Raw genomic sequence first — 115,343 nt, 5'->3', positions numbered from 1 at the left:
CGAGCAGGCCGGCGACGGCTGCCGCGATGCCCGTGCGCAGCAGCGCACGCTGGCGCATTGCCACCAGCGGCGCGAACGCTTCCGCCGTGGGGTAGACGATGCCGACGATCCAGTCGGCGGTGGCCAGCCGGCGGTAGCCGATCAGCGAATCCACGCCGGCCTTGTTCTTCGCCAGCACCCAGCCATTCATCCCCGCCAGCGCCTGCCGCGTCGATGGCACGATGCCGCCCTCCTCGTCGGCCACATTGCGCAGCAGGCGGCGCGCGTCCGGATGGTGCAGGATGACACCCTCGGTCGTCACCACGAACATGTAGCCGTGCCGGCCTGGCGTAAGGCGGTCCAGGTGGCGGAAGAAATCCGCCTGCGACAGGTCGATGGAGGCGGCCAGCACGAACTGCAGGGTCCCGGCCGCATTGAAGACGGGCTCGGTCAGCAGCACCACGGGCTTTCCCGACAGCGCACTGCGCAGTGGCCGCGACAACAGGCCCCTGCGCGTGGCCACCGTTTGCTGGAAGTACTCGCGGGCCGCCACGGTGGTCTGTCCGGCGGCGGCACCGCCGGACAGGCTGCTCATGAGCGTGCCCTTGGCATCGATCGCCACGGTATTGAAGAACTGCTGGTCCAGCGAAGGGATCTGTTCCAGATGGCGGCGTACCGCCGCGGGACGGGCCACCTGTGCGGCGCGCATGCCTTCCGCCGTGACGCGCAGCACCGCCCGCTTCGATTGCAGGTCCTGTTCCATCTGCGCCGCCGCGCTGGACAACAGCGCGTATTCGCGGTCGCCGACCAGCCGGGTCATGTCCCGCTCGACGATGTTGACCGCGTAGATGGACAGCAGGATGCCGGACAAGAATACCAGCGCGCAGACGATGATCGTCATCCGCGCCTTGAGCGTACCGAATGGATGGATTCTTTGCATGGCGTGCCCGGTCGTTGGACCGAGTCTAGCACGCGGCTCCTGGCGGCTATCACTCTGCACGCTGGCGCACCATGGACCGGTGCATATGGGGTGCACGCTCGCGATCAGAGAGATCGCTGGAGCGCTGGGCAGTGGAATCCCCACGGTTTAACGGGCGCTTGCCGCAGCAAGAAGAACTCACAACCAACGCTGCTGTTGGCCGGCTGCTGTCGTGGAGTGCATGGCAGCTTCCACGGAGCGGACCTTAGTCAGCAGCACCAAACAAGATCAACTGCTTCCAATCGGCATATGCCAGCACAGCCAGGAGCTTGTGAAGCAGACGTCGTTCCTCGACCAGTAAGTCGTACTCGAGGAGTGGCAAAAGCTCCTCAAGTCCCACTTTTACCTCTGCAATCGAGAAGGTCTGGTCGTCGAAAATGTTTGAGACACGATGCAAGAAGGTCGAGTCAGCTTTTTTCAGCAGGCGGGAAATTTCTTTTAATTCATCAAAGTCCAAGGTGCCAACGCAGCGGAAGGCATCTAAGTTCTTTCTGCTTGTTCCGACTAAAAATTCGTAAGCCATGTATGAAATAAAAACGCTTTGTGTGTCCGCCTCTGGCCCGCAAGCGGCCGGTCATAGTGCTCCAGTGTACGATGTCGTTTCTCCCTGCACAAGCTGCCGGCTTTTCTCGGCGGCTCCCAATCGAATCGAACCGGCTGGTATATAACCGCCTGAACTGCGCTTCTCGGCGTGCAGTTGCATCATCTCGCTTCCCGCCAGGCCGCTCAAACGGTACTGGAAAGCGCTTACTAGCCATCCGGGCCGTTTCCCTGTGCAATCGCACTGAAGCTCAAGATTGGCAGCTACTTGATAATGCATTCTCATTATCGTATAGTTCAGGCCTGCCAATGATCCTGGAGCCCCGCCGTGCTTTCGCTGCCCCGTCGTTCCCTCCCCGCCCCGTTTCCGGTGCACGCCTTGCCGCAGGCCGTCTTCATCGCCTGCGCGGTCCACGGTGCGGCATGTGCCGCCGATGAACCGGCCGACATGGCGCCGGCGCAGGTGGTCGAGATCCGGGCCAGCCGAAGCGACGACCGCATGGCCCCGTCCACCGCAGCCGGCGCGCTGCCCGCCAGCGTCACCACCATCACGGCCGACGATATCGCCACGCTGCCCATCGGCCGCGACATCTCGAACGTGTTCCAGCGCATCCCCGGCGTGGTGGCCAACAATATCGACCAGGGCGACACGGGCAACGGCTTTCGCATGCGCGGTTTCGCCACCCAGGGCACGCACGGCGCCGACACGGCGATCGTGATCGACGGCGTGCCGCAGAACATCCCGTCCAGCCAGGGCGGCGCCGGCCACGGCCCGGCCTTCCTCGAATGGATGACGGCCGACATGATCGGCTCGATCGACGTGATCAAGGGCCCCGTCTCGGCCCTGTACGGCGACCAGAACCGCGCCGGATCGGTCGCCATCGCCACCCGCGAAGGCGGCGCCGCCACGCCGTCCAGCGCGGCGGTCACGCTGGCCAGCCATGGCGGGCGGCGCGGCTCCCTCACGCTCTCGGGCGAATACGGCGCGGTGCGTTCGCTGCTGGTGGCGGACCGCTACCGCGGCGACGGCTTCCGCCACGGCGCCAGCAACGACCGCAGCAACCTGTTCTGGAAACTGTCGACGACGCTCGGCGACGGCATCTACAGCGTGCGGGCCAGCTACTACCGCTCCGACTACGCGGGCGCCGGCTACCTGCCGCTTCCGGCGCTGGAAGCGGGGCTCGACCCGCATGCCACGCAGTTCGGCCTGCCCGGCTTCGGCGGCGCGCACCGCAAGACCCTGGTGTTCAACCGCCAGCCCACCGGCGCGGACGGCTGGTTCGCCACGGCATACGCCGAGGACTTCGAACGCAGCCGGGCGATCGCCAACAGCGCCGCCCTGCACACCTTCGGCTACGACGACCGTACGATCCATGGCGGCCGCGCGGGCAACACGTGGAGCTTCGGCGACAAGGCCGTGCTGACGGCCGGTGTCGATGCCCGCGCGGACAAGGGCGACGCGCTGCGCCGCCAGTACCGCGACCGCCAGCCCACCGCGAACTATGTCAACAACCAGGAGCTCGACCTGCTGACCTACGGCGCGTTCGTGCAGGGCCAGTACCGCGTGCTGCCGGCACTGAAGCTGCATGCCGGCGCCCGCTACGACCGCTTCGACTACGACATCGTCAACCGCAAGCTGCCGGCCGCCTCGACCGCCTACCGCGGCACGGCGTTCACGCCGAAGTACGGCGTGTTGTGGAGCGCGCATCCCGGCCTGGACGTGTTCGCCAACGTGGCACAGGGTTTCCGCTCTCCGGCGGCCGAGCAGGTCAGCGCCAGCGGCAGCCTCGGGCCGCTGGGCGCGCCGGGCGGCCGCGTCAACGCGGGCATCGATCCGAGCAAGGTGCGCTCGCACGACCTGGGCATCGCGGCCCGCCCGGCCGCCGGCTGGAACGTGGCGGCATCGGTCTATTCGATCGAGAACGACGACGAGATCGTCAACACCGCGCCGGACGTGTTCCTGCCCGCCGGCCAGACCACGCGCCGCGGCTATGAAGTCGACGTGAACTGGCAGCCGGGGCGCGCGGCCAGCGCCTACCTCAGTTACGGCCGCATCCTGCGCGCGCGGCTCGACAACCCGGCGCCGGGTGCCGGCGCGCTGCTGTCCGTGCCGGCGCACACGTGGAAGGCCGGCGCGCAGTACCGTGGCGCGCTGGGCCCCGGCAAGCTGACGGTGAACGGCGACGTGTATGTCACGGCCCGCAATCCCTACTACAGCGGCACGCCGTCCGTGCAGCGCGACATGCCGACCTACGTGCGCTACAGCCTGAAGTCGGGCTACGAGACCGGCCGGGTGCAGGCATCGCTGGCGCTGGTGGTCCAGCCGCACGAATTCGCCAGCGACATCGCCTACGGCACCGCCGCCGGCCTGCTGGTGTCGACCGTGCCCCGCACGCAGCTCGAAGGTTCGCTGCGCTATTTCTTCTGACCCCATCGACGAAAGATCGCCATGAACAAACTGACCGGCGCGGCCGATGCCGCGGGCCTGTTCGCTTCCACCCTGTGCATGGTCCACTGCCTGGCCATGCCGGTGCTGCTGGCCATGCTGCCGGCCATGAGCTGGGCCGAGGACGGGCACGTGCACGAAGTGCTGCTCGGCGTTGCGGTGGTGGCCGCGCTGCTGTCGCTCGGGCCGGGCTACCTGGCGCACCGCCGCCGCGCCGTGCCGCTGCTCGGCGGCGCGGGCCTGGCCTGCCTGGCGCTCGCCATGTTCGTCGTCGAACCGCGCTTCGGGCACGACGCGGAAGCCGTGGCCAGCGTGGCCGGCGCCCTGCTGCTGTTCGGCGCCCACGTGCGCAACCGGATCTGCTGCCGGCGCTGCGCGGGTGGGCGGATCTTCCGCTCGCGGTGATGGTGGGTGGCGGCATCGACACTGGCGGAGATAACGCTGTAACGGGTCAGAGGTGACAGCGGTTCCGATGTCGTAGCTTCGTGGCAGATCACTTCGATGTGCGCCGCCATGGCGCGGGCAAAGTGGCAGCGCACCAGGCGCTTGATCGTCCGTTCCCGGCCGAATGCATGAGCACATAAGGCATTGTCAGCATTTCCACCTTCTCGCCACGCCCTGCACGAAACAAAAAAACGCGCGAAAATAACGGCTTACGAAATTTTGCCGGTGTTTTCGCCATGTCTCTTTCAACCTCCGCAACCCTCCCCGCCCGTACGGCCATCAATCCCAAACCGCTCGGCGCGGCACTGTTCCTGATCGTGCTCGGCGCGTGGTATCTCGCCCAGGTAGTGGGGCCGAAGCAGGCCGCGCTGTACGTCGTCGGCGCGCTGCTCGGCGTGTCGCTGTACCACGCGGCGTTCGGTTTCACCTCCGCCTGGCGCGTGTTCATCGCCGATGGCCGTGGTGCGGGCCTGCGCGCGCAGATGCTGATGCTCGCCATCGGCGTGGCGCTGTTCTTCCCTGCCCTCGCGGCGGGCAATTTGTTCGGAAATCCCGTGACCGGCCTCGTGTCGCCGGCGGGCACCTCGGTGATCGTGGGCGCTTTCATCTTCGGCATCGGCATGCAGCTGGGCGGCGGCTGCGCTTCGGGCACGCTGTACACGGTGGGCGGCGGCAGCACGCGGATGGTCGTCACGCTCATCGCGTTCATCGCCGGCTCGGTGATCGGCACGGCGCACATGCCGTTCTGGACATCGATGCCGCAGCTCGAACCGGTGTCCGCCGTCAAGGCGCTGGGCCTGGCGCCCGCGCTGGCATTGAACTGGCTCGTTTTCGCGCTGATCGCCGCCATCACCGTCGTCGTTGAAAAGCGCCGCCACGGCAAGCTCGTTGCGGCGCACACGCAGCCGGCGCACACGTCGCCGTGGCTGCACGGCCCGTGGCCGCTGGTGGCGGGCGCGATCGCCCTGGTGCTGCTCAATTTCGCCACGCTGGCCTTGTCCGGCCGGCCGTGGGGCGTGACGTCGGCGTTCGCGCTGTGGGGCGCCAAGGGCGCGGCGCTGCTGGGCATCGACGTCGGCAGCTGGACTTACTGGTCCACCGCCAAGAACGCCGCAGCACTGGCCGCGCCGGTATGGCAGGACGTGACGTCCGTGATGGATATCGGCATCGTGCTCGGTGCCATGCTGGCCGCGGCGCTGGCCGGCCGCTATGCCCCCGTGTGGCGCATTCCGCTGCGCTCGCTGGTGGCGGCCGTCGCCGGAGGCCTGCTGCTGGGCTATGGCGCACGGCTGGCGTATGGCTGCAATATCGGCGCCTACTTCAGCGGCATCGTGTCCGGCAGCCTGCACGGCTGGCTGTGGCTGGTCATGGCATTCCTCGGCAACGTGGTGGGCACGCGCCTGCGCCCCCTGTTCGGCCTGGAAGTCGAACGGGTGAAGCCGACGGCCTGCTGAGCCGGCAGCCGCGACCGCAGCCATGGTCGCGGCAAGCGGGGATTGCGGCGGCGATGACGGTACTGTTTGTCAATTGCGAATGATTCGCATTACAATGCATGCCTGCCATCAACCTTCGATCCTCACCCATGAACAAACTGCTGCTCTCCCTCGCCATCCTGGCCGCCCCGGCCGCCCACGCCCACCATGTCTGGCTGGAACAGGACGGCAAGACCGTCAAGCTGCAGTTCGGCGAGTTCGCCCTGAACCAGCGCGAGACCACGCCCGGCCTGCTGGACAAGTTCGTCGCCCCGAGCGCCACGCTGATCGGTGCGGCCGGCGAGCGCGCGCTGACGGCGGACAAGACCGCGAAAGGCTTCGTGCTGTCCGCCGCGCCGGCCGCCGGCGAATCGATCGTGGCCGAGGAAGCCAACTACCCGTCGTGGGAAACCACCAAGGATGGCCAGGTCAGCACGCATGTGTGGATTCCCGCCGCGCGCCTGGTGACGAACTTCGCCGCCCAGGCGCCGAAGCTGGCGCTGGACATCGTCCCCACCGGCAAGGCCGGGCAATTCAAGGTGTTCTACAAAGGCCAGCCGCTGCCGAAGGTGGCGGTGAATGCCACCGTGCCGAGCGGCTGGGCGAAGGAAGCCACCACCGACGAGCAGGGCGCGGTGCAGTTCGACCTGCCGTGGCGCGGCGTGTACGTGCTGGAGACCAAGCACACGGACAAGGCCGGCGGCGAACGCGCGGGCAAGGCCTATGCCAGCGCCAGCTACGTGACGTCGCTGACGGTCAGCCAGCCGAAGGGCCTGGCCGCGCTGCCGGCCGGCCCGGTCATGGCGCCGGAAGCGGCGCACTGATCGTGCCTGGCCCGCGCGGCGGTGCCATGCTCACTGGCGCCGCCGCGCGTGGACCGCTCAGCGCAGGATCTTCTCCATCGACTTGCCCTTCGCCAGCTCATCGACAAGCTTGTCCAGGTAGCGAATCCTGCGCATCAGCGGATCCTCGACGTTCTCGACGCGCACGCCGCACACCAGGCCCGTGATCAGCGCGGCATGCGGATGGAACGCCGGCGCCCCATCGAAGAAGGCCCGGACATCGCCCTGCCCTTCGGCGGCCGCCGCCAGCTGCGCCGGGCTGTAGCCCGTGAGCCAGCAGGTGATCCGGTCGACTTCGTCTTTCGTTCGCCCCTTGCGTTCGGCCTTTTGCACGTACATCGGGTACAGCCTGGCAAACGGTGTCGTATAGATTCGATGCTCGGTCATGGCATCCCTTCCGGCTGCTTGATCATCAACAGCAGCATCATCAGCAGCAGCATCATCAGCAGAAGCAAGCTCGTCGCTTGCCTCTGCCGATCGACAAGCTGCTACCGGCTGCCGGGCTTGCCGGCCGGCTGACGCTGCAACTGCCCGCACTCCTCGTCCGTGAACAGCCGGGAGCGCACCAGGAAGCGCCGCCCGGTGCCGTTATCGAGCGAGAACATGCCGCCATTGCCCTCGACCACGTCGATGATCAGCTGCGTGTGCTCCCAGTAGGCGAACTGCTCGGCGCCCATGTAGAACGGCGCGCCATCCAGTTCGCCCAGGCGGACATCCGTGTCGCTCACATTGAACTCGCCGTCCGGATAGCACATCGGCGCGCTGCCGTCGCAGCAGCCGCCGGACTGGAAGAACATCAGCGGACCGTGCCGCCCCCGCAGCTCGCCGATGAAGGCCAGCGCGGCGGGGGTCGCGGTCACGCGGGCGACGGGATGCGCCACCGCGTCGGCCGGTGCCATCAGAAGAACCCCAGCGCTTTCGGGCTGTAGCTCACCAGCAGGTTCTTGGTCTGCTGGTAATGGTCGAGCATCATCTTGTGGTTTTCGCGGCCGATGCCGGACTGCTTGTAGCCGCCGAACGCGGCATGGGCCGGATACAGGTGGTAGCAGTTGGTCCACACGCGCCCGGCCTGGATGGCCCGGCCGACGCGGAAGGCGCGCGCGCCGTCGCGCGTCCACAGGCCGGCGCCCAGGCCGTACAGCGTGTCGTTGGCGATGCGCAGCGCGTCGGCTTCATCCTTGAAGGTGGTCACCGAGACCACCGGGCCGAAGATCTCTTCCTGGAAGATGCGCATCTTGTTGTCGCCCCTGAACACGGTGGGCCGCACGTAGAAGCCGCCGGACAGGTCGCCTTCGTGGCTGGCCCGTTCGCCGCCGGCCAGCACCTCGGCACCTTCCTGGCGGCCGATGTCGAGGTACGACAGGATCTTTTCCAGCTGCTCCTGCGATGCCTGGGCGCCGATCATCGTGTTCGCGTCCAGCGGGTTGCCGGCCCGGATCTTGGCCACGCGCGCCAGCGCCCGTTCGATGAATTTCTCGTAGATCGATTCCTGCACCAGCACGCGCGACGGGCAGGTGCACACCTCGCCCTGGTTCAGCGCGAACATCGCGAAGCCTTCCAGGCACTTGTCGAAGTAGTCGTCGTCCGCGTCCATCACGTCGGCGAAGAAGATGTTCGGCGACTTGCCGCCCAGTTCCAGCGTGACGGGAATCAGGTTCTGCGCGGCGTACTGCATGATCAGCCGGCCGGTGGCGGTTTCGCCGGTAAACGCGATCTTGGCGATGCGCTTCGAGGATGCCAGCGGCTTGCCCGCCTCCAGCCCGTAGCCGTTGACGATATTGAGCACGCCGGCCGGCAGCAGGTCGCCCACCAGCTCCACCAGCACCATGATCGAGGCCGGGGTCTGCTCGGCCGGTTTCAGCACCACGCAATTGCCGGCCGCCAGCGCGGGCGCCAGCTTCCATACCGCCATCAGGATCGGGAAGTTCCAAGGGATGATCTGCCCCACCACGCCCAGCGGCTCGTGGAAGTGATAGGCGTAGGTTTCATCGTCGATGGTGGAAATCGCGCCCTCCTGCGTGCGGATGCAGCTGGCGAAATAGCGGAAGTGGTCGATGGCGAGGGGAATGTCGGCCGCCTTGGTTTCGCGGATCGGCTTGCCGTTGTCGATGGTCTCGGCGGTGGCCAGCAGTTCCAGGTTCTGCTCCATGCGGTCGGCGATGCGGTTCAGGATGTTGGCGCGTTCAGCGGGGGATGTCTTGCCCCACGCTTCGCGGGCCGCGTGGGCGGCATCGAGTGCGAGTTCGATATCTTCGGCCGACGAGCGGGCCACCTCGCAGAATGGCTGGCCCGTGATCGGCGTGACGTTGGCGAAGTATTCGCCTTTCACCGGCGCGGTGAAGCGGCCGCCGATGTAGTTGTCGTAGCGTTCGCGGAAGGGGTTGGCAACGCCCAGTTTGCTGATGTCGGCAAGATTCATGTCGTCCTCGGTTCTCGGTTGGAGTGTGGGAACGCTTGCGCGTGGTGCAGGGTATGCAAGCGCCGCGGCATCCTGTTTCCGGTCTGTCGCCGGTCGGATGCCGCTTGTCGATTATTCCACAAAGACGGAGCTGAACCATGCCGCGTGAAACGCCGTGGTATGCACCCAACGGCTAGCCCGGCAGTATTCAGCCGAAGAGGACATGGGCGGCCGTGCGCGCCGCGATGCCGACGCAGCCACCCAGGACCGCCGGCGCGCAGACACTGGCCACGCGCTTGCCGGCGGAGATCAGGATGGCCACGCCGGGAACGTCCATCGTGTGGATCAGCCAGCCCGCGCTCTGGTTGACCAGGACGGCATGGGGGATCTGGGCGGTGCCTTCACGGTGCATGTCGTCCAGCAGGCCGAATACCGCCGTGCCGCCGGCCAGCGCCTTCGTCAGCGTCAGCAGCACCAGGCTCGGATCGATGGCGGCGGCCTGCAGCAGCGGCGCAAGCAGGCCGGTGAGCCAGGCGAACAGCCCGAGCCCGCGCAGGATGGTGATGGCGACCATCGACAGCACCAGCATCGGGATCACGCCCACGGCGATCCTGAACGCTTCCGCCCCCGCGCGGTTGATCACGTCGAGGACACCCTTGCCATCTTCGGCCACCGGGTGCTTCAGCGTCTCGTCCATCGGTTTTTCGGCGGCGGACAGGCGGCGGCCAAAGCCGTAATACGTGACCGCCGCCGCGAGCAGGCCGCCGGCCAGCGACACCGCGAGCGCGAAGCCGAGCCGCAGGTCCAGCGCGGCCATCGGGAACATCACGTTGGCCTGGCCCATGGCGAACACCATCGCCAGCGTGGCGGCCAGGTGGCGGTCGGACGCGCCGCGCTGTTCCATCATCGCCAGCGTGGCGATCGGCGCGGCGAAGCTGACAAAGCTGATCTGCAGCGCGGCGAACACGCTCAGGCCGGTGAGGCCGACCGGCTTCAGCACGGGCGCCAGTTTGGCCACCACCCAGTCCGTCACGCCGCGCGCTTCCAGCAAGCGCATCAGGCACAGCATGACGACCATGATGGGCAGCAGGATGAACAGCGACAGTTCGACGGCCGAGCGGCCCGCCTTCAGCACGATGTCGATCAGTTCCATGGCATGCCGGGAAGGTCAGTGGGTGCGCGAGGGCCGCGCGGATGGTTGATCACGCGGCGCAGTGCGCTCAGGCCTTGGCGAGTTCGGCGTCGATCGCGGCTACCAGGCGCGGATCGTCGGCCGTCACGTCCGGCGCGAAGCGGCCGGCCACGTCGCCGTTGCGGCCGATGAGGAATTTCTCGAAGTTCCACAGCACGTCTTCCTTGCGTGCCGGGTGCACGCCGTACTGCGTGAGCTTTTCGCGGAACGGGCCGTCGCCGGTGGCTTCGGGCTTCGCCGCGACCAGTGCGGCATACAGCGGATGCTGCGTTTCGCCCAGCACGGAGATCTTGGAATACAGCGGGAACTTGACGTCGTAGTTCAGCGAACAGAAGGAACTGATCTCCTCGTCGCTGCCCGGTTCCTGGCCCATGAAGTCGTTGGCGGGAAAGCCCAGCACTTCCAGGCCCTGCGCGCGCTTGTCCTGGTACAGCGCCTCGAGGCCGGCGTATTGCGGCGTGAGGCCGCACTTGGAGGCGACGTTGACGACCAGGAGCACCTTGCCGCGGTGCGCGGCCAGCGTGTCGTCGGTGCCGTCGATGCGTTTCAGGGGGATGTCGTGCAGTGCGCCCATGGCGGTCCTTTCGTTGTTGGAAAGGCCATTGTACCGGCGCGCGGCGGCGCGCGCTTCAGCGCTGCCGGTTCATACGAACGGCCAGCCAAGGATGCGCTTCGCGTGCAGCACAGAGCGCAGCACCAGGTAGCCGACCGCGCCGCCGAACAGCACCAGGCTGCGCAGGTCGCCCATGAACGCCAGCCAGAAGCCGCCCACGGTGGTGGCGGCCACGGCCACCATCAGCCACGTTTCGATACTGAGGAAAAACGGCAGCGCGGCGCGGCAGGCGCGCAGGACGACGGCGATGGCTTCCCTGACGGTGGTGGCTTGGCTGTTCATGGTGCGGGTGTATATGTTTTTGACGGAACCCGGCATCTTACGCGCAATAAACTATGTTGACTACTTTTGCATGGCCGATGCGGCCACGATGGTACGCGTTGTTGCGCGATCGTGGCCGTTGGTGCCCGACCTGCGCGCCCGTCACCGGGGCAGTTCTTCCGCCAGTTCGACGGGCGCCCGCTCGCCGCCCGCCGACAGCAGGATGGTCTGGTTCGGGAACGCCAGGTCGATGCCGGCCGCCTCCAGCCGCTCGTAGATCGCCAGCAGCAGCGCCTCGCGGATGACGACCTGCACGTCGAATTCGCGCACGTCGATATAGGCGAACACGTCGATGTTGAAGGAGCGCTCGCCGATGCTGCCCAGCCGGGCCCGCGCGCCCTCGGCGATGTGCTCGTGCTCGGCGAGCACGCCCTGCACGATGGCGATGGCCTCCTTCAGCTTGGCCGACGGCGTGGCATGGTCGACGGCGATCACGGGATTGAACAGGAAGCGGTCGCGCTCGGCGAAGTTCTCGATCTGGCGCGCCGACAGGTCGCCGTTGGGAATCGTGACCACGGTGCGTTCGCCGGTGCGGATGCGCGTCGATCGGATGCCCACGTCTTCCACCGTGCCGACCACGTCGCCGACCTTGATGAAGTCGCCCACCTGCAGCGGCCGGTCGGCGATCACGGTCACGCTGCCGACCAGGTTTTCCACCGTCTTCTGGGCACCCAGCGCCAGCGCGATACCGCCGATGCCCAGCGCCGCGATGCCGGTGGTGACGTCGATGCCGAATGTGTCGAGGATGCCGATGCCGGAGAACAGCAGCAGCAGGACCTTGACGGTGCGCCGCGCCAGCGTGATGACGGACACGATCTGCCGCCGGCCGCGCCGCTGCATGCGCGTGATGGCCAGTTCGGCGACCGCGTCGACCAGCCGCAGGCCGAACCAGACCACGGCGATGACGGCGACGATGCCGGCATAGCGCAGCAGCGTCTGGCGCGCGACGATGGCGACGGGCAGGCGATCCGCCCAGTTATAGAAGATGCCGACCGCGATCAGCAGGCTCAGTGGCGGCAGCGCCGCCTCGACGAAGCGGTACATGCCGTTGGCCGCCGGATCGGCCACCATCCGGCGCGTGGCCGCCACCAGCAGCGCCGCCAGCATCCACAGGCCGCCGAAGACGAGGATGCCGAGGCCCAGCAGGATCGCCCAGTCCTTCAGCGGCGCGCCGGCCACGATGAATTCCTTGTCCTCGGCCGCCTGCTCGGCCTGCTGCGCGGCGGTCACGCGACCCGTGGCGGCGGCGATCTGGGACAGCGTTTCCTTCGATACCCGCCACACCTGCCGGTCGCCATCCTGGCCACGTGTCAGCAGCACCGGCACCGGCTTGCCCTTCACGGTGATTTCGCCGACGGCTTCCTGGTCGATCGGCAGCTCGTCGTCGAGCGTGCCGCCGGGTTCGTTCGACAGCGCGGCGAAGGGCCGGATCGAGCCGCCATTGTCCAGCAGTGCATGGAAACCGCGCGCCTGGCCGATGGCCTGCATGCGCTGGCGGTTGCTGCTCACGGCGGGCTGGTCGAAATACAGCGCGGCGCGGTCGTAATCGAGTTCGGCCAGCGCCTCGATCATGCCGGACACCATCGCGCGCGGCGTTTCGCGGCCCAGCGGGTCGGGCTGGATGACGACGGCGGTGGGTGCGGGTGGCTTGGCGAACAGGGCATGGCCCGGAAGGCTGGCCAGCGAGAACAGCAGGAAAATCAGGCTACGGAGCATATGACGCATGCGTGGGACGCCTCCTTCGGCTACTACTTGTCAAGATGTAAAGTTTAACATGCTGGCGGGCAAGCGTCCGCACAGTTGCTAGTATGAAAGACTTTGCCAATGCTCAACAACTTGAGCAAACGGCGATTTTCCACATGCTAAGCTCCTGCGCTACGAGGAAAACCACATGATCCGCAGAGAATTCATCGCCAGCGCGCTGGCCGCCATCGCCGCCGCCTCGGCCTCCACCTCCGCCTCCGCCTTTACCCTGAATGCGCCGCCGCCCGGCACCCGGCGCCCCAACATCATTTTCATCCTGGCCGACGACATGGGCTATGGCGACACGGCCGTGTATGGCCAGCGCCGCATCGCCACGCCGAACATCGACCGCCTGGCCAGGGAAGGCATGCGCTTCAGCCAGGCTTACGCGGGCGCGCCCGTGTGCGGACCGTCGCGCTGCGCGCTGATGACGGGCCTGCACACGGGCCACGCGCGCATCCGCGACAACACGGCGCTGGCCGGCGGCAAGCTGGGCACCAAGGGCAAGGGCAAGCAGCTGTGGCGCCGCCCGAACCTGCTGCCGGAAGACAAGACCGTGGCGCAGTACCTGCGCGATGCCGGCTACCGCACGGGCCTGATGGGCAAGTGGCACCTGGACGGCTTCGACACGCAGGCCACGCCGATCCAGTTCGGCTTCGACGAGTTCAAGGGCTGGCTCACGCCGCTGGAAAGCACCCAGGGCTACTGGCCGGTGCAGCGCGTGTACGGCGACAAGCTGGTCGATATTCCCGAGAACGCCAACGGCAAGCGTGGGCGCTACGACACCGCCATGATCACGGACGATGCGATCGACTTCATCGAACGCCACAAGGCCGCGCCCTTCTTCCTGTACGCGGCCTACAACAGCCCGCACTCGCCGTTCACGGCGCCCGACTTCGGGCCGTATGCGGACCGCGCGGACTGGTCGGACGATGAAAAAACCTATGCGGCAATGATCCACTACCTCGATCTCGGCATCGGCCAGCTGCTCGACAAGCTGGCCGCGTCAAGCCTGGACAAGGACACGGTGGTCTTCTTCGCCTCGGACAACGGCCCGCGCTCGGAACCGACGACGCAGCAGACCCGGATCGCCGACTTTTTCGATTCGAACGGCGGCCTGACCGGCTACAAGCGCGACATGTACGAAGGCGGCATCCGCACGCCATGGATCGTGCGCTGGCCGGGCAAGGTCGCCGCCGGCGCCGTCAGCGACGTGCCGGTGTACTTCCCGGACTTCCTGCCGACCGCGCTGGACCTGGCCGGCGCGCCGCGCGAAAAAAGCGATGGCGTGAGCTTGCGGCCGTTCCTCGCCGATGCGCAGCGCCAGGGGGAAGACCGCTTCCTGTACTGGGAGTTCTACGAGCCGGAATTCCGCCAGGTGGCGCGCTGGGGCAAGTGGAAGGCGCTGCGCATGAAGCGCGGCGGCTCGCTGGAACTGTACGACCTGTCGCGCGATCCGAAGGAAAGCACGAACATCGCCGGCCAGCACCCGGACATCGTGAAGCGGATGGCCGACGGCATGGCGCGCGAACACGTCGCTTCCACCGAGTATCCGGACCCGCCGCCCGGCAGGGGCCAGGAAGGATAGTTCAGGGCGCCGGCCTGGCGCAGCGGAAGCCGATGTTCGAGGCGGCGCTGTCCGGCGTGTTCATGGTGCGCGCGGCGGGCCGGTAGCGGTTGCAGTACGAGGCATGGCACAGGAAGGACCCGCCTTTCATCACGCGCGCGGTGCCTTGCGCAGGCCCCTGCGGATCCTGGCTCGGCGCGGCGCTGAAACCGGTGTCCCAGAAATCCGCGCACCACTCCCAGGTATTGCCGGTCACCGAATACAGGCCATGGCCGTTCGGTGGAAAGGCGTCGACCGGGCTGGTGCCTGCGAAGCCGTCCTCGCCCGTGTCCAGCGCGGGGAATTCGCCCTGCCACACATTGCACAGGTGCCGGCCCCGCGGCGCCAGCTCGTCGCCCCACGGGTACAGTTTCTGTTCGAGGCCGCCGCGCGCGGCGTATTCCCACTGCGCCTCGGTCGGCAGGGCCGCCCCGCTCCACGCCGCATAGGCCATGGCGTCGTTCCAGGAGACGTGCACCACCGGATGCGTCATGCGCGTGTCGATGGATGAATCGGGGCCCTCGGGCGCCCGCCAGCAGGCGCCGCGCACCAGGCACCACCAGGGCGCCACCGCCAGCGTGTCTTCCACCACTTCCTCATAGCGTTCATCCGGTATCTGGCCCTGGAACACGAACGACGTGCCGAAGCGTTCCGCCTCGGTGACGTAGCCGGTGGCTTCCACGAACGCCGCGAAATCCGCGTTCGTCACCGGGTACACGTCGATCGAGAACGGCGACAGCGAAACGGGCCGCACCGGGCCTTCGCCATCGCCGGGATTGGCGCGGGCGTAGTCGGTGCCCATCAGGAAAGTGGCGGCCGGCAGCAGGACCGTGGCGCGGCGCGGTGGCACGGCAGCGGATGCCGATTCCAGGAGCGAGGGTGATGACGGCTGCTCCGATACGGCTGCAATACCGGACCCGGCGCGCGATGCGGCGCAACAAGGTTTCGCGGGCGTGGCGGGAGTCGTGGGCTTGGTCGTCATGCGCGGTCGGCTGCGGGAGGCAAAACCCGAGTATAAAGCCGGTACGCTCCCCTTACCGCGGACGGTTCACGCATGGTAATGTGCCGGCATCGTCATCCTGCCCGCCCTTACCATGCCCACGCCCCGCCTTTCGTCTTCGACCTTGCTATCGACTTCCTTGCCGGCCTGCCTCGCCATGCTGGCGATGATGGCGCCCGCCGCCGCGCAGCAGGCACCGGTGCCCGCCCCGGACCTGCCGCTGTGGGAAGTCGGCGTGTTCGGCGGCGCCGCTTCCACGCCCGCCTATCCCGGCGCGGACGACCGCTCCGCACGCGGGCTCGTGCTGCCGCTCGTGATCTACCGCGGCAAGATCATCCGCGCCGACCGCTCCGGCGTCAGCGCGCGCCTGATCAACAGCGACCGGGTGGAGCTCGACCTGGGCTTCGCGCTGTCGCTGCCGGCCCGTTCCGACGACGTCGAGGCGCGCAAGGGCATGCCGGACCTGAACTCGCTGCTGGAATTCGGGCCGCGCCTGAAGGTGCTGCTGGCCGAGCCTTCGCCGAACAGCCGCCTCCGGCTGGAACTGCCGCTGCGCGTGCCGCTGGAGTTGAGGAATGGCTTCGAACGCCGCGGCCTCGTGTTCGAACCGCGCGTGGTGTTCGAGACCGGCGACGGCACCGGCAAGTGGCAGGCCGATGCCACCGTGGGCGCGGTGTACGGCAATGCGCGGCTGCATGCGTACTTCTACGACGTGGCGCCGCAATACGCGACCGCCGAACGGCCGGAGTACCACGCTTCGGGCGGCCTGCTGATGACGCGGCTGGGCCTGAGCCTGTCGCGCCGGCTGTCGCCGGACTGGCGCGTGTTCGGCTTCACCCGCTACGACAACCACAGCCATGCGGCCAACCGCGACAGCCCGCTGTTCCGCAAGACCAGCGGCGTCTCGGTGGGCGCCGGCTTCACGTGGACCATCCACCGGTCCGCGGCGCGCGCCTGGGAATAAGGATCAGGTGCTGGCGGCCGGGATCAGCAGCTGTCCGACACGACCGTGACCACCGGCGGCCTGACGGCATTGCCGGAGCCGCTGGCGCCCACGTACTGGGTGAAGCAGGCCAGCGCGGCCGGCGTGTTCGCCACCTTGACGGGGATCGCAGCGAAGGAGTTGTAGGGCAGCGCGGGCTGGGTGGCGGTTGCCGTGGCCGAACCGAAGCGGATGATGTAGTCGTCGAGGCTCAGGCCGGCCGCCGCCGCCGTATTGCCGCCGCCGGCCGGCGATGGATAACCGGCGACGAGCGTCACTTCCACATCGTCCACGGTGACGGTCGTGGCACCCGGATCGATCAGCGCCTTGCCATGGATCAGCGTGGCAATGGTGACCAGCGCGCCCTTGACGGCCTGCAGCGAGGCGATGCGCGCATCCCTGCGCAGGTCCGCGAAGCGCGGCAGCGCGACGGCGGCCAGGATGCCCAGGATGACGATGACGGCGATCAGTTCGATCAGCGTGAAGCCGCCCTGGATCGTTCCCTGGCGCGTGCGGGCATCTGGCAGGTTCGGCATGTGTGAATTACACGGTGACTGTGGATGGCGGGCGCCCCCGATACGTCGGGAAGGCGCTGCCGGAACTTTAAACTGTTTCCATGCAGCATCGCAATGACATCCTTCCCCGAAACCCCTTTTTGACGCCGGATGGCAACGGATGGGCTGCCGGCGCGTGCCGGACCGGCAATTGTGCAACATGGGCAAGCCGCGCCGCCGGCGCGCCAGGCGCCGGCGGCCGTCCCGGATTCACGCGCCCGGCACCTGCCCTGCCGGGTTGACCGGCGCCACGCGCGCCGTGGCGGGATACTTCCGGCCGTTCAGGAACACGCCCATGAACGTGCGGCGCACCAGGAAGTGATAGGAGCCCAGCAGGAGCGCCGCCGTGATGGCCAGGATCAGCGCCAGCTTGGCGGACCAGTGCAGCGGCCATGTCAGCATCCACGCCTGGAGCAGGAACACCACGGGCAAGTGCATCAGGTACATCCAGTACGAGGCATCCGCCAGGTAGCGCCAGCGCGCCGACGGCGCGGCGAAACAGCGCTGCGCCACGCCGATGGCGCAGAAGGTGGCGCACCACATGCCGCCCAGGTAGGCGGCAAGGTACAGGGCCTGCCCGGTGGCGCCAAGGGGAAGGACCGCCAGCTTCGGCGTGGCGCCGGCAATGTATAGCGCGCCGGCGATGCCCAGCAGCGCGCCAACGCCATACAACGGCCAGTCCCGCGCCAGCAGCTCCAGCGTGTCCTGCCGCCGGTGCAGGAACCAGCCGGCCAGGAACGCCCCGCCGTAGGCGAGCATGCTCGGCACATTGGGCACAAGCCCCGCGATCGGCGACGGGATGCCCTGCCATTGCACCCACCACGCGGCGCCATGCAGCGAGGCGCCGATGGGCAGGGCCAGGATCAGCGGCGCCAGGCGGGTGCGGAACGACAGGTCGACCAGGCGCCCGGCAGCGGAGCGCAGCGTTCCGCCGGTGTCGAACCTGGCGACCGCGGCGCGCAGCAGCACCACGACCAGGTAGATCACCAGCAGCATGTACAGGAACCACAGGTGCCCCCACGGTACCGGCGGCCCGATGATCGGCATCGGATACTCGACCTTCCCCGCCGCCTTGATGTCCAGCTGGCGCGCCCCCCACACCATGGCGACGACGATCGACGGCATGACCACGAAATAGAACGCGACCAGCGGCAAGGCGATGCGGCGCAGGCGGTTACGGAGCAGGCCGCGCGTGCCGAGCTTCTGGTGCAGCAGGCGCGCGAAGAAGCCGGCGAGCAGGAAGAACAGCGGCATCCTGAAAAGATGGATGACATAGTAGACGATGCCCAGGCCGGTACTGGTCGAGGCATCGGAGATCGGCCAGCGCGCTTCCCGGTAGCCCGGGAGGAAGGACATGATCGCGTGCAGCAGGATGCCGATCAGCAGTGCGCTGGCGCGTAGCGCATCGAGGTGGTGGAAGCGCCGTTCGTCGGTCTGGATGTCCATGGGGTCCGTTCGCGTGGATTTTCACGTGCGACATGCCTGGCAGGGATCGGCTTGCATTCCTGCCAGGTGCCACAGCTTACGGCTGCCCTGTCGCCTCTGTCCAGCAAAAGCGGTGGCCCCACTCATGGCCTACAGTTCTTCTTCGACGATCGCGCCGGCGGCGGGCTTGCGGGCAGGCTCGGGCGCGGCCTTCGGCATGTCGCCGACGCGCTGGATGCGCAGCGCCATGTACGGCCTGCCCGGCAGCTTGATCACCCGGTTGTCGACGTCGGCCACCCGGTAGCGCGGCGGTTCGCCGATCTCGAACGTATCCGGCACGGGCGTGACCGTCATGTTCCAGGTATCGATGATGTCGGCCCTGAACTTCATCCCCTTGCGCAGGCCCTTGACCGGCAGTACGAACGGGAATTCGGCGGGCTTCTCGTCGCCGAAATAGTAAAGATAGTATTCGCCCGGCTCGCCGGCGGCATTCATCACGAACAGCTGGTCGATCGGCGCGAGCCCCCGCCGCGGCCCGGCCTCGACGATCTTGCGCAGGAAGCCGATGCGTTCCGGGCTGGTGCCGGCCAGCTGGCCGCCGCCGGCGATCCAGCCGCGCACCTTGGCCGATTCCAGCACCTCGCCATGCGTGGCATACGCGCCGCCGACCAGCGCGACCCAGAAGCGGCGCGTCAGTTCCTCGCCGGACAGCTGGCCCCAGCGGCTGGGCGAGTTACCCTCGTAGTTGATCTCGTCGTGCACGATGGGCTTGCGGTACATGTCGCGCAGCATCGGCGACACGCCGAACACCTTCACGGCATTGTAGTACTGCAGGCTCACGTGGGTCACCCACGGCTTGTTGTAGTCGTAGATGCGGTCGGCGTTGTGGATCGAGCGCAGGTGCTGGTACGGGTCGTACTTCTGCACGATCTGGAAGTAGCGGTCGAAATCCTCGTCCGTCAGGTGCCGGATGTAGCTGTTCTCGTTGGCCAGGCTCCACCAGATGTTCTGGAACGCGGCGAAGCGCGCCACCATGTAGCGCACGAAGCGCTGGTTGACGGCGTCGCTGGTCGTGTCGAAGCCCCACTGGCCCTTGTCGTAGGGCCGGAACAGGATCAGGTCGACCTGGATGCCCAGGTCCGACAGGCGCTTCACGTCGCGCTCCAGGCTGCGGAAGTACGCCGGGTTGAAGCGCGAGAAATCGAAGTTGTCGCGAGATGTGCCGACGAACGGGAACTCGCTCAGCTTTTCCGGGCCTTCGACATAGCCCGGCTTGTACGGCGGCACCGCCAGCATGCGCGCCTTGTTGAACGGCGCCTTCTTCAGCGTGGCGAGCGTTTCCAGCTTCTTCGGCTCCGGCTGGAACGCCCATTCGTAGATCGTGGTGCCGAACGGCCGGAACGGCGTGCCGTCCGCATGCGCGAAGTGATGCGTGTCGGCGACGCGGACCGGCCCCTTGTTCGCACCTTCGACGGCGGTGAACGAACCGGTCTTGCCGTCCAGGTCGGGATGGTTGCTGTGCGTGACATACGTCCACTGCCCCGCCGCGGGCGGCATGAAGCGCACGCGGTAGGTGCCGTCGCCGTCGTAGAAACCTTCCGGCGTGAAGCGCTCGCCGCCGCGTGTGAAGGTGGCGCTCAGCTCCAGGTCGATGAACGGATTGCCGGCGTCCTTGCCTTTCAGGACGACTTCGTACATGCCGTATCTTTCCACGCGCTGCTGGGCAGCGGCCGGGATGCACACGGCCCATGCGCACAGCAGCAGGGCCAGGAGAAAAGCCGGCAGGCAGGGGAACAGGCCGCCGGAGAAGCGGGCGTGCGGGTGCATCGCCGCGCGCCGCGTGAAAGGTCGTGCCATGCCGTGGAGGTCTCCGTCTTATTGTTCAGCAGCAGCTTGTCTGATGCCCTGGCCACCGTAGCAGAGCCATGCCGGGAACTCAAGCATCCGGGCCCTTGCAATCAAGTCCGTGATTGCCGCGCCCAGCCAGCGTGCCGTTGGCTCAGCCGGACGCTGTACGCGCGTTGACCGCCAGCTGGGCGGCGAACGCGCGCCGGTAGGCCTGCCGCGCCTCGCCCCGGGCGACATAGGCGGCCAGGTTCGGATACTCGTCCAGCATGCCCGACGATCTCGCCCTGAGCAGCACCGACACCATCATCAGGTCGCCCGCGCTGAACGGGCCGTCCAGCCATTCGGCGTCGCCCAGGCGGGTGGCGAGCAGGTCCAGGCGATCGCGCACCCGCGCCTGCACCAGCGGCAGGCGTTCGGCATACCAGGGCTTGTCGCGTTCCTCCAGCATGACGGTGGACAGTTCGACGATCGGCGGTTCCACGGTATTGAGCGCGGCGAACAGCCACGCGATCGCGCGGGCCTTCGCATTGGCGTGGTGCGGCAGCAGCCCCGCGTGGCGTTCGACGATGTGCAAGACGATCGCGCCGGACTCGAACAGGGCGAGATTGCCTTCCTCGTAGGTGGGAATCTGGCCGAACGGATGCAGCGCCAGGTGGGCCGGCTGCTTCATCGCCTGGTTGGCCACCAGGCGGACCTTGTACGGTTGCCCGGTTTCCTCCAGCGCCCAGCGCACGCGCACGTCCCGCGCGAGTCCCTTGCCGCCGTCGGGCGAATGTTCGAAGGCGGTAATGGTGATGGTCATCATGCGTCTCCTCGTCGGCAAACCGGCCATCCGCGCAGCAGCCGTTCCATTGCGAGTATAAACGAGGGTGGAGGGCGCCCCTGGCACACTTGCCTGCAGGAGATCGGCGTACGAGGTAACATCGTCATCCCCACAACGAGGTTTTTTCCATGACTACGCCCAGCTATCCAGATACCCGTCTCCTCATCGCCAACGAATGGATCGACGCCACCGGCGGCAAGACCATTCCCGTGATCAATCCCGCCACCGGGCAGCCGATCGGTACCGTGGCCCACGCCAGCGTGGCCGATCTCGACCGCGCGCTGGCGGCCGCCCAGCAAGGCTTCGAGGCCTGGCGCGTGGTGCCGGCGGCAGAGCGCGCCGCCATCATGCGCCGCGCCGCCAACCTGCTGCGCGAGCGCGCCGGGGACATCGCCCGCCTGCTGACCCAGGAACAGGGCAAGCCGCTGGCCGAAGCCAAGGGCGAAGCGCTGGCCGGCGCGGAAATCATCGACTGGTTCGCCGCCGAAGGCATGCGCGTGTACGGACGGATCGTCCCGTCGCGCAACCCGGCCGCGCAGCAGCTGGTGCTGAAGGAACCGGTCGGCCCGGTGGCCGCGTTCACGCCGTGGAACTTCCCGATCAACCAGATCGTGCGCAAGCTGTCCGCCGCCCTGACCACCGGCTGTTCCTTCCTGTGCAAGGCACCGGAAGAAACGCCGGCATCGCCGGCCGCGCTGCTGCAATGCTTCGTCGACGCGGGCCTGCCGCCCGGTGTCGTCGGCCTGGTGTTCGGCGACCCGGCCGAGATTTCCGGCTACCTGATCCCGCATCCCATCATCCGCAAGGTGACCTTCACCGGTTCCACGCCGGTCGGCAAGCAGCTGGCCGCCCTGGCCGGCAAGCACATGAAGCGCGCGACGATGGAACTGGGCGGCCATGCCCCGGTCATCGTTGCCGAGGATGCCGACGTGGCGCTGGCCGTCAGGGCCGCCGGCGCGGCGAAGTTCCGCAACGCCGGCCAGGTGTGCATTTCGCCCACCCGCTTCCTGGTGCACAACGCGGTCAAGGCCGAGTTCACGCGCGCCCTGGTGCAGCATGCCGAGAGCCTGAAACTGGGCGACGGCCTGCACGAAGGCACCACGCTGGGCCCGCTGGCCAACGCGCGCCGCGTCAGCGCCATGTCGCAGGTGGTCGAGGATGCCAGGGCCAAGGGCGCAGTCGTCGCCACCGGCGGCCTTCGGGTCGGCGATACCGGCAACTTCTTCGCGCCGACGATCCTGGCCGACGTGCCGCTGGACGCGAGCATCTTCAACGACGAGCCATTCGGCCCGGTGGCCGGCATCCGCGGCTTCGACAGCCTGGAAGACGCGATCACCGAAGCCAACCGGCTGCCGTACGGACTGGCCGGCTACGCATTCACCCGTTCGATCAAGAACGCCCAGCTGCTGATGAACCGGATGGAAGTGGGCATGCTGTGGATTAACCAGCCGGCCACGCCGAGCGCCGAACTGCCGTTCGGCGGCATCAAGGATTCCGGCTACGGTTCCGAAGGCGGTCCGGAAGCGCTGGAGTCGTACCTGAACACCAAGGCGGTGTCGATGGTCGGCGTGTAAGCCTGCTGGAGGCCTCTCACATCCTGAAGTTCAGGGAGACGTACGCTGAACGGCCCGGCCCGGACGAGAACATCGGCTGGGCCTGGCCGGCTGGCCAGAAGAAATTGTCGTACCACGCGTATTCGTAGCGCCGGTCGGCCAGGTTCTTCACCTGCACGTCGATGCTGGCCCGTTCGGACAGCCGGTAGCGCAGGCTGGCGTCGAACAGCACGAAGCCGCCGAACTTGCCCTGCTCGTTCGGACTGTCGATGAAGTAATCGCCCTGGGCACGGCCCTGCAGGCCGAAGCGCAGTCTGTCCGACGCGCGGTACTCGGCACCGGCCGTGGAGATGTGGCGCGGCGTGGAGAACACTTCCTTTCCCGCCAGCGAAGCGCCGGCCGCCGTGAAGGCCTTCACCACTTCGGCCTTCTGCAGCGAATGCGAAACCCACAGGTCGAGTTGCCCGGCGACCTGGCCGGAGAGTTGCAGGTCCACGCCTTCCCTGCGCGTTTCGCCCAGGCCGACAGTGGTGCCGGTGGCCGGCATGTTGGCCACTTCACCGGTGGCGTCCTGCCGCCACACGGCCAGGCGCATCTCGGTATGCGGTGCCGGCTTGAACTTGACGCCGATCTCCTTGCCCGTGTTGATCGACGCGTCGAACGTGGCCTGGCTGGGCGCCAGGTAGGCCGGCGCGCCCGAACCGGTGAGGACCTGGAACGTGCGTCCCCAGTTGGCGTACAGGCTCACGTCGGCGGCCGGGGTGTACACCATGCTCAGCTTGGGCTGCCTGATCCAGCCATAGTCCTGCAACCGCGCCGTTCCGCCCGCCATCAGCGTGCTGTGGCCGGAGAATTTGTCGGCCCGCCAGCCGGGCACGATCTTCAGCGTCCCGGTCGGCCGGATGATGGCCTGCACGTAGGCGCCCACGTTGTCGAGTGTGTACGCGTCGTCGTTCTGCACCAGCACGGGCGTGCCGAAATCGGTCGGACTGGCGTAGCCGAAGCGCATCCGTCCATACCGGTTGTCCTGCTGCTCGGCGTTGACGCCGCCATCGAGCGTCACGGCGTCGCTGGCGCGCCACGTCAGGTTGCCCAGGTAGCCCACCTGCCGCTCGTCCCAGATCCGGCGCTGCCGCGGCGCGGAACCGGCCGGGTTACTGGTGAAGGTGACGCGGCGGTCGTCATCGTAGCTGTTGTAGTAGACCCGGTTGCTGAAGAATGCATCCGGCGAGATTTGCCAGTCCAGGTGCACGCTGGCGTGACGCATCTCGCGCTCGCTCCGGTCGTTGGCGTTCTTCGCAGGCGACTGCCGGCGGTCGGCGGCCAGTTCGGCCGCGGTGAGAAAGCCCGGCTCGCCCGCATCATGCTTGTAGGCGCGCACCACCAGGCCGGCCTTGACGGCCTTGCTGGCCGACGTGACGAACCATTTGCCGCCGATCGAATATTTTTCCGAACCGGTGCCACGATACTCGTCCGACTCCTGCACGGCGATGAAATAGTTCTGCGCAAAGCCACCGCTTTCGCGGCCGATCGCCAGCTGCGCCTCGCGCGTGCCGTAGCTGCCGAAGGTCAGGCGGCCGTCGGTGTAGTTGCCGCCCTGGCGCGTGCCGAAATTGATGTTGCCGCCGATATTGTGCAGGCCATAGCGGGGATCGTTGGTGCCCCGCACCACCTCGATGTAGTCGATCTCCAGCGGGAAGATCATGTCGATGAAGCGCTGGTTTCCGCTGTTGACATTGCTCGGTATGCCGTCGATCAGCACCTTGATGCCATTGATGTAGCCCTCGCCGTTGAAGGCGCGGAACGTGGCCTTGCCCGACTCCGCCCCCATCCGCGTTTCGGTGAGCTGCACGCCCGGCAGCTGGCCTACCAGCTCCCAGCTGTTCATCACGTTCTTGTCCTCGACCTTGTCGGCCCCCAGCACGTCGACCGACGTCAGCACACGGTTACTCAACAGCGGGCCGCCGGCGCGCTGGGCACTGATGCGCACTTCGCCCATGACGATCGCGGGATCCTCGGCACGCGCGCTCTGGCAGGACAGCGCCCAAGCGGCTCCAAGAAGCAGGCACAGGCGTTTTTTCTTCACAGTCGACTACCTTATCAAGATTGAGCATTCACGGCCCTGGATCGGCGCCGGCCCGGCGCACGGAGGCCGGTCAGTCAATAATGATATCGCATTCTCATTAGAAAGCACAACATGCGGCCTCCCGGCCGCCTCGGCGGCCAGGAGGGCGCGTGGTCTCAGCGCGCCTGCCGCACGAAGCGCATGCCCCGCGTGCGCGTGGTGTCGATCACCAGCGCGGTCACCGCCCCGCCGCCATCGCGGCGCAGGTGGGCGATGCCGCGCAGCGGGATGTCGGCGCCTTCCATCCGCCAGCCCAGCAGGTCCGGCCCGAACGGCTCGAAGCGCAGCACCGTGGCGCCGTAGCGGCCCTGCACGCGCATCGTCAATTCCTCTCCTTCCAGCGCGACCGTGGCGCGCGCGTCCAGGTCGGGCACCGTGTATTCGCCGGCCAGCTCCGCCGCGAAAGGCGGCAGGCCGCCCTCGGGTGCCACCAGCAGGTCATAGGGTTCGGGCACGCCGGCCTCGCCGAACGGCAGCGTTGCCGGCGGTGCGCCCTCTCCTTCCAGCGCCCGGGCGTCGAGCACGAACGGACCGGCCGCGATATCCTCGAACGGCAGGCGCAGTTCGCCGCCGTCGCCGCCGTCGCCGCCGTACAGCGGCATCGGCGGCAGGTTCAGCAGCGACAATCCCAGCGCACCCTCGACATCGGCGAAACCGATCACCAGGCCTGACGTCCGGCCCACGTAGCGCGCGCCGAGCAGGCGACGGTAAGACGCGCTGCCGGCCTTGGCCGGGACCGGCTCGAGCAGCGCATCACCCGGCAGCACTTCCCCCAGCATCTTGTCGACCACCTGCTTGGCCAGCTCGTGGGGATTGACCGGCGCGCCGTTGCTCATGATGACGATGTCGAGCGCGTGCGCCGGCACCGTCATCATCTGGCACGCCCCGCCGATCACGGCGCCGGCATGGTGGATCACTTCCACGCCACGGTACCGGTGGCGCATCAGGCCATACCCGTACGGCACGGCGACGCCGTTCCCCAGCCGCGTGGGCGCCGTCATGCTTTCCCAGGTTGCCTCGCTGCCGACGCGTTTCGGGCCGCGCAGGTGCGCCAGCCAGCGCAGCATGTCGTCCAGTGTCGAGACGATGGCGCCTTCGCCCAGCAGCTCCATGCTGGGGAACACGCCGCGCTTGTACCCGCCATCCGGCCGCGCCACGTGCAGCGTGGCCAGCCCGCGGTGGACCGCGAAATCGTCCGGCACCGACAGCGTGTCGTGCATGCCGAGGGGCGCGAGGATCCGCTCCGTGAGGAACCGTTCGAACGGCATGCCGGCGGCACGCGCGATCGCCAGCGACAGCAGGTGATAGCCGCCGTTGTTGTACATGAACTTGTCGCCCGGCGCGAAATTCACGCCGCGCATGCGCACCTGGCCGGCAAGCATGCTGCCGGCGGGCCGGATCGCCATGCCCTCGGCCAGGAAACCGGCGTCGAGGCCGCAGCGCAGGCCGCTCGTGTGGTTCATGAACTGGCGCAGCGTGGGCATCGCGCCGTCCGTCGCGAGTTCGGGCACGTGGCGGCTGGCCGGCGCATCCAGGTCAAGCAGGCCATCCTGCTCCAGCAGCAGCGCGGCCAGGCAGGCGAAGTGCTTGCTGGTCGAGCCGATGCGCATCCGCGTCCACGGCGTGTTGGCCACGCCCAGTGCGACGCTGGCCAGGCCGAAGCCGCGCCGGTAGACGGGCTTGCCCGCGCGGGCCACGGCGACCACGAGGCCGGGGGCATCGGCGCGGTTGAACGGGGCGAACAGCGGGTCGAGCGCGGCGGCCACCGCGCTCGGGTGGTCCATGTCGGCGGAAACGGTATGCATGATTCTCCTGGCTGCGGTTGGATGGCGGCGATTGGGGGCTGCGATCGGGAAGGCGGCGATCGGCGGCGCGCGGCAAGTCCGGTTCGAAGCACTTTATCTGAAATAGAAAATTTTTACAAACGCGAAAAAATGAGTGCTTTCCCACTTGGCGTTTCGCCGCTGTGCCCTCTGCGAGAATGCGGGCAAGCACATTTTTCGATATTAGAAATAAAAATTGACATGTCAGAAAACCGGGAATACGCTCCATTGCAACCAACTCCGTTTTCAAGGACCTCCATGAACGCAGCCGCCTGTCTCCCTCCCCGCGCCGCGCGCCGCGCCGGCCATGCCTTGCCTCGCCCTGTCTTGCATCCTCATGCGTTGCTCCCGCTTGCCCTCCTGCCGCTCGCTTTTGCCGGCGCCGCCTCGGCGCAAACGGAGGCGGCACCGCCAGCGGCGCCGGCCGCGGAGCCGCAGGTCGTCACCGTTTCCGCCAACCGCCGCCGCGAACCGGCGCGCGAGGTGCCGATGCAGGTCGACATGCTGCCGGCCGAGCAGCTCGAGCAGGCGGGCGCGAAGATGCTGAGCGACTACCTGGCCGACCAGCCGGGCGTGGACGTGAAGAACGGCGGCGGTGCCGGTTTCGGCAGCATCAGCATCCGCGGCGTGTCGACCGGCGACCAGACCATCGCCACGGTGGGCACCTATATCGACGACGTGGCCTACGGCTCCAGCACGCCCTTCGCGCTCGGTTCCGTCACTTCGCTCGACATGGCCCTGCTGGACCTGCACCACATCGAGCTGCTGCGCGGCCCGCAGGGCACGCTGTACGGCGCCGGCGCGATGGGCGGCCTGCTGAAGTACGTGACGAACGAGCCGAACCCCCGCGAGTTTTCCGGCAAGGCCGCGGTCGGCTTCAGCGCCACCCGGGGCGGCCGGCCCGGCCACACGGAAAACATCGTGCTGAACGTGCCGCTGCGCGAGAACGTGGCGGCGCTGCGCGTGGCGGCGTTCAACGACAAGTCCGGCGGCTACATCGATGCCACCGGGCCGGCGGCCGGGGCCGACATCAACGGTGGGCGTAACAGCGGCGCCCGCGTGTCGGTGCTGGTCGAGCCCGGCGACAAGCTCAAGATCAGGCTGACCGCCACGGCGCAGAACACGCGGCGCGACAGCACCGACTACGTGGACTACGACGCCGCCACGGGCCGGCCCGCCGGGCGCGAACTGGGCCGCCACGCCGCGCTGCGCGAACCGTACGACATCAAGGTACGCATCGCCGCCGCCGACATCGAGTACGACTTCGGCTGGGCGCGGCTGAACGCGATCACGGCACGGCAGACCAACGACATCGACCTGCGCCTGGACTATACGGGCGTGTATGCGCCGCTGCTGGCGCCGCTGGGACTGGACCTGGCCGGCGTGGGCGTGCAGCAGTCCACGCGGGTGCGCAAGTGGACGCAAGAGTTCCGGCTCACGTCGCCCGCCCGCCGCACGGTCGAATGGCTGGCCGGCCTGTTCTACGACGACCAGCGGGGCGGCAACGAACAGCTGGTCGGCTCAACGCTGGCCGGCGCCGCCGCCGCGCCGGGGCCGGACCTGCTGCGCGCCAGCGTGCCCAGCGAGTACCGCGAACTGGCCGCCTATGGCGACGTGACGTGGAACCCCACGCCGCGCCTGGCGCTGACGGCCGGCCTGCGCGTGGCCCGCAACGAGCAGGACTACCACCAGCGCGCCTCCGGCATGCTGATGGGCGAGGCCACCGACATCGTGTCGGCATCGAAGGACACCAGCACCACGTACATGGCCACGGCGCGCTATGCGCTCGATGCCACCAGCAATGTGTACGCGCGGGCCGCCAGCGGCTACCGGCCGGGCGGCCCGAACGCGGTGCTGAGGGATTTCCAGACCGGCGCCAGCGCCGCGCCGCCCACCTTCGACCACGACGAGCTGTGGAGCTATGAACTGGGCTACAAGGCCGACCTGCTGGGCCGCAAGCTGGGCGTGGAAGCGGCCGTGTACGACATCCGCTGGGACGATATCCAGCAGTTCTACGCCGTCAACGGCATCAACGTGATCGTCAACGCGGGCAAGGCGCACATCCAGGGCGCGGAACTGAACCTGCGCTACCGGCCCACGGCGCAGTGGCAGTTCGATGGCGCGCTGACGTGGATCGACGCCCGCCTGTCCGAGGACGCGCCCGGGCTGGCGCGCGACGGCGCCCGCCTGCCCAACACGGCGCGCGTGTCGGCCAGCGCCGGCGCCCGCTACAACGGCGAGCTGGCGGGACGGCCCGCGTACGCCGGCATCAACGCCCGCTACGTCGGCAAGCGCAATGCCGGCTTCGACGACAATGCCACGCTGCCCAACTATGTGCTGCCGTCATATGCGATGGTCAACCTGCAGGCCGGCATGACGTTCGGCGCGACCACGGCCAGTTTGTACCTGAACAACCTGCTCGACCGCCGCGCCCAGCTGGCCGGCGGCACCGGCTTCGTGCCCTACGGCGCGCCCGTGAACATGACGGTGCAGCGCCCGCGCACGGCCGGCGTGATGCTGACGCGGGAGTTCTGAATGCGCGTCTTCCTTGCCGCCTTCGCCCACGAGACCAACAGCTTCTCGCCGCTGCCCACCACGCTGCGCTCGTTCCGCGACGATATCCTCCACCTGCCGGGCGACACGGCCAGCCGCGACAAGGCGCGCGGTTTCGCCGGCTATGCCGACCTGCTGGCCGTGGCCGCCGCGCGCGGCGACGAGGTGGTGGCCGGCATGTGCGCCTGGGCCCAGCCCGCCGGCCCCGTGGCGCGCGGCGTCTACGAGGGCCTGCGCGACGAGCTGCTGGCCGAACTGCGCGCCGCCGGGCCCGTCGATGCGGTGCTGCTGGTGCTGCACGGCGCGATGATGGCGGACGGCTATCCCGATTGCGAAGGCGACCTGCTGGGCCGCGTGCGGGCCCAGGCTGGCCCGGCGATGCCGGTGGGCGCCCTGCTCGACCTGCACGGCAATGTCACGCCGGCCATGCTCGGCAGCGGTGCCATGCTGGTCGCCTGCAAGGAATATCCGCACATCGACTATGCCGAGCGCAGCGCCGAACTGTATGCGCTGCTGGCGGCGATGGCCGCCGGCGCGCCGGCGCCGCGCATGCTGATGCGCCGTGTGCCCATGCTCGGCCTGTTCGGCACCACGGAAGGACCGGTGCGCGCCTTCGTGCAAGGCCTGCACGACGCCGAGCGGCAGCCCGGCATCCGCTCGGTGTCGGCGATGCACGGCTTTCCGTGGTCCGATGCCGCGGACACGGGAGCGGCGGTGCTGGTGGCGTACGATGCGCCCGCCGCGCCGGTCGCGCAAGCGCTGGCGGCGCGACTGGCACGCGACATGTTCGCGCTGCGCGGCGCCGCCGCGGCACGCCTGCCGCTGGAGCAGGCGCTCGATGCGGCGCTGGCCATCGACGGCGCGGGCAGGCCCGTGGTGCTGGCCGACGGCGCCGACAACCCGGGCGGCGGCGCGGCCGGCGACAGCACCTTCGTGCTGCGCGCGCTGCTCGAGCGTGGCATCGGCAACGCCGCGCTGGGCATGCTCTGGGATCCGCAGGCCGCCGCCATCGCGGCCGACGCCGGCACGGGCGCCCGGTTGCCGCTGCGGATCGGCGGCAAGGTGGGGCCCCGCTCGGGCACGCCGGTGGACGTGGAGGCCGAGGTGCTGTGCGTGCGCGGCGACGCGCGCCAGCCGGGCCTGGGCGGCAAGGGCAGCGACGCCCTCGGCCTGGCCGTGGCGATCCGCGCGGCCGGCATCGACATCGTGCTGAACACCGTGCGCCAGCAGGTCTTCTCGCCCGAGTGTTTCACCGAACTGGGCATCGACGTGCGCGCACGGCGCCTGGTGGTGGTCAAGTCGACCCAGCATTTCCGCGCCGGCTTCGACCCGATCGCGGCCGCCACCGTGTACTGCGACACGCCGGGGACGCTCAGCGCCGACATCGCCGGCATTCCCTACCGCGCGATCGCGCGGCCGATCTGGCCGCTGGACCAGGACCCGACCGCCAAGGTCGACCTGCCCGGCCAGCCCGAGCCGCACAATGTGCCCGACCCGCTCATCCGATAGGACCTCCATGCAAGCCACCGCCCTGCCCCGCCGGCCCGCCGTCAACCTGACGCACGTCTCGATCGGCCTGCTCGCCCTCACGCTGTTCATGGGCACCGCCGCCAAGGTCGTGCTCAGCCCCCTGCAGGAACTGGTGCGCGCCGACCTGCGCATCACCGACAACGAGATCGGCCTGATCCAGGGCCTGGCGCTGGCCATCCCGCTTGCCCTGCTGTCGGTGCCGCTGGGCCGGCTGGTCGATTCGACCAACCGCTCGCGCCTGCTGGTGGTGGCCGCCCTGGCCTGCGCCGCCGGCAGCGCCCTGACCGCCTTTGCGCACGGCTTCGCGATGATGTTCGCCGCCCGCATGCTGGTCGGCGCCTCGGTCGCCGCAGCCGTGACGGCGGCCGTGTCGCTGGCCGCCGACCTGTCCGACGCCGGCACGCGCGGCCGCACGCTGATGCTGCTCGGCCTCGGCCAGGCCTGCGGCGCCGCCGCCACGTTCGCGCTGGTGGGCGTGCTGCTGGGCTGGCTGCCCGGCGTGCTGCCCGGCGCCGCGCAGGACGCCGGCCTGACGCCGTGGCGCCTGGTCCAGCTCAGCTTCGCGGCCGTGATGGCGCTGGCCGGCCTGGCCCTGCTGGCCCTGCGCGAACCGCCGCGGCGCGAGGCCGGCACGGCCGGCGCCGGCGACGTGCGTGCCGCGCTGCGCGAACTGTGGACGTATCGCCGGCTGATGATCCCGATGGTGGTGGGCATGACGACGATCGGCATGGCCGACGCGGCGGCCAGCATCTGGGCCGTGCCGGTACTGACCCGCGTGTTCCACCAGGCGCCGGCCGACTTCGGCGGATGGATGAGCGCGGTACTGCTCGGTTCCGGCATCGTCGGCACCGCGATCGGCGGCTACCTGGCCGACATCGGCCAGCGCGCGCGGGGGCGCAGCGGCATCCTCCTCGGCACGGTCGCCGGCGCGGCGCTGTCGATCCCCGCCGCCTTCTTCCCCGTGATGCCCAGCGCCACCGCGTTTGCCGCGCTGTTCGCGCTGCTGCTGACAGCCGGCGCGATCACCGGCATCGCTTCGACGGCGGCGGTGGCCGTGCTGGTGCCGAACGAACTGCGCGGCATGTCGATCAGCCTGATCAATGCGGTGGCCTTGCTGATGAGCTATGGCGTGGCGCCATCCATCGTCAGCGTCAGCGCTGGCCTGCTCGGCGCGCCGGACGATATCGCCGTGCCGCTGGCCGTGGTCGGCGTGGTCACCAGCGTGTGCGGCACGCTGGCGTTCCTGCTGGCGATGCGCGTCGCGGGGCGCCGGCCGGACTGACCGGCGCCCGCTTTTCAGCCCTGCTTTGAGTCCGATATTTCCGCCAATCCCGCGCGCGCCGGGCTGACCGCGGCCGGATCGACGCCGGCCAGCGATGCCGGCAGCGCCTGGCCCAGCGCCAGCGCGGCGCACAGTTCGCCCGCCGCCGGTGCCGTCTGGATGCCGTAGCCACCCTGCCCCGCGGCCCATACGAAGCCGGGGACCCGCGGATCGTGGCCGATCACCGGTTCACCGTCGGCGACGAAGGAGCGCAGCCCGGCCCACACGTGGCGCGGACGCCGCACGGTCAGTGTCGTCATCCGCTCGATGGCATCGATCGCGATGGCGATGTCGAGTTCCTCCGCCTGCACATCGTGCGCGGCGACCGGGTCGGCATTGAACGGGGAGCCGAGCAGCAGCCCCGCATCCGGCTTCACGTAGAACTCGTGCGCGGCGTCCATGAACATCGGCCAGTGGCCCGTCGCCACGCCTTCCGGCGCGGTGAACAGCAGGGCCGAGCGGCGCTTTGGCACCAGGCCGATGGCGGTGGCGCCGGCCAGCGCGCCGACCGCGTCCGCCCAGGCGCCGGCGGCGTTGACGACGACCGGCGCGCGGAACTCGCCGGCAGCGCTCTGCACGCGCCATTCGCCTTCGACGCGGCGCAGCGCCTGCACGCCGGCGCCGCACACGACCTGGCCGCCGCGGGCGCGCACGCCGCGCAGGAAGCCCTGCAGCAGCGCATCGACGTCGATGTCCGCCGCGTCGTCTTCGAGGATGGCGCCGAGCAGGCCTTCCGGCCGCAGCACGGGTACCTGCGCCAGCGTCTCGGCGGGGGTGAGCCTGCGTGCCCCGGCCGAGACGGAGCGCACCAGCGCCTCGTGCGCGGCCAGCGCCGCCTCGCCGCCCTCGTGCGCGAACAGCAGCGCGCCGCGCGGCGTCAGCAGCGGGTGGTCCGTGAAGCCGGGCGGCGGCGTGTCGAAGAACGGCCGGCTGGCCAGCGTCAGCGCGCGCACCTGTGGCGGCCCGTAGCTGGCCATGTACAGCGCGGCGGAGCGCCCGGTGCTGTGATAGCCCGGCTGGCTTTCCAGCTCCAGCACCGTGACGCGCGCCGTGCGGGACAGCCACCAGGCGGCCGAGGCGCCGGCGATGCCGCCGCCGATGACGAGGAAATCGCTGCGAGCCTGCATTGCACCTCCATTTTCAAATTAAGAAAGTTTTTCTATATTTGAAATATAGGGCACGCGGGCATCCCGTGGCAAGCACGGCGTGCCTGCCCGGCGCTTTCAGCGCGTATTGACGGCGCGACTTTTACCGCACGCGGCTAGAGGATGTCGGGGCGGGATTCGATGAGGTGCTCGGCATCGCCCGAGCAGATCGACAGCACCTTGCAGGCGCCTTCTCCCACGGCCAGGTAGGCGTGACCCATGCCGCTGTCGAAGTAGATCGAGTCGCCCTGCGCCAGCCGCACGGGCGCGTACAGTTCCGTGTGCAGCTCCACGGTGCCTTCGAGGACATAGGCGTATTCCTCGCCGGGATGGCGGATCAGTTCGCCGAACTCCTTCAGCGTGCGGGCGCGGATCTCGGCGATGATGGGCACGATGCGCTTGTTCAGCAGGTCCGCCGCGGGATACAGGTGGGCATAGTTCGGGGTTTCGATGGCATAGCCGCTGCCGGCGCGGGTGATGCTGCGCCGCCCGCTGGGCGCGGGTCCGGCCGGCGGCGCGACCGACGGCTCGGGGGAGAACAGCTGGCCGATGTCCACGCCGAGCGCGCGCGAGATGCGCAGCATCTTGTCGTAGCTGACGGACATGCGGTTGTTCTCGATCTTGGACAGCGTGGATACCGGCAGGCCGGCGCGTTCGCTGGCCTCGCTCAGCGTCATGCCGCGCTGCTTGCGCAGTTCGCGCAGCGATTTGCCGAGCTCGCCGGCCGGGTTGGCGGGGCTGGCGGCGTCCGGTTTCGTACTCTTGCTCATCCGAGTGTTGTTCTGGAATGGAAAGTCCAACGATACCATACACGCCGGCCGTATTTGCGGGATCGGAAAACCGGTTTTTCAAACGTGGAAATCCGTGACGGAGATCCTGGCTGCCCGGATAGCAAGATCCCGACAGCCGCCGCAACCGCCCGCCGGACACCGCCGGCATGCCGGCCCATGATGTGGCCATCCACACCAACGGGAGGACCACATGAAATACCGCACCATCGCAAACCTGCGCGTGTCCGCGCTGGGCCTGGGCTGCATGGGCATGTCCGAGTTCTATGGCGCCACCGACGAGGCGCAATCGCTGCGCACGCTGGAAGCGGCGCATGACGCCGGCGTCACGCTGTTCGACACGGCCGAATCGTACGGCAACGGCGACAACGAGCGCCTGCTGGGCCGCTTCCTGGCCGGCCGGCGCGCCGGCGTGCGGGTGGCCACCAAGTTCGGCATCGTGCGCGAGGCGGGCAAGTACGAACGGCGCATCGACAACTCGCCGGCCTATATCCGCCAGGCTGTGGAGGGCTCGCTGGCGCGGCTGGGCACCGACACGATCGACCTGTATTACGTGCACCGCATCGATCCGGGCGCCGCGCTGGAGGAGACCATCGGTACACTGGCCGGCCTGGTGGACGCGGGCAAGGTGCGCGCCATCGGCCTGTGCGAAGTGACACCGGCCACGCTGCGCCGCGCGGCCGCCGTGCACCCGATCGCCGCCGTGCAGAGCGAGTATTCGCTGTGGACGCGCGATCCCGAGGATGGCCTGCTGGCCGCGTGCGCGGAGCTGGGCGCGGCGTTCTGCGCCTACAGCCCGCTGGGCCGCGGCTTCCTGACCGGGAAGTTCGACACGGCCACGCCGCTGGCGCCGGACGACTTCCGCAGCTTCAATCCGCGCTTCACGGGCGACAACCTGCGGGCCAACCTGAAGATCGCCGACACGGTGCGCCGGCTCGCGGCGGACAAGGGCTGCACGCCGGCCCAGCTGGCACTGGCCTGGCTGCTGGCGCAGGGCGAACACGTGATCCCGATTCCCGGCACCAAGCGCGAGGCTTACCTGCGCGAGAACCTGGGCGCCGTCGACGTGGCGTTGACGCCGGCGGAGGTGGCGGCGATCGGCGCCGCGCTGCCGCGGGGGATCGCGGCGGGCCAGCGCTACAGCGAGGAAGGCATGAAGGGCCTGAACGCCTGAGCCATCGGCCGGCGGGCCACCGGCCACCGATGGCCGTTGCCGGCGTGGCCGATCCCGACCATAATCGCGCTCACGCCAACCCGATCGCCAGGAACCGCCCACCCCGATGGATAACCTCACTGCCGTCCGCACCTTCCTGCGCGTGGTGGAAACGGGCAGCTTCGCCCGCGCCGCCGATACGCTGCAACTGCCGCGCAACACCGTCACCAAGCTGGTTCAGCAGCTCGAGGCGCACCTGCGCATCAAGCTGCTGAACCGCACCACGCGGCGTGTCTCGCCCACCAGCGACGGCACGGCGTACTACGAGCGCATGGTGCGCCTGGTGGAGGAATGGGACGAGGTGGAAGACGAGCTGGCGCGCGCCCGCAGCCATCCGCGCGGACGCCTGCGGGTGGACATGGGCACCACCATCGCCTCGCTGCTGCTGATTCCCTCGCTGGCCGCGTTCCATGCCCGCTACCCGGACGTGCAGGTCGACATCGGCGCCAGCGACCGGCCGGTGGACCTGGTGGGCGAACGGGTCGATTGCGTGATCCGCGCCGGCACCGTCACCGATCCTTCGCTGATCGCGCGCCAGCTGGGCAGCCTGCCGCAGGTGGCCTGCGCCAGCCCGGCCTACCTGGAAGCGCACGGCATGCCCGCCCACCCCGCCGACCTGGAACAGGACCATACGATGATCCGCTACGTGTACGCCGGCTCGAATCGCGCGCAGCAGGTCGTGCTGGCGCGCGGCGATGAAACGGTGGAGGTGAAGGGGCGCCACTTCGTGTCGGTCAACGAGAGCGGCGCGCTGCTGTCGGCCGCGCTGGCCGGCCTGGGCATCATGTACGCGCCCGCCTTCATCTCCGGCCGCCACGTCGACAGCGGCGCGCTGGTGCCCGTGCTGGAAGGCTGGCGCGGGCCGGACGTGCCGATCTGCATCGTCTACCCGGCCAACCGGCACCTGAGCGCGCGGGTGCGCGTGTTCGTCGACTGGATGATCGACCTGTTCCGCGACAGCCCGTACACGCTGCCGCCCGGGCCACCGCGCGGCTGAACGCCGCGGCTGGCCCTATGCCGGCCGGCTGTCCTTCAGGCGTTCGACGAACCAGCGCCCCGCCGGCCCCGGTGGCTGGTCCTTGCGGTGGATCGCGTGCATCGAGAAGCCCGGGCCCACGGTGGGACTGGTCTCCAGCGCGATGCGCACCAGCGTGCCGTCGCGCAGGTCGCCTTCCACCATGTGCAGCGGCATGTGGCCCCAGCCGAGCCCCGCGCGCAGGAACGCGTGCTTGGCCCCCAGGTCGGCCAGCCGCCACGTCTTGTCCGACAGCACGCCGAAGTTGCGGCCCTGCGTCAGCACCGAACGGTCGGTCAGCACCAGCTGCACGTGCTGCCCGGCGACCTCGCGCAGCACGACTCCCTTGACCAGTGCCAGCGGATGCTGTGGCGCGACCACGGTGACGGCTCCCACGTCGAGCAGGTATTGCGACACGCAGTCGGCCGGCACGTCCGGCAGCGAGCCGATGATGGCGATGCGGCACTGGCCCGCCAGCAGCGGCTGCACCACGGCGCCCAGCGCTTCCACGTGCAGGCGCAGCGGCGTGGACGGGAACTGCCGCTGGAACGCCTGCACCGCCGCCGTGAGCGTAGCGATCGGGAACATCACATCCACCGCCACGGCCAGCTCCGGCTCCAGCCCCTCGGCCAGCGTGCGCGCACGCGCCTTGAACGCATCCATGCTGCCCACCGCGGCCCGCGCGCCTTCCAGCAGCGCCCGGCCCTGCTCCGTCAGCACCGGATAGCGCCCGGTGCGCTCGAACAGTGCGAAGCCCACCTGCAGCTCCAGGTTGGCCAGCGTGTGGCTGACCACCGACTGCGCGCGGCGCAGGCGCCGGCCGGCGGCCGAGAAGCTGCCCTCTTCCGCCGCGGCGATGAAGGTACGTAACTGGTCCAGCGACAGTGCGTCGAGCATCCCATCTACTCCTTGGATTGAATGTATCGAATTATATCGGCTATCCAGATCGATTGACGGGGCCTACGATGGCTTCACTTCTTCACACCTACCAGGAGATCCACCATGAATGCACGTGTCGACCTTTCCCATCCAGCCCTTGCCGAACGCGGCATCGTCCACCGCACCAGCGGCCGCGGCCGCGGCGGCGTGACCCGTTTCGTCAGCCCCGGCGACCTGGGCGAACTGATCAAGCCCTTCGTCTTCGTCGACCTGTTCGAACTCGAATCGTCGCGCCACAAGATGGGCATGCATCCGCATTCCGGCATCGCCACCGTGACCGTGATCCTGGACGGCGCGCTGGAGTACCGCGAGACCACCGGCAGCCGCGGCGTGCTGCCCGTGGGCGGCATCGAATGGATGCGCGCCGGCGGCGGCGTGTGGCATGAGGGCGGGCCGGCCGACGGCGGCGGCGTGAAAGGCTTCCAGCTGTGGCTTGCCCTGCCGCCGGAAGACGAGAACGGCCCGGCCCAGAGCATCTACCTGGCGCCGGAACACGTGCAGTCGGAGGGCCCGGCGCGCGTGGTGATCGGGCAGTACGGCAAGGCGGCCAGCGCGATCCGCCCGCGCGCCCCGATCAACTACCTGCACGTGACGCTGCGCGACGGCGAAACATGGCGCTACCAGCCGCCGGCGGGCCATGACGTGGCCTGGATCGCGGTCGGCCGCGGCGCCGTCGATACGGCGGGCACCACGCTGGAACGGGAAGTGGCCGTGTTCGAGGAAGGCAATGGCGAGCTGGCATTCACCGCGCGGGGCGCGACGGACTTCGTGCTGGGCTCGGCGCCGAAACACCCGCACGAGCTGGTGACGGGCTACTACTCCGTGCATACCAGCCGTGCGGCGCTGGACCGGGGCGAAGCGGAGATTGCCCGCATCGGTGCCGGGCTGCGCGCCGCCGGCCAGCTGTAGCAGCGCTTGCCGCTTGCACCCTCCCCGGTGCAAGTCAAAAGCCGCGCGCCCTCGCCGGGCGACGCGGCTTTACCCGCTTCGGGTGCGCCGGTCGCTTCCCCGTCGATCGCCGCATCCTGGCGCCTGCGTGGCCGGCATCCGTACGAGCCGTGAAGCAGGGATCGAGCGCGGATCAAGCAGGGATTCAGCAGGGATTCAGCAGGAATTAAGCAGGGATTACGATGCCTCCCGATACAGCACCATTCCCGCGTGATACAGCACGCCGTCGCGAAAATCGCCGTCGGCCGTGAAGCCCGTGTCATCGAGATATTCGATGTGGTCTCCCACGATCCAGTAGCGGCCCCGGTACGCGCTGCGGCGACGGCCACGCGCTTCATCGTAGCGCCCGTTCGCCAGCAGTGCATGCCGGATGTAGCCATCCGCCGTCACCCACATGCCGGCATATGGATGCTCCACCGGTGACGTGGACTGCGCCTTGCCGCCCGGGCCCGCGGAGCCGTCCAGATGCAATGCCGTGTCCTCCATGATTTTCTCCCATGAATGTCGAATGAGGCCAGTCTAGGCGATCGGCCTGGCGCGGGCGATGCTGTTTCGTGGCGCCGGATTGCCTGATCCTCCATACTGTATTCAATACAAGAAACAGATACATCCCATCGATTTATATAGTCTATCCAGATGCATTGGGGAGGCATAAGATGGCTTCAACGCTGCAGGCAATGCTGCCGGCGCAGCCCTCCCCCACCACTGAAAGGAACCGCCATGAAGGCCTTCTCCACCACCGCCGCCACGTCGACCAATGCCGCCAATGCCGCCAATGCCGCCACCAGCGTTGCCCCCGCGGTCGGCCGCGTGCTCCTGGCAACCATCTTCATTTTCAGCGCCATCGGCAAGATGGCCGCGCCGGAAGCGACGATCGGCTACATCCAGTCGGCCGGCCTGCCGTTCGCCACCCTGGGCCTGGTCGTCGCCATCGCCCTCGAACTCGGTGGCGGCGCGCTGCTTGCCCTCGGCATCAAGGCCCGCGCCGTGGCGGCGCTGCTGGCCGGATTCTCGATCGTGACCGGCCTGGCGTTCCATGGCGCCATCGGCGACCAGAACCAGCTGATCCATCTGTTGAAGAACTTCGCGATGGCCGGCGGCCTGCTGCAGGTGGTGGCATTCGGTGCCGGTGCCTGGAGCGTCGATCAATGGCTGGCCCGCCCCGCGGCTCGCCGCTTCGCCTGAGCGTTATCCCCGGTCGGTTTCATCCGGCCGGCAGCGGATTCGCGGCGCGGCAGCGCCGCAAATTCGCGACAGCACGCGCAAGCATGCGACGGACAGCGGCAGCACGCGGCGGCAAGATCTCTCCACGGTCAACCACCAAGGAGAATCCAATGAGCATCCTGATCAACGTCGCCAGCTTCCAGGCGCGGCCGGGCCAATCGGCCGCATTGGGCAGCGCGCTGCTGTCCCTGGTTTCCCTCAGCCGCGCCGAACCCGGCAACCTGCAATACGAGATCTGCCAGGCCATCGATGCACCCGACACCTGGCTGGTGTTCGAGCAATGGCGCTCGCGCGGCGATTTCGACTTCCACATGGCCACGCCGTACGTCACGCGCTTCCTTGCCGCCGTGCCGGACCTGTGCGCCGGCGACCCGGACCTGCGCGGCTACGCGCTGCGTTCGCCGGGCAGCGCCGAGCAATCCCGACCGATTTGAGGAGGCCGCCATGGACAAGCAGCCTTCCCAAGTGTGGCTGATCACCGGCTGTTCGACCGGTTTCGGCCGCAGCCTGGCCCGCCACCTGCTCGACAGTGGCCGCCGCGTCGTCGCGACCGCGCGCAAGCCCGAACAGCTCGATGAATTCAGGGACCGTCCGAACGCGCTCCTGCTGCCGATGGACGTCACCGACGCGGCCAGCGTCGAGCGTTGCGTGGCGGCGGCGCTCGAACGCTTCGGCCATGTCGACGTCCTGGTCAACAACGCCGGCAGCGGCTACTTCGCGGCGGTCGAGGAGAGCGACGAGGAAGACGTGCGCGCGCTGTTCGAGGTGAACTTCTTCGGCACCGCACGCACCATCCACGCGCTGCTGCCCCACCTGCGCCAGCGCCGCACAGGAACGATCGTCAACCTCACCTCGATCGGCGGCTTCATCGGCTATCCGGCGGTCGGCTACTACTGCGCCAGCAAGTTCGCCGTCGAAGGCCTGTCGGATGCCTTGCGCACGGAACTCCAGCCCCTCGGCATCCACGTGATGACGGTCGAACCGAGCGCCTTCCGCACCGAATGGGCGGGTGCTTCGGCCGAGCCGGAATCGACCATCGCCGACTATGACGCGACCGCGGGCGCGGCACGGCGCGCCTACCGGGAATCCGTCGGCCACCAGGCTGGCGATCCTGCCCGCGCGGCACGGGCCATCGCCGCCGCGGTCAACGCCGAACGGCCTCCCGGCCGCCTGTTGCTCGGCAACGAAGCGGTGGACGAGGCGCTGAAACGGCTGGAGACGCTGAGGCGCGACTTCATCGACTGGGAACCTGCCGCGCGCGGCGCCGACTTCCCGCGGGACCGACTTTCCACATGACTTGGCGACAACTTCACAAGGAGGACATCATGCAACGATTCGACAACAAGGTTGTACTGGTAACCGGCGGTGGTTCCGGCATCGGCGCCGCGGCGGCAAAACGCTTCAGTGCCGAAGGCGCCAGGGTCGTCATTGCCGGCCGCAACGCCGACAAGCTGCACAAGCTCGTGGCCGAACTGCCGGCCGACCGGACGCTGGCCGTGACGGCCGATGTCTCCGACAGCGGCGAATGCGCACGGCTCGTGGCGGCCACGGTGGAGCGCTTCGGCCGGCTCGATACCCTGGTCAACAACGCCGGTGCGAACATCGTCGGCAGCGTCGCCGAAACGGATGACGAGACCTGGCGTGCGTGCATCGGCGCCGACCTGGACAGCGTGTTCTACATGATCCGCGCCGCCCTGCCGCACCTTGAAAAGACCCGGGGCTCGGTCGTCAATGTGGGCTCCGTCTCGTCGCTCGGCGGTGGCTGGAGCCATGCGGCCTACTGCGCGGCGAAGGCGGCGGTGGCGAACCTGACACGCTCGGTGGCGTGCGACGCCGGCAAGGCCGGCGTGCGTGCCAACACGGTTTGCCCGGGACTGACGGTCACCGACATGGTCAGCGAAATCATGAAGGACGACGCCCTGCTGGAGAAGGCCTGGGAGCGCATTCCGCTGCGGCGTGCGGGCGAACCTTCGGAGGTCGCCGCCGCCATCGCCTTCCTGGCCAGCGACGAGGCGAAATTCATCACCGGCGCGGCATTGCCGGTCGATGGCGGACAGACCGCCACCGATGGCGGGCCCGAATGGGGCAAGTGAGACCTGCGTCCATAGCAGGAAGCATAGGCAGGTCAGTGGCCGGGGAGCTCCTGCCTCCCCGGAGCGATATCGACGCGCACTCTCGGCGCGCGAACGACCCGTTCTGCCGGAGCGCAATGGCGATCATGCCGCCTCGGCATGGTGGCAAGCGAGAGATCGTTCATCGATGGGTTTGGTTAAACGAAGCACTTGCATGAGGTTGAAAGACCGGGATCGGGACATGTGTGTCGTCGAGCGCAGCGGGATCGCGAGATCCTGGGGTCTGGCGTAGGCAAATCTTTCGCAAATGTAGAATGTTTTCTATTTTGAAAAAAAGGCCGGCCGCAGGTGCCGGCCATCCCGGATCATTTGGCGTTCCGCCAGGCGGCAGCCGTCGTTGGCCGTGCCGAGTTGTGCTCCTTGTAGATCTTCCATCCGGCGGGAGTGCAGCGCCACAGGATCGAGGTGCGGGAGACCAGGTGCATGACGTCGCCCTGTTTCGGCGTCACCTCGAACACGAACTCCAGCACAGAATGGCTGTAGCCGGGGCCGACGGCGACCGCGTGCGGCTCCTCGGTGATCTTGTGGTGCACGCTCTTGAACTTCGGCACCAGGCCGTACCAGACCTTGCCGTAGTCGTCGGCCGTGGTGCGCACGCGCAGTTCGGGATCGAAGTCGTCGAACAGGCTCAGGTCCGTGCTGGTGAAGTCGTACCAGCGGGCGAGATCCTTCCGGAAGTTGAACTCGGGATCGCCTGCTGCACGCTCCCATCCGGTCATCACCCAGTCCCGGTGCAGCGCGGCCGCGCCGTCCTTGCCCGACAGCGGGCAATCGGTGCGCAGGTCGGCGGCCCAGGCCGGGGCGAACAGCAGGGCGGCGGTGAAAGCCATGGCGGCGTGTTTCATGATGTCCTCCGTAATGTCGATGGAGACATCATCGGATAACGCCGCCTGCTTGTCCGCCGTGCCGTTGCGCCGGCTGTCGGCATTTTGCTGCCGGGAGCCGGCCGGTAAAACGTCAGATCACGGCGAGCAGTCCGCCATCGACCTGCAGCGCGATACCGGTCACGTAGCTGGACATGTCGGAGCCCAGCCAGACCACCGCGTCGCCGATCTCCTCGGGCTTGCCGAGACGGCGCAGCGGCGTGCGCTGGCGGAAGCCTTCGGCCGCCTCGGCGATGCCGGCCGCGGTGCGCAGCAGGTGCGTGTCGATCGTGCCCGGCGCCACCGCGTTGACGCGGATGGCGTCCGGCCCCAGCGCATCGGCCAGCGATTTGGCCATCAGCACCACGCCGCCCTTGCTGGTGGAATAGGCCACCGTCATGCCGGCGCCGACGATGCCGCCCATGCTGGCCATCAGCACGATGCTGCCGGCCTTGCCGTTCGCCTTCATCTGCCGCGCCGCGGCCTGCGCCGAGAACAGCGTGCCGTCCAGGTTCACGGCCATCAGGCGGCGGTAGCTTTCCTCGCTCACGTCGGCGCCGTCATCGCGCGCCGTGATGCCGGCATTGGCCACCATCACGTCCACGCCGCCGAATGCCGCCGCGGCCTCGACGAGCCGGTCGACATCGGCCTTGCGGCTCACGTCGGCCTGCACGAAACGCGTGGCCACGCCCAGCGCCTCGATCTCCCGGGTGGTGGGAGTTCCCCCCTCGCGCGGCAGTTCGGCGATATCCGATACCAGCACCGCCTTTGCGCCATGCCGGGCCGCCGAGATGGCGATGGCGCGGCCGATGCCGCTGGCGGCGCCGGTGACGATGACGACTTTGTCCTGTAAAAGGTTGCTCATTGCTTTCTCCTGGTGAGGGTCGTGTGAGGGTCGTTCAGGCGGCCGGGAACATGGCCGGCAGTGCATTCAGTTGCTGCAGCAGCGAATAGAGATGCGCCACGCCCCAATGCTCGGTGATGCGGCCATCCTGCACGCGCATCACGTCCACCGTATCGAACTGCACCTTGCGGCCCGTGGGCGCCAGCCCGAACAGCACGCCCTCGTGGGTGCCGTGGTAGGTCTTGAACGTGGTGACCCGGTCGCCTTCGACGGACTGCCAGTGGATGTCCGCGTGGAAGTCCGGGAAGGCCTGGCGCAGCGCCGCGTACAGCGTGCGGGCGCCGGCCTTGTCCGGCGTACCGCCCGGTTGCGGCGTGTGGTCGACGAAATCGTCGGCGAACAGCTCGTCGAACAGCGCGAAGTCGCCACCGCCCTGCACTTCCTCGGTATTGCGGCGGACCACGGCCTTGGCGATGGCGCCGATGTCGGTAAGGGTATTCATGTCATGCTCCTAGCGTTGAAGGGCTCAGCCCAGTTTCACGAGATTGACCGCCGGCAGCACGCCGCCGGGGAATTGCTGCAGCGCGCCGCCCACTTCCAGGCTGCCCAGGTCGATGCCGGCGAAACCCAGGCGTTCGATCAGGCCGGCCACCACGGCTTTCGCTTCGCGGTCGTCGCCCGACTGGAACACCACGCGGCGCCCGCCACCTTCGTGGGGGTCGCTGGCCAGCACGGCGGCCAGCAGCGTGTTGAAGGCCTTGACCACCCGGGCACCCGGCACCAGGCTGGCGAACACTTGGCTGGAATTGCGTCCGCCCAGTTCGGCCAGGCGGTAGCCCGGCAGCAGCACCGGGTTGTTGGCATCGATGACGATGCGGCCGGTCCAGTCGATGCCGGCCAGCGCCTCTTCCAGGCGCGACCAGTTCACGCTGACGAACACGATGTCGGCCTGCGCCGCCTGTTGCGGCGTGCCGGCGGTGGCATGTGGGCCGAGCGCGTCGACAGCACCGGCCAGCGACGCCGGGCCGCGGCTGTTGCTGAGAATGACGTCGATGCCGGCCCGCACGAGCTGTTTGGCGATGGCCTGGCCGATGGCGCCGGCGCCGATGATGCCGACGGACTTGACGGTGCTGGTCGCAGTATTGGTCGTGGTGTTCATGGTGTTCTCCTTGAGGTCGTTGAGAGCGCGTTTCCTGCGCTGATGGGATCAGTGTAGTGGGCCAGGATGCAGTGATAAATGCGATTAATACTGCTTCACTATTCCCATATTGATGACAATCGAACGACTCGGAGGGACGCTGCATGCCAGCGTGGTGCGCAGCGCGGAAGCTTCACGGGCGGGGCTGCGGCCGAACAGGCGCTTGAATTCGCGGCTGAACTGGGAGCAGCTCTCGTAGCCGACCAGGCGCGACGCGCAGGCGGCGCTGACGCCATCGCGGGCCATCAGCAGCCGGGCATGGCGCAACCGGGTCGACTTCAGGTATTGCATCGGCGTCGTCAGTGTCAGGGCCTTGAAGTGGGCGTGGAATGCCGTGACGCTCATGCCGGCTTCGGCTGCCAGCGAAGGAACGTCGACCGCCTGGTGGTAGTCGGCATGGATGCGCCGCAGCGCCTTGCCCACGCGCCCTGCGTGGCGGTGCTGGGCCAACGCCGCATGCACCGCCCCACCCTGCGGGCCCACCATCACGCGGTACAGCACCTCGCGCACGATGGCCGGACCCAGCACGCGTGTGTCGGTGGGCGAACGCAGCGCCTGCAGCAAGCGCAGCAGCGGGTCAGCCACCGCATCGTCAAGCACCATCGGGACGGCGCCGCCCTCGCCCGGCCCGGCATGGGATGCAGTGGCCGGCAGCAGCAGCATGATCTCCGCCGCGGCCTTCAGGTCGATGTCGAAGCGCACGCCCAGCGATGCCATCGCGCAGCCGGGCGGCACCATGGACAGTGCCGATGGCAGCACCAGGCATTGCAGCGGCCGTGGCTTGCCATCCGGGCAGTCCGCGTGGAACCGGCCGATCACGATGGCCGGGAAACGGCCGGCCGGCGTCGTCAGGTCGGCGTTGCGCAGCAAGTGGACACCGTCCAGGCCGCAGGAGCCGACGTCGTTGGCAACGGTGCCCGCGTCGAGCAGGTCGACGAGGCGTCGTTCCAGGTTCGCATGCATGTGTGGTCCTCCAGTGATGTGCCGCCGGCGAAGTTGCGCCAGCGGAGTGACGCCAAATGTGCTCCTAGTGTCGCTGGGGAAAGTATTGGGACCCGTCGCGATATTGCTGCCGGTATCGGCCGCTTGCTGCTTCGTTGCAAGGAAGCGCGTCCGGGGCCGGTCGATTGCACGATCGGGCAAACCGGCCATGCAATCGGGCATTTCCAGAGGGATACGCAGGGCTGATACTGCCGTTGACGCGGCGGCGCCCGAAGGCGCTGCCGGTTACTTCTGACACCCATCACCCGGAGATCGCAATGCCCAAAGTCCTCGTCCTGTATTACTCGTCGTATGGCCACATCGAAACGATGGCGCAAGCCGTCGCGGAAGGCGCCCGCGCGGAAGGAGCGGAAGTCGATATCCGGCGCGTGCCCGAAACGGTACCGAACGAGATCGCCGCATCGGCCCACTTCAAGGTCGACCAGCAGGCCCAGGTGGCCACGGTGGCGGAGCTGGAACACTATGATGCGATCGTTATCGGCGCGCCGACGCGCTACGGCCGCATGCCGTCCCAGATGGCGGCCTTCCTCGACCAGACCGGCGGCCTGTGGGCGCGCGGCGCGCTGAACGGCAAGGTGGGCGCGGCGTTCACCTCCACCGCCACCCAGCACGGCGGGCAGGAACAGACGCTGTTCTCGATCATCACCAACCTGCTGCATTTCGGCATGACGATCGTCGGCCTGCCCTACAGCCACCAGGGCCAGATGTCGATCGACGAGGTGGTGGGCGGCAGCCCGTACGGCGCCACGACGATCGCCGGCGGCCAGGGCCAGCGGCAGCCCAGCGAAATCGACCTGGCCGGCGCCCGCCACCAGGGCGGCCTGGTAGCGAAGACCGCGGCGAAGCTGTTCCCGCCGCGCTGACGCGATTATCCCCGTCGCCGGAATTGTGCCTCCCGCGACGGGCCATTTATCGGCGCTCCATGGGTGCCTATGATGGATTCATCGAACACCAACGGAGCACATCATGGAACACGATTTTCACGGAAAAGTAGTGCTGGTCACGGGCGCCGGATCCGGCATCGGCAGGGAGGCGGCGCTGCGCTTCGCGCAAGCCGGCGCGCTGGTGTATGCCGCCGACCTGAACGCGAGCGGGCTGGAAGAAACGCACGCCCTGGCCCGCGCAGCCGGCGGCGAACTGCGCACGGCGGTCGTCAACGTGGCGCAGGAGGACGATGTGGCGACGCTGCTGGCACGCATCGACCGCGAGCAGGGACGCCTGGACGCGGCGTTCAACAACGCCGGCATCACGGGCGGCACGCATCGCATCGAGGACTACCCGGTGGACGATTTCGACCGCGTGGTCGGTGTCAACCTGCGCAGCGTCTTCCTCGGCATGAAATACGAGATTCCGCTTCTGCTGCGCCAGGGCGGCACCATCGTCAACACGGCATCCGTGGCGGCGATCACCGGCCCGGCCGGCATGAGCGCCTACGCTGCCTCGAAGCACGGCGTGCAGGGACTGACCCGCGTGGCCGCGATGGAGAATGCCGCGCGTGGCGTACGGGTCAATGCGATCGCGCCGGGCTGGACCGAGACGCCGATGGTGGTCGCGAACAGCGCGCAGAATCCGGCATTCGCCGCGCTGGCCAGCCGTGCGATCCCGGCGAAACGGGGCGCGCATCCGGGCGAGATCGCCGAAGCGGCGCTGTGGCTGTCGTCACCAGCTTCCAGTTACGTGCATGGCCAGCTGCTCGTCGTCGACGGCGGCATGACGATCGGCGGTTTCGAACTGTAGGTCCGACGCGGGATGCCCCGCCCCGCCCTGCCGGTACACGGTGGGCGAGACGCCGGTCGCCTCGCGAAACACCTGCGCGAAGTGGCTTGGACTGCGGTACCCGAGCGACAACGCCACGTCGATGACGGGTTGGCTGGTTTCGCACAGCAGGCGCCGGGCTTCCTCCATGCGCAGGCGTGCGAAATAGCGCGACGGCGACATGCCGGTCGACTTCTTGAACATCCGGCTGAAGTGGAATGGGCTGAGGCTTGCCTCGCCGGCAAGCTTGCCCAGGTCGAAGGGTTCGGACAAGCTGTCGCGCATCGATCGTACGACACGCTGCAGCTTCCAGCCCGGCAGGCCGTCCGCATGCGCGGGTGGCGTAACGCCCGAGGGAACGTGGCATCGGATCACGTGCGCAGCGATTGCCTGCGCCATGCCCTGCATGAAATTCCTGCAGGGACGCGGATGGTCGGCCAGGACCGTGCGCAGCAGTTCGAACAGGGCGGCGAGAATATCGTCCCGCACGATCGGGGCATCAGGCAGCGCGATGTCGTCGAGCCTTTTGCCGCGAACGTCGCGCAGTACCGCCGCCAGCAGCGGCAGCGGGATCTGCACGTGCATCGTCCTGAATGGCGCATCGGTCACGCCGGTCCAGCGCAACTCGGCCGGGCTCCGGGACGGGCGCAGGCAGAAGGAGCCTTTGACGACCGGCGCTTCGCTCCATTCCCCTCCCTCCGCCCGATGCGCCAGCCGTGCCGCTCCGGAGACGATCCATATGATCTCCAGCTCGGGCGCCGCCGGCACATCGATGCATTGCGCTCCGGCGTCGTGCTGGACGACCCGCACGCCGATATCGCGCACGTCAACGGCCTTGCGCTCCAGCGGCAAAGGGCCGGGAAGATGCTGCTGGACGGCTTCGATATCGGCTTCGATGGCGGTGGTCTCGATCATGATCGCAGGGCGCAATGCAACGCTTCGACGGATGATTCGATTCTAGGACCAGGCCCGGCCGACGACCATCCCTGTGTCGCGGTACAGCGCGAATCCCTCTTTCGAGGGGCCGTCGGGAAATCGGACACGAGGTAATATGGCAGCCGATCAGACTCCGCAAGGTCAAACCATGCAGACATCCAGTGAGAATGGCGAGATAAAGCACCAGGAGAGAGAGCAGAGAGCGTTCGCTCCCATCACGATCGTGATCGCGGACGACCACCCGCTGCTGCGTTACGGGCTGGTGTCGCTGCTCGCCGGCCACGCCGACGTTGCAGTCGTCGGTGAGGCTGCCAACGGCAGGGAAGCGCTGGACCTGTGCACGGCGCTGCAGCCGGACGTGGTGCTGATGGATCTGCAAATGCCCGTACTGTCGGGATTCGATGCCATCGAGGCGATCAAACGCATATCCCCCGAGACGCACATCCTGGTGGTGACCACGTTCGACGGCGATGGCCATATCGCCCGTGCGCTGAAGGCAGGGGCGACCGGATACCTGCTGAAAGCATCGCTTCGCACCGAGCTGCACGCGGCGATCCGCGCCACGCACCATGGCCAGCGCTACCTCGCCGCGGAGGCAGCGATGGCGCTGGCGCACCGCTTCGACGAACGGGACGTCGCACCGCGCGAACGGGAAGTTCTCCGCCTGGTCGGGCAAGGGAACTCCAACAAGCAGGTCGCCAGGGAAATGGGCATTACGGAAGAAACCGTAAAATGCCACATGAAGACGATTCTTTCCAAGCTGGGGGCGAATGACCGCACGCACGCGGTAGCCATTGCCATTCGCCGCGGGATCATTGATCTTTGATTGCTTCCCGCACCCGATAAGCCATATCGGCGCCGATCCGCAGGCACAGCAAAGTTCCCTTGCCGGGTGACGACTCGATATCGAGCGTCGCCCCCATGCCTTCGGCCCGTTCGCGCAGTCCACGCAAGCCCCAGTGGCCGGCGGGCGCGCCATCGGCCAGCACCTGCGGATCGATGCCACGGCCATCGTCGCGCACGCATAGCCGCACGAACCGGGCATCGTATTCGAGGGATACGGTGACCCGTCCGGCCTGCGCGTGCCGGCAGGCGTTGAAGATTGCTTCGCGGGCGAACAGGTGCAGCTCGTCGGCGACGATCGGATCGACATCGCGCCGCGTGCCGGTCGACGTGAAGGAAAACTGCACGGGGAACGCTTCGGCCAGCGATTGCGCCAGCGCAGTCAGGTCATGCTCGACATCCCGTGCCGGCGGCGCGCGCAGCGCGCTGACGTTGTTGCGCCCTTCCACGATGACATCCTCGGCCATGTCCAGCAGTTTTTCCATCTGGCCGCGCATCGTGCTCTGCGCCGGCAGCGAATTCGCCAGCCCTTGGAACGCATACGTCAGGCCCTGCACGCTTTGCAGGAAGGTGTCGTGCAGCAGCCTTGCAATGCGTTCGCGTTCCAGCTGGCGGGTGCGCATGTGCTCGACGATGCGCCGCTCCGAGCGGCGCAGCCGCATGCGGTGCAAGGCGTAAACCAATGCCAGCGACAGCACCACACATAACACGATGAACGGCCGCGACTGCGTGATCGTCGGTTCGATCTTGAAGGAAAACGTGACGGGTGCGGGATTCCAGACACCGTCTTCGTTGGTCGCGATCACGCTGAAACGATGCTCCCCGGGGCCCAGGTTCGTGTAGTAGGCGGCACGGCGGGTTCCGGCTTCAACCCAATCGCGGTCGACGTCGTCCAGGCGGTAACGGAAACGTATCCGTTCTGGCATCGTATAGCCGAGCGCCGTGTAGTCGATGCGTAACCCCGATGACCCAGGCGGAAGAACCATGCCGTCACTGGTGCGATAGCGTTGAGTGGGTGTTTCCAATGCGGTGACGAAGACCGGAAGCGGGCTCGCCTTCCGTAGAGGCGCTTTCGTGTCCAGGCTGGCTATACCTTCACTCCCGCCGAACCAGAGGATTCCAGCAGAATCGATGGCCATTCCCTCAATTAAGGACGTAGCCGCGCCGGGATAGCCATCAAGTGTGTCGATCAATGTATAGCGCAGTGGTTGCGTCGGCTGTGCGGTCATTGCGCGCCAATCCGCGGCTTTGACGTAGACAAGTCCTCGGGCGCCGTTCAGGTAGCGATCGCCATTTGGTGCTTTTGCAATCCCGACGACATTGTAAAGAACTCTCGGGTCTTCTGCCTGAATACGGAAAAAACGGGTGCCACTCAGGATCGCTGTGCCGTCCGAGCCGCCAACAAGGATACCGTCGCGGGCGTCGACAAACGATGCGTTTTCGAAATCAAGCCCTTGCGCCGGACCGAATTTCGTCACGTTGTCACCTGTTATCCGAACTGCAGATCCATCACGACAACCAAACCATACCTCCCCCACCCCAGCCGGCGCCGTGGAGCGCGGTTTGCAAATCGGGGCCAGCCAGCTCCACGTACTCTCCCAACGTCCAGCACGATAGCGCCAAAACACTCGCCTACGAATGTATACCCACATTGACACGCCATCGTATGTCACGGACCCTACGTTAGGAATGGTCTCTCCTTCGGCTTGGGGCAAGGGTATCTTGCGCGCATCGGCTTCAAAGCCGAACTGGATGTATCCGGGAATTGCGAGCAGTGTGTCACCCGACAGCGAAGCTGTGAATGTGTCAACGCCTTTTGCCACGACAGCAGAGTCATGCCGATTATGTAGCGCCCAAACGTTTTGTGAGGCAGCATGCACGTATGCCCGTCCTTCGCCATCCATCGCAATCTTCATTGATTTACTGGCGGGAATTGGCGCTTTTTTGATTCGTTTGTCTCTTAGTCGTACAATTCCGATATTTGTAGTGATCCAAATATTCGCGTCCCGATCCTCGAAAAGCTTCAACCCGACCGCGCCATACAAAGGACTGCGCGGACTCGGACGATCCAGGGCGTTTTTGTCGAGTACAAACGTCGTCCCCAGTTTCGTGCCCGGCCTGGCACCCACACCACGCCAGAGACAGACGGCCGCGCCTTCGCAATCGATTGTCCAAAAATTGCCGTCGCGATCGAATTTGCCGACATCTGAAGTGACTGCGTCTCTCCGCCGTTGACTGGAGTTCGCACTATTGGCTAGTAGGGTGAGCTTCGTGCCTGCGCTATGCCAATAACGGCCATCCGGCGAGTGGATCAGCGAAGATGCAGTTCCATGATGACCGACCGGCTCGAATTTTCCGCTCTGGCGCGCCAGGCGATATACCGTATGCGAATTCGTCACCCAAAGCTGTCCTGTCCTGTCGATGCCGACGTTGTCCGTGGTACCGGGTGGGGGTGGAATATTCGCTTCTTCTCCAATGATGTTCCACTTGCCCCCGCTGTAGTGCCTTAACCCCAACGAGGTTGCGGCCCAGACCGAATTATCGGTATCTACGACAATACTGTAAGTGGCCGAACTGATTGGGCTGTCGGGGCGACTCGAGGCTACGTGAGTCAGCTTACCCTGCCTTAATACGCTGAGGCCGGCCGAAGTATAGCCAATCCAGAGGTCGCCATTAGGCTCAGCGCGAAGTGTCGTGATCGGCGCTTTGGGGAGAGGATCACCTGACACAGGCACAAAACGTTCGAAGCGTACGCCATCGAAGCGGAACAATCCATTGTGTCCCCCTAACCATAACCATCCGTCAGGTGTCTGGGTGAAGGCCAAAACGTCGGATGGCGCACCTTCCTTCGCCGTCCAGACATCAAGATAATAATCGGATAGCGTGGCATGGGGATCGAGTGCATATACATTTGGCGCCATGACGAAGCTTACGCAAAAGACTGCCGCCACGCAGCAAATATGACTCGACGAGCCATTTAGAAAAGTGCGAAGAGAATTTATAAAACTCATAACATTATCGTCATTTTGCGGCGGACATGCGAATCCTCCCGGTTTGCCTGCTTCAGCACGAGAGCTTCCGATGACGGAACGTTCAAGCGGATACGATAATCCGGTACCTGGAATGCACTCGGCTGAAGCGAGGATCTGGCTTGGCGCGACGCGATGTCAGCGACTGGCTATGTACATGGATGACACACTTCAAGTATAGCGGCGATTTGCTTCCTGAAAGCAGCACTGCCCCGCGAAAACCCGCAGGAAAATCGGATGATTCAGCCCGCACATGGTCATGGCGCCGCTACGCCGATCGCCGATATTCAAACTGGCCAACCAATGTTCAAGTGATGTCAGGTGATGAGGGCGGGAACCCGGAGGCATTCAATTCACACCGGGTCGTAAAGGGGAGATCAGCATCGGTGTTAGCCTGTAGCCATCGGCTGGGCTGATGCTGTCGCCCAGCTTGGCGGGCATGGATGCGGCAGCGTGTGGCGCTGCCCTGCATCCATCGCTGAAGAATTAATTAAAGTTATTTCATCGGCGTTTTTCCCGCATGTTTGATGCGCTGATGCGGGATTTCTTTTTGCTGCTTAGCCGATCTGCACGCTCATGCCGCCATCCGCCATCACAACCGAGCCGACGATGAAGCTGGCGCGATCCGACGCCAGGAAGGCCACGATCTCGGCGATCTCCTCCGGTTGCGCGGCGCGGCCTATCGGCGCAGCCTTGCCGTGCTCGGCCAGGAATTCACGGCCGTCCTCACGGAAGTGATTCAGCAGGTTGGTCACCACGTCGCCGACGCCGATCGCGTTGACGCGGATACCGTGCTCGATGGCTTCCAGTGCCTGAGTCCGCGTCAGCTGCGCCAGTGCACCTTTCGACGCGGTATAGGCCGCAATGCCGGGGAAGGCGAAATAGGAAGCATAGGAAGCGATATTGACGATGGCGCCGGACTTCTGCTTCATCATCGCCTTCATGGCTTCCCGCGAGTGCAAGAAGGCCCCCGTCACGTTGGTTTCCATCTGCCAGTTCCAGTCTTCGCGGCTCATGTCGACCAGGTTCTTGTACACGATGCGGCCGGCGTTATTGACCAGCACGTCGAGCTTGCCGAAATGTTCGATTGCCAGCGCGACGGCCTGCTCGGCGGTGCCATCCTTCGTGACGTCGGCAACGAAAGGAACCAGCCCTTCACGCTTCAATTCGTTGACCGCCGGGTCGATATCCTCGGCGATGACGCGTGCGCCCCGCGCATGCAGCACTTCCGCGATGGCACGGCCGATGCCGCTGGCCGCGCCGGTGACGATCACGGTTTTACCTTCGACTTCATTGACGTTGAATTTGCTCATTTCTAGCTCCTTTGAGTTGGAAAAATGCTGGTCGTTGCGTCGGATCGCTTCCTTCCGATTCGCTCGAAACGCCGATCCAGTGAGGTCATTGTGGCGTCGCGGCGATTGCGCGTCCCTCCATGATTTGCTGCCGCTGTCGCGATTTTGCTTTCCAGGCGCCCGGGGCCGCCGGCGGTACCCCGGCATACGGCGGGCGCAAAAAAGCCGCGCGGCCCGGCGGGCGGCGCGGCTTGCCGGATCGTTCCGTCACCAGGTCTGGCTGGCCGGCTTGTCGACTACTTCCCCTGCTACGCGGCCCCTTACCGCGCGGCCCGCCAGGCGCTGGGCGACGAACCGGTACCTTCCCTGAACACCTGGGCAAAGTGGCTGGGGCTCGCGTAGCCGACGGCAAGGCCGATATCGAGCACGGATTGGCCGGTATCGGCGAGCAGCCGGCGCGCCTCGTCCAGGCGCAGCCGCACGAAGTAGCGCGATGGCGACATGCCGGTGGCCTGTTTGAACACGCGGGAAAAGTGGAACACGCTCAGGTCGGCCAGCGCGGCCAGCCGGCCCAGGTCGAACGGCTCGGCCAGGCCGGCGTGCATCGCGTCGAGCACGCGGCGCAGCTTGTGCGCCGGCAGCCCGCCACGCAGCACCACCCGGCCCTCGGTGGCGCATTCATAGTGGGCCACCACGTGCGCGGTGATGGCCTGCGCCACGCCCTGCACGAAGCCAGCGGCCGCGGGCACCGGGCCCGATAGCGCGCCATGCAGGGCCTGGAACAGGCCGCACAATACCTCGTCGCGCTCGCCGGACACCTCGCGCAGCGCGAACCGCGCCAGCTCCTTGCCGGCCGACTCCTTGACCACGCGCGCCAGCAGCGGCAGGCCCAGGTAGACGTGCATGACGCGGAACGGGTCGGCGCCTGTGTTCCGCCAGCGCATCTCCACCGGTGCCGGTGACGTGGTCAGGTAGAAGTCCCCGCGCCGTACCGGCACGGCCAGCCACTCGCCGCCCAGCGGCCGCTCCTCGACGACCGGCTCGCCGGAGACGATCCACACCAGCATCGGCTCCGGCACCGCGGGCACCACCACGGGTTCCTGCACCGCCGCGTGCGCGTGGATCTCGACATGGATATCGTCCGGCGTGCGGGCCTTGCGCTCGCGCAGCAGCTTGCCGGGAATATGGTCCTTCATCGATTCGACCGATGCCGTACGGGGCATGGCATTCTCCTCATAGCAAAATATCGACATTGCGAGCAAGCCGCCGGCGACCGTTCCCGCGCCCCCGGGGCACCATGGCGCCATGATCAACCAGGGAGGACAACCATGTACCAGGAACTCGACCCCTCGAAAGCCTACCGCCTGCTCGAATCCGGCCCCGTGCTGCTGGTCACGACCGGCGGCGGCACGCGGCGCAACGTGATGACGATGGGCTTTCACATGATGGTGCAGCACGAGCCGCCGCTGGTGGCCTGCGTGATCGGGCCGTGGGACCACAGTTACGACACCTTGCAGGCCACCGGCGAATGCGTGCTTGCCGTGCCCACCGTGGACCTGGCCGAAGCGGTCACGAAGATCGGCAACTGCTCCGGGGTGAACGTGGACAAGTTCACCGGGTTCGGCCTCACCGCGCAGCGCGCGAAGACGGTGGCGGCGCCGCTGATCCGCGAGTGTATCGCGAACCTGGAATGCCGCGTCGCCGACACGGCGATGGTGGAGCGCTACAACCTGTTCATCCTCGAGGTGACGCGTATCCGCATCGACACCGCCAGGGCCGAACGCCGCCTGATCCACCACGCCGGCGATGGCACATTCATCGCCGATGGCGAGACGGTCGACATGCGCCAGCACATGACGCGCTGGCGTTACCTGATGGACGACTGACCGGCCGGCGCGGCGCGGCCACGGAGCGCTCGAGACGACTCCGTTCATATTCCTGTTTTCGTTTTCGTTTTCGTTCTCGTTCACGTTCGCGCCGGTCATGCGGGTTCCAGGGTGCGTTGCGATGGCGCCAGTATCCAGCCTGCTTCCCCCTGCGGAAATGGCCGGGATTACAGATCGATTGCCTGATTCTCCACACCACTGAATCCATGCTAATCATCGATACATACCATCGATTTATATAGGCTGTTCAGATGGATTGGCGAAGCCTAAGATGGCTTCAACGCTGCAGACAACACGATGTGTGCAGAAAATCCCAACCAATCTGAAAGGAAACATCATGAACGCCTTCTCCGCCAACTCCTTCGTTCCCGCCATCGGCCGCGTCCTGCTGGCGACCATCTTCATCTTCAGCGCGATCGGCAAGATCGCCGCGCCGGAAGCGACGATCGCCTACATCCAGTCCGTCGGCCTGCCGTTCGCCACGCTGGGCCTGGCGATCGCGATCGCCGTCGAACTCGGTGGCGGCCTGCTGCTCGTCCTGGGCATCAAGGCCCGCGCCGTGGCGGCCCTGCTGGCGGTGTTCTCGATCGTCACCGGCCTGGCCTTCCACAGCGCCATCGGCGACCAGAACCAGCTGATCCACCTGCTGAAGAACTTCGCGATGGCCGGCGGCCTGCTGCAGGTGGTGGCCTTCGGTGCCGGCGCCTTCAGCGTCGACCAGCGCCTGGCCCGCCCGGCCGCCCGCCAGTTCGCCTGATCCAGTCCCGGCACCCGCTTCATCCAGCATCCCGCGCGGCCCACCGCGCGGGATTTTTCATTGGCGCTGCCGACCGGACAGCGCCTTTTCCATCTATACCTACTCGCGCGCCACCTCGGCGATCACACCCAGGAGCCACGCCAGCGCCGGGTCGCGCTCCCGGCGGGCATGGCCGATGGCGCTGACGTCGAACGCCGGCAGCGCGACCGGCACGGCGCAGGACACCAGGTCGGGCCACAGCGGCGCCAGCACTTCCGGCGCCGTGCCGATCGCCGGGCTGTGGCGCAGGATCCCGGGTACCAAGGCAAAGCGCGGCGTCACGTAGCGCACGTCGCGGCGCAGGCCCTGCGCGGCAAGCTGCTCGTCCGCCGCGCTCTCGAAGGCGGCGCGGTAGCTGACCAGCACGTGCGGATGGGCGGTGTAGTCCGCCAGCGCCAGCCTGCCGCGCCGGCGGGTCTTCACCAGCGCCGGATTGAACAGGCAGCGAAAACCCATCGTGCGCAGCGGCGTGTACTTCTGCCAGCGCGGGCCTTCGCGAAACGCGCCGACGCCCAGGTCGATCTCGCCCGCTTCCAGCATTGCCGTGCCCGTGAAGGGATCGCAGACCTTCACGGCGATGCGCACGCCGGGCGCCTCCAACCGCACCCGCTCGAACAGGCGTGGCATCAGCCACAGCTCGACCCAGTCCGGCATGCCCAGCGTGAACGTGTGCTCCGCCGTGGCGGGATCGAAAGCCAGGGACTCGAACAGCGCCGCCTGCACCTCGCCCAGCGCCGGCGCCAGCGCCGCTTCCAGCGCCAGGGCCCGCGCCGTCGGTTCCATGCCGTGGGCACCGCGCACCAGCAATTCGTCGCCGAACAGTTCGCGCAGCCGGGCCAGCGCGCTGCTGGCGGCGGGCTGGCCGATGAACAGCTTGCGCGCCGCGCCGGAGACGCTGCGCTCCCGCATCAGCACGAGGAACGTGACGAGCAGGTTCAGGTCCACGCCACGGAAATTGCGTTCGTTGATAGTGGAAATCATGACAATCGATTTGATTGATATGCCTCCAGCTTACATCATGGCGGCATCGCTGCGCGGACGCGCGGCACGAATGATGGAGAGACTGCCATGAACAAGACGAAGAAACTGATGACGATCCTGCTGGCCGGCGCCGCGTTCGCCGGCGCGCCCGGCATGCCGGTGGCGCAGGCCGCCGCACCGATGGTGCCGGCGCAGGCGCCCGGCTACTACCGCATAATGGTGGGCAGCGCCGAGGTGACGGCCATTTCCGACGGCACGGTGACGATCCCGCTGGACCAGCTGCTGACGAATACGACGCCGGCGCAAGTGAACGCCCTGCTCGCGCGCAGCCACCTGGGGCCGCAGGTGGAGACCTCGATCAATGCCTACCTGGTCAACACGGGGACGCACCTGGTCCTGGTCGACACGGGCGCAGGCAAGCTGTTCGGCCCCGGTGCCGGCGGGCGCCTGCAGGAAAGCCTGCGCGCCGCCGGCTACGCGCCGGAACAGGTGGATGCGGTGCTGGTCACGCACGTGCACGGCGACCATTCGGGCGGGCTCACGGCCAACGGCGCGGCGCTGTTCCCGAACGCCACGGTGTACGTGAACCGGCACGATGCCGAGTTCTGGTTCGACCTGGCCAACAAGCCGCGCGCCGCGGAAAACCAGCGGGCCGGCTTCGACCAGGCCGCGGAGCAGTTCGCCCCCTACCGGGCAGCGGGGAAAGTGAAGACATTCGACGGCGCGGAGGAATTGCTGCCGGGCCTGTCCACGCGGCCGGCCGTGGGCCACACGCCGGGCCATACCGTGTATGTGCTGAAGAGCGGGGGCAAGGAATTGCAGTTCTGGGGCGACTTGCTGCACGCGAAGGATGTGCAGTTCGCCGCGCCGGACATCACGATCCGCTTCGACGTGGATTCTCCGGCGGCGGCCCGCCAGCGCAAGGCCGCGTTCGCGGACGCGGCACGGCGCGGCTACCTGGTGGCCGCCGCGCATACGCCGTTTCCAGGGATCGGCTACGTGCGCACCGCAGGCAGGGCATTCGACTGGCTGCCGGTGCCGTACACCGCGCTGACGGTGCGCTGACGCTGCTTTTGACGCAGCGCCTTGACGCGACTTCTTACGCTACCTCTGCCGGCACCAGGATCGCGGCGCCCGACAGGCGGCGCGCGGCGATGTCCTCGTGGGCGCGCACCGCGTCGGCCAGCGGGTAGCGCGTCGCCGTTACTTCGCCGAACACGCCATCGCGCATCGCGGCGAACAGCGTGGCGCTGGCCCGTTCCAGGCTGGCGCGCTCGCCGACGTACTGCCCGGTGCTGGGCTGGATGTAGCGGATGCCGCGTGCCGCCAGCGTGGCCTTGTCGACCACCGGGCTGCCCGACGCGTTGCCGACGTGGACGAGGTGGCCGCCATCGCGCAGCGCTTCCACCGACTGGGCGAACGTATCCTTGCCCACCAGTTCATAGACGACATCCACGCCCCGGCCGCCGGTCAGTTCGCGCACCTTCGACGCCAGCGCCGGATCGTCCGACAGCAGCACGTGATGCGCGCCGTGGGCCTGCACGGTCGCGGCCTTGGCGGCCGAACCGGCAGTGGCGATCACGGTGGCGCCCAGCGCCCTGGCCCAGCGCGCCACCCTCGAGCCCACGCCGCCGGCCGCGCCATGCACGAGCACCGTTTCGCCGGCCCGCAGCTGGTGGGCGCCGAACAGCATCATCCAGGCCGTCAGGCCTTTCGTGAACGTGGCGGCGGCGCTTTCGGCACTGACTTCCTTCGGCAGGCGCACCAGCTGCTGCGCATCGATCAGCCGTTCGGTCGAGTAGGCGCCGAAGGCAAAGAAGTACGCCACGCGGTCGCCCGGCTGCACGTTCGTGACGCCCTCGCCCACCTGCACCACGACACCCGCGCCTTCGACGCCCATCGCGAGCGGCAGCGGCATCTTGAACGCGCCGGAACGGAACAGCGTATCGACGAAGTTGACGCCGATCGCCTCGTGCCGCAGGCGGACCTGCCCCGGGCCGGGATTGCCGATATCGGCGGCGGCTTCGTACTGCATCACGGAAGGGTTGCCGGTTTCGCGGGCGATGATTTGGTGGATCATGATGTGCTCCTGGTGAGTGGTTGATGGGTTCATCATAGAGCGCACTCGCAGGAGGATAAACGCGGCAATGAAGGCTTCACTGTTCCCAGAATGGTGATAATGCACCAGCTGATTCGCGGATCCTGACTGGCCGGAACGCAATTCATTATTGATATTGCATTATCAATCTCATATAGTAGCGCTGCTCGGGCGAACTCCCCGGTCGAGCCATGCGCTCGCGCTGGCTTTGCCGGGATGCCACCGCCGCGCGCCATCCGGTGCCGCCCGCCTGGCATGGGCGCCCCTCAATCCATTACGACATCATGAAGAAAAACATTGTTCCCCTGCTCGCCGGCGCCATCGCCGCCAGCCCGATGCCGCCGGCCAGCGCCGACGAACAGCCGATCGCCACCGTCACCATCACCGCCGCGACCAGGCCGGCCTTCGATACCGTGGCCGATGCCGGGTCGCGGCTCGGACTGACCCTGGCCGAGACCCCGGCATCGGTCGAGGTGATCGACCGCGCGCTGATGGAACAGCGCGGCGCGCGCACGCTGGAGGATGCACTGGGCGGCGCCGTGGGCATGACGGTGGGCGGCAACCCCGGCTCACCCGGTGTCGCCTCCACCCGCGGCTTCACGGGCGGCTTCATCACCTACCTGTACGACGGCGCGCGCATCTCGACCGCCACCATGTCGACCCGGCCGCAGGACAGCTGGAACTACGAACGCATCGAAGTGCTGAAGGGCCCTTCCTCGGTGCTGCATGGCGAAGGGGGCATCGGCGGCGCCGTCAACTTCGTGCCGCGCCAGGCCCGCCGCGAAGCCAGCGCCGAAGCCCTGCTCTCCGTAGGCAGCTACGGCGCGCGGCGGGCGGCATTCGGCCTGGGCGGGGCGGCCGGCAGCGCCAGCGCCTGGCGCATCGACGTCAGTCACAACCGCCACGATGGCTGGATCGACCGCACCGGCCAGAAACTGACTCACCTGACCGCGGCCTGGCAGACCACGTTCCGCCCCGGCTTGCGGCTCGACCTGTCGCTCGACCGCCTGCGCGACGACCTCGGTGCCTATTACGGCACGCCGCTGGTCCAGGCGGCGCTGGCGGGTGCGCCGACCGGCGCCGTCAGCGATCCGGCCGGGCGCGTCATCGACCGCCGCGTCGCCCGGATCAACTACAACCTGCTGGATGCCGTGATGGACGCCGACAGCCTGTGGCTGCGCGCCAGGCTGAGCTGGGAACCGGCACCCGGCTGGACCCTGCGCAACGAGCTGTCGCGCTACGATGCCGACCGGCTGTGGCGCAATGCGGAAGGCAATGTCTTCGGCCCGCCGGCGAACGTCGTGCGCACCCAGAGCCACGTGAGCCATGCGCACCGGGTGTGGAGCGACCGTTTCGACCTGGGCTACCAAGGCACGCTGGCCGGCCTGCGGCACCGCTTCGTCGCCGGCGTGGAACTGACCCATACCGCGTTCGCCAGCGACCGCCGCTTCTCGGACGGTTCGGCCACCACCCGGGCGGCACTGCAGGTCGACCTGTTCGATCCGGACCAGGGCTACTACGACGACAGCCGGGCCCTGACCACCGGCCCCGGCAACCGCGCCCTGCTGCGCACGCGGGTGCGCACCGCCGCCGCGTTTGCCGAGGATGCGTTGACGCTCGTCCCGGGGCTGACGGTCGTCACCGGCTTGCGCCGCGAAACCATCCGCCTGGAAAACGAGGTCGACGACCTCAACCTCGCGACGAGGAGCGCGTTCGCCAGGCGCTACCGGCCAACGTCGGCACGCGCGGGGGTGGTCTGGGAAGCCTGGCCCGATATGTCGCTGTACGGCCAGGCGGGCACCGCGGCGGCACCGGTGGGCAGCTCGAACCTGCTGCTGATGAACGCCGCCAGCGCGGCCTATCCGCTCACCCGGGGCCGCCAGTTCGAAGTGGGCATCAAGCAGCGCCTGGCGGGCCGCTTCGACTGGAGCGCCGCGCTGTACCGGCTGCGGCAGACCGATGTGCTGTCGCGCGATCCGGACCAGCCGAATCTCACCGTCAACAACGGCAGGATCTCGTCGCGCGGCGTCGAACTGTCGGCAAGCTGGCACGCCAGCCCGGCACTGAGCCTGGCCGGCAACCTGTCCGTACTGGACGCGCAGTACGACACGCTGGTCGAGGCCGGCGGTGTGTCGCGCGTGGGCAAGCTGCCGGTGAATGTGCCGGAGCGCACCGCGCGGCTGTGGAGCGATTACCGCATCGCCAGCCTCGACCTGGCGGTCGGCGCTGGCCTCAGCTACACAGGCGAGCGCTATGCGGACAACGCCAATACCGTGCGAATGAACGGCTATGCGCTGGCCGATGCGTATGCCAGGTGGCGTACCGGGCCGGCCAGGGTGACGCTGCGGGTGCGCAACCTGACCGACCGCCTGCATGCCAAGTGGACCGGCTCCTGCGCCGCCAACCAGATCGTGCTGGGCGATCCGCGCACCGTCGAGCTGACGGCCGACTTCAGCTTGTAGATCCTGAACGCCTTCAACCGCCGGGGCGACGGACACCGGCGCGAGCACCGATACCGGATCGCGCCGCCATTGTCGCTGCCCCATCAGCGGGATTCCCCGGCCCGACCGGGGTACGTATCATCGATCCGGCCCGGCGCCCTGCCTTGCCGCCACCACCACCAAGAGGAGCATCCATGAATTCTTTCGTCCAACGGCGCCGCGCCTTGCTGCGCAGCGCCGCCAGCCTGGCTGCGGGGCTAGCGGCATCCGGAAGCGCCAGGAGCGCTGTTCCGGCGGCCACCACGGCCCCGGTACGCGACTGGCAGCAGCTGGCCGCCAGCTATGACGTGGCCAGCGAGTTCGTCAACCTGGAGAACGCCTACTTCGGCATCATGGCGCGGCCGGTGGCCGAGGACTTCAAGCGCAATATCGATTACCTGAACCGCTACAACTCGCATTTCCTGCGCCGCGATTTCGACCGCGACGGCATCGAAGCCATCCGCGCCCAGCTGGCGGCGCATGCGGGCGTGGCGACCGGAGAACTTGCCATCACGCGCGGCGCCACCGAGTCGCTGCAAAACCTGATCTGCAACTACCGGCTCGTGAAGCCGGGCGAGACGGTCATGTACGGCAATCTCGACTACGACACGATGATCGATGCGATGAACGACCTGGCCCGCCGCAGCGGCGCCGGCGCGGTGGCGGTGCAGATCCCCGAGCCGGCCAGCCGCCAGAACGTCATCGATGCGTATGAACAGGCCTTGCGCAGGCATCCGCGCACCCGCCTGCTGCTGCTCACGCACGTCAGCCACCGCACAGGGCTGGTCCTGCCGGTGGCCGACATCGTGCGCATGGCCAAGGCGCGCGGCGTGGACGTGATCGTCGACGTGGCGCAGTCCTGGGGCCAGCTGGATTACAGGATCCCCGACCTGGGCGCCGATTTCGTCGGCGCCAACCTGCACAAGTGGATCGGTGCGCCGCTCGGCCTGGGCTTCCTGTACATCCGCGAAGCGCGCCTGGCGGATATCGGCGTGCAGGCCGGCGCCACGAACTTCCCCGCGACGGACATCCGTTCCCGCGTCCATGCCGGCACGGTCAACATGGCAGCGATCATGACGATCCCGGCGGCGCTGAAGTTCCATGGACAGGTTCCGCTGGCGGAACGGGCGGCGCGGCTGCGCGGACTGCGCGACGACTGGGTGCGCCAGGTGATCGACGTGCCGGGCGTGCAGATCCTGACGCCCGAGGAGCCGGGGATGAGCGGCGCGGTCACGTCGTTCCGGCTGCGCGGGCGCACCGGGTTCGAGGACAACGTGGCGCTGTCACGGCGCCTCGCCGACGAATTCGGCATCTTCACCGTGGCGCGTTCCGGGCCGGCGGGCGGCAGCTGCATCCGCGTGACGCCGTCGTACTTCACCCGCGGCGCCGACCTGGCGAAGCTGGCGGCGGCCATCCGCCAGTTGGCGCCAGCGTAGGCGATTCGTCGCATTGAATGGGGAAATGCAAAAAGGCAGCCACATGGGCTGCCTTCTCTTGAATTCTGGAGCGGGAGAAGAGTCTCGAACTCTCGACCTCAACCTTGGCAAGGTTGCGCTCTACCAACTGAGCTACTCCCGCATGGAGTGGTGAAACATGAAGCTGTGATGCATGAAGCTGTGATGCATGAAGCTGTGATACTTGAAGCTGTGATACATGAAGCAATGATACCGTGCGCGGTTCCAGGGAAACTGGAGCGGGAGAAGAGTCTCGAACTCTCGACCTCAACCTTGGCAAGGTTGCGCTCTACCAACTGAGCTACTCCCGCGCGGAGCAGAACTATACCAGAGGAGCCGGCGGTTTGCCAACCCGGGCGTTCAGCCTTTCCGCGAGGATGGCCGAGAGCCCGGCGAAGGCGGGATGATCGGCCGTGATGACGTACGTCGGAATCGCACCGAGATAGCGCTCGAAACGCCCCTTCTTCTCGAAGCGCGCGCGGAACGAGGAGCGGTCGAAGCGCTCGCCGAGTTTGCTCACGATGCCGCCCCCGAGGTACACGCCGCCGCGCGCCCCCAGCGTCACCGCCAGGTTGCCGGCCACGGTGCCCAGCATGCCGCAGAAGGCCTCCATCGTCTCGTCGCACAGCAGGCAGCTGCCGCGCAGCGCGCGTTGCATGATGTCGGCGACGGACAGCGGTTCGGCGGGCACGCCCCGCAGGTCCGCCAGGGCGCGGTAGACCAGTTCGATGCCGGGGCCGGACATCAGCCGCTCGGCCGACACGTCGCCGAATTCGCGCCGGGCAAAGCGCAGGATGGCGATCTCTGTGTGATTGACCGGCGAAAAGCTGGCATGGCCGCCTTCCGATGGCAGGGCCGTCCAGCCCGCGGCCGTGGGGATCAGGCCCGAGACGCGCAGCCCCGTATCGGCGCGGATCAAACCCTGCGGCGTATCGGGCACGGCGCAGCCCCCTCCCACCTGCCGCTTCCGGTCTTCCAGGTGGGGCAGCGCCAAGGCCAGCGCCGCGAAATCGTCGACCACGGCCAGCACGTCGAAGCCGCACTCGTCGCGCAGCCCGGCAATCGAGAATTCCCAGTGAAGGTCCGTCATGCGCACGACATCGCCGATGACCGGGCGGGCGATCGCGATCGCGCCGTGCCGCACCACCGGCGCGGCAGCAGCGACTTCGGCTTGCGACAGGTAGGCGCGCAGTGCCGCCGCCAGCGTCGGATAGGCCAGGCATGGCAGGACCTGCACATGGCTTACCCGGCCCGGCGCGGCTTCCAGCGCCAGGCGCGCATGCGTGCTGCCCACGTGTGCCAGCAGGCGGGGGCCATCGGGGAAATCGGCGGGCTGGTCGGGAGTGGAGAACGGCGCTGCCGTCGCCGTTGCGAGCTTCTTGATGTGATTCACCCTGTCTCCCATGCAGGTCGGATTGGTCGGTCGACGCCTGCTCTTGTCGGCGCCGCGCTTGCATCGCACGCCGCAGGTCGTTGAAATCGTTTTCAGTGATCGAGGAAGAAAACCCGAAGGGGACTTCGGGCTTCCGCATGCGATCGACGGCGCGTGGGGATGTTGACCGGCGCGCCGGTGGAAACGCTTTCAGGAGGCAAAACTTACCGGCAACAGTGAAGTTCCGTCAACAGCTTTGTTTAGTGGAAATTACTAAACGTAGTAAAAATACGAATTTCCTGAAAATATCAGGCTACCTGTGACATGGCACTTGACTTTCAAGATTCCGATCACGAAACTGCTCTGAAATCGATTTCAGATGCGCTTTTCCGGTGTTTCCTGCGCGTTCTGGCGTGGCCGCGTCCGGCACAGGCGCGTCCGGCCCAGTCCCGGGCGGGCCAGCGCACCTGACACGATCCTCCAATAAATCAAGGAAATTAACGGATGAGACAACTCAGCATGATCATGAAGCACCGCGCGAAGCACTCCGTGAAACACGGCGCCCTGGCCCTGACGCTCATCGCGTCCGCCATCCACGCGATGGCTGCCGACGCCTTTGCCGACAATCCCAAGGCGGACCCCGACCAGCGCGCACGCGCCGCGGTCGCCGCGATGACGCTGGATGAAAAGATCCAGACCGTGTTCGGCTATTTCTCCACCGACTTCAAGGGCACGGCGAAGCCGAAGGAAGGCGTGCCGTTCACCGCCGGCTTCATCCCCGGCGTGCAACGCCTGGGCATCCCGCACCAGCAGTTGACGGACGCCGGCACCGGCGTCGCCTCGCAGCCGAACCCGTCGCCGCGCCAGCGCACCGCCCTGCCGGCCGGCATCGCCACGGCGGCGAGCTGGAATCCTGCGCTCAGCTACGCGGGCGGCGCCATGATCGGCAAGGAAGCGCGCCTGTCCGGCCACAATGTGATGCTGGCCGGCGGCGTCAACCTGCAGCGCGAACCCCGCAACGGCCGCAACTTCGAGTACGCCGGCGAAGATCCCTTGCTGAGCGGCGTCATCGCCGGCGAGCAGATCCGCGGCATCCAGTCGAACCACCTGGTCGCCACCGTCAAGCACTTCGCCTACAACGACCAGGAAACGGGCCGCTTCAAGGTGAACGTCAAGATCGGCGATGCGGCGGGCCGCATGTCCGACCTGCTGGCCTTCCAGATCGCCATCGAGCGGGGCAATCCGGGTTCCGTCATGTGCGCCTACAACCTGGTCAACGGCGCCTACGCCTGCGAGAACGACTACCTGCTCAACAAGGTGCTCAAGCGCGACTGGGGCTACAAGGGCTATGTGATGTCCGACTGGGGCGCCGTGCACTCGACCATCCCGGCCGCGCTGTCCGGCCTGGACCAGCAGTCCGGCTGGCCGTTCGACCAGTCGCCGTACTTCAACGGCGCACTGAAGGAAGCGGTGGAGAACGGCCACGTGCCGCAGGCCAGGCTCGACGACATGGTGCAGCGCATCCTGCGCGCCATGTACGCCAACGGCGTGATGGAACACCCGGTGCAGGTCGAACCGGAGAAGATCGATTTCGCCGCCAGCGCGCAGGTCTCCCAGCAGGCCGCCGAGGAAGGCATCGTGCTGCTGAAGAACCGCAACGGCGTGCTGCCGCTGGCCGGCACGCAGCGCACCATCGCCATCATCGGCGGCCATGCCGACGTGGGCGTGCTGTCGGGCGGCGGTTCCTCGCAGGTCTATCCGATCGGCGGCTCGCCGGTGCCGAACGAAGGTCCGAAGACATTCCCGGGCCCGATCGTCTACCTGCCCTCCTCGCCGATGCAGGCGCTGGCCAAGCGCCTGCAGGCGAAACTCGTCTATCACGATGGCAAGGATGCGGCGGCCGCAGCCCGGCTGGCCGCGTCCAGCGACCTGGCCCTGGTCTTCGCCACGCAGTGGACCGCCGAGAGCATCGACCAGCCCGACCTGTCGCTGCCCAATGGCCAGGACGCGGTAATCGCCGCCGTGGCGGCCGCCGGCAAGCCCACCGTGGTGGTGCTGGAAACCGGTTCGCCGGTCACCATGCCCTGGCTGGCCAATGTCGACGCGGTGGTGCAGGCCTGGTACCCGGGCAGCCGCGGCGGCGAAGCGATCGCCCGCGTGCTGACCGGCGAAGTGGATGCCTCCGGCCGCCTGCCGGCGACCTTCCCGATGTCGGCGGACCAGCTGCCGCGCCCGGTGGTGGACGGTACCGGCCTGCCGGAAGGCAGCCGCTTCACGACCGACTACGACATCGAAGGCGCTGCGGTCGGCTACAAGTGGTTCGACAAGAAGGGGCACAAGCCGCTGTTCGCCTTCGGCCACGGCCTGTCGTACACCTCGTTCAAGTACACCGGCCTGGCCGCGGCGGCGAAGGATGGCGCGATCGACGTGTCGTTCAGCGTGACCAACGACGGCAAGCGCGCCGGCAAGGCGGTGCCGCAGGTGTACGTGAGCAAGGCCGGCAGCGGCTGGGAGGCGCCGAAGCGCCTGGGCGGCTGGGACAAGCTGGCATTGCAGGCCGGCGAAAGCCGCGCCACCCGCGTCGCCATCGACCCGCGCACGCTCGCCGTGTTCGACAGCGCCAGCGGCAAGTGGAAGATCGCCGCCGGCGAATACACCGTGATCCTCGCCGAGGCGGCCGATGCACCGGTGGCGACCGTCAAGGTGCGCCTGCCGGCCCGCGAGTTCGCGGCTGGCGGCCGCTGACCCGGCTATCGGGCGCTGGCGGTAGCGGGCGGCGATCCGTGGCGTGAGCAGCAGGCCGGCGGCCAGGTTGGCGCCGGCCTTCAATGTTTTCAATCCACGCTTCAACGCCCTGCGGTTCGCGGCGGGGCGCCCGCGACAACTACGGGCTGTCCGGGCGCCGCATGCGGAACATCTGTTCCGGCGTGATCTCGAAGTAATCCGCCGGCCCGCCTCCGCGCAGGATGGGACGCGCACCGGCGGTATCGTAGATGCCGTCCTTCAGCAGGTGCCGTGCGATGTGCACGCCGACCACTTCCCCCAGGACCAGCCAGTTGCCTGTTGCCGCGCCGCTGGCCGTCTGCAGCGCGATGATCTGCGTGGCGCGGCATTCGAAGGCGACAGGCGACTCCGCCACGCGCGGTGTGCCGATCACGCTCGACGATGCGGGCGTCAGGCCGGCCAGCGCGAATTCATCCACCTCGGGCGGCGCCGCCGTGCACGTGATGTTCATCGCCTCGGCCAGCGGCCGCGTGGCCAGGTTCCACACGAATTCGCCGGTTGCCTCGATATTGCGCAGCGTGTCCTTCCGCCCCTGGCTGGAAAAGCCCAGGATGGGCGGCACGTAGTTGAACGCATTGAAGAAACTGTAGGGCGCCAGGTTCAGCACGCCGTCCGCGCTGCGGCTCGATATCCAGCCGATGGGACGCGGGCCGATGATGGCGTTGAATGGATCGTGCGGCAGGCCATGGCCTCGTGCCGGTTCATAAAAATAATACTCGTGGCTCACGCGAGCTCCTGGTCGAACCGCGGCGAACCTCGGCGTCCGCCGCGTACTGGTTGTCATTGAAATGGATGGCGCCCGTCAAGGACGCCGTGAACTGCAGCGGGCCGTTGCCACCGCCGATGGCGAACGCATCGCTTCGCACGGCCGCCCTACGTGGCATTCGCGGTGCCCGTCGCACCGAACATCTCCGCAATCGTCGTGCGCAGCCACGCTATGCCGGCATCCGCCGCGAAGCGCTGGTGCACATGCAGCTTGACTTCGATCGGCGGCAGGTCGAAGGGCAGCGCCAGCAGCCGGTAGGCACGCCCCCGGTTGAACCGCTCCGCTATGCTGCGCGGGAACATCAGCGCCAGGTCGGTGCTGCGCACGATCTCCGGCGCGGCGATGAAGTGCGGCAGCTTGAGCACGACGTTGCGCTGGATGTCCAGCTGGCCCAGCCACTTTTCCGTCAGGCCGTGCCCCGTGGCGCCGCTGTCGGTGACCACGTACCGCAACCGCCCCAGCGCTTCGCGGGTCAGCGCCCGCCTGCCGTCCGGATGGCCGGAACGCACCATGCACACGTACTCGTCGTGGAACAGCGTCTGCGACTGGCAGTCGCCGGACAGGCCGGGAACGTAGCCCAGCGCGAGATCGATCTCGCCCGAGCGCATGCCCGCTTCGACATTGGCCAGCGGGATCGGCACGACCTCGATCGCGACGCCGGGCGCGTTTTCCTGGAGCGCCGACAGCAGCGGCGGCAGGAAGAAGAACGCCGACATGTCCGACATCGAAATGCGAAAGCGCCGCACCGATGTCGCGGCATCGAAACCGGCATGGCGCTGCATCGCGCCATAGATCATGTCGAGCGCACGGTCGATCGGGCCGTGCAGCCGTATGGCGGCCGCCGTGGGCTGCATGCCATCGGCCGTGCGCACGAACAGCGGATCCTGGAACACATCGCGCAGGCGCCGCAGGCCATGGCTCACCGCCGGCTGCGACAGCGCGAGGCGGTCCGCAGCGATGGTCAGGCTGCGCGTTTCCCATATCGCCAGGAATACCCGCATCAGGTTCAGGTCGACGGTCCCTGTATTCATTTTCTGCATAGTGCCGATTCCCGATCTTCAGTTGACGGTGTTTTGGGGAAACGCCTATCGTTTCCCTATCGGATTGCCGTCCTGTCATACAGCAAACAGGTCGAATATCGGACTGCCTTGCACGCAGACGAAGCACACAATTTTAATCGACCGGAGACACACCATGAGCGCTTTTTGGGATCGCATCGGGATCGACGAAACGGCCGGCACCATCTTCGATGGCGACCGCCGCTACCTGATGATGCGCACCGATGTGCTGATGGGCATGCTGCACGAACTGCCGGCCGCGCTGCGCGGCCAGGTGCTGGCGGCGCTGGCCGAATCGACGCGCCAGCACGGCGGCAAGAGCGTGCGCGCCTACCTCGAAGCCGGCAGCAGCGACGGCCTGGCCCGTACGGTGGTCGAAGGCGCCGCCGCCTTCGGCTGGGGCGTCTGGCACTTCAGCGCCGGCGCGCACGAAGCCGGGCTGGAAGTCGAGAACAGTCCGTTCGCCGCCGGCCATGGCCCATCCGATGTTCCCGTGTGCGCGCCCATCCGCGGCATTTTCCACAGCCTGGCGCAGAGCGTGCTGGGCAGCGACGTCAGGGTGACCGAAACGCAGTGCGCGGCGCAGCACGGCGGCCGGTGCCGCTTCGTTGCCCGGCGCGCCGAGCCATCCGCCACGTCCCTGTCCCAGACGCCCCTTTCCGGCACGCCCCTTTCTTGATTCCCGCGACCCCGCGCAGGCATCCAACCCACGAACACCGTTGAAACACGAAGGAGACATCATGTCCACAGCCACCCTGCTGCATCCCGCCGCACCGATCCACCCCGGCCTGGTCCCGCCGCCCCTGTCGCCGGCAGCGCCGGCAACGCTCGACCAGGTGCTGGCCGACGTCGCCCGGCGCAGGGAAGAATTCACCTCGCTCGGCCACGTGCCGCGCGACATGGTCGAACGCTTCAGGGAAGCCGGCATCTACCGCGCCGGCACGCCGCGCTGCTTTGGCGGCGACGCCATGCCGCCCGCCGACTTCCTGCGCATCGTCGAGCGCATCGCGGCCGTCGACGGTTCCGCCGCGTGGGTCGCCAGCTTCGGTTCGGCCAACACCTACCTGGCCGCGCTGCCCAGGGCGACGCAGGCCTTTATTTATGCGGAAGGACCGGACCAGGTGTTCGCCGGCGCACTGTATCCGCCGCAGCCGGCGGTCCGCACGGCCGATGGCTGGCAAGTCACCGGCCAGTGGAAATTCGCCAGCGGCTGCATGGGCGCCAGCTGGCTGGGCGTGGGCATCGGCGGCGGGCCGGGCGTCAAGCCGCTGGCCGCCATCCTGCCGGCCGCGCGGGTCGAGATCGTCGAGAACTGGGACGTGGTGGGCCTGGAGGGCACCGGCAGCCATGACCTGCGCGTGACCGACCAGTTCGTGGCCGATGACTGGACCTTCCAGCGCGGCAGCGGCGCCGTGATCGACGAACCGCTGTACCGCTACCCCGCCACCTGCTACCAGGCGCAGGTGCACGCGGCCGTCAATATCGGCCTGGCGCGGGCGGCGCTGGAGATCGTCAACGACATGTCGGCCGGCAAGGTCACCACCACCGGCGCGCCGCGCATGGCCGACCGCGCCTACTTCCGTATCGAGCTGGCCAAGGCGCAGGCGCAGTTCGAGGGTGCCAGGGCGTACTTCTACGAAGCGGCCGAGGCGGTCTATGAGGCCATCGTGGCCGGCCAGGACGTGACGCCGGAACAGATCGGCATGCTGAAGCTGAGCGCCACGCATGCCGCGCAAACGGCCGCCGACGTGGTGCGGGACGCCTACCGCCTGGGCGGCATGGCATCGATCTACAGCAAGCACCCGCTGCAGCGGATCGTGCGCGATTCGATGGTCGTCACCCAGCACGCCTTCCTCAGCAGCGGCAACTTCGACGGCGCCGGCGCCGTGCTCGTCGGCGTACCGCCCTTCCCCGGTTTCCTGTAACAACGCGAGGCAGCCATGAATTCCGTTCCCGCTCAAACCCGCGCTCCCGACAGCGACGCCCTGCGCCTGCGCTTCCGCGAAGCGATGGCCAACCTGCCGGCAGCCGTCAACATCGTCACCACGGCCGGCCCGGCGGGCCGCTGCGGCATCACCGCCACGGCGGTCTGCTCGGTCAGCGATACGCCGCCGACGCTGCTGTTCTGCATCAACCGCAACAGCACCACCCTGTCGGCCTTCGAGCAGAACCGGCAGCTCTGCATCAACGTGCTGCCGGCCGAATGCGACGACCTGGCCCGGCACTTCGCCGGCATGAGCGGCCTGTCGATGGAGGAACGCTTCCAGGCCGCGAACTGGATCGACGAAGGCGGTGCCGTACCGCGCCTGGAGCCCGCCCTGGTCAGCCTTGCCTGCCGCGTGGTCGACGTGGCGCAGGTCGGCACCCATGCGGTCATCTTCGCCCAGGTCGACGACATCTCGATCCGCCAGCAGGCCGACGCGCTGGTGTATTTCGATCGCACCTTCCGCCGGGTGACGCGGCAGGTCGAAGCACAGCCGGCGTGATCGTCCCGGCAGCCCCGGGGCCATCGGCCGGCATCACAATGATAAAACCCACCCTCTCTCCAGGAGTCGCACCATGAAGCATCGCTCTCTCATCCGAACCGCCGCGCTGGCCGCGGTATTGTCCGTGCCTTTGCTGGGTTGGGCCGCGGACCTCAAGCTGGGTTTCATCACCTCGCTGTCGGGCCCTTCGTCCTCGCTGGGCATTCCCTATTCGAAGGGCCTGCAGGCCGGCGTGACCTACCGGCCCGACATCGCCGGCAAGAAGGTGCAGGTGGTGCAGCTCGACGATGCCTCCGACCCCACCACGGCCGCCCGCAACGCCCGCAAGCTGGTCGTGGAAGACAATGTCGATGCGCTGATCGGCACCGCCGGCACGCCGTCGGGCATCGCCATCGCCGGCGTGGCCCGCGAACTGAAGGTGCCGTTCATCTCGGTCGCCCAGGTCAAGCCCGACGCCGGCAATGGCGGCTGGATGGTCAACGTGCCGCAGGCCACGCCGCTGATGGTCGATACGCTGGTGGCCCACATGCAGCGCTCCGGCGTCAAGACGGTCGCCTACATCGGCTTCTCGGACGCTTGGGGCGATATCGTCTACGACGCGCTGCTGGTCGCCGCGAAGAAGAACGGCATCAAGGTGGTGACCAACGAGCGCTATGCCCGCAACGACAGTTCCGTCACCGGCCAGGCGCTGAAGATCGTCGCGGCCCGGCCGGATGCCGTGTTGAGCGGCACCTCGGGCACGCCGGGCGCGCTGGCCTATCTCGGCTTGAAGGCGCGCGGCTATCGCGGCAAGATCTATGGCACCCATGGCATCATCAATCCCGACTTCATCCGTGTCGGCGGTGGTGCGCTGGAAAACCTGTACGCCCCCACCGGCCCCGTCGTCGTGGCCGACCAGTTGCCGGCCAACCACCTGTCGCGCAAGATCTCGCTCGATTTCCGCAGCGCCTACAAGAAGACCTTCCAGGCCGACGCGACGGATGCCTTCGCGCCCTACGCGTTCGATGCCTGGCTGATCTTCCTGGATGCGGCGCAGCGCACCATGGCGCAGAAGCAGCCCGGCACGCCGGAATTCCGCGCGGCCCTGCTCAATTCCCTGCTGTCCACCAAGGAGCTGGTCGGCACGCAGGGCGTGTACAACTTCCGCCCGGAGAACATCTTCAATACCGACCCGCGCTCGGTCGTCATGGTGAGGCTCGAGAAAGGCAAGTGGAAGTACATGCCCTGACCGGCTCCCGCGCTCCACGCCCGGCCGCGCAGGCGGCCAGGGTGACATCATCGCAGTCCCGACATACCAATCCACACGTTCAACAACAACAAGGAGACCACCACGATGTTCGACAGCATCCGCCCCACGCTCGCTGCCCCCGCAATCCCCGCCGCCCTGCTGGCCCTGGCCTTCGCCCTGCCCGCCGCCGCCGCCACCGGCCCCGTGGCCGCCATCGACAGCGGCAAGCTCGAAGGCGCCATCGAGAACGGCATCGCCAGCTGGAATGGGATTCCGTATGCCGCGCCGCCGGTCGGGGCATTGCGCTGGCGCGCGCCGCAGCCGCCTGCCGGCTGGACCGGCATCCGCGCGGCCACCAGCTTCGGCAACGACTGCATGCAGGTGCCCTTCCCGCAGGACCTGGCCCCCCTCGCCACCAAACCCGCCGAGGATTGCCTGTACCTCAACGTGTGGAAACCCGCCGCGGCAAAAGGCAAGCTGCCGGTGATCGTGTGGATCCATGGCGGCGGCTTCGTCAACGGCGGCACGTCGCCGGCCATCACCTCCGGCGCGCCGCTGGCGAAACGCGGCGTCATGGTGGTCAGCTTCAACTACCGCCTGGGACGCTTCGGTTCCTTTGCCCACCCGGCGCTGGCAAGCGACGCCGCCAACAAGGGACAGTCCGGCAACTACGGCTACCTGGACCAGCTCGCGGCGCTCGATTGGGTACAGCGCAATATCGCCGCGTTCGGCGGCGACCCGGCCAACGTGACCATCATGGGCGAATCGGCGGGGGCCATCGCGGTCAACACGATGCTCACCTCCCCGCTCACCCAGGGCAAGGGATTGTTCGCCAGGGCGGCCATCCTGTCGGGTGGCGAAGGCATCATCCCCGGTCTCCCGTCGACCCGGTCGGGAGCCGAGCAGTGGAGCATCGAGTTCGCCGGCAAGCATGGCATCGCCGCGGACGATCCCGCCGCACTGTCGAAGCTGCGCGCACTCACGCCGGAACAGGTGGTCGACGGCTTCAACCTGATGTCCATGTTCACGCCGGGGCCACGGGTGCACGTCGGGCCGTTCGCCGACGGGCAGGTGGCCGTGGAACCATTGCCGGCCTATGCGGCCGGCCGCTTCGTCAAGGTACCCGTGATGATCGGCGCCACCGATGACGACATGGGCGGCCGGACAGGGTTCATGGTTGCCGGTGCCCGCAAGATCGCCGGCGTGCTGGCCGACCAGGGCGTGCCCGTGTACGCATACCGCTTTTCGTATGTGCCGAAAGCGATCGAATGGCCGGGCGGCGCCAAGCACGCGACCGACGTGACGTACTTCTTCGATACCGTCGCCAGTGCGCATGGCGACAAGACGACCGCGCGCGACATCGCCATGAGCAGCGCGATTGCCACCTACCTGGTGAACTTCGCGAAGAACGGCGATCCGAACGGGGCGCAGTTGCCGCAGTGGCCGCGCTACCAGCGTGACAAGGACGAGCTGATCGATTTCGCCGCATCCGGCGTGCCGGTACCGCAGAAGGATCCGCTGGGGCCGGAAATCGACGCGGCGCAACGCGCCATGCCCGCCAGGCAGGCCAACTAGGCCAACCAGGCAGGCCGCGCAACGCTCCGGACCGCCCTGCTCCGCACAGGGCGGTCCGGCAAACCCCACCTCGAACACGCGCTGCGGGACGGACGGCGCCATGCCGGGGCTCCAGCCGGCGCCCGCCGCGCCCGCGCCGATCGATCAAGAGAACCGCTCCATGGAGACCCCTGTCGTACACATCGTCGACGACGACGCCCTGGCACGCGCAGCGCTCGCGCGGCTGCTGGATGCGGCGCAGATCCGCACCGCGTGCCATGCCGGCGCCGAAGCATTCCTGCAGGCGTACGACCCGCTGCTGCCCGGCTGCCTCGTGGTCGAGGCGGACCTGCCCGGCACATGCGGGCTGCGGCTGCAGGAGCACCTGCTGTCCGCCGGCAGCGAACTGCCCGTCATCTTCGTCTCGCGCAGCGGCGACGTGCCGGTCTCGGTGCGGGCCCTGCGCAATGGCGCGGTGGACTTCCTCCAGAAGCCGTATGACCCGCGCCGCATCATGGACAGCATCAGGATGGTCCTGGATGGCGTGCAAAGCCGCTATCCCGAGCGCGAGAGACAGGCGCGCCTGCGCGAAAAGTTCGCGCAACTGAGCCCGCGCGAACGCGAAGTGCTCGATCATGTCCTGCGCGGCGACGTCAGCAAGATCATCGCGCGCGACCTGAACATCAGCGTGCGTACGGTCGACGTGCACCGGGCCAGGATCAAGGACAAGCTGCGCTGCCCGAACTCGGCGGCGCTGGTCAGGGATGCCGTGCTGGCGTTCGGGCTCGACATCCTGCACCCCCACGATTTTCCGAAGACCTGACTCCCGCCGGGGCACACGCTCCGGCTGTCCACCCGGTTCACCACCTGCCGCCACGCCTCCGGCCACGGCATTCCCCTCGTCCGCTTCCTGCCCTGCTTTTCACCCTGCTTCATGCCCTGCTTCATGCCCTGCTTCATGCCCTGCTTCGCCTGTGTGCCCGATACGCAACAGGCCCCGTGACGATGCACGAGCCGGCCGGCGGCGCGGCTTTGTCACGCTTTCGGCACCGCGTATCCGGGCCACGCGCGAAGCGCTTGATTTCATTACGAAAACGATTTCAGCGGCGGCGGAAAAACAAGGCGCCCTTGTGGCTGCTGGCGCCGTTCGATGGCGCACGCCGCGTGCCACTAGGTAGGCATGCGTATAGACGCTGGCATGCCGCCTTTCTATCTTGAAGCAGCTGACGCTGTTTTCACCGCGAGACCGCGGCTGGCCCATCGCAATCACCACACCACGCCGCCACCGCGCGGCATTTCCAGAGCAAAGAGGAGAACAAGTGACAAGAGCCCGCAATGACGCTGTACCCCGTATCACCCCGCGCAGCATGGCACTGGCCGTGGCCGGCGCCTGCGCGACGCTGTTCGTGCCCGCGCTGGCCCAGGAGGTACCGCCGCCGACGACGGCCGGCGCCAGCCAGCCCGCGGCCGCAGCGCCCGCCAACACGGTGATCGTGACGGGCATCCGCGCGGCCATGCAGTCGACCATCGACATGAAGCGCAATGCCGACGGCATCGTCGACGGCATCGTCGCCGACGATATCGGCAAGTTCCCGGACACCAACCTGGCCGAGGCGGTGCAGCGCATCTCCGGCGTGTCGATCGACCGCTCGCGCGGCGAAGGCTCGCGCGTGACCGTGCGCGGCGTGGGGCCGGACTTCAACCTGGTCCTGCTGAATGGCCGGCAGATGCCGGCAGCGAACCTGGAAGACCGCGGCAGCCGCTCCTTCGATTTCGGCAACCTCGCCTCGGAAGCCGTGTCGCGCATCCAGGTGTACAAGAGCGCCCGCGCGGACAGCCCGCCGGGCGGCATCGGCGCCACGCTGAACATCATGACGGGCCGCCCGCTCGAACTGGGCAACCAGGCCAGCATCGGCGGCAAGCTGGTATACGACAAGTCGAACACCAACCTGCCGGACCAGCTGAACGGCAAGAAGGTGACGCCCGAAGTATCGGCGCTGATCAGCCGCAGGTTCGGCACCGGCGACATGTTCGGGCTGTCGCTCACGGCCAGCTACCAGTCGCGCAACTCGGGTTTCAACCAGGCGCAGGTGGGCGGCTGGATCGGCCCGTTCCAGGCCGGCACCACCGATGGCTACGGCGCGATCGCGCCGGGCACGGCGACGAACGCGCCCACCTCGGGCATCTACCTGACGCCGCAGAGCCTGTCGTACTCGCTGACCGGCTCGCAGCGCCAGCGCACCAACGGCCAGCTGACGTTCCAGTTCCGCCCCACGCGCGACTGGACCAGCACGCTGGACTACACCTATGCCCGCAACAAGATCCAGACCCTGGGCACCTCGGTCGGCGTGTGGTGGAGCCATGCGCAGAACCAGCGCAGCGACTGGGTCACCGGCCCGGTCTCGTCGCCGTCGTACTACGAAGAGCAGTCGGTCATGCAGGATCTCGCTTCGGTCGCCCAGGACTACGCGACCGTGTCGACGCTGAAGTCCACCGGCTTCAACACGTTTTTCCGCGCCAACGCGCGGTTGCGCCTGTCGCTGGACCTGCACCACTCGGTGGCCAGTTCCGGCTCCGACAGCCCGTTCGGCAGCCTGAACGACATCACCACCGCCAGCTTCGGCCGCAACACCAATGGCGCCGACTTCACGCATGAACTGCCGGTGCTGTACATGGACTACACCCCGATCGGCAACGAGGTCACCGGGTCATGGTTCCAGGATGCCCGCAGCAGGCAGGTGATCGACCAGGCCCAGGCCGGCGCGAAGCTGGACATCGGCGAATCGTCCGGACTCAATTTCGGCCTGTCCGTCACGCGCACCCGCTACAACTCGGCCTGGCAGCAGGTGCAGCAGGATGCCTGGCAGGGCACCGCGCCGGGCGGCCACCAGAACGCCGCCACGGTGTACGACCAGAGCTACTGGACGCCGGCCAACCTGCGCGACTACTTCGGCCAGCTGGACGGCTCGGACGACCCGAAGATGTGGACGACGATCCCCGTGGTCGACTTCGTGAAGGTGCGCCAGAACGCGATCGACGTCACCGGCAACGCGGCCATGTTCACGCCGAGCCTGGCCGCGCCGACGGAAGTGCGTGCGCTGCGCGAGAAGTCGAGCGCGCTGTACGTTCAGTTCAATACCGAGTGGGATACGGCGATGCCCATGCATACCGGCATCGGGCTGCGCTATGAAAGGACGAAGGTCGATACCGATGCCACGGTCGCCGATCCGAGCCTGGTGCGCTGGGTCGCGCAGAACGAATATCCGGTCACCAGCACCCCCGGCACGCTGCGCACCGAGCATGGCGACTACCACAACTGGCTGCCGACGGTGGACTGGGACATGGACGTGCTGCCCACCCTGAAGGTGCGCGCCAGTTACGGCGTGACGATCGGACGGCCGCGCTGGGACCAGATCCAGGGCGGCGCCACGTATGGCGCGGTGGCCGGCGTCACGGGCCTGAATGTCACGCGCGGCAACCCGCGGCTGTCGCCGGTCAAGTCGCGCAACCTGGACCTGTCGGCCGAGTGGTACTACACGCGGCAGAGCATGGTCTCGCTGGGCCTGTTCCACAAGGACCTGAGCGGCTACGCCGGCCAGGCCAGCTTCGTCGAGGCGTCGGGCACGGCGACCACGCCGGTGGGCGGCAAGTACTGGAACGCCGCGGTGGCGGCGGGCTGCAAGCCGGCCGACACCGACTGCCTGCGCAACTACATCCTGCGCAATTTCGATGGCCAGCCGGGCGTGACGATGACCGGCAGCACCGGCACCGGCAATGCCGCGGGCGTGATCACCGGCATCCCGGGCGACCCCGCCCTGCCCTACAACGTGACGACCTACATCAGCCAGAACAAGTCGTCGCTGAAAGGCGCCGAGGTCAACTGGCAGCACATGTTCGGCAACGGCTTCGGCGTCCAGGCCAACTACACGTACGTGAAGTCGGACCTGCGCTACAACGACACCGGCGTCGGCGCGCAGTTCGCCCTGCTGGGACTGTCCGATTCCGCCAACCTGGTCGGCATCTACGAAGACCGCAAGCTGTCGGTGCGGCTGGCCTACAACTGGCGCGACCGCTTCCTGGCGTCGGTGGCGGAAAGTGGCCGCGCGAATCCGGTCTACGTGGAACCCTACGGCCAGTTCGACCTCTCCGTCGGCTACAACGTCACCGACAGGCTCAGCCTGGCCCTGGAGGCGATCAACCTTGCCGACGCCACCCAGCGCGCCCATGGCCGGACCGTCATGCAGGTGCTGAGCGTGTCGACCGGCGGCCCGCGCTATATGGTGGGGGCGCGGTACAAGTTCTGAGGGGGCTGGGATAGAAGAAATATTTCCTGAAACCGGGGTCTGACCCCGGTTCCGCTTGGATAGCGATGTTTGATGTCGAAAGAGCGCCAGAGCAGCAGGGGTCTGTCCCCGCCAGTCGTCGGTACTATCCAAGTTGCCAACTATGACCAAGGGGACCGACCCCGGTTTTTGCTGGCGTAATTGGTACGCCGGCAAACACCGGGGTCAGTCCCCTGACGGAGAAAACGGCAAGCGCTACAGCTAACACTTACCGGGGACAGACCCCTGCTGCTCGACCGCCTTTTGCGACATCTTTTTTCGCTCGCGGTCGCAAGACAGCGCTTCGGCAAGCCAGTCCCGCTTCATGGGTTTGCCGGACGGCGGCGCGGCAGGCGCGGTGGGTTGGGTGGCACGAAGGTTGGCTGCCGCAAAGGCCGGCGCCCGCAGCCCGTCCAGCGGTTCGGCGGGACAGCCCGCCGGATCATGGCGAAAGTGATCAAGCATGAGGTACTCCCGTGTTCATCGCGGCGGACCGGCCGTTGCAGCCGGTCCGCCCCGCCGCTAGTCGGTACCGCCACCGAGGTAGGTGGCGTGCACGCGCGCATCGCGGGCCAGCTCGTCGGAAGCGCCGGCCAGCGACACCTGGCCGAGTTCCAGCACCACGCCACGGTCGGAACTGCGCAGCGCGGCCAGCGCGTTCTGCTCGACGAGGATGATCGAGATGCCGTCGTCGCGCAGCGCGCGCACGATGGCGAGGATTTCCGTGACGATCTTCGGCGCCAGGCCCAGGCTCGGCTCATCCAGCATCAGCACGCGCGGCTCGGCCATCAGCGCGCGGCCCAGCGCCAGCATTTGCCGCTCGCCGCCGGACAGCGTGTTGGAACGCTGGGTGCGCCGCTCGGCCAGCCGGGGGAAGCGGTGATACACGCCGTCGAGCTTGCGGTTGCGCGCCGCCGACGAATCGCGCTTGCTGTAGCTGCCCAGCAGCAGGTTGTCCAGCACCGACATGTCGCCGAACAGTTCGCGCTGTTCCGGCACCAGGCACAGGCCGCGCCGGACGCGTTCCTCGACGTCGACGCCGTCCAGCGATTCGCCATCCATCCGCACCGCGCCGCGCGCCGGCAGCAGCCCCACGGCCGCCGCCAGCAGCGACGTCTTGCCGGCACCGTTCGGCCCGATGACGGAGACGATTTCCTTCGGCATCAGCTTCAGCGAGATGCCGCGCACCGCCTCGACCTGTCCATAGTTGACCTGCAGGTTGTCGATTTCCAGGATAGGACTCATGCCGCGTCTCCCAAGCAGACTGCTTGTTTCGTGTTGTCGGATTGCTCTTCGGCGAGGTCGCCGCCCAGGTAGGCGGCCTGCACGCCCGCATCGCGCCGCACCGCGGCGGGATCGCCCTCCATCAGCTTGCTGCCGAAGTTCATCACCACCAGGCGGTCGACCAGCTTCATGACGAAGTCCATGTCGTGTTCGACGATCATGATGGTCACGCCGTCGCGGCGCAGCTGCTTCAGCAGCTCGGCCAGTTCCTGTTTCTCGCCATGGCGCAGGCCGGCCGCCGGTTCGTCCAGCACCAGCATCACCGGGTCGCCCATCAGCGCGCGGGCGATCTCCAGCAGGCGCTGCGTGCCCAGGGGCAGCGCGCCCGCCAGTTCATGCTCGCGGCCCGCCAGGCCGATGCGCGCCAGCTGCGTGCGCGCCTCCAGGAAGATCTGGCGTTCCTCGTGCTTGTCCAGGCCCAGGCCGGCGGCCAGCAGGCCGCTGCGGGTACGCCCGTGGGCGCCCAGCGCCACGTTGTCGAGCAGGCTCATCTGGGGCCGCAGCTTGACGTGCTGGAAAGTGCGCGCCATGCCGAGCTGGGCGATGTCGCGCTGGGACAGCTTCGTCACGTCGCGGTCCATGAACGACACCGTGCCCGAACTGAGCCCGATGGCGCCGGTGAGCAGGTTGAACATGGTCGACTTGCCCGCGCCGTTCGGTCCGATCAGGCCGACGATCTCGCCGGCCGCGATGTCGAAGCTGACATCGTTGACAGCCACCAGGCCGCCGAAGCGCCGCGTCACGTTCCGGGCACTGAGGATGGTCTTGCCGGCCGCCGGCTGGCTGCGCCGGGCCAGCGGCTGCGTGTCGCCGCGCGGCGGCGGGGCCACCGGCGCCGGGGCACGGCGGTACTTCGCCGCCAGCTTCAGCGCGAAGCCGCACACACCGGCCCGTGCACGGTGCAAAAGCAGCAGGAAAAGCAGGCTGAACACGATGACTTCCAGCTGCGTGCCGCGGCTCGACAGCAGGGGCAGCACATCCTGCAGCGTATTGCGCAGCAGGATCACGATGGCCGAGCCGATCAGCGCGCCGGGCAGCTGCAGCAGGCCGCCGACCACCGCCATCAGCAGGTAGTTGATGCTGCCGTGGACGTCGAACGTCGACGGGCTGACATAGCGGCTGTTGTGCGCGTACAGCCAGCCGGCCAGGCCGGCCACCAGGGCCGAGTACACGAACAGTTTCAGGCGCAGGTGGTAGCCGTCGGCGCCCACGCTGGCCAGCAGGCTGTTGCCGCCGCGCAGGCTGCGCATGGCCCGGCCCTGGCGCGAGCGCAGCAGGTTGCTGCTGAACAGGTAGACCAGGCCCAGCGTGCCCCAGATCAGGTAGTACATGGCGCCCGACGAAGCCAGCGAGTAGCCGCCGATATGGATCGGCACGATATTGCTCATGCCCGTGTGGCTGCCCAGCGCTTCGATATTGCTCAGCACGAGCGGCACCGACAGGCCCCAGGCGATGGTGCTGATCGGCAGGTAGTGGCTGCCCAGGCGCAAGGTCAGCATGCCGATCACCAGGGCGGCGCCGCCGGTCGTCGCCAGCGCGAACAGCAGGCCCAGCCAGGGCGACAGCCCCTGCGCGGCGGTCAGCCACGCGGTCGAGTAGGCGGCGATGCCGACGAAGGCGGCCTGCCCGAACGACGTCACGCCACCGACGCCGGTCAGCATCACCAGGCCCAGGGCGACCATGGCGCCGATGCCGATGTCGTTCATCAGGCCGATGCCGAAATTGCCGAGCGCCAGCGGCAGCAGGAACAGCGCGGCCACGACGGCCAGCGGCGCGTGGCGGTGGAAGAGGATGCGGCTCATTGGTTGATCTCCTCGACTTCATCTTCGGAATGGACGGCGTAGTACGAACGCACCAGCAGCACGGGAATCAGCACGCTGAACACGATCACGTCTTTCAGGGCACCGCTCCAGAATGCGCCGAAGCTTTCCAGGATGCCTACCGCGATCGCGCCCAGCGCGGTCAGCGGGTAGCTCGTCAGGCCGCCGATGATGGCCGCCACGAACGCTTTCAGGCCGATGGTGAAACCGGAGTCGTAGTACAGGGTGGTGATGGGCGCGATCAGCACGCCGATCAGGCCCGCCAGCAGGGAAGCGCACAGGTAGGCCATCAGCGCGGTGCGGGCCGGGCGCACGCCGACCAGCCGGGCGCCGACACGGTTGACGGCGGTGGCGCGCAGCGCCTTGCCGACCAGCGTGTATTCGAAGAACAGGAAGAACATCAGCCCCAGCACGGCGGCCGCGCCGACCATCAGGATCGTCTGCATCGAGACGGCGAAGGTGGCGCCCAGGTCCCAGGTGCCGTCGAGCAGCGCCTGCGTGCGGTGGCCTTCGGGACCGAAGAACATCAGGCCCAGCCCGGCGAACAGGAAATGCATGACGAGCGCCGCCATCAGCAGCACCAGCGAGGAGGCATCGGCGATCGGCTGCAGCAGGATGCGCGCCGCCAGCGGTGCCACCGGCACGACCAGCAGGATGGCGCACAGCACCTTGAGCAGCGCGGGCGCCTGCGACCCTGCGAGCGACCAGGCCGCCAGACAGGGCAAGGCCGGCAGGAGGCCCCAGCCAAGCACCGCGGCCGGTATGCGCCGGTAGTCGCCGGCACGCCCCAGCCGCAGCACTTCCAGTCCCACCGCGATCGCCGCCAGCAGGGCCACCATCCATACCGTGGGCGGCAGGTGGCCGGCCTCGAATGCCGCCAGGCTCAGCGCGGCGAACACGGCCACGTCGCCGAACGGCACGAACACGACCCGTGTCACGGAAAACACCAGCACCATGCCGATCCCGGCCAGCAGGTAGATCGCGCCGTTCGCGATCCCGTCCGTCAAAAGTATCAATATCACATCGCTATCCATCATGTCTCCACATCTGCTCGCTGCTATTTCTGGTTGTTAAGGTGGGGTCCGGGCTCCGCCCGGCGCTCCTGCCAACATGCGCGCCAACAGGCCTGCCGGCTTGCCGGCCGGCGCGCCTTTCACCGCATTCGCGCCGCCTCCATGGCGCCGCGGCCGACACCCCTGCCGAGCGACTGCGCGGTCTTTCCGGCGAGGCCGAAATCGGTATTGGGGATATCCTTGATGATGATCCTGACAGCGCTTCGGGCGGCGCCGGGGAGTTCCGCCATCACGTCGGTCAGTGCGGCGATCAGGCGGCGCTTCTGCGCGTCGCTGCGTCCCGCGATCAGGAATGCCTGCACGACGCTGATCGCCAGGCCCTGCCCGGTTCCCGGTGACGTCAGGGCCGCAGCGGGCGCGCCGCCGATACCGGTATCGTGGGCGGCCACTTCGTTCAGGATCACCCGGACGGAATCGATGGGGGCATCGATCGATGCCACGACGGCATGCGTCATGGACTCGATGATTTCCTGTTTTTGCCGATGGCTGTATCCCTCGGCGATGAATGCTTCTATGGTCGGCATCATGTATTCCTGGAGTTAAAAACAGCGGATAAGACATGCCCGCCGGGACGAACGGAGCGTCAATCCCGCGGCATCATCAGGGATACTATGCGGCGCTATCGGATAAATCAAATTTATACTATTGATGATATTGATGAATTAAGCTTATTCGCCTGATTGGTGCGAAAAGCGCGGCCGATGCACCGCCACGGCCAACGGAACATGGCGAAAAACGCCGGCCGCGCACTGCTGCGGTGCAAAATAAGTGGATAAACGCCATCGATGGGAATCATCTCCCCCATCGATTGGATTAATCCATTGTTCACTTCTACCATTCCCCTGCCTCAACACACGATGCAGCCGGCGACAGCCGTCCAAAGGCTCTCGCACGCCTGCCATTCCTTCGCCCGCGCACCGCCGCGGGCGCTCACTGTTTGTTGCATCAGGAGAAGCCGAACATGAAACGCACCCTGCGCACACTCTGCGCCGCCTCGCTCTGCACCACCACGCTGGCCCACGCCGACCCGGTCACGATCTACGGCTTGATCGATGCCGGCCTGACCCGCTATTCGGACAGCGCCACCGCCGCGGGCGGGCCGCGGCAGCTGACCAAGATGGACACCGGTGTCGCCAACGCGAACCGCATCGGCTTCAAGGGCGTGGAACAGCTGGGCGACGGGCTGAGCGCCTTCTTCACGCTGGAAACCGGCTACACGCTCGACGATGGCGCGCTGGGCCAGGGCGGGCTGATCTTCGGCCGCCAGGCCTTCGTCGGCCTGGCCAACCAGTACGGCAGCGTCAGCGTGGGCCGGCACTACGACTTCATGATCAACCAGAATGCCTACTCGACCGGGGCGGCCACCGTGGCCGGGCTGCTGGCCTTCGGCCTGCATGCCAGTCCGCGCACGGCCGGCGTGCTGAACGACCGCATCTACGCGGGCGACCGGGTCAACAACTCCGTCAAGTTCCAGAGCCGCGCTTTCGGCGGATGGAGTGTCGGCGCGCTGTATGGTATCGGCGAAGTAGCCGGCAACAGCGACGCGGGGCGGACCTACAGCGTGCGCGTGGCCTACGATGCCGGCCCCGCCAGCGCCGCGCTGGCCATGACCGACCTGCGCGATGCGGCGGGCGTGTACACGACCCGCATCTACGGCCTGGGCGGCAGCTACCAGGTGGGCAGCGTGCGCGCGTTCAGCCTGTTGACCCATGTCCGCAACAACAGCGGCCGGCAGCTGGAAGCCACCAATGCGGAAGTGGGCGCCACCTGGGCCGCCGCGCCGCTGGTCGACCTGTCGGCCGGGGTGCAGCGGCAATCGCGCAACAACGCCATCGGCAGCGCGCACCAGCTGACACTGGTGGCCAACTACAAGTTTTCGGCACGCACGAATGTGTATGCGGTGGGCGCCTTCCTGCGCGACCGCGGCTTCCCCGCCCAGACCACCGCGGCCGTCGGCGTGCCGGATGCCGACGGCACGCAGAACGCGCTGCGCATCGGCATCCGCCACCTGTTCTGACCCCGCGGCCCTGCGCCGTTCACGCCGGCCGGCCGCTCAGCCCTGCCGTCCGTTCGGCCCTGCCAGCCGCTCAGCCCTGCCGCCCATATTCCTGCAGCAGGTCGACGATGGCCTGCCGCATCCAGCGGTTGCCGGCGTCGCCCTCGAAGTCCTGGTGCCAGTGCAGCGTCACCTCGACTTCGGGGATCGTCACCGGCAGTTCGTACAGCGAGAACTGTTCCTGCGCATTGAACAGGCGGGCGATCCGGTAAGGCACGGTCACCGCCAGGTCCGAGCGGGCCAGGATGCTGGGCAGCACCGAGAAATGGGGGATGTCGAGCGCGATCGGGCGGTCGATGCCGTGGGCGCGGAAGACATCTTCCAGCTGGTGGTGGCTGCTCTCGGCGGACTGCACCTGCACGTGGGACAGGCCGAGGAATTCCTCGACATTCAGCGAACGCCCGGCCGGCAGGCCTTCCCGCCTGCGCGTCAGGCACATGTAGGTTTCCCTGAACAGCAGCGTATGGCGTGTCATGGATTTCAGCAGCGGCAGGTTGCCGATGGCGAAGTCGAGCTGGCCCGTGCGCAGCGATTCCTCGATGGCGCTCTTCGGCACCTGCTCGACATGGATGCGCGCCAGCGGCGCGTGGGCCCGCATGTATTCGCACAGCGGCGGCAGGAAGAACATTTCGGCGGCATCCGTCATCGACAGCGTGAAGGTGCGCGTGCTCAGCGCGGGCACGAACTGCTCGGCGTAGCTGAGCGCATCCTGCACCGCCTGCAGGGCGCGCGTGATCGGCTTGGCCAGCTCCTGCGCCGCGGGTGTCGGCTGCATGCCGGTCTTGGTGCGGATGAACAGCGGGTCGTTGAAGATCGTGCGCAGGCGCCGCAGCGCATAGCTGACCGCCGGCTGCGACAGGTGCAGGCGGTCGCCCGCCAGCGTCAGGCTGCGCTCGTCCGAGATTGCCTGGAAGACGCGCAGCAGGTTCAGGTCCATGTTGTTGAGGGTCGTCATACCAAAATCCATGCTGTTTATGCGATGGATATGTTACATCAATTTGATAAATCAAGGGCCCGCCAATAGAATGAATTCATCGTTGCAACAGGATGCGATGCCTGTTTGCAGCGGCGTAGTGCCAGCCACCCAGCCGGATGCACACCCGGCGCGGCGGCCGGCGAACCGGTTTCCTTATCGTGGGTGATGGCATGAAGATGATCGTGGAAAAAATCGTGGATGAAACGGCGGACGTGCGCTCGTTTCGCCTGGTGCGGGCCGATGGCGCGCCGCTGGAAGCCTATGAGCCGGGGGCGCATGTCGATGTGACGGCGCCCGGCGGCATCACCCGGCAATACTCGCTGTGCGGCGCGCCCGACGACGACCGCGCCTACACGATCGCCGTCAAGAAGGAACCGCAGTCGCGCGGCGGCTCGCGTGCCTTGCACGAGGCGGTCGCGGTCGGCAGCGAACTGGAGGTGGGCCAGCCGCGCAACCTGTTCGCGCTCGATCCCGCCGCCACCGAGCACGTGCTGTTCGCGGCGGGGATCGGCATCACGCCGCTGCTGGCGATGGCTTACCGGCTGGTGGCGCGCGGCCACGCGTTCACGCTGCACTACTTCGTGCGCGGCCCGGAATACGCGGCCTTCGCCGACCTCCTGGCCGCGCCGCCATTCGCCCACCACGTGCGGTTCCACTATGGCGTGGAGCGCGACAGCATGCCCCGCTACCTCGAGGCATGCATGAACGCCGCCAGCCACGATGCCCATGTGTACACCTGCGGCCCGGCGCCATTCATGGAAGCGGTGGTGGCCTGCGCGGGCCGGTCGCGCCGCGAGGAAGCGATCCACCTCGAACACTTCCAGGCCGCCGCGCCGGCCGCCGGCGATGCGGGCGACGGCGCCTTCGAAGTGGCCATCGCCAGTTCCGGGCAGGTGCTGCCGGTGCCGGCCGGCAGCACGATCGTCGATGTGCTGGCCAGTGCAGGCATCGTGATCGACACCTCCTGCCGCGAAGGCATCTGCGGCACCTGCGTGGTACCGCTGCTGGACGGCACGCCGGACCACCGCGACAACTGCCTGTCGAAGAAGGAAAAGGCCGCCAACGACCAGATCTGCCTGTGCGTTTCCCGTGCCTGCTCGGCACGGCTGGTACTCGACCTCTAGCCAGGCGCACGCGCCGGCACCGGCCGGCGCATGCCTCCCCCTTCCAACAAGAGAGATTTCATGAGCCAACCACTCATCCAGATCGACAGCGTCGACGTCATCCTGCTCGACCTGCCCACCATCCGGCCGCACCAGCTGTCGGTGACCACGATGCGCCGGCAAAAGCTCGTGCTGGTGCGCATCCGCGCCAGCGACGGCATGACCGGCTGGGGCGAAGCCACCACCATCGGCGGTCTTGCCTATGGCGAGGAAAGCCCGGAAAGCATGCGCGTCAACATCGAGACTTACATGGCACCGCTGCTGCTTGGCGCCGATGCCACCTCCCCGAACGCGCGCATGTGGGAACTGCGCTCGCACCTGCAGGGCAACCGCTTCGCGCTGTGCGCCATTGAAACCGCGCTGTTCGATGCCCAGGCGCGCCGGCTCGGCGTGCCCTTGAGCGACCTGTTCGGCGGCCGGGTGCGCGACAGCCTGCCGGTCGCCTGGACGCTGGCCAGCGGCGACACCGCGCGCGACATCGCCGAGGCCGAGCGCATGCTGGAACAGAAGCGCCACCGCATCTTCAAGCTGAAGATCGGCGCGCGCGACGTGCGTGCCGACGTGGCCCACGTGGCGGCCATCAAGCGCGCGCTGGGCGACCAGGCCAGCGTGCGCGTCGACGTCAACCAGGCCTGGAGCGAGACCGATGCGATGCTCGGCATGGGCATGCTCGAACAGGCCGGCGTGGACCTGGTCGAGCAGCCGATCGCCGCCGGCAACGACGAAGGCATGCGCCGCCTGCGCGCCATGAACCGCATTCCGCTGATGGCGGACGAAGCGCTGCACGGCCCGGCCGACGCGTTCCGCCTGGCCGAGCACCGCGCCACCGACGTGTTCGCGATCAAGATCACCCAGTCGGGTGGCCTGCGCGGCGCCCAGCAGGTGGCGGCGATCGGCGAAGCGGCCCATGTCGGCCTGTACGGCGGCACCATGCTGGAAGGCGCGGTCGGCACGATCGCCTCGGCCCACCTGTTCGCCACGTTCCCGGGACTGGCCTGGGGTACCGAACTGTTCGGCCCCTTGCTGCTGACCGAGGAAATCCTGCGCACGCCGCTGGACTACCGCGATTTCGCGCTGCACCTGCCCACCGGCCCGGGCCTGGGCATCGAGATCGACGAAGAAAAGCTGGCCTGCCTGCAGCGCCAGTCCGGCAACGGCCGCTGATTCCGCGATCACCACGCAACCAGAAAAACCCGACAACCAGGAAAAACCGATGCTATTCAAAGTGAGCATGACCGTCCGCCTGCCGCACACGATGCCGGCCGCGGAAGCCGACCGGCTGAAAGCCACCGAACGGGCGATTGCCCAGGAACTGCAGCGCAGCGGCAAGTGGCGCCACCTGTGGCGCGTGGCCGGGCGCTACGCCAACGTCAGCATCTTCGACGTTGCCGGCAATGCCGAGCTGCACGACCTGCTGCTGACGCTGCCGCTGTTCCCGTACATGGACATCGAAGTGGAAGCGCTGTGCCGCCACCCTTCGTCGATCCATGACGACGACCGCTGACGCCGGCGCCAGTTTCACAAAGTACCAGCAAGCAGACCATCCCCGACCAACCAAAGGAGACAACCCATGGACCAGAACGCCATCGACGCGCTGCTGCGCAAGATCGAGAGCACCGAAACGGGCAAAGGCAATCCGCGCGTGCAGGCCGCCGTCAACCGCATCGTGCGCGACCTGTTCGCCACGATCGAGGAGCTGGATATCCAGCCGCATGAATTCTGGAGCGCGATCAGCTACCTGACCGAAGCGGGCCGCTCGGGCGAATACGGCCTGATCGCCGCCGGCCTGGGCTTCGAGCATTTCCTCGACCTGCGCATGGACGAGGAAGAAGCCCGCCAGGGCATCGCCGGCGGCACGCCGCGCACCATCGAAGGGCCCCTGTACGTGGCCGGCGCACCGGAATCGCTGGGCAGCGCACGCCTGGACCAGGACCCGCAGCCGGGCGAGGTGCTGTTCATGCAGGGCACCGTGCGCGGCGCCGACGGCCAGCCGCTGCCGGGCGCGCTGGTGGAGGTATGGCACGCCAACCACCTGGGCGGCTATTCGTTCTTCGATCCGGGCCAGAGCCCGTACAACCTGCGGCGCACGATCCGCACCGACGCGGATGGCCGCTACCGCTTCCGCAGCAGGGTACCGGTCGGCTACAGCGTGCCGCCGGGCGGCGCCACCGACAAGCTGCTCAAGCAGCTTGGCCGCCACGGCACCCGCCCGGCCCACATCCACTTCTTCGTAACGGCACCGGGCCACCGCAAGCTGACCACGCAGATCAACATCGACGGCGATCCTTACCTGTGGGACGACTTCGCGTTCGCCACGCGCGAGGGCCTGGTGCCGCCGATGACGAAAATCACCGATCCGGCCGCGCTGCGCGCCAGCGAAGTGGACGCGCCGTTCTATTCGATCGACTTCGATTTCGACCTGCACGCCCAGCGCGACGGCCTGCCGGCCGACCAGGTCGAGCGGGCGCATTTTGTCGCCTGACGCGCTGGCGGCCATGCGGATCCACGAACCGGGCCCCGGCCAGATCGCCTATTGCCTGCAGGGGCCGCCCGATGCGCCGGTGCTGGTGCTGTCCAACTCGCTGGGCACCACGATGGCGATGTGGGATGCCCAGGCCGATGCGCTGGCCCGCCGGTTCCGCGTGCTGCGCTACGACACGCGCGGCCACGGCGGTTCCGGCGCGGGCAGTGACGCGCGCAGTGACGCGGGCAGTGACGCCGCATCGGGCTACACCCTCAACCAGCTCGGCCACGACGTGCTGCGCCTGATGGATGGACTGGGCATCGCGAAAGCCGCGTTCTGCGGCATCTCGATGGGCGGCCTGACGGGGCTGTGGCTGGGCATCCATGCGGGACACCGCCTCGACCGGCTGGTGGTTGCCAACAGCGCGGCGCGCATCGGCACCATGGCCGGCTGGCGGGAACGCGCCGCGCAGGTGAGATCGCACGGCATGGACGCGGTGGCCGACGGCGCCGCGGCGCGCTGGTTCACGCCCGGCTTCGCGCACCGCGCGCCGGACGTGGTCGACGGCCTGATCGACGGCTTGCGGCGCACCCCGCCGGCCGGCTATGCCGCCTGCTGCCTCGCGCTGGCGGCCGCCGACCTGCGCGAGGAGATCGGGGCGATCGGCGTTCCGACCCTGCTGGTGGCCGGGCGGGACGATCCCGTCACGACCGTCGCGGATGCCGATTTCATGCGCGAGCGGATCGGTGGCGCGCGCACCACGATCCTCGATGCCTCGCATTTGTCGAACGTCGAAGCGGCGGCGGCCTTCACCCGCCAGCTGGGCGATTTCCTTGCCGGATCGGCGCCGAGTTAAATCCATCAGATTCATGCATAGCATCGAAATCATCAATTTGATGAATGCAAGTCCAGCTTCTAGAATCGTCCATACCCTGCAATCACCGTGAAAGACCCGCATGTCCTCCGCTGACACCGCTACCGATATCCTCCGGCACCTGGCCAGCCGCCTCGACCGGCTGGAAAGTGCCCAGGCCATCCGCGCCACCCTTGCCCGCTACATGCTGCTGTGCGACCAGCCCTGCGACGACCGGCGCTATCCGCAACTGCCGGACCTGTTTACCGCGGATGCCGTGTGGGAAGGCGTGGGCCGGCACTACACCGGCACCTTCGGCCGCCACCAGGGCCGGGCGGCGATCGTGGCGTTCGTCGGCAGCTACCTGGCGCCGTCGCCGCACTTCGAACGCAACCTGCATTTCCTGACGTCCGACCAGGTCAGCGTGGCGGACGACGGCGCCACCGCGCGCGGCCAGTGGCTGATGCTGCAACTGTCCACCTACGGCAGCGGCGGTTCGGAGGCGATCACGGCGCGCCTCGACGTGGACTTCGCCCGCGGCGACGACGGCTGCTGGCGCATCGCCCACTTCCGCACCGAACGGCTGGAATGCATGCCGTGGGGCGTCCGTGCGGAGTCCGCGGCATGAGCGCCTGGGTCCAACGATTCGCCCATGGCGCCGATGGTCCGGCGATCGCCATCAAGGATTGCATCGACATCGCCGGCCTGCCCACCTGTGGCGGCTGCGGTGCGCTGGCCGACGCGCCGCCGGCCGAGCGCGATGCGGACACGGTGGCCGCGCTGCGGCAGGCTGGCTGGCACATCGCCGGCAAGACCACGATGCATGAACTGGCATACGGCATGAGCGGCGTGAACGCGTGGGCCGGCACGCCGCTCAATCCGCAGGATCCGCTGCTGATCCCGGGCGGATCGTCGAGCGGGTCGGCCGCCGCCGTCGGCAGCGGCGAGGTCGATGCCGCGCTGGGCAGCGATACCGGGGGCTCGATCCGGCTGCCGGCCGCCTGCTGCGGCGTGATCGGGATGAAGCCGACGTTCGGCCGGGTCAGCCGGCGCGGTGCCTGGCCGCGCGAGAGCAGTCTCGATTGCGTCGGCCCGTTTGCCCGCATGATGCCCGTCCTCGTTCACGTCATGGCCGCGATCGCACGCGATTTCGATGGCGGCGCCGCGGTGGCACCGATGCATGGCGCCCGGATCGGCCTTGTCGCCACCGCGAGCGACGACGCCGTGCAGGCCGCCCTCACGGCGGCACTGCAGGCCAGCGGCTGGTCCGCCCTGCCGCGCGAACTGCCGGGCATGCAAGAGGCTTTCGACGCCGCGATCGCCGTGATCAACAAGGAAACCTGGAACGCCTTCGGCGACCTGGCCAGCGACAGCCGGCTCGGGCAGGACGTCGCCCGGCGCCTGGTCGCGGCCAGCGCGACGACCCACGGCGCCCTGGCGCATGCCGAGGCGGTGCGCGCGCGCTTCATCGCCGAGGTCGACCAGGCGCTGGACGGTGTCGATGCGCTGCTGCTGCCCACGCTGCCGTCGCTGCCGCCGACGCTGGCCGACGTGGCGGCGGGCCACCCGGTGGTTGCGCTGAGCGCGCTGGTCCGCCCATTCAACCTCAGCGGCCATCCGGCGCTGAGCTATCCGATTCCCGTTCCCGCCGCGCCCGGCCGCGCCGGCAGCCGCGTCAAGGCGGGACTGCAACTGGTCGGCCGCCGCGGCGACGACGAGCGCCTGTGCGCACTGGCGCTGCACCTGGAACAGGCGCTGCGCGGCCCGGACCAATAACCTCTCCCTTTACTGGAGCATCACATGAACGCCCCTTTACGCTTCCATCCGCGCACGGCGGATTCCACTTACGGCAGCCTGGTGCAGGACGGCGCCGTCGACCCTGCCCTCTACACCGACCCGGCGATCTTCGATGCCGAGATGGACCGCATCTTCGCCCGTACCTGGGTGTGGGTCGCCCACGTCAGCGAACTGCCGAAACCGGGCGACTTCCGTTCCACGTTCGTGGGCCGCAATCCCGTGATCGTGGTACGCGACCGCCAGGACAACATCCACGTGCTGGAAAACCGCTGCCGCCACCGCGGCGCCACCGTCTGCGAGAAGACCAAGGGCAATGCGACCGGCTTTACCTGCCCTTACCACAGCTGGTCCTATGGACTGGACGGCAAGCTGCGCGGCCTGCCCTACTCGGATGGCTACGAGGACGTGGTCGAGAAGGCCGACCTGCCGCTGAAGAGCCTTCGCGTCGGCGTGTATGCCGGCATGATCTTCGCCAGCTACAACCAGGACATCGAACCGCTCGAGGACTTCCTCGGCAATGCGCGCCACTGGATCGACCTGTTCATGAAACAGGGCGCCGGCTTCCCCGTCAAGACGCAGGGCGAACACAAGTTCACCTTCAAGGGCAACTGGAAGATCCAGCTGGAGAACACCACCGACGGCTACCACTTCCCGGTGGTGCACAAGACCTTCCTGCAATCGGTGGATGCCGAAACGTCGGAGATGCTGTCCTTCATGACGGACGATGAAGCGATCACCCGTTCGCTGGGCAATGGCCACAGCGTGATGGTGATGGTGCCGGAGCACGTGGATCTCGATGTCGACGACGGTACCGAGCAGCTGCAGGAGCGCTTCCAGCACGTGATCGACGCGCTGTCGAAGGACTATCCGGCCGAGCAGGTGCGCCGCATCGTCCGCTCGCTGCACGGCGCGGGCTTCAACCTGAACCTGTTCCCCAACGTGGCCATGTCGATGTCGTTCTTCCGCGTGTTGCGCCCTGTTTCGGTGGACGAGACCGAGATCCGCCACATTGCGCTGGGCATGGATGGCGGGCCGGAGATCGCCAACCGCGAGCGCCTGCGCATCCATGAACACTTCCAGGGCCCGTTCGGCTTCGGCAGTCCCGACGATGCGGAAGCGTGGGAGCGCGTGCAGAGCGGCGCCCGCGCCGGGAAAGACGTGCCGATCCTCGTCAACCGCGGCCTGAACCGCGAATGGGTGGACAGCAACGGCGACAAGGTGTCGCATTCGACAGATGAAACCGGCATGCGCGAAGCCTATGCCATGTGGAAGAGGATGATGAGCAATGACTGATATGGATATCCCCGTCGCCGACATGACGACCCCGCTGGGCCGCGCCATCGCGTTCATCTGGCGCGAAGCGGAACTGCTGGACAACAAGGACTACGACGCCTGGGGCGCCCTGTGGGCCGAGGACGGCCACTACGTGGTGCCGATCGATCCCGACACGGACGATTTCGAGAGCCAGCTGAATTACGCCTACGACGACGCCCGCATGCGGCGCCTGCGCATCGAGCGCTTCACGTCCGGCCATTCGATGTCCGCCGCGGATTCGGCCCGGACGATCCGGACGGTGTCGCGCTTTTCCCTGGTGGGCATCGACAACGATCTCGTCGAAGTGCGCTCGGCGCAGCTGCTGGCGGCGCACAAGCGCGGCACGACCACGCTGTTCGCCGCCAACCTGACGCACCGGGTGCGGCTGCTGCCCGGCGGCGCGCTGCTGGACCGGAAGGTGGTCCGGCTGATCAATTCGCAGGAGGCGCTGAACGCGCTGGGCTTCCTGCTGTAGTACCCACTGCTGTACCCACTGCTGCACCACCCGCTGTACCTGCATGAGTGGCGCGTGCGACGACTGCACGCGCCACCATCGTTGTCCCGCTGTATCGGCTTTCCGCACTGGTTTCAACCTGAACCTCCCACCACTAAAACAATCGAAGGGTTAGAAATGAGCATGAGCATCGCGCCGCACTGCACTGGTATCGGAGTCACTTGGAAGCGTTTCCCCCTGTCGCTGGGGCTGGCCGGGTCGATCGCCCTGCTGGCCGGCTGTGGCGGCCTGTCCGGCGACCGGACCGTGGTCACCGTGGAGAGCGGCATCCTCCAGGGGGCGGAAGCCGATGGCGTGCTGTCGTTCAAGGGCATCCCGTATGCGGCGCCACCGGTCGGCAACCTGCGCTGGCGCCCCACGCAGCCGGCCGCGCCGTGGAGCGGGACGCGCCCGGCCACCGCGTTCGGCCACGACTGCATGCAGCAGATATTCCCCAACGCTGCGCCGACGACTGCCGCCGCGCCCTCCGAGGATTGCCTGTTCCTCAATGTCTGGCGGCCGGCCAGCGAGGTGCCGGCCCGCGATAAATTGCCCGTGCTGGTGTATATCCACGGCGGCGCCTATACCTACGGCAGCGGCGCGTCGGACGGCAAGGCGTTCGCCAGGGAAGGCGTGATGCTGGTGACGTTCAATTACCGCCTCGGGCGCTTCGGCTTCTTCGCCCATCCCGCGCTGACGGCCGAGCAGCCGAACGAGTTGGTGGGCAACTACGCGTACATGGACCAGGTCGCGGCGCTGAAATGGATCCAGCGCAATATCGCCGCCTTCGGCGGCGACCCCGGCAACGTGACCGTCTCCGGCGAGTCGGCCGGCGGCGAGTCGGTGCACTCGCTGCTGACGACACCGCTGGCCAAGGGCCTGTTCCAGAAAGCCATCGTCCAGTCCGGGAACGGCCGCGAGAACCAGGTGTACCGGCTTTACCTGCGCCGCAACGCCAAGGGCATCGGCGCCTCCGGCGAGGAAATCGGCGTGGCGTTCGCCAAGAGCGTGGGGATCGACGATACCGGCGCCGGCGGCCTGGCCGCGTTGCGCGCGCTGTCCGCCGACCAGGTGCAGGCCAACCTCTACCTGGGCTACACCTACGCGGGCGGCCCGATGATCGAAGGGAAGATGGTGGTCGATGAACCAGGCGCGCAGTATGTCAGCGGCCAGTTCACCCCCGTCCCGCTCCTGATCGGCAGTACCGATCTCGATCTCGGCTTCCCTGCGCCGGCACGCACCAAGGACGAGGCGTTCGCCATCTTCGGCGCGCAAAACCTGGCGGCGGCGCGCGCCGCCTTCGATCCCAAGGGCACCGCCACCGTCGACGAGGTGCGCAACCAGATCGCCCGCGTGCAGCTGATGGACGAGCCGGCGCGGTTCGCGGCGCGGATCTTCGCCGCCCACGGACAGCCCGCCTATGTGTACCGCTTCTCGTATGTCGCCGAGTCGGTCCGCGACAAGGTGCCCGGCGCCGTGCATGCCGCCGAGATGCCTTACGTGTTCGGCACCCTGGCGGACACCTATGGCAGCGCCGTGACGAGCCAGGACACCGCGGTGTCGCGGCTGGCCACCGGCTATTGGGCGCAGTTCGCTAAGTCGGGCAATCCGAACGGCGGTGGACGCACGCCGTGGCCGGCCTATGCCGGCGACAAGAACGGCCTGCTCGACTTCACCGCCGCCGGCACGGCCGCGGCGTTCGAGGCCGATCCGCTGAAAGCCCAGATCGACCTGGTGCAGGCGGTCAGCGACCGCAAAGCCGCGCAATAAGGGCGTGCCGGCATGGCGGACCCGCGCCATGCCGGCGCAGATCCGCTGCGCTCAATACGACACGACCAGCAGCGACACCGCCTGGCGCGGCAGCTGCATCCGCAAGGTGGCGACGCCGTCGCGCACGGTCACGGTGGACGGCTCGCCCAGCTGCGCCAGGGCGCTGGCCTTCTGCAGCGCGGTCACTTGCGCGGCAGTGGGGCTGGCCGGCGACCCCATGCGCTTCCAGGCGGCATACGAGTTGCTGTGCTCCTGGTCGATGCGGTAGTGCCGCACGGTGGCGCTCTGCGCGGGAATGCCGCTCAGCGCCACGTCGACCGGCGCGCCGGCATCGATGATGTCGTCGTCGTGATAGTTCCAGACCAGCACGGCGACCTCGCGCCCGGAGCGGCTGGCCAGCGCACCGACGTCGGTGCGGGCACCGCGCACGCCTTCGCGCTGGATACGTTCGGCATCGTACGCCAGGTCGCCGCCGACCTTCAGCCGCGCGCCGCGCATCATGCCCAGCATGCGGAACACATTCAATACCGGCTTGTCGACGCCGTTGGTGGCCAGGTCGCGGTAACCCGCGAACCAGGGCTGGTCCTCGAACAGGAAGGACCAGTTGACCGCGCCGATCAGGTTGGTGCCGCGGCGGTCGGCCAGGTCGTACAGGCGGGCCACCGATGCCACCGTGTAGCTGGCGTACAGCGTGCCGTTGCGGTAGGCGTTTTCCGGGTTGGTCTGCATGCCGCAGGCCGCGCAGCCTTCCGGATCGGACTCGCCGATGATGACGGGGATGCCCTTCAGCTCGGGGTATTTCGCCACCATGGCAAAGCCCCGGTCGAGGTTGCGGAAGTGGGTGTCCATGCCCATCCGGACCACGCCGTCGACCACCTTCGGCGCGCCCTTGGCATGCCAGGCCACGAAGTCGAGCGGCGAGCCTTTCTTGCCGGTCGCGTGGTTGGTGCCGTGCAGCGCGTGCTGCAGGAATGCTTCCATGAAGTCCCCCGCCACGGCCGTGTGCGGGCCGCCGAAGCGGGCGGTCGGCAAGGCGCGCTTGACGGCGTCGGCAGCGTGGTCGTACATCTTGAAGTAGGCCTGGCGGCGGTCCGGCGCGATCAGGTAATGCCCATCGGGTTCGTTCCACACTTCCCAGTACCAGCTCTCGACTTCCTGCTGGCCATAGCGCTCCACGCAGTGGCGCACCCACTGGTAGATCAGCTCGGACCACTTGGCGTAATCCTTGGGCGGATAGGCCCACCCCGTCATGATGTCCTCGTAGCGCACGCCCGGCTTCCACCGGTGCTGGTAGGGCTGGGGTTGCGGCGACAGCGCCTCCGGCATGAAGCCGATCTGCGCCAGCGGCTTCATGCCGCGCTCGATGTACGCGTCGAAGATGGCGTCGGCGATCTTCCAGTTGTAGACCGGCTTGCCGTCGGCATCCTCGCTGTACATGCCGGTGGAACCCCATTTGAGCGCATGGCTGCCGTCGCCCGAGGTCATCAGGTTATGCGCACGCACGTACACGGGGACCGGGCTCATGGCCGCCAGTTCGGACAGCAGCTTCTTGCCGTTGGGCGTGGTGGTGTAGTTCGGCTCGTCGTAGCCGAACCAGGCCCACAGGGGTGTCATGGGGCCGGTCTCGGTACGCGTGTCGACGGTCAGCTTCACGGTGCTCGCCGCGGGCGATGGCTTGGCCGGTTCTGCCATGGTGGCGAACGGCAGCAGGCCGGCGGCCAGGACGGCGCCGGCAAACAGGGTTTTCATGGTCTGGTCTCCGAATATTGTTATGCGCCCGAGTCTAGGCGAAACGGCTTGACGCGACCAATGAGGAATTTATCGCCTGCGATAGCGAATTGACATCGATGCGAGGTGACATCGATGCTGTTGACATCGATGTGTGTCGACATCGCGTAACGCGCCCTACCCTGCGCCGGCCGGCAGTGCGCTCTCGCCGAGCACGCGGTCGCGGTAGATGCGGGGCGTGCATCCCAGCTCCCGCTTGAATACCTGGTACATGTACTGGGTGGTGAGGAATCCGCACTGCTGCGCCACGTCGGCGACGCTGCGATCGCGGCTGCGCAGTCCCGCTTTCGCGGCCTCGAGCTTGAAGCGCAGGATCGCGTCGTGCACGCTGCAGCCGAACTCCTGGCGGAAATAGAGTTCCAGCGAGGAGCGCGACAGGCCCACGTAATCGGCGACCTGGTAAGTCTTGATGCCCTGGCATGCGTACTGCCGGATGAAATGGCTGGCCTGCATCACGTAGGGGTTGCGCACCGGCTGGTGCAGGCTGGACGCGCACACGTTGATGCCGGCCGGGGGCACCAGGATGCGCGTATCGGGCAGCCGCACCCCGTGCAGCATGCGGTCCAGCAGGTGGGCGGCGGTGCGCCCGATTTCCTGGGCACCCTGGATCACTGAACTGAGGGGTATGCGCGTGAGCTGGCGCACCAGCGGGTCGTTGTCGATGCCGATCAGCGCCACCTGTTCCGGTACCGCGATGCCGCCGATGGTGCAGGCCTGCGACAGCTGGCGTGCACGGGCATCGGTGACGGCGATGATGCCGCACGGTTTCGGCAGGCTGCGCAGCCAGGCGATCTGGCCCTGCACGGCTTCGTCCCACGAGGAACCGGCGGTGGCGCAGCCCTGGAAAACCTCGACGTGCGCCCCGCTCTTTCCGGCCAGCTCGCGGAACGCATGCTCGCGCTCCTGCGCCCAGCGGTTGCCGGGTGCTTCGGGAAGGCTGAACATGGCGAAGCGGTGCAGGCCGGCATCGATCAGGTGGTCGAAGGCCAGTTTGACGAGCTTGGCATTGTCGGTGGCCACGTACGGCACGTTGGCGGGATAGCCGCTATCGTCGGCATACGAGCCGCCCACCGCCACCACGGGGAAGCGGCAGCCCGACAGGGCCTCGGCCACGCACGGGTCGTCGAAATCGGCGATGATGCCATCGCCCTGCCAGTGCTCGATATTGTGCAGGCGAAGGCGGAAATCCTCTTCCAGGAACAGGTCCCACTCGGCGCGGGTACTGCGCAGGTGGGCCGCGATCCCGGCCATCACTTCGCGGTCGAATATCTTGTTCCCGTTGAATAACAGGGCAACCCTGTGTGGTTTGCCGGTATGCGGCATCGTCGTCTCCATCGTCATTCTTTTACAGAAAACCTCGCGCTTGCGCCGGCTTTGCGGCGCCGCCACCCGTGGCGACCGAATCCCATCGATAAGTTTCCGCCTGGGCGAAACCGGTCAGTAATAATGCGGCGGACAACAGCGCGCAAACCTGGCGTGAAATCAAGGTCTCCTCCTTCTATTAATTTCTTGAATATCGACGGGTGTCAGGGCCGCGTCGCCGCATGCGCCGCTGGCGGCACGCCGATGCATGCGCACGGCATCGGCGGCGGCGACATGGCCATGCCCGGAGCATAGGGCTTCGGCCGGCACGGCTTTAACGCCGGTACCGGGATTTCTAGCACGGTGCCGAAATTGCGATTACTGGTGCGGAGATTGCAAGAAGTGCGAGGAGTGCAAAGGCGCTACTGCGGCGCGTCTGCCGGGGGTGCGGGCTGCCTGGCCGGGGGATGGCCGGCGTCGATCGGGTGTTGCGAAGCGTGGGAGCGGAAGGCTTTCGGCGTGCAGCCGTATTCTTCCTTGAACAGCTTGTTGAAATACGAGACATTGCCATAGCCGACCGAATAGGCTATTTCGGCAATGGTTGCCGCGCTTTTATCGGCCAGTAATCGCGCGGCTTCGGTCAGCCGCAATTTATTCAGGTAAGCGGTAAATGTCATGCCGAGTTCCGCTTTCAGCACTTCATTGACTTTGTTCCGGTTGGCACCGGTTCCCGCCACCACGCGTTCCAGGTCCAGTGCGGTGTCGGTGTAATTAGTGGAAATAAAACGCAAGACCGACGCCTTTTCCTTGTCCTTGTAGGGTTCCAGCGTCAGCTGGCGGTAGGCGACCAGCGGCAAGTCCTTCTTCATGCGCGAATCGAGGCTCGCGGTCAGGGCACGCGTGTGGGCACGGAAAAACCAGACGCCGAAGGCGGCCCATCCCGCCACCAGCAACACCGCCAGCACGGCGATGTAGCGGTAATCCCGGCCGTGCAGCGTGACCTCGCTGATTTCCGCCTGCGAATCGACGCCGCGGGGACTCCTGGGGCTGGTGCCGAAGACGATCTTCGATACCTTGTCCAGGGTATAGCCCAGGTTGGAGGGATCGAGGTTCATCGAGAACAGCCACCATTCGGGGATGACGAGCCGGGTCAGGTCGATCGCCACCGGCATGCCCTGCTCGTTGCAGGAAAAGAAGGTGCCGGGCGAGCGGTACGTTTGCGGCTCGCCCCGCCGGGAGATCGTTTCATCGAACGTGGCAACCGCCAGCATCATCGAATTGGCCGGCGCGCACCTGGCCACGAAGGTCACCGTGCCGTACTTCGACCAGTCGGCAAAGGCGGGCCGCCCCTTGCCGTCATCCAGCGACAGCTCCGCGGAAGCAAAGGGATAGCGCGCCTTGTCCGTCAGCCTGAAATCGAAACGCAGGCGTTCGCGCCCGGGATCGTGGATGCGGACGGTGGAGGTGCCGCCTTCCGCCACATCCGAGTAATCGACATAGTGCCACCGCACGCCATCCCTGTCGGCCGGCAGCAGCGACAGGGTCAGGTGGCTGCGGTGGACGAGGAACGCCGCGCACAGGGCATCCGCCACCACGAGGAAGATCAGCGCAAGCAGCGCCTTCTTGTAGAACTGTTGCATTGTCTCCGATGTAATGGGCTGTCCCGGCGCTGCACCCTCTGCGGGGTGTGTTGCCGGGATCATAACAGCTCGATCCGGCTCCGGCTACCGTGGCGGGCCTTCACAAATCATTCGCCGCGCCGATCATTTTCGTCATTGTGCGGCCACCCGGCCAGACCCGACAATCGGCTGCTACCGGAACCGGTTTCCATCACCAGGAAAATATCGCATGCAGAAGCGGAAAATCCTCGCGTACGCGTTGTCGTCCCTGATCGCCTGCGTGTGCGCGCCGGCACTCGCCCAGCCACCCGCCGGCACCCCGCCGGCACTGCCGACCGTGCTGTACGGAGCAGCCTACTACCACGAGTACATGCCCTACGAGCGCCTGGAAAAAGACGTGGCGATGATGAAGGCCGCCGGCTTCAACGTGGTGCGGCTGGGCGAATCGACCTGGAGCCTGTGGGAACCCGAGGATGGCCGCTTCGACTATGCCTGGATGGACCGGGTCATCGACGCGATGGGCAAGGCCGGCATCAAGGTGATCATGGGCACGCCGACGTATTCGATCCCGGCCTGGATGGCAAAGCAGAACCCGGAAATCCTCGCCCGCAAGTTCAACGGTGTACAGAACACCTACGGCATGCGCCAGAACATGAACACCGACTCGGCCGCCTATCGCTTCTACGCCGAGCGCCTGATCCGCAAGATCGTCACGCGCTACCGGGACAACCCTCACGTCATCGGCTGGCAGGTCGACAATGAAACGGGCACCTATGGCGCGGCGAACGACGACGTGTTCGTGCGCTTCCAGCATTACCTCGAAAAGAAGTTCGGCACGCCGGAAAACCTCAGCAAGGCATGGTTCCTCAACTACTGGGGCCAGAACCTGCACAGCTGGGTCGACCTGCCCCGCCCGGACGGCGCGCAGAGCACCGGCTACAAGCTCGAATGGTCGCGCTGGGGACAGATGCGTGTCACGGACTTCCTCACCTGGCAGGCCGGCCTGGTGCGCGAATGCGCGTCGGCGCGCCAGTTCGTCACGCACGATTTCGCCGGCGCCCTGCACAGCGACGTCAACGAGGAAGCCGTGTCGCGCGCGCTCGACATGCCGGCCGTGAACATTTACTACTGGGGCCAGCGCGAGTACTACAACGGCGCCGACCAGACGCTGCAGGCGGACTTCACGCGCTCGCTCAAGCGCGGCAATTTCCTCGTCACGGAAACCAATGCGCAATCCACCGACTGGAGCTCGTCGTTCCAGTATCCGCCGTACGACGGGCAATTCCGCCAGGACGTCTACACGCACCTGGCCAACGGCGCCAACATGGTCGAATACTGGCACTGGTCGTCGATCCATGCGAACCAGGAAACCTACTGGAAAGGCGTGCTGTCGCACGACCTGGAACCGAACCGTGCCTACGCCGAGATGAGCCGGACGGGCGCCGAATTGAAAAAGATCGGCCCGCGCCTGGTGAACCTGCGCATCAGGAACGACGTGGCGATCCTGTGGAGCCGCGATTCGCTGAACGCCCTCAACGACATGCCGTTCGCCAGGGAGTCGCAATGGGGCGGCACCGCCACCCGGGCCGACTACGGTTCGCTGGTCCGCCAGGTCCACCGCGCGCTGTACGACCTGAACGTGGGCGCGGATTTCGTCTTCCCCGACACCGCGGATTTTTCCTCCTACAAGCTGCTGGTTGTGCCATCCCTGTACGTGGCCGATGACGCGCTGCTGCGCCGCATCACCGAGTACATCCGCAAGGGTGGCCGCGTGGTGATGACCTTCAAGAGCGGCTTCACCAACGAGCACACGGCGGTGCGCTGGTCGATGGCGCCGGGCCCCCTGCGCGAGGCGCTCGGCTTCCACTACCAGGAATTTTCCAACCTGGCCCAGCCGCTCGCGCTGAAGGACGACCCGTACAAGGTGGGCACGGCCAACAAGGTGCAGCACTGGGCCGAGTTCCTGCAGCTCGACACGGCCACGGCGCTGGCCTGGTACGACCACCCGTTCTTCGGCCGCTGGCCGGCCATCACGTCGAACCAGTACGGCGCGGGCAAGGTCATCTACCAGGGCACCTACCTGACGGACCAGCTGCAGAAGGCGGTGCTGCAGTCCTCGCTGCAGGAGATCGGCCTGGCAGGGCAAGACCGGCAGCTGCCGGCGAACGTCCGCACGCGCACCGGCATCAACGGCTCGAACCGGGCGGTGCACTATTACTTCAACTATTCCGCCGCACCGGTGAGCTTCGCCTATCCGCGCAAGGCCGGTACCGAACTGCTGGCGGGCCGGAAAGTCATGCCCGCGGAAACACTGACGCTGGCGCCTTGGGACGTGGCGATTATCGAAGAAGATGCGATCACCGGGGATGCGATCCTCGAAGAGGAGGCTTCCGCGGGTAAGGCGGGGCGGTAAGGGCCACGCGGCGCGGGAAGTGCGATGTTTTTGGCCGGGCAACGGGATTTTCACGGCTGAGCCGGATTGCTAAAACCATGCAATCTAGGCTAGCATGAGAATGCTTCTCATTACCGATCCCATTTTCCGTCGCCGAAGTGACCCACACCATACCCAGCGCTGAAGCGCATCGACACATCGGCTCGCTCTACAGCGAGCACCATGGCTGGCTGGCGGCGTGGCTCAGTCACAAGCTCGATTGCAGGAACCTGGGCGCCGACCTGGCCCACGACACCTTCGTGCGGCTCCTGACGGCCCGCCTTCCCGAGGACCTGCGCGAACCCCGCGCCTACCTGACGGCGATCGCCAAGGGCTTGCTGGTTACCCATCTGCGCCGCAAGAAGCTCGAGCAGGCCTACCTGGCGGCACTGGCCGCACTGCCCGAGCCTGCCCAGCCATCGCCGGAAGAGCGGCTGGCCGTCCTGCAAACGCTGACCGAGATCGACACCATCCTCGACAGGTTGCCGGGCAAGGCAAAGCAAGTGTTTTTGCTGGCCCAGCTCGATGGCTTGCGCTATGCCGAGATCTGCACGTTGCTGGATCTTTCGCTGAGTACCGTCAAGCGCCACATGGTGCTGGCATTCCGGCGCCTCCTGGTGTCGCTGTAGTGACCGGCGCGATGCCACGCGCCGCCGGCGACGGCGCGGCCCTGTCGAAACAGATCCTGACCGAAGCGGCCACCTGGCTGATGGAATTGCACGAAGGCCCGCTGGATTCCCGCCAGCGCGAGCAGCTGGCGCAGTGGCGCCGGCGCAGCGACGAGCATGAACGGGCCTGGCAAAAAGCCACCGCCCTGCTGGGAAAATTCAATGAGTTGCCCCCTGCCGCGGCGACCACGCTCAAGACAGTGGCAAGGCCGCAGCGACGGACCGCCATCACGACGCTGGTGGCGCTGCTGGTGGCCGGCCCGGCCGGCTGGCTGGCTTACCGCCATGCGCCCTGGCCGCTGGCCGGCAACGCCAGGACCGCCAGCACCGGTACCGGCGAACGCCGCACGCTGGCGCTGGACGACGGCTCCCGGCTGACCCTGAATACGGACAGCGCCGTCGACATCGGCTTCGACCGCGCGCGGCGCGTCATCCATCTGCGCCGGGGCGAAATCCTGATCGACACTGCCCGGGACATTGCACGGCCGCCCCGCCCGTTCGTCGTCGAGGTGCGCGAAGGCGCGATCCGCGCGCTCGGCACACGCTTCACGGTGCGCCAGTTCGACGGCCGCAGCCATGTCGCGGTGTTCGCCGGCGCGGTGGCCGTGAACCCGTCCGATACAGGATCGGCCGAGGCGATCATCCCGGCTGGCCGGCAGGCGGCGTTCTCCCGTTCGCGGGTCGACACGCCCATTGCCGCCGACGAGGCGGCCACCGCCTGGCGGCAAGGCATGCTGATCGTCGACCGCATGCCGATGTCGCGCTTCGTGGCGGAACTGGACCGCTACCGGCCCGGCACCCTGCTGTGCGATCCGGCCGTCGCCGGGCTGTCCGTCTCGGGTGCCTTCCCGCTGGCCGACATCGACTCGACCCTGTCGCTGCTGGAACAAACTCACCCGGTCAGGATGCGGTACATCACCCGTTTCTGGGCCAGGGTCGGACCCGCTTGAAGCCACCGCCCTATAAAAGAGAAATGCCCTTACGTTAAGCGTTATCCGACACATTGAAAGCGCATGAATTCACCCCAACAGCGAAGGGCTGGGGTCAGACCCAGCGGGTCTGACCCCGGTATTTGCACTTGGGGTGGGATTAACGCAATGGCATTCCAAAATAAATGAGCCTTTTTCGATGCTCGTTCGACATACCGGATGAGACAGCACATTGAATGATCGAAAGGGCAGTAATGAATTCTCGGAAGAACACAAAGTACGCAGCAGCGCGGACCGGCATTCCCCTCTCCGCCAGGTCAAGCGCGTTGCAACGCACCACATTGTCGGTGGCGATCAGGTACGCCGCCGCGCTGCTGCCGGCCGCGGCGCTGGCGCCGGCCGCCCAGGCGCAGGCGGCCGCCGGCGCCGTCGTACACCACGATATCCCGGCCGGTCCCCTGGGCCAGGTCCTGTCCAGGTTCGCCGCCAGCGCGGGCGTGGCCCTGTCGTTCGACGCCAGGCTGCTCGAAGGGAGGACCAGCGACGGCCTGCGCGGCAGCTTTTCCGTCAGCGACGGCTTCGCTCGCCTGCTGCGCGGCAGCGGCCTGGAAGCACAGCGGCTGGCCAGCGGCGGCTACACCCTCAGGGCCGTGGCGCCGGCCAGCGCCAGCGATGCCCCCATCGGCGTCGCCGTGACGGAATTGCCCGCCATCGAGATCACCGCGCAGCGCACCAGCAGCACGCTGATGCGGCCGACCCGGCAAAGCACGCGGCTCGAACGGGAAGAAGTCGATGAGCTGCGCCATGCGTCCGACAGCCTGGCGACCGTGCTCGGCAAGGCGGTGCCCGGCATGGCCGATTCCAGCCGTACCATCACCGACTACGGGCAGACGCTGCGCGGCCGGAACACGCTGGTGCTGGTCGACGGCATTCCCCTCAACACCAACCGCGACTCGGCGCGCAACATGGCGGCGCTGAACCTGGCCAGCATCGACAGTGTCGAAGTGCTGAACGGCAGCACCGCCATCTACGGCGCGGGTGCCAGCGGCGGCATCATCGCCATCACCACGCGGCCGGCAGGTGGCGCCCCGCACGCGGAGTCCGCCGTAGTGGTGCGCTCATCGCTGTCGCGGCCCCGGGCCGATGGCCTGGGCGGCGAGATCAGCCACTACCTGGCCGGTTCCAGCGGCGCGGTCGACTATGCGTTCAACGCCGCCTTGCAGCATATCGGCGCTTCCTACGATGGCAAGAGCCGGCGCATCGCTCCCGAGCCCAGCCAGGGCGACCTGTTCGACAGCGAGAACTACACCGTGGGCGGCAAGATCGGCTTTCGCATCGACCGCGACCGGCGCGTGCAGCTCGCCGCCAGCCGCTATGTCGCCGGGCAGGACAGCGAGTACGCATCCGATCCCTCGGTGGCGCGCCTGCCCGCCGGCACCACGGTCGCCCGGCCGATCGGCGGGCTGCGCCTGGACCACCAGAACCAGCTCAGGAACACGCTGGTGAATGCGAGCTACCAGCACAGGAACTTCGCCGGCAGCACCCTGTCGGCCCAGCTGTACTACCGGGACTATTTCACCCGCTTCACCCCGTTCGATGCCCGCGCGGTATCGACCCGCGGCAACAACGTCGACCAGGTGATGCAGAACTCGACGGTGTGGGGTGGGCGCGCCACGTTCGACACACCGCTGGCCAGCAACCTGAAACTGCTGTGGGGCCTGGACTTCAACCAGGAGCGCAGCGACATGCCGGACGATTTCTTCAACGCCGCCGTGTACGACGCCAGCGGCGGTGTCGTGTTCGAGCCGGTTCGTTCGGTGATGTACATGCCGCCGCTGACGACCCGCAGCATCGGCGCGTTCGGGCAGGCGCAGTACAAGGTGAACCAGGCCTGGGCGCTCGAGGGCGGCCTGCGCTACGAACATGCGCGGGCGAGCTTCGACGGTTTCGTGCCGCTCTCGCAGATCCGCGCCGCCAACCCCGCGCAGGTCAAGGGAGGCACGCTGTCGTACGACGCATGGGTGAGCAACGTCGGCGCGACCTTCAAGCCGGTCCGGGGACAGGAACTGTACGCCTCGTTCAGCCAGGGCTTCCAGCTGCCCGACATGGGACTGCAGGTGCGCAATGCCACGCCCGCTTTCAACCTCGCCTCGTCGGCGCTGGAGCCGGTCAAGACCAACAACTATGAACTCGGCTGGCGCGGCGGCGCCGGCGAACTGCAGGGAACGCTGGCGCTGTTCTACACCACCTCGAAACTGGGCGACGTGCAAAGCTTCAACAACGGGCTGGTGCTGACGCGCACCGCTGAAAAGATCCGCGGCCTGGAAGCGCGTGCCGACTACCTGCCGCAGGCTGCGCCGTGGGGCTACGGCGCCACGCTGACGTTGATGTCGGGCCGCGAAACACCGCAGGGCAGCGTCCACGATCAAACCATGACGGGCTACCGCATCCCGCCGGCCAAGGTGACCGCGTATGCGCAATACAAGCCGGGCAGCCGCTGGAGCAGCCGCCTGCAGGCGACCTATTTTGGCGCGCGCGATTCCCGGTTGAACGGGGTGGCCAGCTTCGGGCGCCGCGAGGTGTCCAGCTACACCACGCTCGACCTGGTCGGCCGCTACCAGGTGACGGCGCAGGGCACCGTGACGATCGGCGTGGAAAACCTGCTGAACCGCTATTACCTGCCCGCCTACAGCCAGCTCATGCGGAACAGCAACAACACCAGCCGCCTGCCGGCACCCGGCGCCAATGTCAATGTCAGCTACCGGCACCGCTGGTAGCACGGCGGCATGGCCCGCTGGCCGGGCCATGCACATGGTTCAGCCATACAGGCGGTACAGCAGGTCGACACCCCGCTCGGCACGCTGCCGGATTTCGCCGGCGCTCAGCGGGCAGCGGATCTTCAGGTTGACCCGCAGGATCGTGTGCCCGTACCAGATGCCCGCCAGTTCTTCCGCGGCCGCCATCGGATCCGGAATATCGAGCGTGCCGCCTTGCGCGGCTTGCCGGAGGATCTCGGCCAGCATCGTGTAGACACGCCCTGGCCCCGCTTCATACAGCCGCGCCGCCAGTTCCGGATAAATGTCGTTCGCGGAGGTGATGACCCGGTCCCACGCGGCCAGGCGGTTCTCGTTCGCGAACGACAGGTAGCGCACGCCGAAGCCGACCAGCACCTCCCGGAGATCGCCGCCGATGGCCGCGCGATACTCCTCGTCGCTCATGGTCCGGGCGGACTCCCGCAGCATCACGGCCTCGATGAACGCCTCCTTGTCCTGGAACCAGGTATAGAAGGTGGTCTTGGCCACCTTGGCACGCAGCGCGACGGCATCGACCGTCATGCGCAGGCCATGGCTCAATAGCAGGTCCCTGCCGGCTTCCAGCAGGGTTTCCCGGCACTCCAGCTTGCGGGGCCGGCCCCGGCCGCGTTTCGGCCCGCGTTCCGGCCCGTGTTCCGGCCCGTGTTTCGGCTCGTATTTCGGCCCGTTTTTCAGCTCATTCATGCGCGCTTCAGGTACCAGGCGGCCAGCAGCAGCCCGCCGACGACGGTCAGGTGCTCCAGCGCGATGTGCAGTTCGGCCGTCCGGCGCGGCTCGGGAAAGTTCCAGAACGCGTGGCCGAAAGGAATCGTCAGCAAGGTGAAGATCGCCAGTGCCACGGCGCCGACCCAGCCCAGCTTTCCAACATTGGCGATGACCAGCAATGAACCACCCAGTTGCAGCAAGATCGTGCCGGCGGCGACCACGCCCGCGAACGGCAGCCCGACCGCCCGCACTTCCTCGACCACCGCGCTGTAGTTGAACAATCCAAACAGCCCGGCGCTCCAGAACAGCACCGTCAACACCGCGCGAAGAATCATGTCCATCAGTCATACCTCCAGAAGAAAAATCCCAGAATATCGTACTCCCCAGTATGAAAAAAGCGCTGTGCGGGTGGGCGACAAGACTGCAGCGGGTGCCGCGGAGAGTGGCTTTCAAAACAGAAATGACAAGTACCTCGATCTTTCGAACGAAAGCAAATGTGTGAAAAACACAAATACAACAGCCAAATCGAAAAAACGTAAGAAGTTTTGTATTGCGTTGAGTTTCGCTATAGACTCGATATCACTGTATCCATAAGCGCGCTGCCAGGCGCTTTCGTAAATTCGGAACCGAAAGCTCGTCCAGTACGGATGAGCACCATACGAAATCAAACGAAAGCGCTCGTGACCTCTGACCAGCCCGTGCGGGCCCTGGCTGGCGGAGCTGCTGATCGCCATCGGACAGCCTTCCCGTTTTACCAGCATGCGCCTGCGCTGCTTCAACAACTTATAAAAGGAAGCGTTTCATGAGTTCTCACCTGCACCGCCGCTCGCACGCCGACCGTTATTCGCGCCTTGTGCCGGATTCTGTGCCGAATCCCGCGCTGACTCCCGCCCTGAATCCCGTGCTGAAGCCGATCACTTCCGCCTGCCTGCTCGCACTGGCAACCCTCGCGGCGCCCGCCGGCGCCCAGGAAAGCACCGCCACCGCCGATGCCGACGGACTGGTGCAGGTCGTCGTGACCGGCACCCGCGCCAGCCTGCAGCAGTCGCTGACGCTCAAGCGCAACTCCGCTGTCGTGCAGGACAGCATCAGCGCGACTGAACTCGGCCGCTTCCCGGACAACAACGTGGCCGACTCCCTCAGCCACATCACCGGTGTCTCGATTTCCCGCACGGCCGGCGGCGAAGGCCAGCGCGTCAGCATCCGCGGCCTCGGCCCCGACTACACGATCACCACCTTCAACGGCCGCCTGCTGGGCACCGACAGCGCGGGCCGCTACTTCGCCTACGACGTGCTGCCGGCGGACGTCATCAGCGGCGCCGACGTCGTCAAGTCGACCCAGGCGCAACTGATCGAAGGCGCCATCGGCGGCCTGGTGAACCTGCGCTCCGCCAGCCCGTTCGAGCAGAAAGGCCAGCGCGGCCTGCTGCGCGTGGAGGCCGACCGCAACCAGATGAGCGACCTGAATGGCAGGAAGCTGTCGGGCACGTACAGCAATACCTTCGGCGACAAGGTCGGCGTGCTGCTCGGCGTGGTCTACGCCAAGCGCGACGTGCGCACCGACACGGCCGGCAACGATGGCGGCTGGTCGCGCAACGCGGTGCCGAGCGATCCGAGCCAGTTCTGGGAGTTCGGCAATACCTGGGGCGGCGCCATCGACCCGAACGGCAACGGCGTGCTCGACGCGGACGAGGAAGGCCTGGTCGGGCCGGGCCAGTTCCGCTTCGGGTCGATCATGGAAAAGAAGGAACGCCTGGCGCTGTCGGGCAAGGTGGAATGGCGGCCCACGCGGGACCTGAAAGTCGTCGTCGACGGTTTCAAGACCCGGCTGGATTCGCCGCAGGTGGGCTACCAGCTGTCGTTCTACCCGCTGTACGCGCCGGGCCGCTGGTCCAGCATGCAGGTCGCGAATGGCGTGGTGAACGACCTGACCTTGTCCAGCGACGATCCCGAACTGCGGCTCAATCCCGAGGTACTGAACAAGACCGAGTTCCGCGTGGTGGATACCACGATGGTGGGCGCCAATGCGGACTGGAAGATTTCGCCGACCTTCAAGGTGACCGGCGATCTCTACGAGTCCACGTCGAAGCGCGATTCCGGCGGCAAGGACACCTACGTGGTGCTGCGCATGAACCAGCCGAACGTGACGCGCATCCGGCTCACCGGCGCCGCCGTGCCCGACGTGACGACCACCTTCGCCGATGGCCGCGACCTGCAGAGTGCACTGGCGCAGGGCCAGATCAACGCCAGCGACTTCAATACGCACTTCTACAGCCGGACCGGCGACAACATCGACGACAACATCCGCGGCGCGAACGCGAACGCCGAATGGAAGGTCGACCGCTTCCACGTCGAGCGGCTGAAGTTCGGCCTGGGCCAGACCAACCGCAAGAAGTCGCGCGACATGATCAACAACGCGTTCAACGCCGGCCAGGATCACTACTCCGGCGCGAACGCGATCAACGTGGGCACCCTGGGTGGCAATGTCATCAACCAGACCCTGAGCCCCAGCGGCTTCCTGTCGGGCGTGAGCGGCAACTTCCCGCGCAGCTTCCTGGGCTTCGACGTCGACAACTACGCGCAGGCCCTGAAGGCCTACGACGGCAAGGCCCGCCCGGGTGGCGGCGTGTACAGTTCGACCGTGTCGGCACCGGCCTGGAACCCGCTGGAAAGCTACCGCGTGAGCGAGAAGACCACGGCGGCCTTCGTGCAGGCCGACCTGGCCGGCGAGAACTGGAGCGCGGACGTCGGCGTGCGCCTGGTGCGCACCAAGACCACCGCGCAGGCCTGGGACGCGAAGATCATCGACATCGTGGAGAACGGCTCGTTCAACTACACGGCCGTGTACGCCGACCCGTCCGCCGTGCGGCAGGAGGCCAGCTACACGTTCGGGCTGCCGTCCTTCAACTTCACCTACTCGATCACGGACAACCTGCAACTGCGGCTCGGCGCCGCCAAGACGATGGCGCGCCCGTCGGTGGACAAGCTGGCGCCGTCCAGCACCACCGCCAGCATCTCGTGGGGCGACTTCACGCAGATCTTCGGCGGCAATGCGGAGCTCAAGCCGTACAGCGCGCGCCAGGCCGACATCTCGCTGGAGTGGTACTACGCCAAGGACTCGGCGCTGACCTTCGCCGTCTACCAGAAGAACATCCGGAACCAGATCACCAACGAATGGCTGACGGGCCAGGATATCGGCGCCCCCGGCGGCCGCCTGTTCAACGTGCAGCGGCCCATCAACGGCGACAGCGCCAAGGCGCGCGGCATGGAGATCGGCCTGCAGCACCTGTTCGACAACGGCTTCGGCGTGCGCGCGCAGTACACGCGCAACCTGTCGAGCAGCTGGGTCAACGGCGTCGAGCGGCCGCTCGAGGGCATCGCGCCGGCCACCGCGTCGTTCGGCGTGCTGTACGAGCGCGGCCCGTGGAGCATGAGCACCACGGCCGACTACACCGACTCCTTCGTCACCGCCACCAATGTACTCGGCGCCGGCTGGAACGAGACGGCCAAGTCCATGACGTGGCTGACGGCCCAGCTGGCCTACGAGGTGAACAAGTCGCTGCGCATCAGCATCGAAGGCAACAACCTGACCGATGCGGAGCAGGCGCCCCGGCTGGGCAACGGCACCGTCAGCCTGCCCAACGGCTACTATCGCTACGGCCGCTCCATCACCCTGGGGGCGAGCCTGAAGTTCTGATGCAGGAGGGGGAAGCGGGCGGCGGGTGCCGCCCGCCCCGCACGACCGATAACCGGAATACCGATGCGACTCTATTCAATGCGAACCTTGCTTTCCACATCACTCTCCTCCTTCGCCGCCCTCCTCTCCGGGGCGGTTCTTTTCTCCGCCCACGCCGCGGACGAAGCCAGCTACACGATGGCCGACTACGCCCGCGTCGTGAAGATCGATGCGCACCTGCACCTGCACGACGCGGCGCCGGCCTTCATGGAAGCCGCCCGGCGCCAGAACTTCAAGGCGCTGACGATCAATGTCGACTACCCCGACTTCCCGCCGCTCGATGACCAGCAGCGCGTGGCCATCGCGCTGAAGAAGCGGTTCCCGCAGGACGTGGCGTGGGTGGCCAGCTTCTCCGTCGACGGCTCGGACAAGCCCTCCTGGCTGCCCGCCACGCGCCAGCGCATCGCCGCGTCGATGCGGGCCGGCGCCGTGGGCGTGAAGGTGTGGAAGAACATCGGCATGAGCCTGCGTGACAGGAACCAGCACCTGGTCATGATCGACGACGCCCGCTTCGCGCCGCTGTTCGAGGACTTCGCCCGGCAGGGCATCCCGCTGCTGGGCCACCAGGGCGAGCCGCACAACTGCTGGCTGCCGCTCGAAAAAATGACGGTCAACAACGACCGCGAATATTTCAAGGCCCACCCGCAGTACCACATGCACCTGCACCCGGAGATGCCGAGCTGGGAAGCGCAGATGGCCGCGCGCGACCGCATGGTGGCGGCGCATCCGAAGCTGCGCTTCATCGGCGTGCACCTCGCGTCGCTGGAGCGCGACGTGGATGAACTGGCCGCGTTCCTCGACCGCTTCCCGGGCGCCGTGGTGGACATCGCCGCGCGCATCGGCCAGGTGCAGTTCCAGAGCCAGAAGGGCCGCGAGCGCGTGCGCCGCTTCTTCATCCAGTACCAGGACCGCATCCTCTACGGCAGCGACATGGCGCAGGCCCCCGGCCAGGACGGCGCCGCACTGGGCCGCGAAGCCGAAGACGTCTGGCGCATGCACTGGCGCTACTTCAACACGGCGGAATCCTTCCAGGTGGCCGATCTCGACCAGCCCGTGCAAGGCCTCGCGCTGCCGCGGCAGGTGGTGGACAAGCTCTATCGCACGAACGCCCAGCGCGCCTTCCCCGGTGCCTTCGGAGGCCAGCGATGACCGCGCGCCGTGCCTTCCTGCAGTGGCTGGGCGCCGCGCCGCTGGCCACGCAGATCCCGTTCGCCCGCGCCGCCGAAGGCAAGGGCCATGTGCGCGTGCAGGATGCCGCCGTGTCGCTGCAGTTCGACGAACGGATGCGTTGCCGCATCGTCAGCCTGGCGGGCCGGCAGCCCCTCGCGCTGACCGGCTTCGACACGAGCGAGCACCTGGTCGCCGGCGGCAAGCCGCTCGGCCGCTTCACCCTGCAAAAGGCGGAGCCGGCCCGGGCCGCGACGCCGTTCGGTGCCGGGCAGGCGCTGCGCCTGGCAGGCCGGTCGCTGGAGGGCATCGAGAAACGCGTCACTGTCACGCTGCTCGATGAATATCCCGGCGTTGCCCTGCTGGACGTGAGCTATGTAAACACGGGCGACAAGCCGCTCGCCATCGACGCGTGGGTGAACGCCGCGCACCGCCTGGCTGCCACGCCGCGCCACGCCGGCGGCTACTGGACGTATTCCGGCGCCAGCCACGCCGACCGGCGCGACTGGGTGCAGCCCGTCAAGCGCGGCTTCGAGCAGCGCAATTTCCTGGGCATGAACGCGTCGGACTACGGCGGCGGCACGCCGGTCGCCGATGTGTGGCGCCGCGACGTCGGCCTGGCCGTGGGCCACCTGGCCCTGCAACCGCTGCTCGTCGCGCTGCCCGTGAAGGCGGTCGGCGACCAGGTCGACATTTCGCTGCGCTGCGACATCCCGCAGACGCTGGCGCCGGGCGCCACGTTCGCCACGCCGCCCACCTTCATCGCCGTGCACCGGGGCGACTTCTACGTGCCGCTGGACCGCTACCGCCGGCTGATGGCCGCGCAGGGCCTGGCCGCCCCCGAGCCACCGCAAAGCGCCTACGAGGCGCAGTGGTGCGCCTGGGGCTACGAGCGCGACTTCTCGCTCGACTACGTGCGCGCCACCCTGCCCAAGGTGCAGGAGCTGGGCTTCAAGTGGGCCGTGCTGGACGACGGCTGGCAGGTCAAGACCGGCGACTGGACGCCCGACCTCGCCAAGTTCCCGCGCGGCGCCGCCGACATGAAGGCGCTGGTGGCCGACATCCACGCGCGCGGCATGAAGGCGCGGCTGTGGATCGCGCCGCTGGCCGTGGCCCCCGGCAGCGACGAACTGCACGACCACACCGACCTGCTGCTTCTCGACAAGGACGGCGCGCCGCAGGACGTGACATGGTGGAACTGCTTCTACCTCTGCCCCGCTTATGAGAAAACGCAGGCGCGCCTGGCCGAGACGATCCGGATGATCATCGCCGACTGGGGCTTCGACGGCCTGAAGGTCGACGGCCAGCACCTCAACGGCGTGGCGCCGTGCTTCAATCCGAAGCACCGGCACGAGCGGCCGGAGGAATCGGTCGAGGCGGTGGCGGCCTTCTACAAGGTCATGCACGACGTGGCGCATGACGCCAACCCGGAAGCGGTGGTGGAAGTGTGCCCGTGCGGCACCAGCTACGCCTTCCATAACATGCCGTTCATGGACCAGGCACCGGCGTCGGACCCGCTGTCGAGCTGGCAGGTGCGCCACAAGGGCAAGACGCTGAAGGCGCTGATGGGCCCCTGGTCGGCCTACGCCGGCGACCACGTGGAGCTGAGCACCGGTGGGCAGGACTTCGCGTCCAGCGTGGGCATCGGCGCCGTCGTCGCCACCAAGTTCACCTGGCCGGTGGATCCCAAGCCGAAGGACTCCTTCCTGCTGACGCCCGAGCGCGAGGCGCACTGGCGCCAGTGGGTCGACCTGTACAACAAGCAGCGCCTTGCCGAAGGCCGCTACCGCGGCGACCTGTACGACCTGGGCTTCGACAAGCCCGAGACCCACGTCGTCGAACAGGGAGGCGCCCTGCACTACGCGTTCTACGCGGCGCAATGGGACGGCGTGGTGGCATTGCGCGGCCTCGGCCCGGGCACCTGGACGCTGAGCGATGCACTCACCGGCAAGGCCCTGGGCAGGGTCACGGCCGACAAACCCACGCTGCCCGTGCGCTTCACGCACAGCCTGCTGATCGAAGCGCGCCCCGACGCCCCCGACGCGCTGCCGGTGGCCTTCGCCGGCAAGATCGCGGCGGTGGGGGCGGACGGCTTCCCGCGCGCATCGCAATGGGCCGATGCGCCCGCGACCTTCTTCCGGCACGACTGGCAAGGCAAGCCGCTGGCCGGCCCGCAATCGACCCGGGTGCAACTGCTGCGGGGCGCCGGCCACCTCTACCTGCGCTTCCTCTGCAAGTTCGAGACGCTGAACACCTTCGACCGCGCCAGGTCGGCAAGCGATATCTGGCCGCTGTGGGAGCGCGACGTCGTCGAGGTCTTCCTGCAGGCGCCGGAGCGTGCGGGGCTGAAGAGCTACCGCGAGGTGCAGGTGGCGCCCAACGGGCTGCTGCAGGAAATCGCCGTCGAGGTGTCGGGCAAGAAGCGCATCGTCGGCGACAGCCGCGCCCGGACCCATGTCGATGCGGAGCAAAAGGTCTGGACGGCCGAACTGGCCGTGCCGATGCGCGGTGCGGGTGGTGCGGAGGATGGCTGGCGCCTGAACCTGTTCCGCGTGGAGGGCCAGGAAAGCACCGGCAAG

At 67.4% G+C, this 115,343-nt stretch carries 96 protein-coding genes and 2 tRNA genes (2 of these 98 only partly in view); 51 read left to right on the top strand and 47 right to left on the bottom strand.

All coding sequences use genetic code 11. The annotated features are described in order from the left end of the window. Together EYF70_RS08360 and EYF70_RS08355 are read right to left on the bottom strand one after the other, a co-directional pair. On the bottom strand, positions 1–919 hold the 5' portion of the coding sequence (locus EYF70_RS08360; RefSeq protein ID WP_131144985.1) for a sensor domain-containing diguanylate cyclase. Its footprint begins 710 nt before the window's first position; the window shows 919 of its 1,629 coding nt (coding positions 1–919); the start codon lies at positions 917–919; the stop codon falls past the left edge of the window. 244 nt (positions 920–1,163) lie between these two features. Continuing rightward, positions 1,164–1,481 (bottom strand): hypothetical protein, encoded by a 318-nt coding sequence (locus EYF70_RS08355; protein ID WP_131144984.1) that lies wholly within the window; start codon positions 1,479–1,481, stop codon positions 1,164–1,166. Positions 1,482–1,826: 345 nt separating this feature from the next. On the opposite strand from EYF70_RS08355, the gene EYF70_RS08350 reads away from it, so the two are divergent. The 4 genes from EYF70_RS08350 (at position 1,827) to EYF70_RS08335 (ending at position 6,684) form a co-directional block, all read left to right on the top strand. Further along, complete coding sequence (locus tag EYF70_RS08350; RefSeq protein ID WP_229420755.1) at positions 1,827–3,926, top strand: TonB-dependent receptor; 2,100 nt, start codon at positions 1,827–1,829, stop codon at positions 3,924–3,926. Between the two features lie 21 nt (positions 3,927–3,947). Continuing rightward, positions 3,948–4,349 carry a MerC domain-containing protein gene (locus tag EYF70_RS08345; RefSeq protein WP_131144983.1) on the top strand — a complete coding sequence of 134 codons (402 nt, stop codon included), beginning with the start codon at positions 3,948–3,950 and terminating at the stop codon, positions 4,347–4,349. A gap of 275 nt (positions 4,350–4,624) precedes the next feature. Then, positions 4,625–5,842: a YeeE/YedE family protein gene (locus EYF70_RS08340; protein ID WP_131144982.1), complete on the top strand. Its 1,218-nt coding sequence runs from the start codon at positions 4,625–4,627 to the stop codon at positions 5,840–5,842. Positions 5,843–5,970: 128 nt separating this feature from the next. Further along, the gene (locus tag EYF70_RS08335) at positions 5,971–6,684 is read left to right on the top strand and encodes a DUF4198 domain-containing protein (RefSeq protein WP_131144981.1); all 714 of its coding nucleotides are present in this window, start codon (positions 5,971–5,973) and stop codon (positions 6,682–6,684) included. A gap of 57 nt (positions 6,685–6,741) precedes the next feature. On the opposite strand, the gene EYF70_RS08330 is transcribed toward EYF70_RS08335, so the two are convergent. The 7 genes from EYF70_RS08330 to EYF70_RS08300 form a co-directional block, all read right to left on the bottom strand. Next, positions 6,742–7,089, bottom strand: coding sequence for a DUF2200 domain-containing protein (locus tag EYF70_RS08330; RefSeq protein ID WP_131144980.1), 348 nt, complete (start codon positions 7,087–7,089; stop codon positions 6,742–6,744). A gap of 101 nt (positions 7,090–7,190) precedes the next feature. Beyond that, positions 7,191–7,601, bottom strand: a complete 411-nt coding sequence (locus EYF70_RS08325) for a DUF779 domain-containing protein (protein WP_131144979.1) — start codon at positions 7,599–7,601, stop codon at positions 7,191–7,193. Next, the gene (gene adh, locus EYF70_RS08320; protein ID WP_131144978.1) at positions 7,601–9,121 is read right to left on the bottom strand and encodes an aldehyde dehydrogenase; all 1,521 of its coding nucleotides are present in this window, start codon (positions 9,119–9,121) and stop codon (positions 7,601–7,603) included. The genes EYF70_RS08325 and adh overlap by 1 nt, the downstream gene beginning before the upstream one ends. Before the next feature lie 187 nt (positions 9,122–9,308). Next, the gene (locus EYF70_RS08315; protein ID WP_131144977.1) at positions 9,309–10,253 is read right to left on the bottom strand and encodes a nucleoside recognition domain-containing protein; all 945 of its coding nucleotides are present in this window, start codon (positions 10,251–10,253) and stop codon (positions 9,309–9,311) included. 67 nt (positions 10,254–10,320) lie between these two features. Then, positions 10,321–10,866, bottom strand: coding sequence for a glutathione peroxidase (locus EYF70_RS08310; RefSeq protein ID WP_131144976.1), 546 nt, complete (start codon positions 10,864–10,866; stop codon positions 10,321–10,323). Between the two features lie 69 nt (positions 10,867–10,935). Then, the gene (locus tag EYF70_RS08305) at positions 10,936–11,187 is read right to left on the bottom strand and encodes a hypothetical protein (protein WP_131144975.1); all 252 of its coding nucleotides are present in this window, start codon (positions 11,185–11,187) and stop codon (positions 10,936–10,938) included. Positions 11,188–11,328: 141 nt separating this feature from the next. Then, positions 11,329–12,951 (bottom strand): mechanosensitive ion channel family protein, encoded by a 1,623-nt coding sequence (locus EYF70_RS08300; protein ID WP_131144974.1) that lies wholly within the window; start codon positions 12,949–12,951, stop codon positions 11,329–11,331. Positions 12,952–13,117: 166 nt separating this feature from the next. On the opposite strand from EYF70_RS08300, the gene EYF70_RS08295 reads away from it, so the two are divergent. Beyond that, complete coding sequence (locus EYF70_RS08295) at positions 13,118–14,557, top strand: arylsulfatase (RefSeq protein WP_131144973.1); 1,440 nt, start codon at positions 13,118–13,120, stop codon at positions 14,555–14,557. Position 14,558: 1 nt separating this feature from the next. Here the strand turns inward: EYF70_RS08295 and EYF70_RS08290 are convergent, their stop codons facing one another. After that, on the bottom strand, positions 14,559–15,557 hold the full coding sequence (locus EYF70_RS08290; RefSeq protein ID WP_131144972.1) for a formylglycine-generating enzyme family protein: 999 nt from the start codon (positions 15,555–15,557) through the stop codon (positions 14,559–14,561). 157 nt (positions 15,558–15,714) lie between these two features. On the opposite strand from EYF70_RS08290, the gene EYF70_RS08285 reads away from it, so the two are divergent. Beyond that, complete coding sequence (locus EYF70_RS08285; RefSeq protein WP_229420754.1) at positions 15,715–16,539, top strand: MipA/OmpV family protein; 825 nt, start codon at positions 15,715–15,717, stop codon at positions 16,537–16,539. Positions 16,540–16,562: 23 nt separating this feature from the next. Here EYF70_RS08285 and EYF70_RS31915 read toward each other — a convergent pair whose 3' ends face one another. The 4 genes from EYF70_RS31915 to EYF70_RS08260 form a co-directional block, all read right to left on the bottom strand. Beyond that, positions 16,563–17,093: a type II secretion system protein gene (locus EYF70_RS31915; protein WP_131144970.1), complete on the bottom strand. Its 531-nt coding sequence runs from the start codon at positions 17,091–17,093 to the stop codon at positions 16,563–16,565. A 228-nt stretch (positions 17,094–17,321) separates the two neighbouring features. Continuing rightward, complete coding sequence (locus EYF70_RS08270) at positions 17,322–18,557, bottom strand: acyltransferase family protein (protein WP_131144968.1); 1,236 nt, start codon at positions 18,555–18,557, stop codon at positions 17,322–17,324. Between the two features lie 129 nt (positions 18,558–18,686). Next, a complete protein-coding gene (locus tag EYF70_RS08265; protein WP_218943763.1) occupies positions 18,687–20,393 on the bottom strand; it encodes a DUF5060 domain-containing protein in 1,707 nt (568 codons plus the stop codon). A 142-nt stretch (positions 20,394–20,535) separates the two neighbouring features. Beyond that, positions 20,536–21,186 carry a glutathione S-transferase family protein gene (locus EYF70_RS08260; RefSeq protein ID WP_131148968.1) on the bottom strand — a complete coding sequence of 217 codons (651 nt, stop codon included), beginning with the start codon at positions 21,184–21,186 and terminating at the stop codon, positions 20,536–20,538. A gap of 149 nt (positions 21,187–21,335) precedes the next feature. On the opposite strand from EYF70_RS08260, the gene EYF70_RS08255 reads away from it, so the two are divergent. Then, positions 21,336–22,781 carry an NAD-dependent succinate-semialdehyde dehydrogenase gene (locus EYF70_RS08255; RefSeq protein WP_131144967.1) on the top strand — a complete coding sequence of 482 codons (1,446 nt, stop codon included), beginning with the start codon at positions 21,336–21,338 and terminating at the stop codon, positions 22,779–22,781. A 16-nt stretch (positions 22,782–22,797) separates the two neighbouring features. Here EYF70_RS08255 and EYF70_RS08250 read toward each other — a convergent pair whose 3' ends face one another. Together EYF70_RS08250 and EYF70_RS08245 are read right to left on the bottom strand one after the other, a co-directional pair. Next, positions 22,798–24,846 (bottom strand): TonB-dependent receptor, encoded by a 2,049-nt coding sequence (locus EYF70_RS08250; RefSeq protein ID WP_229420753.1) that lies wholly within the window; start codon positions 24,844–24,846, stop codon positions 22,798–22,800. Between the two features lie 155 nt (positions 24,847–25,001). Next, positions 25,002–26,690, bottom strand: a complete 1,689-nt coding sequence (locus EYF70_RS08245; protein WP_131144966.1) for a serine hydrolase domain-containing protein — start codon at positions 26,688–26,690, stop codon at positions 25,002–25,004. Between the two features lie 276 nt (positions 26,691–26,966). On the opposite strand from EYF70_RS08245, the gene EYF70_RS08240 reads away from it, so the two are divergent. Genes EYF70_RS08240 through EYF70_RS08230 form a run of 3 tightly spaced genes read left to right on the top strand, consistent with a single transcriptional unit; the run spans position 26,967 to position 32,073 of the window. Continuing rightward, positions 26,967–29,243, top strand: a complete 2,277-nt coding sequence (locus EYF70_RS08240; RefSeq protein ID WP_165497592.1) for a TonB-dependent receptor — start codon at positions 26,967–26,969, stop codon at positions 29,241–29,243. Then, the gene (locus tag EYF70_RS08235) at positions 29,244–30,770 is read left to right on the top strand and encodes a M81 family metallopeptidase (protein ID WP_131144964.1); all 1,527 of its coding nucleotides are present in this window, start codon (positions 29,244–29,246) and stop codon (positions 30,768–30,770) included. It abuts the gene before it with no gap. Positions 30,771–30,777: 7 nt separating this feature from the next. Further along, on the top strand, positions 30,778–32,073 hold the full coding sequence (locus tag EYF70_RS08230; RefSeq protein ID WP_165497591.1) for an MFS transporter: 1,296 nt from the start codon (positions 30,778–30,780) through the stop codon (positions 32,071–32,073). Between the two features lie 14 nt (positions 32,074–32,087). Here the strand turns inward: EYF70_RS08230 and EYF70_RS08225 are convergent, their stop codons facing one another. Together EYF70_RS08225 and EYF70_RS08220 are read right to left on the bottom strand one after the other, a co-directional pair. After that, positions 32,088–33,239, bottom strand: coding sequence for an NAD(P)/FAD-dependent oxidoreductase (locus EYF70_RS08225; RefSeq protein ID WP_131144962.1), 1,152 nt, complete (start codon positions 33,237–33,239; stop codon positions 32,088–32,090). Between the two features lie 134 nt (positions 33,240–33,373). Beyond that, positions 33,374–34,027, bottom strand: a complete 654-nt coding sequence (locus EYF70_RS08220) for a helix-turn-helix domain-containing protein (protein WP_131144961.1) — start codon at positions 34,025–34,027, stop codon at positions 33,374–33,376. A gap of 211 nt (positions 34,028–34,238) precedes the next feature. Between EYF70_RS08220 and EYF70_RS08215 the strand changes: the two genes are divergently transcribed. Together EYF70_RS08215 and EYF70_RS08210 are read left to right on the top strand one after the other, a co-directional pair. Next, positions 34,239–35,219 (top strand): aldo/keto reductase, encoded by a 981-nt coding sequence (locus tag EYF70_RS08215; RefSeq protein WP_131144960.1) that lies wholly within the window; start codon positions 34,239–34,241, stop codon positions 35,217–35,219. Between the two features lie 106 nt (positions 35,220–35,325). Further along, the gene (locus tag EYF70_RS08210) at positions 35,326–36,255 is read left to right on the top strand and encodes a LysR family transcriptional regulator (protein WP_131144959.1); all 930 of its coding nucleotides are present in this window, start codon (positions 35,326–35,328) and stop codon (positions 36,253–36,255) included. A 15-nt stretch (positions 36,256–36,270) separates the two neighbouring features. On the opposite strand, the gene EYF70_RS08205 is transcribed toward EYF70_RS08210, so the two are convergent. After that, positions 36,271–37,170 (bottom strand): LysR family transcriptional regulator, encoded by a 900-nt coding sequence (locus EYF70_RS08205; protein WP_131144958.1) that lies wholly within the window; start codon positions 37,168–37,170, stop codon positions 36,271–36,273. 105 nt (positions 37,171–37,275) lie between these two features. Between EYF70_RS08205 and EYF70_RS08200 the strand changes: the two genes are divergently transcribed. Next, positions 37,276–38,121, top strand: coding sequence for a pirin family protein (locus EYF70_RS08200; RefSeq protein WP_131144957.1), 846 nt, complete (start codon positions 37,276–37,278; stop codon positions 38,119–38,121). 216 nt (positions 38,122–38,337) lie between these two features. Here the strand turns inward: EYF70_RS08200 and EYF70_RS08195 are convergent, their stop codons facing one another. Continuing rightward, entirely contained in the window at positions 38,338–38,646 is a 309-nt protein-coding gene (locus tag EYF70_RS08195; RefSeq protein ID WP_131144956.1) for an Atu4866 domain-containing protein, read from the bottom strand. 234 nt (positions 38,647–38,880) lie between these two features. On the opposite strand from EYF70_RS08195, the gene EYF70_RS08190 reads away from it, so the two are divergent. The 4 genes from EYF70_RS08190 to budC all read left to right on the top strand — a co-directional run bounded on the left by EYF70_RS08190 (position 38,881) and on the right by budC (position 41,477). Continuing rightward, entirely contained in the window at positions 38,881–39,345 is a 465-nt protein-coding gene (locus tag EYF70_RS08190; protein ID WP_131144955.1) for a DoxX family protein, read from the top strand. Positions 39,346–39,494: 149 nt separating this feature from the next. After that, complete coding sequence (locus tag EYF70_RS08185; RefSeq protein ID WP_131144954.1) at positions 39,495–39,818, top strand: putative quinol monooxygenase; 324 nt, start codon at positions 39,495–39,497, stop codon at positions 39,816–39,818. A 10-nt stretch (positions 39,819–39,828) separates the two neighbouring features. Continuing rightward, complete coding sequence (locus EYF70_RS08180; RefSeq protein ID WP_131144953.1) at positions 39,829–40,680, top strand: oxidoreductase; 852 nt, start codon at positions 39,829–39,831, stop codon at positions 40,678–40,680. A gap of 29 nt (positions 40,681–40,709) precedes the next feature. Then, the gene (gene budC / locus EYF70_RS08175) at positions 40,710–41,477 is read left to right on the top strand and encodes a meso-2,3-butanediol dehydrogenase (protein WP_131144952.1); all 768 of its coding nucleotides are present in this window, start codon (positions 40,710–40,712) and stop codon (positions 41,475–41,477) included. Between the two features lie 344 nt (positions 41,478–41,821). Here budC and EYF70_RS08170 read toward each other — a convergent pair whose 3' ends face one another. From EYF70_RS08170 to EYF70_RS08150, 5 genes are all read right to left on the bottom strand, one after another. Beyond that, positions 41,822–42,361 (bottom strand): Cif family virulence factor, encoded by a 540-nt coding sequence (locus EYF70_RS08170; protein ID WP_131144951.1) that lies wholly within the window; start codon positions 42,359–42,361, stop codon positions 41,822–41,824. A 112-nt stretch (positions 42,362–42,473) separates the two neighbouring features. Then, on the bottom strand, positions 42,474–43,244 hold the full coding sequence (locus EYF70_RS08165) for an SDR family oxidoreductase (protein WP_131144950.1): 771 nt from the start codon (positions 43,242–43,244) through the stop codon (positions 42,474–42,476). A 34-nt stretch (positions 43,245–43,278) separates the two neighbouring features. Next, entirely contained in the window at positions 43,279–43,725 is a 447-nt protein-coding gene (locus EYF70_RS08160; RefSeq protein ID WP_131144949.1) for an ester cyclase, read from the bottom strand. Between the two features lie 24 nt (positions 43,726–43,749). Next, positions 43,750–44,382: an NADPH-dependent F420 reductase gene (locus tag EYF70_RS08155; RefSeq protein ID WP_131144948.1), complete on the bottom strand. Its 633-nt coding sequence runs from the start codon at positions 44,380–44,382 to the stop codon at positions 43,750–43,752. An 84-nt stretch (positions 44,383–44,466) separates the two neighbouring features. Beyond that, entirely contained in the window at positions 44,467–45,384 is a 918-nt protein-coding gene (locus EYF70_RS08150) for a helix-turn-helix transcriptional regulator (RefSeq protein ID WP_131144947.1), read from the bottom strand. A gap of 296 nt (positions 45,385–45,680) precedes the next feature. Between EYF70_RS08150 and wrbA the strand changes: the two genes are divergently transcribed. Continuing rightward, entirely contained in the window at positions 45,681–46,286 is a 606-nt protein-coding gene (wrbA, locus tag EYF70_RS08145; RefSeq protein WP_131144946.1) for an NAD(P)H:quinone oxidoreductase, read from the top strand. A 103-nt stretch (positions 46,287–46,389) separates the two neighbouring features. Continuing rightward, positions 46,390–47,160, top strand: coding sequence for an SDR family NAD(P)-dependent oxidoreductase (locus tag EYF70_RS08140; RefSeq protein ID WP_131144945.1), 771 nt, complete (start codon positions 46,390–46,392; stop codon positions 47,158–47,160). Here the strand turns inward: EYF70_RS08140 and EYF70_RS08135 are convergent. Then, on the bottom strand, positions 47,083–48,093 hold the full coding sequence (locus tag EYF70_RS08135; RefSeq protein WP_131144944.1) for a helix-turn-helix transcriptional regulator: 1,011 nt from the start codon (positions 48,091–48,093) through the stop codon (positions 47,083–47,085). The two genes, EYF70_RS08140 and EYF70_RS08135, sit on opposite strands and share 78 nt — an antisense overlap. Before the next feature lie 136 nt (positions 48,094–48,229). Here EYF70_RS08135 and EYF70_RS08130 point away from each other — a divergent pair, with 136 nt between their 5' ends. Next, on the top strand, positions 48,230–48,940 hold the full coding sequence (locus tag EYF70_RS08130) for a response regulator (protein WP_229420752.1): 711 nt from the start codon (positions 48,230–48,232) through the stop codon (positions 48,938–48,940). On the opposite strand, the gene EYF70_RS08125 is transcribed toward EYF70_RS08130, so the two are convergent. The 3 genes from EYF70_RS08125 to EYF70_RS08115 form a co-directional block, all read right to left on the bottom strand. Continuing rightward, entirely contained in the window at positions 48,927–51,968 is a 3,042-nt protein-coding gene (locus EYF70_RS08125; protein WP_131144943.1) for a sensor histidine kinase, read from the bottom strand. The two genes, EYF70_RS08130 and EYF70_RS08125, sit on opposite strands and share 14 nt — an antisense overlap. A 575-nt stretch (positions 51,969–52,543) precedes the next feature. Next, positions 52,544–53,299 carry an SDR family NAD(P)-dependent oxidoreductase gene (locus tag EYF70_RS08120; protein ID WP_130188492.1) on the bottom strand — a complete coding sequence of 252 codons (756 nt, stop codon included), beginning with the start codon at positions 53,297–53,299 and terminating at the stop codon, positions 52,544–52,546. 299 nt (positions 53,300–53,598) lie between these two features. Next, a complete protein-coding gene (locus EYF70_RS08115) occupies positions 53,599–54,501 on the bottom strand; it encodes a helix-turn-helix domain-containing protein (RefSeq protein WP_131144942.1) in 903 nt (300 codons plus the stop codon). 105 nt (positions 54,502–54,606) lie between these two features. On the opposite strand from EYF70_RS08115, the gene EYF70_RS08110 reads away from it, so the two are divergent. Both EYF70_RS08110 and EYF70_RS08105 read left to right on the top strand, forming a co-directional pair. Further along, positions 54,607–55,164: a flavin reductase family protein gene (locus tag EYF70_RS08110; protein ID WP_131144941.1), complete on the top strand. Its 558-nt coding sequence runs from the start codon at positions 54,607–54,609 to the stop codon at positions 55,162–55,164. Between the two features lie 337 nt (positions 55,165–55,501). Further along, positions 55,502–55,921, top strand: coding sequence for a DoxX family protein (locus EYF70_RS08105; protein ID WP_131144940.1), 420 nt, complete (start codon positions 55,502–55,504; stop codon positions 55,919–55,921). Positions 55,922–56,020: 99 nt separating this feature from the next. Here the strand turns inward: EYF70_RS08105 and EYF70_RS08100 are convergent, their stop codons facing one another. After that, positions 56,021–56,941: a LysR family transcriptional regulator gene (locus EYF70_RS08100; RefSeq protein ID WP_131144939.1), complete on the bottom strand. Its 921-nt coding sequence runs from the start codon at positions 56,939–56,941 to the stop codon at positions 56,021–56,023. A gap of 87 nt (positions 56,942–57,028) precedes the next feature. Here EYF70_RS08100 and EYF70_RS08095 point away from each other — a divergent pair, with 87 nt between their 5' ends. Next, entirely contained in the window at positions 57,029–58,006 is a 978-nt protein-coding gene (locus EYF70_RS08095; protein WP_131144938.1) for an MBL fold metallo-hydrolase, read from the top strand. Positions 58,007–58,040: 34 nt separating this feature from the next. On the opposite strand, the gene EYF70_RS08090 is transcribed toward EYF70_RS08095, so the two are convergent. Then, the gene (locus tag EYF70_RS08090) at positions 58,041–59,021 is read right to left on the bottom strand and encodes a zinc-binding dehydrogenase (protein WP_165497590.1); all 981 of its coding nucleotides are present in this window, start codon (positions 59,019–59,021) and stop codon (positions 58,041–58,043) included. Positions 59,022–59,323: 302 nt separating this feature from the next. Here EYF70_RS08090 and EYF70_RS08085 point away from each other — a divergent pair, with 302 nt between their 5' ends. Both EYF70_RS08085 and EYF70_RS08080 read left to right on the top strand, forming a co-directional pair. Beyond that, positions 59,324–61,501, top strand: coding sequence for a TonB-dependent receptor (locus tag EYF70_RS08085; RefSeq protein ID WP_229420751.1), 2,178 nt, complete (start codon positions 59,324–59,326; stop codon positions 61,499–61,501). 173 nt (positions 61,502–61,674) lie between these two features. Further along, positions 61,675–62,955, top strand: a complete 1,281-nt coding sequence (locus tag EYF70_RS08080; RefSeq protein ID WP_131144937.1) for an aminotransferase class V-fold PLP-dependent enzyme — start codon at positions 61,675–61,677, stop codon at positions 62,953–62,955. A 66-nt stretch (positions 62,956–63,021) separates the two neighbouring features. Here EYF70_RS08080 and EYF70_RS08075 read toward each other — a convergent pair. The 3 genes from EYF70_RS08075 to glk all read right to left on the bottom strand — a co-directional run bounded on the left by EYF70_RS08075 (position 63,022) and on the right by glk (position 64,366). Then, positions 63,022–63,097: transfer RNA gene (locus EYF70_RS08075), tRNA-Gly, on the bottom strand. 111 nt (positions 63,098–63,208) lie between these two features. Further along, positions 63,209–63,284, bottom strand: a tRNA-Gly gene (locus EYF70_RS08070). Positions 63,285–63,295: 11 nt separating this feature from the next. Further along, positions 63,296–64,366 (bottom strand): glucokinase, encoded by a 1,071-nt coding sequence (gene glk, locus EYF70_RS08065; RefSeq protein WP_307722131.1) that lies wholly within the window; start codon positions 64,364–64,366, stop codon positions 63,296–63,298. Between the two features lie 483 nt (positions 64,367–64,849). Between glk and EYF70_RS08060 the strand changes: the two genes are divergently transcribed. After that, positions 64,850–67,090: a beta-glucosidase gene (locus EYF70_RS08060; RefSeq protein ID WP_371861713.1), complete on the top strand. Its 2,241-nt coding sequence runs from the start codon at positions 64,850–64,852 to the stop codon at positions 67,088–67,090. A gap of 139 nt (positions 67,091–67,229) precedes the next feature. Here EYF70_RS08060 and EYF70_RS08055 read toward each other — a convergent pair whose 3' ends face one another. After that, positions 67,230–67,856 (bottom strand): flavin reductase family protein, encoded by a 627-nt coding sequence (locus tag EYF70_RS08055; RefSeq protein WP_131144935.1) that lies wholly within the window; start codon positions 67,854–67,856, stop codon positions 67,230–67,232. A gap of 146 nt (positions 67,857–68,002) precedes the next feature. Then, complete coding sequence (locus EYF70_RS08050) at positions 68,003–68,935, bottom strand: LysR family transcriptional regulator (RefSeq protein WP_131144934.1); 933 nt, start codon at positions 68,933–68,935, stop codon at positions 68,003–68,005. 154 nt (positions 68,936–69,089) lie between these two features. Between EYF70_RS08050 and EYF70_RS08045 the strand changes: the two genes are divergently transcribed. From EYF70_RS08045 to EYF70_RS08010, 7 genes are all read left to right on the top strand, one after another. Then, entirely contained in the window at positions 69,090–69,632 is a 543-nt protein-coding gene (locus EYF70_RS08045) for a V4R domain-containing protein (RefSeq protein ID WP_131144933.1), read from the top strand. 61 nt (positions 69,633–69,693) lie between these two features. Then, positions 69,694–70,878, top strand: a complete 1,185-nt coding sequence (locus EYF70_RS08040) for an acyl-CoA dehydrogenase family protein (RefSeq protein ID WP_131144932.1) — start codon at positions 69,694–69,696, stop codon at positions 70,876–70,878. 15 nt (positions 70,879–70,893) lie between these two features. Continuing rightward, positions 70,894–71,439: a flavin reductase gene (locus tag EYF70_RS08035; RefSeq protein ID WP_131144931.1), complete on the top strand. Its 546-nt coding sequence runs from the start codon at positions 70,894–70,896 to the stop codon at positions 71,437–71,439. Between the two features lie 73 nt (positions 71,440–71,512). Next, positions 71,513–72,667 (top strand): ABC transporter substrate-binding protein, encoded by a 1,155-nt coding sequence (locus EYF70_RS08030; RefSeq protein ID WP_131144930.1) that lies wholly within the window; start codon positions 71,513–71,515, stop codon positions 72,665–72,667. 105 nt (positions 72,668–72,772) lie between these two features. Further along, the gene (locus EYF70_RS08025; protein ID WP_131144929.1) at positions 72,773–74,242 is read left to right on the top strand and encodes a carboxylesterase/lipase family protein; all 1,470 of its coding nucleotides are present in this window, start codon (positions 72,773–72,775) and stop codon (positions 74,240–74,242) included. 160 nt (positions 74,243–74,402) lie between these two features. After that, a complete protein-coding gene (locus tag EYF70_RS08020) occupies positions 74,403–75,044 on the top strand; it encodes a response regulator transcription factor (RefSeq protein WP_131144928.1) in 642 nt (213 codons plus the stop codon). Positions 75,045–75,540: 496 nt separating this feature from the next. Beyond that, positions 75,541–78,525, top strand: coding sequence for a TonB-dependent receptor (locus EYF70_RS08010; protein ID WP_229420750.1), 2,985 nt, complete (start codon positions 75,541–75,543; stop codon positions 78,523–78,525). Positions 78,526–78,765: 240 nt separating this feature from the next. Here the strand turns inward: EYF70_RS08010 and EYF70_RS08005 are convergent, their stop codons facing one another. The 5 genes from EYF70_RS08005 to EYF70_RS07985 form a co-directional block, all read right to left on the bottom strand. Continuing rightward, positions 78,766–79,008 carry a hypothetical protein gene (locus EYF70_RS08005; protein ID WP_131144927.1) on the bottom strand — a complete coding sequence of 81 codons (243 nt, stop codon included), beginning with the start codon at positions 79,006–79,008 and terminating at the stop codon, positions 78,766–78,768. 57 nt (positions 79,009–79,065) lie between these two features. Next, complete coding sequence (locus tag EYF70_RS08000; RefSeq protein WP_131144926.1) at positions 79,066–79,788, bottom strand: ABC transporter ATP-binding protein; 723 nt, start codon at positions 79,786–79,788, stop codon at positions 79,066–79,068. After that, entirely contained in the window at positions 79,785–81,629 is a 1,845-nt protein-coding gene (locus EYF70_RS07995; protein WP_131144925.1) for a branched-chain amino acid ABC transporter ATP-binding protein/permease, read from the bottom strand. The genes EYF70_RS08000 and EYF70_RS07995 overlap by 4 nt, the downstream gene beginning before the upstream one ends. Next, positions 81,626–82,669, bottom strand: coding sequence for a branched-chain amino acid ABC transporter permease (locus EYF70_RS07990; protein ID WP_229420749.1), 1,044 nt, complete (start codon positions 82,667–82,669; stop codon positions 81,626–81,628). The genes EYF70_RS07995 and EYF70_RS07990 overlap by 4 nt, the downstream gene beginning before the upstream one ends. Before the next feature lie 131 nt (positions 82,670–82,800). Continuing rightward, on the bottom strand, positions 82,801–83,247 hold the full coding sequence (locus EYF70_RS07985) for a tautomerase family protein (RefSeq protein ID WP_229420748.1): 447 nt from the start codon (positions 83,245–83,247) through the stop codon (positions 82,801–82,803). A gap of 434 nt (positions 83,248–83,681) precedes the next feature. On the opposite strand from EYF70_RS07985, the gene EYF70_RS07980 reads away from it, so the two are divergent. Then, on the top strand, positions 83,682–84,737 hold the full coding sequence (locus EYF70_RS07980; RefSeq protein WP_131144924.1) for a porin: 1,056 nt from the start codon (positions 83,682–83,684) through the stop codon (positions 84,735–84,737). Positions 84,738–84,807: 70 nt separating this feature from the next. Here the strand turns inward: EYF70_RS07980 and EYF70_RS07975 are convergent, their stop codons facing one another. Next, positions 84,808–85,731 (bottom strand): LysR family transcriptional regulator, encoded by a 924-nt coding sequence (locus EYF70_RS07975; protein WP_131144923.1) that lies wholly within the window; start codon positions 85,729–85,731, stop codon positions 84,808–84,810. A 191-nt stretch (positions 85,732–85,922) separates the two neighbouring features. Here EYF70_RS07975 and EYF70_RS07970 point away from each other — a divergent pair, with 191 nt between their 5' ends. From EYF70_RS07970 to EYF70_RS07925, 10 genes are all read left to right on the top strand, one after another. Next, positions 85,923–86,876 carry a PDR/VanB family oxidoreductase gene (locus EYF70_RS07970; protein ID WP_131144922.1) on the top strand — a complete coding sequence of 318 codons (954 nt, stop codon included), beginning with the start codon at positions 85,923–85,925 and terminating at the stop codon, positions 86,874–86,876. Between the two features lie 60 nt (positions 86,877–86,936). Beyond that, complete coding sequence (locus tag EYF70_RS07965; protein WP_131144921.1) at positions 86,937–88,079, top strand: muconate/chloromuconate family cycloisomerase; 1,143 nt, start codon at positions 86,937–86,939, stop codon at positions 88,077–88,079. Positions 88,080–88,128: 49 nt separating this feature from the next. Beyond that, positions 88,129–88,419 (top strand): muconolactone Delta-isomerase, encoded by a 291-nt coding sequence (catC, locus tag EYF70_RS07960; protein WP_131144920.1) that lies wholly within the window; start codon positions 88,129–88,131, stop codon positions 88,417–88,419. A gap of 66 nt (positions 88,420–88,485) precedes the next feature. Next, a complete protein-coding gene (gene catA, locus EYF70_RS07955) occupies positions 88,486–89,397 on the top strand; it encodes a catechol 1,2-dioxygenase (RefSeq protein ID WP_131144919.1) in 912 nt (303 codons plus the stop codon). 13 nt (positions 89,398–89,410) lie between these two features. Beyond that, positions 89,411–90,235, top strand: coding sequence for a 3-oxoadipate enol-lactonase (gene pcaD, locus EYF70_RS07950; RefSeq protein ID WP_131144918.1), 825 nt, complete (start codon positions 89,411–89,413; stop codon positions 90,233–90,235). 100 nt (positions 90,236–90,335) lie between these two features. Continuing rightward, a complete protein-coding gene (locus EYF70_RS07945; protein ID WP_131144917.1) occupies positions 90,336–90,860 on the top strand; it encodes a nuclear transport factor 2 family protein in 525 nt (174 codons plus the stop codon). Then, the gene (locus tag EYF70_RS07940; protein WP_131144916.1) at positions 90,857–92,008 is read left to right on the top strand and encodes an amidase; all 1,152 of its coding nucleotides are present in this window, start codon (positions 90,857–90,859) and stop codon (positions 92,006–92,008) included. Before EYF70_RS07945 ends, EYF70_RS07940 begins: the two co-directional genes overlap by 4 nt. A 24-nt stretch (positions 92,009–92,032) precedes the next feature. Next, complete coding sequence (locus tag EYF70_RS07935; RefSeq protein WP_131144915.1) at positions 92,033–93,322, top strand: aromatic ring-hydroxylating oxygenase subunit alpha; 1,290 nt, start codon at positions 92,033–92,035, stop codon at positions 93,320–93,322. Further along, positions 93,315–93,818: an aromatic-ring-hydroxylating dioxygenase subunit beta gene (locus EYF70_RS07930; protein ID WP_131144914.1), complete on the top strand. Its 504-nt coding sequence runs from the start codon at positions 93,315–93,317 to the stop codon at positions 93,816–93,818. The genes EYF70_RS07935 and EYF70_RS07930 overlap by 8 nt, the downstream gene beginning before the upstream one ends. Before the next feature lie 162 nt (positions 93,819–93,980). Then, positions 93,981–95,606: a carboxylesterase/lipase family protein gene (locus tag EYF70_RS07925; protein ID WP_229420747.1), complete on the top strand. Its 1,626-nt coding sequence runs from the start codon at positions 93,981–93,983 to the stop codon at positions 95,604–95,606. A gap of 51 nt (positions 95,607–95,657) precedes the next feature. Here the strand turns inward: EYF70_RS07925 and EYF70_RS07920 are convergent, their stop codons facing one another. From EYF70_RS07920 to EYF70_RS07910, 3 genes are all read right to left on the bottom strand, one after another. Beyond that, a complete protein-coding gene (locus EYF70_RS07920; RefSeq protein WP_131144912.1) occupies positions 95,658–97,355 on the bottom strand; it encodes a GH39 family glycosyl hydrolase in 1,698 nt (565 codons plus the stop codon). Positions 97,356–97,511: 156 nt separating this feature from the next. Next, the gene (locus EYF70_RS07915) at positions 97,512–98,735 is read right to left on the bottom strand and encodes a XylR family transcriptional regulator (RefSeq protein WP_371861712.1); all 1,224 of its coding nucleotides are present in this window, start codon (positions 98,733–98,735) and stop codon (positions 97,512–97,514) included. Between the two features lie 383 nt (positions 98,736–99,118). Beyond that, on the bottom strand, positions 99,119–100,336 hold the full coding sequence (locus EYF70_RS07910) for a helix-turn-helix domain-containing protein (RefSeq protein ID WP_131144911.1): 1,218 nt from the start codon (positions 100,334–100,336) through the stop codon (positions 99,119–99,121). A 208-nt stretch (positions 100,337–100,544) separates the two neighbouring features. Between EYF70_RS07910 and EYF70_RS07905 the strand changes: the two genes are divergently transcribed. The 4 genes from EYF70_RS07905 to EYF70_RS07890 all read left to right on the top strand — a co-directional run bounded on the left by EYF70_RS07905 (position 100,545) and on the right by EYF70_RS07890 (position 107,120). After that, positions 100,545–102,728 carry a beta-galactosidase gene (locus tag EYF70_RS07905; RefSeq protein ID WP_131144910.1) on the top strand — a complete coding sequence of 728 codons (2,184 nt, stop codon included), beginning with the start codon at positions 100,545–100,547 and terminating at the stop codon, positions 102,726–102,728. A 149-nt stretch (positions 102,729–102,877) separates the two neighbouring features. Continuing rightward, on the top strand, positions 102,878–103,375 hold the full coding sequence (locus EYF70_RS07900) for a sigma-70 family RNA polymerase sigma factor (protein WP_131148958.1): 498 nt from the start codon (positions 102,878–102,880) through the stop codon (positions 103,373–103,375). Positions 103,376–103,386: 11 nt separating this feature from the next. After that, a complete protein-coding gene (locus EYF70_RS07895) occupies positions 103,387–104,364 on the top strand; it encodes a FecR domain-containing protein (RefSeq protein WP_131144909.1) in 978 nt (325 codons plus the stop codon). A gap of 233 nt (positions 104,365–104,597) precedes the next feature. Further along, positions 104,598–107,120 carry a TonB-dependent receptor gene (locus tag EYF70_RS07890; protein ID WP_131144908.1) on the top strand — a complete coding sequence of 841 codons (2,523 nt, stop codon included), beginning with the start codon at positions 104,598–104,600 and terminating at the stop codon, positions 107,118–107,120. 39 nt (positions 107,121–107,159) lie between these two features. Here EYF70_RS07890 and EYF70_RS07885 read toward each other — a convergent pair whose 3' ends face one another. Both EYF70_RS07885 and EYF70_RS07880 read right to left on the bottom strand, forming a co-directional pair. After that, entirely contained in the window at positions 107,160–107,840 is a 681-nt protein-coding gene (locus EYF70_RS07885; protein ID WP_131144907.1) for a TetR/AcrR family transcriptional regulator, read from the bottom strand. Further along, positions 107,837–108,202 carry a DoxX family protein gene (locus EYF70_RS07880; RefSeq protein ID WP_131144906.1) on the bottom strand — a complete coding sequence of 122 codons (366 nt, stop codon included), beginning with the start codon at positions 108,200–108,202 and terminating at the stop codon, positions 107,837–107,839. The genes EYF70_RS07885 and EYF70_RS07880 overlap by 4 nt, the downstream gene beginning before the upstream one ends. Positions 108,203–108,663: 461 nt before the next feature. Here EYF70_RS07880 and EYF70_RS07875 point away from each other — a divergent pair, with 461 nt between their 5' ends. The 3 genes from EYF70_RS07875 to EYF70_RS07865 all read left to right on the top strand — a co-directional run. Then, positions 108,664–111,558 carry a TonB-dependent receptor gene (locus tag EYF70_RS07875; RefSeq protein ID WP_131144905.1) on the top strand — a complete coding sequence of 965 codons (2,895 nt, stop codon included), beginning with the start codon at positions 108,664–108,666 and terminating at the stop codon, positions 111,556–111,558. Between the two features lie 63 nt (positions 111,559–111,621). Further along, positions 111,622–112,746, top strand: a complete 1,125-nt coding sequence (locus EYF70_RS07870) for an amidohydrolase family protein (RefSeq protein WP_218943761.1) — start codon at positions 111,622–111,624, stop codon at positions 112,744–112,746. Beyond that, a protein-coding gene (locus EYF70_RS07865; protein ID WP_131144904.1) for an alpha-galactosidase crosses the window boundary here: on the top strand, positions 112,743–115,343 show its 5' portion. The gene runs 99 nt beyond the window's last position; 2,601 of the gene's 2,700 nt are visible here — the first part of the coding sequence; its start codon is at positions 112,743–112,745; its stop codon lies off the right edge, out of view. The genes EYF70_RS07870 and EYF70_RS07865 overlap by 4 nt, the downstream gene beginning before the upstream one ends.

Origin of the sequence: Pseudoduganella albidiflava (assembly GCF_004322755.1) — a bacterium.
Classification (GTDB): Bacteria; Pseudomonadota; Gammaproteobacteria; order Burkholderiales; family Burkholderiaceae_D; genus Rugamonas; species Rugamonas albidiflava.
This window is presented reverse-complemented; position numbering and strand designations above follow the sequence as displayed.

What these genes read in the sequence shown, in the direction of transcription:
- EYF70_RS08355 (WP_131144984.1), bottom strand. Translation starts at nt 1,481, where the DNA reads ATGGCTTACGAATTTTTAGTCGGAACAAGCAGAAAGAACTTAGATGCC.
- EYF70_RS08345 (WP_131144983.1), top strand. Translation starts at nt 3,948, where the DNA reads ATGAACAAACTGACCGGCGCGGCCGATGCCGCGGGCCTGTTCGCTTCC.
- EYF70_RS08340 (WP_131144982.1), top strand. Translation starts at nt 4,625, where the DNA reads ATGTCTCTTTCAACCTCCGCAACCCTCCCCGCCCGTACGGCCATCAAT.
- EYF70_RS08335 (WP_131144981.1), top strand. Translation starts at nt 5,971, where the DNA reads ATGAACAAACTGCTGCTCTCCCTCGCCATCCTGGCCGCCCCGGCCGCC.
- EYF70_RS08330 (WP_131144980.1), bottom strand. Translation starts at nt 7,089, where the DNA reads ATGACCGAGCATCGAATCTATACGACACCGTTTGCCAGGCTGTACCCG.
- EYF70_RS08325 (WP_131144979.1), bottom strand. Translation starts at nt 7,601, where the DNA reads ATGGCACCGGCCGACGCGGTGGCGCATCCCGTCGCCCGCGTGACCGCG.
- adh (WP_131144978.1), bottom strand. Translation starts at nt 9,121, where the DNA reads ATGAATCTTGCCGACATCAGCAAACTGGGCGTTGCCAACCCCTTCCGC.
- EYF70_RS08315 (WP_131144977.1), bottom strand. Translation starts at nt 10,253, where the DNA reads ATGGAACTGATCGACATCGTGCTGAAGGCGGGCCGCTCGGCCGTCGAA.
- EYF70_RS08310 (WP_131144976.1), bottom strand. Translation starts at nt 10,866, where the DNA reads ATGGGCGCACTGCACGACATCCCCCTGAAACGCATCGACGGCACCGAC.
- EYF70_RS08305 (WP_131144975.1), bottom strand. Translation starts at nt 11,187, where the DNA reads ATGAACAGCCAAGCCACCACCGTCAGGGAAGCCATCGCCGTCGTCCTG.
- EYF70_RS08300 (WP_131144974.1), bottom strand. Translation starts at nt 12,951, where the DNA reads ATGCGTCATATGCTCCGTAGCCTGATTTTCCTGCTGTTCTCGCTGGCC.
- EYF70_RS08295 (WP_131144973.1), top strand. Translation starts at nt 13,118, where the DNA reads ATGATCCGCAGAGAATTCATCGCCAGCGCGCTGGCCGCCATCGCCGCC.
- EYF70_RS08290 (WP_131144972.1), bottom strand. Translation starts at nt 15,557, where the DNA reads ATGACGACCAAGCCCACGACTCCCGCCACGCCCGCGAAACCTTGTTGC.
- EYF70_RS31915 (WP_131144970.1), bottom strand. Translation starts at nt 17,093, where the DNA reads ATGCCGAACCTGCCAGATGCCCGCACGCGCCAGGGAACGATCCAGGGC.
- EYF70_RS08270 (WP_131144968.1), bottom strand. Translation starts at nt 18,557, where the DNA reads ATGGACATCCAGACCGACGAACGGCGCTTCCACCACCTCGATGCGCTA.
- EYF70_RS08265 (WP_218943763.1), bottom strand. Translation starts at nt 20,393, where the DNA reads ATGGCACGACCTTTCACGCGGCGCGCGGCGATGCACCCGCACGCCCGC.
- EYF70_RS08260 (WP_131148968.1), bottom strand. Translation starts at nt 21,186, where the DNA reads ATGACCATCACCATTACCGCCTTCGAACATTCGCCCGACGGCGGCAAG.
- EYF70_RS08255 (WP_131144967.1), top strand. Translation starts at nt 21,336, where the DNA reads ATGACTACGCCCAGCTATCCAGATACCCGTCTCCTCATCGCCAACGAA.
- EYF70_RS08245 (WP_131144966.1), bottom strand. Translation starts at nt 26,690, where the DNA reads ATGCATACCGTTTCCGCCGACATGGACCACCCGAGCGCGGTGGCCGCC.
- EYF70_RS08240 (WP_165497592.1), top strand. Translation starts at nt 26,967, where the DNA reads ATGAACGCAGCCGCCTGTCTCCCTCCCCGCGCCGCGCGCCGCGCCGGC.
- EYF70_RS08235 (WP_131144964.1), top strand. Translation starts at nt 29,244, where the DNA reads ATGCGCGTCTTCCTTGCCGCCTTCGCCCACGAGACCAACAGCTTCTCG.
- EYF70_RS08230 (WP_165497591.1), top strand. Translation starts at nt 30,778, where the DNA reads ATGCAAGCCACCGCCCTGCCCCGCCGGCCCGCCGTCAACCTGACGCAC.
- EYF70_RS08225 (WP_131144962.1), bottom strand. Translation starts at nt 33,239, where the DNA reads ATGCAGGCTCGCAGCGATTTCCTCGTCATCGGCGGCGGCATCGCCGGC.
- EYF70_RS08220 (WP_131144961.1), bottom strand. Translation starts at nt 34,027, where the DNA reads ATGAGCAAGAGTACGAAACCGGACGCCGCCAGCCCCGCCAACCCGGCC.
- EYF70_RS08215 (WP_131144960.1), top strand. Translation starts at nt 34,239, where the DNA reads ATGAAATACCGCACCATCGCAAACCTGCGCGTGTCCGCGCTGGGCCTG.
- EYF70_RS08210 (WP_131144959.1), top strand. Translation starts at nt 35,326, where the DNA reads ATGGATAACCTCACTGCCGTCCGCACCTTCCTGCGCGTGGTGGAAACG.
- EYF70_RS08205 (WP_131144958.1), bottom strand. Translation starts at nt 37,170, where the DNA reads ATGCTCGACGCACTGTCGCTGGACCAGTTACGTACCTTCATCGCCGCG.
- EYF70_RS08200 (WP_131144957.1), top strand. Translation starts at nt 37,276, where the DNA reads ATGAATGCACGTGTCGACCTTTCCCATCCAGCCCTTGCCGAACGCGGC.
- EYF70_RS08195 (WP_131144956.1), bottom strand. Translation starts at nt 38,646, where the DNA reads ATGGAGGACACGGCATTGCATCTGGACGGCTCCGCGGGCCCGGGCGGC.
- EYF70_RS08190 (WP_131144955.1), top strand. Translation starts at nt 38,881, where the DNA reads ATGAAGGCCTTCTCCACCACCGCCGCCACGTCGACCAATGCCGCCAAT.
- EYF70_RS08185 (WP_131144954.1), top strand. Translation starts at nt 39,495, where the DNA reads ATGAGCATCCTGATCAACGTCGCCAGCTTCCAGGCGCGGCCGGGCCAA.
- EYF70_RS08180 (WP_131144953.1), top strand. Translation starts at nt 39,829, where the DNA reads ATGGACAAGCAGCCTTCCCAAGTGTGGCTGATCACCGGCTGTTCGACC.
- budC (WP_131144952.1), top strand. Translation starts at nt 40,710, where the DNA reads ATGCAACGATTCGACAACAAGGTTGTACTGGTAACCGGCGGTGGTTCC.
- EYF70_RS08170 (WP_131144951.1), bottom strand. Translation starts at nt 42,361, where the DNA reads ATGAAACACGCCGCCATGGCTTTCACCGCCGCCCTGCTGTTCGCCCCG.
- EYF70_RS08165 (WP_131144950.1), bottom strand. Translation starts at nt 43,244, where the DNA reads ATGAGCAACCTTTTACAGGACAAAGTCGTCATCGTCACCGGCGCCGCC.
- EYF70_RS08160 (WP_131144949.1), bottom strand. Translation starts at nt 43,725, where the DNA reads ATGAATACCCTTACCGACATCGGCGCCATCGCCAAGGCCGTGGTCCGC.
- EYF70_RS08155 (WP_131144948.1), bottom strand. Translation starts at nt 44,382, where the DNA reads ATGAACACCACGACCAATACTGCGACCAGCACCGTCAAGTCCGTCGGC.
- EYF70_RS08150 (WP_131144947.1), bottom strand. Translation starts at nt 45,384, where the DNA reads ATGCATGCGAACCTGGAACGACGCCTCGTCGACCTGCTCGACGCGGGC.
- wrbA (WP_131144946.1), top strand. Translation starts at nt 45,681, where the DNA reads ATGCCCAAAGTCCTCGTCCTGTATTACTCGTCGTATGGCCACATCGAA.
- EYF70_RS08140 (WP_131144945.1), top strand. Translation starts at nt 46,390, where the DNA reads ATGGAACACGATTTTCACGGAAAAGTAGTGCTGGTCACGGGCGCCGGA.
- EYF70_RS08135 (WP_131144944.1), bottom strand. Translation starts at nt 48,093, where the DNA reads ATGATCGAGACCACCGCCATCGAAGCCGATATCGAAGCCGTCCAGCAG.
- EYF70_RS08130 (WP_229420752.1), top strand. Translation starts at nt 48,230, where the DNA reads ATGGCAGCCGATCAGACTCCGCAAGGTCAAACCATGCAGACATCCAGT.
- EYF70_RS08125 (WP_131144943.1), bottom strand. Translation starts at nt 51,968, where the DNA reads ATGAGTTTTATAAATTCTCTTCGCACTTTTCTAAATGGCTCGTCGAGT.
- EYF70_RS08120 (WP_130188492.1), bottom strand. Translation starts at nt 53,299, where the DNA reads ATGAGCAAATTCAACGTCAATGAAGTCGAAGGTAAAACCGTGATCGTC.
- EYF70_RS08115 (WP_131144942.1), bottom strand. Translation starts at nt 54,501, where the DNA reads ATGCCCCGTACGGCATCGGTCGAATCGATGAAGGACCATATTCCCGGC.
- EYF70_RS08110 (WP_131144941.1), top strand. Translation starts at nt 54,607, where the DNA reads ATGTACCAGGAACTCGACCCCTCGAAAGCCTACCGCCTGCTCGAATCC.
- EYF70_RS08105 (WP_131144940.1), top strand. Translation starts at nt 55,502, where the DNA reads ATGAACGCCTTCTCCGCCAACTCCTTCGTTCCCGCCATCGGCCGCGTC.
- EYF70_RS08100 (WP_131144939.1), bottom strand. Translation starts at nt 56,941, where the DNA reads ATGATTTCCACTATCAACGAACGCAATTTCCGTGGCGTGGACCTGAAC.
- EYF70_RS08095 (WP_131144938.1), top strand. Translation starts at nt 57,029, where the DNA reads ATGAACAAGACGAAGAAACTGATGACGATCCTGCTGGCCGGCGCCGCG.
- EYF70_RS08090 (WP_165497590.1), bottom strand. Translation starts at nt 59,021, where the DNA reads ATGATCCACCAAATCATCGCCCGCGAAACCGGCAACCCTTCCGTGATG.
- EYF70_RS08085 (WP_229420751.1), top strand. Translation starts at nt 59,324, where the DNA reads ATGAAGAAAAACATTGTTCCCCTGCTCGCCGGCGCCATCGCCGCCAGC.
- EYF70_RS08080 (WP_131144937.1), top strand. Translation starts at nt 61,675, where the DNA reads ATGAATTCTTTCGTCCAACGGCGCCGCGCCTTGCTGCGCAGCGCCGCC.
- EYF70_RS08060 (WP_371861713.1), top strand. Translation starts at nt 64,850, where the DNA reads ATGAGACAACTCAGCATGATCATGAAGCACCGCGCGAAGCACTCCGTG.
- EYF70_RS08050 (WP_131144934.1), bottom strand. Translation starts at nt 68,935, where the DNA reads ATGCAGAAAATGAATACAGGGACCGTCGACCTGAACCTGATGCGGGTA.
- EYF70_RS08045 (WP_131144933.1), top strand. Translation starts at nt 69,090, where the DNA reads ATGAGCGCTTTTTGGGATCGCATCGGGATCGACGAAACGGCCGGCACC.
- EYF70_RS08040 (WP_131144932.1), top strand. Translation starts at nt 69,694, where the DNA reads ATGTCCACAGCCACCCTGCTGCATCCCGCCGCACCGATCCACCCCGGC.
- EYF70_RS08035 (WP_131144931.1), top strand. Translation starts at nt 70,894, where the DNA reads ATGAATTCCGTTCCCGCTCAAACCCGCGCTCCCGACAGCGACGCCCTG.
- EYF70_RS08030 (WP_131144930.1), top strand. Translation starts at nt 71,513, where the DNA reads ATGAAGCATCGCTCTCTCATCCGAACCGCCGCGCTGGCCGCGGTATTG.
- EYF70_RS08025 (WP_131144929.1), top strand. Translation starts at nt 72,773, where the DNA reads ATGTTCGACAGCATCCGCCCCACGCTCGCTGCCCCCGCAATCCCCGCC.
- EYF70_RS08020 (WP_131144928.1), top strand. Translation starts at nt 74,403, where the DNA reads ATGGAGACCCCTGTCGTACACATCGTCGACGACGACGCCCTGGCACGC.
- EYF70_RS08005 (WP_131144927.1), bottom strand. Translation starts at nt 79,008, where the DNA reads ATGCTTGATCACTTTCGCCATGATCCGGCGGGCTGTCCCGCCGAACCG.
- EYF70_RS08000 (WP_131144926.1), bottom strand. Translation starts at nt 79,788, where the DNA reads ATGAGTCCTATCCTGGAAATCGACAACCTGCAGGTCAACTATGGACAG.
- EYF70_RS07995 (WP_131144925.1), bottom strand. Translation starts at nt 81,629, where the DNA reads ATGAGCCGCATCCTCTTCCACCGCCACGCGCCGCTGGCCGTCGTGGCC.
- EYF70_RS07985 (WP_229420748.1), bottom strand. Translation starts at nt 83,247, where the DNA reads ATGATGCCGACCATAGAAGCATTCATCGCCGAGGGATACAGCCATCGG.
- EYF70_RS07980 (WP_131144924.1), top strand. Translation starts at nt 83,682, where the DNA reads ATGAAACGCACCCTGCGCACACTCTGCGCCGCCTCGCTCTGCACCACC.
- EYF70_RS07975 (WP_131144923.1), bottom strand. Translation starts at nt 85,731, where the DNA reads ATGACGACCCTCAACAACATGGACCTGAACCTGCTGCGCGTCTTCCAG.
- EYF70_RS07970 (WP_131144922.1), top strand. Translation starts at nt 85,923, where the DNA reads ATGAAGATGATCGTGGAAAAAATCGTGGATGAAACGGCGGACGTGCGC.
- EYF70_RS07965 (WP_131144921.1), top strand. Translation starts at nt 86,937, where the DNA reads ATGAGCCAACCACTCATCCAGATCGACAGCGTCGACGTCATCCTGCTC.
- catC (WP_131144920.1), top strand. Translation starts at nt 88,129, where the DNA reads ATGCTATTCAAAGTGAGCATGACCGTCCGCCTGCCGCACACGATGCCG.
- catA (WP_131144919.1), top strand. Translation starts at nt 88,486, where the DNA reads ATGGACCAGAACGCCATCGACGCGCTGCTGCGCAAGATCGAGAGCACC.
- pcaD (WP_131144918.1), top strand. Translation starts at nt 89,411, where the DNA reads ATGCGGATCCACGAACCGGGCCCCGGCCAGATCGCCTATTGCCTGCAG.
- EYF70_RS07945 (WP_131144917.1), top strand. Translation starts at nt 90,336, where the DNA reads ATGTCCTCCGCTGACACCGCTACCGATATCCTCCGGCACCTGGCCAGC.
- EYF70_RS07940 (WP_131144916.1), top strand. Translation starts at nt 90,857, where the DNA reads ATGAGCGCCTGGGTCCAACGATTCGCCCATGGCGCCGATGGTCCGGCG.
- EYF70_RS07935 (WP_131144915.1), top strand. Translation starts at nt 92,033, where the DNA reads ATGAACGCCCCTTTACGCTTCCATCCGCGCACGGCGGATTCCACTTAC.
- EYF70_RS07930 (WP_131144914.1), top strand. Translation starts at nt 93,315, where the DNA reads ATGACTGATATGGATATCCCCGTCGCCGACATGACGACCCCGCTGGGC.
- EYF70_RS07925 (WP_229420747.1), top strand. Translation starts at nt 93,981, where the DNA reads ATGAGCATCGCGCCGCACTGCACTGGTATCGGAGTCACTTGGAAGCGT.
- EYF70_RS07920 (WP_131144912.1), bottom strand. Translation starts at nt 97,355, where the DNA reads ATGAAAACCCTGTTTGCCGGCGCCGTCCTGGCCGCCGGCCTGCTGCCG.
- EYF70_RS07915 (WP_371861712.1), bottom strand. Translation starts at nt 98,735, where the DNA reads ATGACGATGGAGACGACGATGCCGCATACCGGCAAACCACACAGGGTT.
- EYF70_RS07910 (WP_131144911.1), bottom strand. Translation starts at nt 100,336, where the DNA reads ATGCAACAGTTCTACAAGAAGGCGCTGCTTGCGCTGATCTTCCTCGTG.
- EYF70_RS07905 (WP_131144910.1), top strand. Translation starts at nt 100,545, where the DNA reads ATGCAGAAGCGGAAAATCCTCGCGTACGCGTTGTCGTCCCTGATCGCC.
- EYF70_RS07895 (WP_131144909.1), top strand. Translation starts at nt 103,387, where the DNA reads ATGCCACGCGCCGCCGGCGACGGCGCGGCCCTGTCGAAACAGATCCTG.
- EYF70_RS07890 (WP_131144908.1), top strand. Translation starts at nt 104,598, where the DNA reads ATGAATTCTCGGAAGAACACAAAGTACGCAGCAGCGCGGACCGGCATT.
- EYF70_RS07885 (WP_131144907.1), bottom strand. Translation starts at nt 107,840, where the DNA reads ATGAATGAGCTGAAAAACGGGCCGAAATACGAGCCGAAACACGGGCCG.
- EYF70_RS07880 (WP_131144906.1), bottom strand. Translation starts at nt 108,202, where the DNA reads ATGGACATGATTCTTCGCGCGGTGTTGACGGTGCTGTTCTGGAGCGCC.
- EYF70_RS07875 (WP_131144905.1), top strand. Translation starts at nt 108,664, where the DNA reads ATGAGTTCTCACCTGCACCGCCGCTCGCACGCCGACCGTTATTCGCGC.
- EYF70_RS07870 (WP_218943761.1), top strand. Translation starts at nt 111,622, where the DNA reads ATGCGACTCTATTCAATGCGAACCTTGCTTTCCACATCACTCTCCTCC.